Origin of the sequence: Serinibacter salmoneus (genome assembly GCF_002563925.1) — a bacterium.
Classification (GTDB): domain Bacteria; phylum Actinomycetota; class Actinomycetes; order Actinomycetales; family Beutenbergiaceae; genus Serinibacter; species Serinibacter salmoneus.
Genome location: NZ_PDJD01000001.1, coordinates 2,752,330 through 2,865,909, shown reverse-complemented (window position 1 = coordinate 2,865,909; position 113,580 = coordinate 2,752,330). Strand labels below are relative to the sequence as shown.

At 71.7% G+C, this 113,580-nt stretch carries 105 protein-coding genes and 3 tRNA genes (1 of these 108 only partly in view); 59 read left to right on the top strand and 49 right to left on the bottom strand.

Annotation, left to right across the window (positions count from 1 at the left end):
• Positions 1-48, top strand: the end of a protein-coding gene (locus ATL40_RS12775) for a serine/threonine-protein kinase (RefSeq protein WP_169925980.1). It extends 1,173 nt beyond the left edge of the window; only the last 48 of its 1,221 coding nucleotides appear in the window; its start codon lies beyond the left edge, outside the window; the stop codon is at positions 46-48.
• 67 nt (positions 49-115) lie between these two features.
• Positions 116-622 carry a helix-turn-helix domain-containing protein gene (locus tag ATL40_RS12770; RefSeq protein ID WP_211283125.1) on the top strand — a complete coding sequence of 169 codons (507 nt, stop codon included), beginning with the start codon at positions 116-118 and terminating at the stop codon, positions 620-622.
• 22 nt (positions 623-644) lie between these two features.
• Here the strand turns inward: ATL40_RS12770 and ATL40_RS12765 are convergent, their stop codons facing one another.
• Positions 645-2,093 carry a glycosyltransferase family protein gene (locus ATL40_RS12765; RefSeq protein ID WP_143556980.1) on the bottom strand — a complete coding sequence of 483 codons (1,449 nt, stop codon included), beginning with the start codon at positions 2,091-2,093 and terminating at the stop codon, positions 645-647.
• Positions 2,094-2,243: 150 nt separating this feature from the next.
• Positions 2,244-2,936, bottom strand: coding sequence for a hypothetical protein (locus ATL40_RS12760; protein WP_098469872.1), 693 nt, complete (start codon positions 2,934-2,936; stop codon positions 2,244-2,246).
• A 350-nt stretch (positions 2,937-3,286) separates the two neighbouring features.
• Here ATL40_RS12760 and ATL40_RS12755 point away from each other — a divergent pair, with 350 nt between their 5' ends.
• Positions 3,287-8,191, top strand: a complete 4,905-nt coding sequence (locus ATL40_RS12755; RefSeq protein WP_169925979.1) for an ExeM/NucH family extracellular endonuclease — start codon at positions 3,287-3,289, stop codon at positions 8,189-8,191.
• Between the two features lie 209 nt (positions 8,192-8,400).
• Here the strand turns inward: ATL40_RS12755 and trxA are convergent, their stop codons facing one another.
• From trxA to pgm, 3 genes are all read right to left on the bottom strand, one after another.
• Entirely contained in the window at positions 8,401-8,790 is a 390-nt protein-coding gene (trxA, locus tag ATL40_RS12750) for a thioredoxin (RefSeq protein WP_098469870.1), read from the bottom strand.
• Positions 8,791-8,912: 122 nt separating this feature from the next.
• Entirely contained in the window at positions 8,913-10,148 is a 1,236-nt protein-coding gene (locus ATL40_RS12745; protein ID WP_245867091.1) for an MFS transporter, read from the bottom strand.
• Between the two features lie 389 nt (positions 10,149-10,537).
• A complete protein-coding gene (gene pgm / locus ATL40_RS12740; RefSeq protein WP_098469869.1) occupies positions 10,538-12,217 on the bottom strand; it encodes a phosphoglucomutase (alpha-D-glucose-1,6-bisphosphate-dependent) in 1,680 nt (559 codons plus the stop codon).
• Between the two features lie 146 nt (positions 12,218-12,363).
• Between pgm and ATL40_RS12735 the strand changes: the two genes are divergently transcribed.
• Positions 12,364-13,305 carry a DUF5926 family protein gene (locus tag ATL40_RS12735; RefSeq protein ID WP_098469868.1) on the top strand — a complete coding sequence of 314 codons (942 nt, stop codon included), beginning with the start codon at positions 12,364-12,366 and terminating at the stop codon, positions 13,303-13,305.
• Between the two features lie 66 nt (positions 13,306-13,371).
• A complete protein-coding gene (locus ATL40_RS12730; protein WP_245867239.1) occupies positions 13,372-14,154 on the top strand; it encodes a glycosyltransferase family 2 protein in 783 nt (260 codons plus the stop codon).
• Here the strand turns inward: ATL40_RS12730 and ATL40_RS12725 are convergent.
• On the bottom strand, positions 14,121-16,748 hold the full coding sequence (locus ATL40_RS12725; RefSeq protein ID WP_143556979.1) for a hypothetical protein: 2,628 nt from the start codon (positions 16,746-16,748) through the stop codon (positions 14,121-14,123). The two genes, ATL40_RS12730 and ATL40_RS12725, sit on opposite strands and share 34 nt — an antisense overlap.
• Before the next feature lie 83 nt (positions 16,749-16,831).
• On the opposite strand from ATL40_RS12725, the gene pheA reads away from it, so the two are divergent.
• On the top strand, positions 16,832-17,803 hold the full coding sequence (gene pheA / locus ATL40_RS12720; protein ID WP_245867238.1) for a prephenate dehydratase: 972 nt from the start codon (positions 16,832-16,834) through the stop codon (positions 17,801-17,803).
• Positions 17,804-17,932: 129 nt separating this feature from the next.
• On the opposite strand, the gene ATL40_RS12715 is transcribed toward pheA, so the two are convergent.
• Positions 17,933-19,087 (bottom strand): diacylglycerol/lipid kinase family protein, encoded by a 1,155-nt coding sequence (locus tag ATL40_RS12715; protein WP_245867090.1) that lies wholly within the window; start codon positions 19,085-19,087, stop codon positions 17,933-17,935.
• An 84-nt stretch (positions 19,088-19,171) separates the two neighbouring features.
• Between ATL40_RS12715 and serS the strand changes: the two genes are divergently transcribed.
• The 3 genes from serS to ATL40_RS12700 are packed head-to-tail and all read left to right on the top strand — an operon-like array spanning position 19,172 to position 22,703.
• Positions 19,172-20,440: a serine--tRNA ligase gene (serS, locus tag ATL40_RS12710; RefSeq protein WP_098469864.1), complete on the top strand. Its 1,269-nt coding sequence runs from the start codon at positions 19,172-19,174 to the stop codon at positions 20,438-20,440.
• Positions 20,437-21,330: an HAD family hydrolase gene (locus tag ATL40_RS12705; protein ID WP_098469863.1), complete on the top strand. Its 894-nt coding sequence runs from the start codon at positions 20,437-20,439 to the stop codon at positions 21,328-21,330. The genes serS and ATL40_RS12705 overlap by 4 nt, the downstream gene beginning before the upstream one ends.
• A gap of 41 nt (positions 21,331-21,371) precedes the next feature.
• Positions 21,372-22,703: an AGE family epimerase/isomerase gene (locus tag ATL40_RS12700; protein WP_245867087.1), complete on the top strand. Its 1,332-nt coding sequence runs from the start codon at positions 21,372-21,374 to the stop codon at positions 22,701-22,703.
• A gap of 87 nt (positions 22,704-22,790) precedes the next feature.
• Here the strand turns inward: ATL40_RS12700 and ATL40_RS12695 are convergent, their stop codons facing one another.
• The 5 genes from ATL40_RS12695 to ATL40_RS12675 form a co-directional block, all read right to left on the bottom strand.
• Positions 22,791-23,360 carry a DoxX family protein gene (locus ATL40_RS12695; RefSeq protein WP_098469862.1) on the bottom strand — a complete coding sequence of 190 codons (570 nt, stop codon included), beginning with the start codon at positions 23,358-23,360 and terminating at the stop codon, positions 22,791-22,793.
• Positions 23,361-23,606: 246 nt separating this feature from the next.
• Entirely contained in the window at positions 23,607-24,179 is a 573-nt protein-coding gene (locus tag ATL40_RS12690) for a DoxX family protein (RefSeq protein WP_098469861.1), read from the bottom strand.
• 286 nt (positions 24,180-24,465) lie between these two features.
• Positions 24,466-25,266 carry an LLM class flavin-dependent oxidoreductase gene (locus tag ATL40_RS12685; protein WP_169925978.1) on the bottom strand — a complete coding sequence of 267 codons (801 nt, stop codon included), beginning with the start codon at positions 25,264-25,266 and terminating at the stop codon, positions 24,466-24,468.
• Between the two features lie 32 nt (positions 25,267-25,298).
• Positions 25,299-26,288, bottom strand: a complete 990-nt coding sequence (locus ATL40_RS12680; protein WP_245867085.1) for a zinc-binding dehydrogenase — start codon at positions 26,286-26,288, stop codon at positions 25,299-25,301.
• A gap of 44 nt (positions 26,289-26,332) precedes the next feature.
• On the bottom strand, positions 26,333-27,424 hold the full coding sequence (locus ATL40_RS12675; protein WP_098469858.1) for a serine hydrolase domain-containing protein: 1,092 nt from the start codon (positions 27,422-27,424) through the stop codon (positions 26,333-26,335).
• 63 nt (positions 27,425-27,487) lie between these two features.
• On the opposite strand from ATL40_RS12675, the gene ATL40_RS12670 reads away from it, so the two are divergent.
• Positions 27,488-28,012 (top strand): PadR family transcriptional regulator, encoded by a 525-nt coding sequence (locus ATL40_RS12670; protein ID WP_098469857.1) that lies wholly within the window; start codon positions 27,488-27,490, stop codon positions 28,010-28,012.
• Positions 28,013-28,029: 17 nt separating this feature from the next.
• On the opposite strand, the gene ATL40_RS12665 is transcribed toward ATL40_RS12670, so the two are convergent.
• Positions 28,030-28,326, bottom strand: a complete 297-nt coding sequence (locus ATL40_RS12665; protein ID WP_098469856.1) for a hypothetical protein — start codon at positions 28,324-28,326, stop codon at positions 28,030-28,032.
• Positions 28,327-28,357: 31 nt separating this feature from the next.
• On the opposite strand from ATL40_RS12665, the gene ATL40_RS12660 reads away from it, so the two are divergent.
• Both ATL40_RS12660 and ATL40_RS12655 read left to right on the top strand, forming a co-directional pair.
• On the top strand, positions 28,358-28,792 hold the full coding sequence (locus tag ATL40_RS12660; RefSeq protein ID WP_098469855.1) for a nitroreductase family deazaflavin-dependent oxidoreductase: 435 nt from the start codon (positions 28,358-28,360) through the stop codon (positions 28,790-28,792).
• Between the two features lie 137 nt (positions 28,793-28,929).
• Positions 28,930-29,014 (top strand) — tRNA-Ser (locus tag ATL40_RS12655).
• 419 nt (positions 29,015-29,433) lie between these two features.
• Here ATL40_RS12655 and ATL40_RS12650 read toward each other — a convergent pair.
• The 3 genes from ATL40_RS12650 to ATL40_RS12640 are packed head-to-tail and all read right to left on the bottom strand — an operon-like array spanning position 29,434 to position 32,650.
• Positions 29,434-31,209 (bottom strand): carbohydrate-binding domain-containing protein, encoded by a 1,776-nt coding sequence (locus ATL40_RS12650; RefSeq protein ID WP_098469854.1) that lies wholly within the window; start codon positions 31,207-31,209, stop codon positions 29,434-29,436.
• 2 nt (positions 31,210-31,211) lie between these two features.
• Entirely contained in the window at positions 31,212-32,000 is a 789-nt protein-coding gene (locus tag ATL40_RS12645; RefSeq protein WP_211283124.1) for a polyphosphate polymerase domain-containing protein, read from the bottom strand.
• Positions 31,997-32,650 carry a DUF4956 domain-containing protein gene (locus tag ATL40_RS12640; protein ID WP_098469853.1) on the bottom strand — a complete coding sequence of 218 codons (654 nt, stop codon included), beginning with the start codon at positions 32,648-32,650 and terminating at the stop codon, positions 31,997-31,999. The genes ATL40_RS12645 and ATL40_RS12640 overlap by 4 nt, the downstream gene beginning before the upstream one ends.
• A 199-nt stretch (positions 32,651-32,849) precedes the next feature.
• On the opposite strand from ATL40_RS12640, the gene ATL40_RS12635 reads away from it, so the two are divergent.
• From ATL40_RS12635 to ATL40_RS12620, 4 genes are all read left to right on the top strand, one after another.
• Positions 32,850-33,353, top strand: coding sequence for a hypothetical protein (locus ATL40_RS12635; protein ID WP_098469852.1), 504 nt, complete (start codon positions 32,850-32,852; stop codon positions 33,351-33,353).
• A gap of 237 nt (positions 33,354-33,590) precedes the next feature.
• Positions 33,591-33,679, top strand: a tRNA-Ser gene (locus ATL40_RS12630).
• 361 nt (positions 33,680-34,040) lie between these two features.
• The gene (locus ATL40_RS12625; protein WP_143556978.1) at positions 34,041-34,769 is read left to right on the top strand and encodes a cohesin domain-containing protein; all 729 of its coding nucleotides are present in this window, start codon (positions 34,041-34,043) and stop codon (positions 34,767-34,769) included.
• Positions 34,766-36,601, top strand: coding sequence for an amidase family protein (locus ATL40_RS12620; RefSeq protein ID WP_098469850.1), 1,836 nt, complete (start codon positions 34,766-34,768; stop codon positions 36,599-36,601). The genes ATL40_RS12625 and ATL40_RS12620 overlap by 4 nt, the downstream gene beginning before the upstream one ends.
• Positions 36,602-36,762: 161 nt before the next feature.
• Here ATL40_RS12620 and ATL40_RS12615 read toward each other — a convergent pair whose 3' ends face one another.
• The 9 genes from ATL40_RS12615 to ATL40_RS12575 all read right to left on the bottom strand — a co-directional run bounded on the left by ATL40_RS12615 (position 36,763) and on the right by ATL40_RS12575 (position 46,929).
• Entirely contained in the window at positions 36,763-36,942 is a 180-nt protein-coding gene (locus ATL40_RS12615; RefSeq protein WP_098469849.1) for a hypothetical protein, read from the bottom strand.
• On the bottom strand, positions 36,939-38,489 hold the full coding sequence (locus ATL40_RS12610; protein ID WP_098469848.1) for a glycosyltransferase family 2 protein: 1,551 nt from the start codon (positions 38,487-38,489) through the stop codon (positions 36,939-36,941). The genes ATL40_RS12615 and ATL40_RS12610 overlap by 4 nt, the downstream gene beginning before the upstream one ends.
• Entirely contained in the window at positions 38,482-39,231 is a 750-nt protein-coding gene (locus tag ATL40_RS12605) for a PHP domain-containing protein (RefSeq protein ID WP_098469847.1), read from the bottom strand. Before ATL40_RS12605 ends, ATL40_RS12610 begins: the two co-directional genes overlap by 8 nt.
• Positions 39,228-40,202 carry an ATP-grasp domain-containing protein gene (locus tag ATL40_RS12600; RefSeq protein WP_098469846.1) on the bottom strand — a complete coding sequence of 325 codons (975 nt, stop codon included), beginning with the start codon at positions 40,200-40,202 and terminating at the stop codon, positions 39,228-39,230. Before ATL40_RS12600 ends, ATL40_RS12605 begins: the two co-directional genes overlap by 4 nt.
• Positions 40,202-41,278, bottom strand: coding sequence for a response regulator (locus ATL40_RS12595; RefSeq protein ID WP_098469845.1), 1,077 nt, complete (start codon positions 41,276-41,278; stop codon positions 40,202-40,204). The genes ATL40_RS12600 and ATL40_RS12595 overlap by 1 nt, the downstream gene beginning before the upstream one ends.
• Complete coding sequence (locus ATL40_RS12590; protein ID WP_098469844.1) at positions 41,275-43,074, bottom strand: sensor histidine kinase; 1,800 nt, start codon at positions 43,072-43,074, stop codon at positions 41,275-41,277. Before ATL40_RS12590 ends, ATL40_RS12595 begins: the two co-directional genes overlap by 4 nt.
• Positions 43,071-43,475: a response regulator gene (locus ATL40_RS12585; protein WP_098469843.1), complete on the bottom strand. Its 405-nt coding sequence runs from the start codon at positions 43,473-43,475 to the stop codon at positions 43,071-43,073. Before ATL40_RS12585 ends, ATL40_RS12590 begins: the two co-directional genes overlap by 4 nt.
• A 120-nt stretch (positions 43,476-43,595) precedes the next feature.
• Entirely contained in the window at positions 43,596-45,881 is a 2,286-nt protein-coding gene (locus tag ATL40_RS12580; protein WP_098469842.1) for an alpha-galactosidase, read from the bottom strand.
• Between the two features lie 31 nt (positions 45,882-45,912).
• Positions 45,913-46,929 (bottom strand): LacI family DNA-binding transcriptional regulator, encoded by a 1,017-nt coding sequence (locus tag ATL40_RS12575; protein ID WP_098469841.1) that lies wholly within the window; start codon positions 46,927-46,929, stop codon positions 45,913-45,915.
• A gap of 195 nt (positions 46,930-47,124) precedes the next feature.
• Between ATL40_RS12575 and ATL40_RS12570 the strand changes: the two genes are divergently transcribed.
• A complete protein-coding gene (locus tag ATL40_RS12570; RefSeq protein ID WP_098469840.1) occupies positions 47,125-48,927 on the top strand; it encodes a solute:sodium symporter family transporter in 1,803 nt (600 codons plus the stop codon).
• Positions 48,928-49,060: 133 nt separating this feature from the next.
• Here ATL40_RS12570 and ATL40_RS12565 read toward each other — a convergent pair whose 3' ends face one another.
• Positions 49,061-49,495 carry a DUF3054 domain-containing protein gene (locus ATL40_RS12565; RefSeq protein WP_245867082.1) on the bottom strand — a complete coding sequence of 145 codons (435 nt, stop codon included), beginning with the start codon at positions 49,493-49,495 and terminating at the stop codon, positions 49,061-49,063.
• Positions 49,496-49,568: 73 nt separating this feature from the next.
• Between ATL40_RS12565 and ATL40_RS12560 the strand changes: the two genes are divergently transcribed.
• The 6 genes from ATL40_RS12560 (at position 49,569) to ATL40_RS12535 (ending at position 54,913) form a co-directional block, all read left to right on the top strand.
• Positions 49,569-50,639, top strand: a complete 1,071-nt coding sequence (locus ATL40_RS12560) for a carboxylate-amine ligase (protein WP_098469839.1) — start codon at positions 49,569-49,571, stop codon at positions 50,637-50,639.
• 85 nt (positions 50,640-50,724) lie between these two features.
• Positions 50,725-51,057: an ArsR/SmtB family transcription factor gene (locus tag ATL40_RS12555; protein WP_245867078.1), complete on the top strand. Its 333-nt coding sequence runs from the start codon at positions 50,725-50,727 to the stop codon at positions 51,055-51,057.
• On the top strand, positions 51,054-51,347 hold the full coding sequence (locus tag ATL40_RS12550) for a hypothetical protein (RefSeq protein WP_098469837.1): 294 nt from the start codon (positions 51,054-51,056) through the stop codon (positions 51,345-51,347). Before ATL40_RS12555 ends, ATL40_RS12550 begins: the two co-directional genes overlap by 4 nt.
• Before the next feature lie 183 nt (positions 51,348-51,530).
• Positions 51,531-51,812 carry a hypothetical protein gene (locus ATL40_RS12545; RefSeq protein WP_098469836.1) on the top strand — a complete coding sequence of 94 codons (282 nt, stop codon included), beginning with the start codon at positions 51,531-51,533 and terminating at the stop codon, positions 51,810-51,812.
• Between the two features lie 185 nt (positions 51,813-51,997).
• Complete coding sequence (locus ATL40_RS12540) at positions 51,998-52,384, top strand: SdpI family protein (RefSeq protein ID WP_098469835.1); 387 nt, start codon at positions 51,998-52,000, stop codon at positions 52,382-52,384.
• Positions 52,385-52,681: 297 nt separating this feature from the next.
• Positions 52,682-54,913 (top strand): hypothetical protein, encoded by a 2,232-nt coding sequence (locus ATL40_RS12535; RefSeq protein WP_143556977.1) that lies wholly within the window; start codon positions 52,682-52,684, stop codon positions 54,911-54,913.
• A gap of 58 nt (positions 54,914-54,971) precedes the next feature.
• Here the strand turns inward: ATL40_RS12535 and ATL40_RS12530 are convergent, their stop codons facing one another.
• Both ATL40_RS12530 and ATL40_RS12525 read right to left on the bottom strand, forming a co-directional pair.
• Positions 54,972-55,922, bottom strand: coding sequence for a hypothetical protein (locus ATL40_RS12530; protein ID WP_143556976.1), 951 nt, complete (start codon positions 55,920-55,922; stop codon positions 54,972-54,974).
• Between the two features lie 222 nt (positions 55,923-56,144).
• Positions 56,145-57,464: an ISL3 family transposase gene (locus ATL40_RS12525; RefSeq protein ID WP_425443336.1), complete on the bottom strand. Its 1,320-nt coding sequence runs from the start codon at positions 57,462-57,464 to the stop codon at positions 56,145-56,147.
• 224 nt (positions 57,465-57,688) lie between these two features.
• Here ATL40_RS12525 and ATL40_RS15710 point away from each other — a divergent pair, with 224 nt between their 5' ends.
• The 5 genes from ATL40_RS15710 (at position 57,689) to ATL40_RS12505 (ending at position 61,093) form a co-directional block, all read left to right on the top strand.
• A complete protein-coding gene (locus ATL40_RS15710) occupies positions 57,689-58,324 on the top strand; it encodes an HNH endonuclease (RefSeq protein WP_425443395.1) in 636 nt (211 codons plus the stop codon).
• An 89-nt stretch (positions 58,325-58,413) separates the two neighbouring features.
• Positions 58,414-59,733, top strand: a complete 1,320-nt coding sequence (locus ATL40_RS12520) for an ISL3 family transposase (RefSeq protein WP_425443381.1) — start codon at positions 58,414-58,416, stop codon at positions 59,731-59,733.
• A gap of 35 nt (positions 59,734-59,768) precedes the next feature.
• Positions 59,769-59,975, top strand: coding sequence for a hypothetical protein (locus tag ATL40_RS12515; RefSeq protein WP_098469832.1), 207 nt, complete (start codon positions 59,769-59,771; stop codon positions 59,973-59,975).
• A 109-nt stretch (positions 59,976-60,084) separates the two neighbouring features.
• Positions 60,085-60,369, top strand: a complete 285-nt coding sequence (locus ATL40_RS12510; protein WP_211283123.1) for a YchJ family protein — start codon at positions 60,085-60,087, stop codon at positions 60,367-60,369.
• Between the two features lie 61 nt (positions 60,370-60,430).
• Positions 60,431-61,093: a DUF5701 family protein gene (locus ATL40_RS12505; protein ID WP_098469830.1), complete on the top strand. Its 663-nt coding sequence runs from the start codon at positions 60,431-60,433 to the stop codon at positions 61,091-61,093.
• 5 nt (positions 61,094-61,098) lie between these two features.
• On the opposite strand, the gene ATL40_RS12500 is transcribed toward ATL40_RS12505, so the two are convergent.
• Entirely contained in the window at positions 61,099-62,226 is a 1,128-nt protein-coding gene (locus ATL40_RS12500) for a baeRF11 domain-containing protein (RefSeq protein ID WP_098469829.1), read from the bottom strand.
• Positions 62,227-62,445: 219 nt separating this feature from the next.
• Between ATL40_RS12500 and ATL40_RS12495 the strand changes: the two genes are divergently transcribed.
• The 5 genes from ATL40_RS12495 (at position 62,446) to ATL40_RS12475 (ending at position 67,429) form a co-directional block, all read left to right on the top strand.
• Entirely contained in the window at positions 62,446-63,453 is a 1,008-nt protein-coding gene (locus ATL40_RS12495; protein ID WP_098469828.1) for an acyl-CoA dehydrogenase family protein, read from the top strand.
• The gene (locus ATL40_RS12490) at positions 63,450-64,844 is read left to right on the top strand and encodes a PIG-L family deacetylase (protein ID WP_169925977.1); all 1,395 of its coding nucleotides are present in this window, start codon (positions 63,450-63,452) and stop codon (positions 64,842-64,844) included. The genes ATL40_RS12495 and ATL40_RS12490 overlap by 4 nt, the downstream gene beginning before the upstream one ends.
• Positions 64,841-65,581 carry a glycosyltransferase family 2 protein gene (locus ATL40_RS12485; RefSeq protein WP_098469826.1) on the top strand — a complete coding sequence of 247 codons (741 nt, stop codon included), beginning with the start codon at positions 64,841-64,843 and terminating at the stop codon, positions 65,579-65,581. Before ATL40_RS12490 ends, ATL40_RS12485 begins: the two co-directional genes overlap by 4 nt.
• A 72-nt stretch (positions 65,582-65,653) precedes the next feature.
• A complete protein-coding gene (locus ATL40_RS12480) occupies positions 65,654-66,103 on the top strand; it encodes a hypothetical protein (protein WP_098469825.1) in 450 nt (149 codons plus the stop codon).
• A gap of 33 nt (positions 66,104-66,136) precedes the next feature.
• Positions 66,137-67,429, top strand: coding sequence for a CapA family protein (locus tag ATL40_RS12475; RefSeq protein ID WP_098469824.1), 1,293 nt, complete (start codon positions 66,137-66,139; stop codon positions 67,427-67,429).
• A 40-nt stretch (positions 67,430-67,469) separates the two neighbouring features.
• Here the strand turns inward: ATL40_RS12475 and ATL40_RS12470 are convergent, their stop codons facing one another.
• On the bottom strand, positions 67,470-67,904 hold the full coding sequence (locus ATL40_RS12470) for a hypothetical protein (RefSeq protein ID WP_143556975.1): 435 nt from the start codon (positions 67,902-67,904) through the stop codon (positions 67,470-67,472).
• A 177-nt stretch (positions 67,905-68,081) separates the two neighbouring features.
• Positions 68,082-68,798, bottom strand: a complete 717-nt coding sequence (locus ATL40_RS12465; protein ID WP_098469822.1) for a GAF and ANTAR domain-containing protein — start codon at positions 68,796-68,798, stop codon at positions 68,082-68,084.
• A 298-nt stretch (positions 68,799-69,096) separates the two neighbouring features.
• On the opposite strand from ATL40_RS12465, the gene ATL40_RS12460 reads away from it, so the two are divergent.
• From ATL40_RS12460 to ATL40_RS12440, 5 genes are all read left to right on the top strand, one after another.
• On the top strand, positions 69,097-70,668 hold the full coding sequence (locus ATL40_RS12460) for a carboxylesterase/lipase family protein (protein WP_098469821.1): 1,572 nt from the start codon (positions 69,097-69,099) through the stop codon (positions 70,666-70,668).
• Positions 70,669-70,929: 261 nt separating this feature from the next.
• Positions 70,930-71,391: a VOC family protein gene (locus ATL40_RS12455; RefSeq protein WP_098470482.1), complete on the top strand. Its 462-nt coding sequence runs from the start codon at positions 70,930-70,932 to the stop codon at positions 71,389-71,391.
• A 144-nt stretch (positions 71,392-71,535) separates the two neighbouring features.
• A complete protein-coding gene (locus ATL40_RS12450) occupies positions 71,536-72,840 on the top strand; it encodes an amidohydrolase family protein (protein ID WP_098469820.1) in 1,305 nt (434 codons plus the stop codon).
• Between the two features lie 171 nt (positions 72,841-73,011).
• Positions 73,012-74,433 carry a glutamate decarboxylase gene (gene gad, locus ATL40_RS12445; protein WP_098469819.1) on the top strand — a complete coding sequence of 474 codons (1,422 nt, stop codon included), beginning with the start codon at positions 73,012-73,014 and terminating at the stop codon, positions 74,431-74,433.
• Positions 74,434-74,513: 80 nt separating this feature from the next.
• Positions 74,514-75,197 carry a hypothetical protein gene (locus ATL40_RS12440; protein WP_098469818.1) on the top strand — a complete coding sequence of 228 codons (684 nt, stop codon included), beginning with the start codon at positions 74,514-74,516 and terminating at the stop codon, positions 75,195-75,197.
• 265 nt (positions 75,198-75,462) lie between these two features.
• Here ATL40_RS12440 and ATL40_RS12435 read toward each other — a convergent pair whose 3' ends face one another.
• The 5 genes from ATL40_RS12435 to ATL40_RS12415 form a co-directional block, all read right to left on the bottom strand.
• A complete protein-coding gene (locus ATL40_RS12435) occupies positions 75,463-76,110 on the bottom strand; it encodes a VIT1/CCC1 transporter family protein (RefSeq protein WP_098469817.1) in 648 nt (215 codons plus the stop codon).
• Between the two features lie 94 nt (positions 76,111-76,204).
• Positions 76,205-78,100: an FtsX-like permease family protein gene (locus tag ATL40_RS12430; RefSeq protein ID WP_098469816.1), complete on the bottom strand. Its 1,896-nt coding sequence runs from the start codon at positions 78,098-78,100 to the stop codon at positions 76,205-76,207.
• The gene (locus ATL40_RS12425; RefSeq protein WP_098469815.1) at positions 78,100-78,798 is read right to left on the bottom strand and encodes an ABC transporter ATP-binding protein; all 699 of its coding nucleotides are present in this window, start codon (positions 78,796-78,798) and stop codon (positions 78,100-78,102) included. Before ATL40_RS12425 ends, ATL40_RS12430 begins: the two co-directional genes overlap by 1 nt.
• Entirely contained in the window at positions 78,798-79,337 is a 540-nt protein-coding gene (locus ATL40_RS12420) for a PadR family transcriptional regulator (protein WP_098469814.1), read from the bottom strand. The genes ATL40_RS12425 and ATL40_RS12420 overlap by 1 nt, the downstream gene beginning before the upstream one ends.
• A 57-nt stretch (positions 79,338-79,394) precedes the next feature.
• Positions 79,395-80,777, bottom strand: a complete 1,383-nt coding sequence (locus ATL40_RS12415; RefSeq protein ID WP_098469813.1) for an MFS transporter — start codon at positions 80,775-80,777, stop codon at positions 79,395-79,397.
• A gap of 110 nt (positions 80,778-80,887) precedes the next feature.
• Here ATL40_RS12415 and ATL40_RS12410 point away from each other — a divergent pair, with 110 nt between their 5' ends.
• Complete coding sequence (locus ATL40_RS12410) at positions 80,888-81,787, top strand: aminodeoxychorismate lyase (RefSeq protein ID WP_098469812.1); 900 nt, start codon at positions 80,888-80,890, stop codon at positions 81,785-81,787.
• A 46-nt stretch (positions 81,788-81,833) separates the two neighbouring features.
• Here ATL40_RS12410 and ATL40_RS12405 read toward each other — a convergent pair whose 3' ends face one another.
• Positions 81,834-83,183: an FtsX-like permease family protein gene (locus ATL40_RS12405; RefSeq protein WP_098469811.1), complete on the bottom strand. Its 1,350-nt coding sequence runs from the start codon at positions 83,181-83,183 to the stop codon at positions 81,834-81,836.
• Positions 83,180-83,893, bottom strand: a complete 714-nt coding sequence (locus ATL40_RS12400; protein ID WP_098470481.1) for an ABC transporter ATP-binding protein — start codon at positions 83,891-83,893, stop codon at positions 83,180-83,182. The genes ATL40_RS12405 and ATL40_RS12400 overlap by 4 nt, the downstream gene beginning before the upstream one ends.
• 190 nt (positions 83,894-84,083) lie before the next feature.
• Between ATL40_RS12400 and ATL40_RS12395 the strand changes: the two genes are divergently transcribed.
• The 3 genes from ATL40_RS12395 (at position 84,084) to ATL40_RS12385 (ending at position 86,147) form a co-directional block, all read left to right on the top strand.
• Positions 84,084-84,329, top strand: coding sequence for a hypothetical protein (locus tag ATL40_RS12395; protein ID WP_098469810.1), 246 nt, complete (start codon positions 84,084-84,086; stop codon positions 84,327-84,329).
• Positions 84,330-84,492: 163 nt separating this feature from the next.
• A tRNA-Arg gene (locus tag ATL40_RS12390) sits at positions 84,493-84,565 on the top strand.
• A 130-nt stretch (positions 84,566-84,695) separates the two neighbouring features.
• On the top strand, positions 84,696-86,147 hold the full coding sequence (locus tag ATL40_RS12385; RefSeq protein ID WP_098469809.1) for a basic amino acid/polyamine antiporter: 1,452 nt from the start codon (positions 84,696-84,698) through the stop codon (positions 86,145-86,147).
• Between the two features lie 48 nt (positions 86,148-86,195).
• Here ATL40_RS12385 and ATL40_RS12380 read toward each other — a convergent pair whose 3' ends face one another.
• Positions 86,196-86,402 (bottom strand): CsbD family protein, encoded by a 207-nt coding sequence (locus tag ATL40_RS12380; protein WP_098469808.1) that lies wholly within the window; start codon positions 86,400-86,402, stop codon positions 86,196-86,198.
• Positions 86,403-86,606: 204 nt separating this feature from the next.
• On the opposite strand from ATL40_RS12380, the gene ATL40_RS12375 reads away from it, so the two are divergent.
• Positions 86,607-87,689, top strand: coding sequence for a resuscitation-promoting factor (locus tag ATL40_RS12375; RefSeq protein WP_169925976.1), 1,083 nt, complete (start codon positions 86,607-86,609; stop codon positions 87,687-87,689).
• Positions 87,690-87,775: 86 nt separating this feature from the next.
• Here ATL40_RS12375 and ATL40_RS12370 read toward each other — a convergent pair whose 3' ends face one another.
• From ATL40_RS12370 to ATL40_RS12360, 3 genes are read right to left on the bottom strand one after another with little or no spacing between them, the layout of a single operon-like run.
• Complete coding sequence (locus ATL40_RS12370; RefSeq protein WP_098469806.1) at positions 87,776-88,669, bottom strand: hypothetical protein; 894 nt, start codon at positions 88,667-88,669, stop codon at positions 87,776-87,778.
• A 3-nt stretch (positions 88,670-88,672) separates the two neighbouring features.
• Positions 88,673-90,037, bottom strand: coding sequence for an S-layer homology domain-containing protein (locus tag ATL40_RS12365; RefSeq protein WP_245867071.1), 1,365 nt, complete (start codon positions 90,035-90,037; stop codon positions 88,673-88,675).
• Positions 90,034-90,657, bottom strand: coding sequence for a hypothetical protein (locus tag ATL40_RS12360; protein WP_098469805.1), 624 nt, complete (start codon positions 90,655-90,657; stop codon positions 90,034-90,036). The genes ATL40_RS12365 and ATL40_RS12360 overlap by 4 nt, the downstream gene beginning before the upstream one ends.
• Positions 90,658-90,922: 265 nt before the next feature.
• Here ATL40_RS12360 and ATL40_RS12355 point away from each other — a divergent pair, with 265 nt between their 5' ends.
• From ATL40_RS12355 to ATL40_RS12295, 13 genes are read left to right on the top strand one after another with little or no spacing between them, the layout of a single operon-like run.
• The gene (locus ATL40_RS12355) at positions 90,923-92,170 is read left to right on the top strand and encodes a substrate-binding domain-containing protein (RefSeq protein WP_098469804.1); all 1,248 of its coding nucleotides are present in this window, start codon (positions 90,923-90,925) and stop codon (positions 92,168-92,170) included.
• 3 nt (positions 92,171-92,173) lie between these two features.
• Positions 92,174-92,932, top strand: coding sequence for an ABC transporter ATP-binding protein (locus ATL40_RS12350; protein ID WP_098469803.1), 759 nt, complete (start codon positions 92,174-92,176; stop codon positions 92,930-92,932).
• Positions 92,929-93,681 carry an ABC transporter ATP-binding protein gene (locus ATL40_RS12345; protein WP_098469802.1) on the top strand — a complete coding sequence of 251 codons (753 nt, stop codon included), beginning with the start codon at positions 92,929-92,931 and terminating at the stop codon, positions 93,679-93,681. Before ATL40_RS12350 ends, ATL40_RS12345 begins: the two co-directional genes overlap by 4 nt.
• A complete protein-coding gene (locus tag ATL40_RS12340) occupies positions 93,678-94,553 on the top strand; it encodes a branched-chain amino acid ABC transporter permease (RefSeq protein WP_098469801.1) in 876 nt (291 codons plus the stop codon). Before ATL40_RS12345 ends, ATL40_RS12340 begins: the two co-directional genes overlap by 4 nt.
• A 50-nt stretch (positions 94,554-94,603) precedes the next feature.
• Positions 94,604-95,731: a branched-chain amino acid ABC transporter permease gene (locus tag ATL40_RS12335; RefSeq protein WP_098470479.1), complete on the top strand. Its 1,128-nt coding sequence runs from the start codon at positions 94,604-94,606 to the stop codon at positions 95,729-95,731.
• Entirely contained in the window at positions 95,728-97,275 is a 1,548-nt protein-coding gene (locus ATL40_RS12330; protein ID WP_098469800.1) for a class I adenylate-forming enzyme family protein, read from the top strand. Before ATL40_RS12335 ends, ATL40_RS12330 begins: the two co-directional genes overlap by 4 nt.
• A complete protein-coding gene (locus tag ATL40_RS12325; protein ID WP_098469799.1) occupies positions 97,272-97,952 on the top strand; it encodes a TetR/AcrR family transcriptional regulator in 681 nt (226 codons plus the stop codon). Before ATL40_RS12330 ends, ATL40_RS12325 begins: the two co-directional genes overlap by 4 nt.
• Entirely contained in the window at positions 97,949-98,722 is a 774-nt protein-coding gene (locus ATL40_RS12320) for a 3-hydroxybutyrate dehydrogenase (protein ID WP_098469798.1), read from the top strand. The genes ATL40_RS12325 and ATL40_RS12320 overlap by 4 nt, the downstream gene beginning before the upstream one ends.
• The gene (locus ATL40_RS12315) at positions 98,719-99,678 is read left to right on the top strand and encodes an alpha/beta fold hydrolase (protein ID WP_098469797.1); all 960 of its coding nucleotides are present in this window, start codon (positions 98,719-98,721) and stop codon (positions 99,676-99,678) included. Before ATL40_RS12320 ends, ATL40_RS12315 begins: the two co-directional genes overlap by 4 nt.
• Complete coding sequence (locus ATL40_RS12310; RefSeq protein ID WP_098469796.1) at positions 99,675-100,442, top strand: CoA transferase subunit A; 768 nt, start codon at positions 99,675-99,677, stop codon at positions 100,440-100,442. Before ATL40_RS12315 ends, ATL40_RS12310 begins: the two co-directional genes overlap by 4 nt.
• Positions 100,442-101,152: a CoA transferase subunit B gene (locus tag ATL40_RS12305; RefSeq protein ID WP_211283120.1), complete on the top strand. Its 711-nt coding sequence runs from the start codon at positions 100,442-100,444 to the stop codon at positions 101,150-101,152. Before ATL40_RS12310 ends, ATL40_RS12305 begins: the two co-directional genes overlap by 1 nt.
• Positions 101,149-102,369: an acetyl-CoA C-acyltransferase gene (locus ATL40_RS12300; protein WP_098469795.1), complete on the top strand. Its 1,221-nt coding sequence runs from the start codon at positions 101,149-101,151 to the stop codon at positions 102,367-102,369. Before ATL40_RS12305 ends, ATL40_RS12300 begins: the two co-directional genes overlap by 4 nt.
• 2 nt (positions 102,370-102,371) lie before the next feature.
• Positions 102,372-103,415 carry an alpha/beta fold hydrolase gene (locus ATL40_RS12295; protein ID WP_098469794.1) on the top strand — a complete coding sequence of 348 codons (1,044 nt, stop codon included), beginning with the start codon at positions 102,372-102,374 and terminating at the stop codon, positions 103,413-103,415.
• A gap of 120 nt (positions 103,416-103,535) precedes the next feature.
• Here ATL40_RS12295 and ATL40_RS12290 read toward each other — a convergent pair whose 3' ends face one another.
• The 3 genes from ATL40_RS12290 to ATL40_RS12280 all read right to left on the bottom strand — a co-directional run bounded on the left by ATL40_RS12290 (position 103,536) and on the right by ATL40_RS12280 (position 107,598).
• Complete coding sequence (locus tag ATL40_RS12290; protein WP_098469793.1) at positions 103,536-104,783, bottom strand: M15 family metallopeptidase; 1,248 nt, start codon at positions 104,781-104,783, stop codon at positions 103,536-103,538.
• Between the two features lie 114 nt (positions 104,784-104,897).
• Positions 104,898-105,803, bottom strand: a complete 906-nt coding sequence (locus tag ATL40_RS12285; protein ID WP_098469792.1) for a hypothetical protein — start codon at positions 105,801-105,803, stop codon at positions 104,898-104,900.
• A gap of 55 nt (positions 105,804-105,858) precedes the next feature.
• Positions 105,859-107,598 (bottom strand): AMP-binding protein, encoded by a 1,740-nt coding sequence (locus ATL40_RS12280; protein WP_098469791.1) that lies wholly within the window; start codon positions 107,596-107,598, stop codon positions 105,859-105,861.
• A 139-nt stretch (positions 107,599-107,737) separates the two neighbouring features.
• Here ATL40_RS12280 and ATL40_RS12275 point away from each other — a divergent pair, with 139 nt between their 5' ends.
• The 3 genes from ATL40_RS12275 to ATL40_RS12265 are packed head-to-tail and all read left to right on the top strand — an operon-like array spanning position 107,738 to position 108,735.
• Positions 107,738-108,082: a PLD nuclease N-terminal domain-containing protein gene (locus tag ATL40_RS12275; RefSeq protein ID WP_245867068.1), complete on the top strand. Its 345-nt coding sequence runs from the start codon at positions 107,738-107,740 to the stop codon at positions 108,080-108,082.
• A gap of 41 nt (positions 108,083-108,123) precedes the next feature.
• Positions 108,124-108,420 carry a metal-sensitive transcriptional regulator gene (locus tag ATL40_RS12270; RefSeq protein WP_098469789.1) on the top strand — a complete coding sequence of 99 codons (297 nt, stop codon included), beginning with the start codon at positions 108,124-108,126 and terminating at the stop codon, positions 108,418-108,420.
• 9 nt (positions 108,421-108,429) lie between these two features.
• The gene (locus ATL40_RS12265) at positions 108,430-108,735 is read left to right on the top strand and encodes a heavy-metal-associated domain-containing protein (protein WP_098469788.1); all 306 of its coding nucleotides are present in this window, start codon (positions 108,430-108,432) and stop codon (positions 108,733-108,735) included.
• Positions 108,736-108,884: 149 nt separating this feature from the next.
• On the opposite strand, the gene def is transcribed toward ATL40_RS12265, so the two are convergent.
• The 4 genes from def to ATL40_RS12245 all read right to left on the bottom strand — a co-directional run bounded on the left by def (position 108,885) and on the right by ATL40_RS12245 (position 113,527).
• Positions 108,885-109,448, bottom strand: a complete 564-nt coding sequence (gene def / locus ATL40_RS12260) for a peptide deformylase (RefSeq protein WP_098469787.1) — start codon at positions 109,446-109,448, stop codon at positions 108,885-108,887.
• 45 nt (positions 109,449-109,493) lie between these two features.
• A complete protein-coding gene (locus tag ATL40_RS12255; RefSeq protein WP_098469786.1) occupies positions 109,494-112,070 on the bottom strand; it encodes a lysylphosphatidylglycerol synthase transmembrane domain-containing protein in 2,577 nt (858 codons plus the stop codon).
• Positions 112,071-112,079: 9 nt separating this feature from the next.
• Positions 112,080-112,754: a TetR/AcrR family transcriptional regulator gene (locus tag ATL40_RS12250; RefSeq protein WP_098469785.1), complete on the bottom strand. Its 675-nt coding sequence runs from the start codon at positions 112,752-112,754 to the stop codon at positions 112,080-112,082.
• 197 nt (positions 112,755-112,951) lie between these two features.
• The gene (locus tag ATL40_RS12245) at positions 112,952-113,527 is read right to left on the bottom strand and encodes a TetR/AcrR family transcriptional regulator (protein ID WP_169925975.1); all 576 of its coding nucleotides are present in this window, start codon (positions 113,525-113,527) and stop codon (positions 112,952-112,954) included.
• Positions 113,528-113,580: the final 53 nt, after the last annotated feature.

Genomic DNA, 113,580 nt, shown 5'->3' with positions numbered 1-113,580 from the left:
ACGGGCGCGGCCCTGCTCGTCCTCGCGGTCGTTCTCGGACTGGGGTGAGCGCTGGACCCGTGCGGGTCGGGGTCGCCTCGCGTACAGTGTTTGCGATAGCGAAGAATGGAGCATCGTGGGCGACGAGGCAACAGGGCGCAACCTTCAGGCGCAACGAGAGCTGTACGGGGAGTCCCTGGGGGACATCTTCCGGCGCATGTTGGTGACCTTCCAACTCAACCAGTCCCAACTCGCCGGACTTCTCGGACTCTCGGCGCCCATGCTCTCCCAACTCATGGCGGGTCACCGGGTCAAGATCGGCAACCCGGTGGTGCTCGAGAGGATCCGCGTGCTGGAGTCGCTGGAGGGTGAGGTGACCCCCCTCACCCTTCCCCAGCTCACGGCTCGGTTGGAGTCCGTCCGCACCACCGGATGGACCACACAGGCGGCGACCATATCCCCGCCCGATGCCGCCTCCGCCGTCCGCAGGCTGCTGCGAGAGGTCGCCGCCGGGCGTGAACTGCGCCACGCGGCCGGCCTGCTCCAGCAGGAGCACCCCGCGCTCGCGGAGGTCCTCCTGGTGTACGGAACCGGCAGCCACGAGGACGCGCAGGAGCACTACCGCCGCGCGATCGGTTCCTGACCGGTTGGGTGCCTGACCGGCGTCAGGAGTGCGAGCCAGGCTGAGGGCGCCAGCCGTCGCGCCGGGCCTGCTCGCGGATGGCGGCCACGATGCGTTCGGCCGCGCCCGGGGGGCCGAACAGGTCCGTGACGACCTGCTGCTGCACCTCGCGCAACGGATCGCCGTCCCGCACCAGTGCGGTCACGAGAGCCTGCGCCTCCGGGACGCCTCGGGCTGTGTGCACTCCCGCCAGCATTCGCCGGCCCGCCTCGTTGAAGGGGACGTGCTCGTCGCGTTCGAGGAAGACCACCGGCTTCCCGACGACCTGGGCCTCCAGCAGCATGCTGATGCCGTCGGTGACCACCACATCGCAGGCGGCCAGCAGCGCGGGGTAGTCCGAGCTCAACGCCGAGGCGGTGTTCCCTAGCGCGTCCCACTGGGCCCGCCACGCGCGCAGGTCCTCCTGCGAGATCTTCGCCCGCCCTGAGTGCACGAACGGCAGCAGGTAGGGGTGGGGCGACCAGACGAACTCCTGGTCCCCCGAACGCGCCCACGCCAGCAGGTCATCTCGTACCCGATCCAGCAGGCCGAAGTTGTTCCAGGTGTCCGAGAGCGAGTGGTGCGTGCTGACGACGATGCGCGGCGCGTCGCCGGCGAGCGGCCACGCGGGCACAGCGGCGCGGAGGGCATCGGCCTTCGGGTGCCCCACGGCGCGGTACTGCGCCCCAGCCCGGCGCCCCACGGCAACCGCACGCTCGTAGGCGAAGCGCGGCGTGAACACGAGCCACGCGCGGTGGTGGAACTCCGAGTCCACTCCTGTGTCCAGGGTGTCCCCGGCGTCGGGATTATGGATGGTGTTCAGCGGTTCGTACGGCACCAGACAGGTGCGGAAGGCCCCGAGCTCCTCGGAACCGAGACGTGGGTCGATGTCGGCGTCCCACTGGGACTGTCGGAACACGATGTCGGGGTCCAGGACGTGCAGGAGGTCGATGGGGTCGCGATCCTCGGGGCAGCGCAGGTGCGGCACGCCGCGCGCGACCATCGCCTCGTGGGCGGCGTCCTCGCCCCGCAGGTCACCCAGGCCGCCCTGATGACTCCCGATCGTGACGATCGTGACGTCGATGTCCTCGGCGGCGCTCATCAGGGTGTGCACAGCATCCAGGGATCCCCACGCACTGGGGTTGTGGACGAGCATCACCACCCGCAGCGTGGGGCCGCGGAGCGAGGCACGACGCGCCGCCAGGCGGGCGTCGCGCTGAGCCTGCCCCACCTGGGCGCGAAGCGCGGTGAGGTCCGCCGCGATGCGGGCGTTCTCCTCGGTGGCGCGCCCGGCGAGCGCATCGCGGTGCTCCTGCGCGGCGAGAGCCCGCGCCGCGGCGTCCGATCGGGCGTCCTGCTGCTCGTGGCGCAGCGCGGAGACCTGCTCGTCGATGGTCACCACGCGCCGGGCGAGCGCACGCAGTGTTCGCAGGAGATGCGCAGGTGTTCTCACGCTCGGCTTCCTTGCTCTGTGGGCTTTCGACCGTACCAAGATTCTCTTGGTATTCACGTCATTCTCGGGCGGTGTCGCGCAACCTCGGCGTCTCGTGCAGTCGGGTCTCGTGCAGCCGGGTCTCGTGCAGCCGGGAGCGACCGGGGCCCGTTACCAGGTGTAGTCCAGGAGGTCTGCCGCGTCCTCGGGCAGCCCGGCCCACGCGCGCGCCGCCACCAGGGTGCCGGCGAGCAACCGGATGAGTTCCCCGTCCGGATCGTGCGCCGTCGACTCCACGATGGCGTGAGCGGCGTTCTCCATCACCCTCGAGGCGGCATCCGTCCCGTAGGGCTCGGAGCCCGAGGCGTGCCCATCCGCGTTCGAGGAGATGAACTCCCGGGCCCACCGCAGCGCCGCCGGCACCTGCTCCGCCGCGGCGCGCGCGCCCGGGGTGAGCCCCTGGGAGTCCACCACCGGGCCGCGGTGAGCGGCGCCGTCGTGCTCGGATCCTCGCAGGGTGCGGGCGGCGGCGAGCACGCCGACGGCGAGCGAACGCTGCCGCACCTCGGGCGCGGTGGGCAGTACCTCACCGATCACGCGCAGGCTCAGCCACGCATTCCAGTGCGGCTCATCCGAGCGCAGCCCGACGGCGAGGGGGACCAACGGGGTCAGGCGCTCACGCGCTGGGTTGCTCACGAGGGCGTTGACCGACCGGGCGAGTGCCGCGATCACGGGGTCGGTCCCGCTCGGGCTGTCACTCCACCGCTCCCCGGCCAGCACGGTCACAGCCTCGAGGAAGGTGGCGCGGTCGCGGCGCAGGAGGTGTCGCCGCCCGTCGAGGGGAGGATGCAGGTGCGAGGTCATGGCGTCCTACCGGGAACGAGTGCGCACCATTGTGCTCCTGCGCGCGCCCGACCGCGAGAGGAGAGGCCGAACGTCCCGCGACGCCACCCACCGCCCCGCAGGTTACGAAACGGTAAAGGTCCGCCTCTGGGGATACCGGATGTCGGTGTCCCCCGATACGTTCATCGAGCACGCAGGTGAGGGGGCCCGCAACGTTCATGCCCTGGACACGCACGTATCACGGCGGCGTCGCACGGCCTCCTTAATCTGACGGCTTGATGGTTCACCGACAGAGAGATGGATCTGTGCACAGACTCAAGCGAACGGCGGCCCTGATCGGGTCCGCAGCGATTGCGGGAGCGGGAACCGTGATGGTTCCCGCCTCGGCGTGGGCGGCGGTCGATCCCGCCGCCGCGGTTGTCATCAACGAGGTCTACGGCGGTGGCGGCAACACCGGCGCCACGTACACCCATGACTACATCGAACTGCGCAACACCAGCGATGCCGCGGTGAGCGTGGACGGCTGGTCGGTGCAGTACGCATCGTCCGCCGGTACGAACTGGAGCGGCGTGGCCGGTCTCAGCGGCGAGATCCCGGCAGGCGAGCTCTACCTCGTCGAGCTGGACGGCGGAGCCAATGGCGATCCGCTGCCCACCCCGGATGCCACCGGGAGATTCAACATGTCCGCGAGCAACGGCAATGTCGCCCTCGCCTCGCAGGCGGGAGCGCTCAGCTGCCAGACCACCGCGTGCGCCTCCGACGCGGCCGTGGTCGACCTCGTGGGTTTCGGCACCGGGGCGGCCTACGCGGGCTCGCAGGCACCCGCGGGTAACAACACGACCTCGGTCGCCCGGGACGCCGAGGGCACCAACACCGCGAACAACGGCGACGACTTCACCGCGGGAACGCCCACCCCGGGGGCGCTCGCCGACGACGCGGAGCCCACGGAGCCCATCGAGCTCACCATCGCCGAGATCCAGGGCACCGGTGACATGACCCCGTACGACGGCGAGGCCGTCACCACCCGCGGGATCGTCACCGCCGCCTACCCGAGCGGTGGCATGAACGGCTACGTGCTGCAGACCGCCGGAACCGGCGGCGAGACCGAGTCGCGCACCGCGTCGGACGGCATCTTCATCTACTCCTCCGCCACCGTCGGCGAGGTGGAGATCGGCGACTTCGTGGAGGTCACCGGGAACGCCGGGGAGTACTCCGGCCTCACGCAGATCTCCGTGGCCTCCGGCGGCGTGACCGTGCTGGAGGAGGCCGCCGACCCGATCGTGCCGCTGGCCATGACCTGGCCGGAGACCGAGGCCGAGCGCGAGGTCATCGAGTCGATGCTCATCGCCCCCGAGGGCGACTTCACCGTCTCCAACACCTACGCCACCAACCAGTACGGCTCCGTCGGGCTCGCGGCCGGCACCGGCCCGCTGCTGCAGCCGACCGAGGTCGCGCTCCCGGGCAGCCCCGAGGCCGACGCGGTGGAGGCCGACAACGAGGCACGTGGCGTGGTCCTGGATGACGCCACCACCACCAACTACCTCAGCAACGGTGACCTCACGCCGCCCTACGTCTCGCTCACCGAGCCGGTGCGGGTCGGGACGCCGGTGACGTTCACCGAGCCGCTGGTGGTCGACTACCGCTTCGGCGCCTGGACGTTCAACCCGACCAGCCCGCTGCTCGCGGACGCGGACGCGCCGGCCACCTTCGCCGACACCCGCACCGCGGCGCCGGAGGAGGTCGGCGGGGACCTGACCGTCGCGTCCTTCAACGTGCTGAACTACTTCACCACGCTGGGCGCGGACACCGCGGGATGCCAGGCCTACACCGACCGCGACGGCAACCCCGTGACGGTGCGCACCGGCTGCGACCCGCGCGGCGCGTGGGGCGAGGCCGACCTGCAGCGTCAGCAGGACAAGCTGGTCTCCGCGATCACCGCCACCGATGCCAGCGTGGTCGGCCTGATGGAGATCGAGAACTCCGCCGTGCTCGGCGAGACCGCGGACGAGGCGACCGCCACGCTGGTGGACGCACTGAACGCGGCCGAGGGCTCCGACGTGTGGGCCTACGTGCCCAGTTCCGCGGACCTGCCCCCGCTCGATGAGCAGGACGTGATCACGAACGCGATCATCTACCAGGTCGCCGAGGCGACCCCGGTCGGTGAGTCGCGCGCTCTGGGCGACCAGAGCGGATCCGGTGAGCCGTTCGTGAACGCCCGTGAGCCGATCGGTCAGGCTTTCGAGCCTGCCGACGGCGGCGAGAGCGTGTTCGTGGTCGTGAACCACTTCAAGTCCAAGGGTTCGGCCGGGCCGCTGCCCGGCGACGAGGACGCCGGTGACGGCCAGGGCAGCTCCAACGCCTCCCGCGTGGCCCAGGCCGAGGCCCTGCGCGACTGGCTGCCCGAGGTGACCGAGGACGGCGACGCCGTCGCCCTGATCGGTGACTTCAACTCCTACACGATGGAGGACCCGCTGCAGGTCTTCTACGCGGAGGGCTTCCACAACGCGGGCGCCGAACTGGACCCCGAGTCCTACAGCTACAGCTTCTCGGGTCTGTCGGGTTCGCTCGACCACGTGCTGCTGAACGAGGCAGCAATGGACCGCGCCACCGGTGCCGACATCTGGAACATCAACGCCCCGGAGTCCGTGGCGCTGGAGTACAGCCGGTACAACAACCACGGCACGCTGTTCTACGACGACTCCGCCTACCGTTCCAGCGACCACGACCCGATCGTGGTCGGCCTGACCGCAGGCGAGGAGAGCGAGACCGAGTTGGTGGGTCTGTTGAACATCAATGATTTCCATGGTCGTATTGATGGGAATACGGTGGCGTTTGCGGGGACGGTTGCTGAGCAGGAGAAGTTGATCTCCGATGCTGGTGGGTCGTTCTTGTTCTTGTCGGCGGGTGACAACATTGGTGCGTCGGTGTTCGCGTCGTCTTCGCAGGGTGATCAGCCCACGATTGATGTGTTGAACGCGCTGGGCCTTGCTGCGTCGGCGGTGGGGAATCATGAGTTCGATCAGGGGTTGGATGATCTGATCGATCGGGTGATGGAGGGTGGCGCGAACGCTGCCTGGCCGTATCTGGGTGCGAATGTGTATGACGCTGCTGGTGTTCCGGTGTTGCCGGAGTACGAGATCTTGGATGCTGGTGGGGTCTCGGTGGCGGTGATCGGGACGGTGACGGAGGAGACTCCGGCGTTGGTGTCCCCGGGTGGGATCGAGGGGTTGACCTTCGGTGATCCGGTGGAGGCGACCAACCGTGTGGCGGCGCAGCTCTCTGATGGTGATGAGGGCAATGGTGAGGCGGACATCATCGTGGCGGAGTTCCACGAGGGTGCTGGTGCGGGGACTCCGGATGGTTCCACCTTGGAGCAGGAGGTTGCTGCGGGTGGTGTGTTCGCGCAGATCGTGGAGGAGACCTCCCCGGTGGTGGATGCGATCTTCACGGGTCACACGCACAAGGAGTATGCGTGGATGGCTCCGGTGCCTGGTGAGCCGGGTCGGGAGCGTCCGATTGTGCAGACCGGTTCCTATGGGGAGTTCCTGGGGAAGGTGCTGTTGGAGTTCGATCCGGCCACGGGTGAGGTGGTCTCGGCCAGTGCGGAGAACATTGCGCGTTCCACCACGCCGGATGCGGAGTTGATCGCCGAGTTCCCGATGGTGGCTGAGGTCGATGAGATCGTGCAGGCCGCGTTGGAGGTTGCTGCGGAGATCGGTGATGAGCCGATCGGTGAGGTGACGGCGGACATCACCACGGCGAATGCTGCGGGGTCGTTCGTGGATGGGTTCTATGAGTGGGACCTGGTGGAGGGTGCGTTGCCGACCAAGGGTGATGACCGGGCCAGTGAGTCCACGCTGGGCGCGTTGGTGGGTGATGCGCTGTTGGCGTCCCTGTCGGATGAGTTGCGTGGTGGTGCGGATATCGGTGTGGTCAACCCGGGTGGGTTGCGCGCGGAGCTGTACTACGACCAGGACGGTGTGATCACCTACGCCGAGGCCAATGCGGTGCTGCCGTTCCTGAACAACCTGTGGACCACGACGTTGACGGGTGAGCAGGTGGTGGAGATGCTGGAGCAGCAGTGGCAGACCACCAGTGAGGGTGAGGTCCCCTCGCGGCCTTATCTGCAGTTGGGGTTGTCCTCCAATGTCACCTACACCTATGAGGTGGACCCTGATGGGGATGGTGTGCTGTTGGGTGACGCCGATGATCAGGGTCGGCACATCACCTCGGTGATGATCGATGGTGAGCCGCTGGACCCGGCTGGGTCCTACACGGTGGGGTCCTTCTCCTTCCTGCTGCAGGGTGGGGACAACTTCCGGGTGTTCACCGAGGGCAGCGATACGCGCGATACGGGTCTGGTGGACCGGGATGCGTGGATCGACTACCTCACCGAGGCCTCCCCGGTCTCCCCGGACTTCGCCCGCCAGGCCGTGGCCGTCCAGGACCAGCCGGAGGAGGTCACCCTGGGTGAGCAGGTGGTGTTCACGGCCTCGATGCTGAACCTCACGAGCCTGAACTCTCCGGAGAACACCACGGCCACGGTGTGGCTGGGTGAGACCGAGGTGGGTGAGGTGCCCGTGGTCGATGGTCAGGCCGTGGTGGACCTGGTCCTGCCGGCCACAGGCCAGGCGGGTGCCAGTGAGTTGGTGTTGGTGGCCCAGCCTTCGGGGACCACGGTCACGATGCCGGTGGAGGTGATCGGTTCGCCGTTCATCGATGTGGCGCCGAGCAACATGTTCTACGAGGAGATCCTGTGGCTGTATGAGCAGGGGATCTCCACGGGGTGGATGACGCCCCAGGGCGCGCAGTTCCGTCCGCTGGAGCCGATCAACCGTGATGCGATGGCGGCGTTCCTGTACCGGATGGCGGACGTGGAGGACTACACCCCGCCGGCCACGTCGCCGTTCGTGGACGTGTCCACCAGCAACATGTTCTACACCGAGATCGCGTGGCTGTATGAGGAGGGGATCTCCACCGGGTGGATGACCTCTGCTGGCCGCGAGTTCCGTCCGCTGGAGCCGATCGCGCGTGATGCGATGGCCGCGTTCCTGTACCGGATGGCCGATGAGCCGGAGTTCACCCCGCCCACGGTCTCCCCGTTCGTGGACGTGTCCACCAGCAACATGTTCTACACCGAGATCACCTGGATGCAGGCCACCGGAATCGCCACCGGCTGGGTCGGCAACAACGGCACCTCGGAGTACAAGCCACTCAACGACGTCGCCCGCGACGCCATGGCCGCCTTCCTCTACCGCTTCGACCACATGGAGTGAGGGCTGATCAGGGGCGCCTGAGCGCCTAGCACGATCGGCGGCGCCGGTCCGACTCGTTCGGGCCGGCGCCGTTGCATGGCTGCTGGGCGAACGACCCTGCTGCGCAGGTGACCCTGACTCGCGCACGACGAAGGCCCCGAGGCGGGTGACCGGTTGCGGTCACGCGGCCTCGGGGCCTTCGGACTCCCGCCGGTGGCGGGAGCGTGGTCTCAGACCTCGGCGCCGTCGGCGGCCTTGGCGGCCTCCTGCTCGGCGATCTCCTTGCGGACCTGGTCCATGTCCAGGTCGTTGACCGCGGTCAGGAGCTGGTTGAACTGCGCGGGGGGAAGAGCACCGGAGGAACGGTGCACGAGGATCTGGTCACGGAAGACCATGAGCGTGGGGATCGAGGTGATCTGCGCCTGGCCGGCGAGCTGCTGCTCGGCGTCGGTGTCCACCTTCCCGAACGTGATGTCGGGGTTCTCCTGCGCGGCCTTCTCGAAGGTGGGGGCGAACTGCTTGCACGGGCCGCACCACTCGGCCCAGAAGTCCACCACGACGGTGCCGTTCTGCTGGATGGTCTCGCCGAAGTTCTGGGCGGTGAGCTCGATGGTGGCCATCTGTGTCTCTCCCTGGGGTTGATTGGTGGTTCACAGGGGCCAACGCCAGGTGGGCCGGGAAGATTCCCGGCCCCACGCCGTCGTGCGCTCGCGTGGGTGAACGCCCCGGGCGCCCAGTGCGGTCAGGCCACGGGGAGGACGGACTCGGCGAGCGCCTCGACCTCGCGGGCCCGGCGCCGCCGGTACAGCACGCTCACGAGGGTCAGCACGGCCATGACGATGCCGGCCCCGAGGCACACCAGGTACCCGGCGTGGGAGCCGTACGCGTCGATGAGAGGGCCCGCCACGGCGGACCCCGCCGCCACGCCGATGCCCAGGGCGGTACCGACCCAGGTCAGCCCCTCGGTGAGTCGCTCGCGCGGCACGGTGACCTGGACCAGGGCATTGCCGGTGATGAGCGTGGGAGCGATCGCGCCGCCCACCACCACCATGACCACGGCCAGCATCCACAGGTGCGTGGTGAAGAAGAACAGGGAGACGCCGACGGCCAGGGCCAGGGTGCCCACGGCGAAGCGCGTCCAGGGCGCGGTGCGCCACTCCCGCGCGCCGTACAGCAGGCCCCCGACCAGGGAACCGCTGGCGAAGCAGGCCAGGACGGCGCCCGCGAGCGCCTTGTTGCCGGACTCCTCCGCGAAGGCGACGGTCGAGACGTCGGTCCCGCCGAAGATCATGCCGAGGAACACGAACACGACGATCAGCAGCAGCATCTCGGGGATACGCAGCAGGGAACTGCGCTTCTGCCCCGCCACGCGGGGGGTCGGGGTGGGCTCGGACTCGCGCTGGGCGAGGAACCAGAACCCACCGACGACGGCGGTCAGCACGGTCAGCGCGATGCCGGCGGTCGGGTGCAGCGTGGTGGCGAGCACGGTGGCGAGAATGGGGCCGAGCACGAACACGACCTCGTCGAACGCGCCCTCGAGGGAGTAGGCGGTGTGGAGTTCGCGCGGATTGTCGACCACCTGGTTCCAGCGGGTGCGCACGAGCGACCCGAGGCTTCCCATGGTGGCGCCCACGAGGATGGCGAGGCCGAAGATCACGACCTCCGGCGCCAGCCGGGTGGCGGCGATGCCGAGCAGCACCATCGAGCTCATCGACACGATGATGGCCGGGCGCATGATGCGGGCCTGCCCGTACCAGTCCACGAGGCGGGCGATCAGCGGCGCCGCGATCGCCTGGGCGGCGATGAAGGCGGCCGAGACCTGGCCGGCGAGCGCGTAGGAGCCGTACAGGCTCGCGTCGGAGACCATCAGGACGATGCCGATGCCGGCCATCGACATGGGGAAGCGACCCAGCAACCCGGAGAGTGAGAACTTCCAGGCCCCGGGCTTCGTCAGGATCTGGCGGTACGGAGCGAACACACGACGATTGTGGCACCGGAACGCGCTAACCGACGAGCCGGTCGGTTGTGTTCTCCGTCTCCTTCGCGAGGTGGTTCTGCAGGTGCCGCGAGGTGGTTCTGCAGGTGCCGCGAGGTGGTTCTGCAGGTGCCGCGAGGTGGTTCTGCAGGCGGAGCCCCGCTGCCGGGCCGCCGAGCGATGGGTTGTGCAGGCTCCGCGCGCGGAAACTCGGCGTAAGCACACGCTCGGCGGGGGAGGGGCGGCGTAAGCACACGCTCGGCGGGGGAGGGGCGGCGTAAGCACACGCTCGGCGGGGGGAGGGCCGCACGGCAGGGCGCGGCAGAACGCCCCGGGCTCCCGCGGGCTCCAGGGCGTTCGGCGGGTGGGGGTGCAGCGCAGCCCCGGGCGGGTCAGCCGATCGCGTCGGCCACCACGGCCCGCGCCGCGTCCTGCACCTGCGCGAGGTGCTCCGCGGAGCGGGTGGACTCGGCGTAGATCTTGTAGACGTCCTCGGTGCCGGAGGGCCGGGCGGCGAACCAGGCGAACTCGGTGGTGACCTTGAGCCCGCCGATGGGCTCGCCGTTGCCGGGCGCCGTCACCAGGCGCGCGGTGATCGGGTCGCCCGCCAGGTCGGTCGCGGTCACGGCCTCGGGGGAGAGGCTCTTCAGCGCCGCCTTCTCCTCCAGCGTTGCCGGGGCGTCGATGCGGGCGTAGAAACTCTCGCCGTGCTTGGCCACGAGCTCACGGTGGTAGGCCGAGGGGCTCTTGCCCGTCTTCGCGATGATCTCCGCGGCGAGCAGGTCCAGGATGAACCCGTCCTTGTCGGTGGTCCACACCCGGCCGTCGGTACGCAGGAACGACGCACCCGCGCTCTCCTCACCGCCGAAGCCCATCGTGGTGTGCAGCAGGCCCTCCGCGAAGAACTTGAAGCCCACCGGGGTCTCGATCAGGCGGCGCCCGAGGTCCGCGGTCACGCCGTCGATGAGCACGGAGGAGACCAGGGTCTTACCCACCCCGGCCGAGTCCGGCCAGCCGGTGCGGCTGCGGAAGAGGTAGTCGATCGCCACGGCGAGGTAGTGGTTCGGGTTCATCAGCCCGGCGTCCGGGGTGACGATGCCGTGCCGGTCGGAGTCGCCGTCGTTCCCGGTGGCGATGTCGAACGGGGCCTGGCCGCCCTCGCCCGGCTGCATGGTGCGCAGCAGCGAGGCCATGGCGTACGGGGAGGAACAGTCGGTGCGGATCTTCCCGTCCCAGTCCAGCGTCATGAACGGGAAGCGCGGGTCGGCCTGGGGGTGCAGTTCGGTGAGGTTCAGCCCGTACTGCTCGCCGATCAGGCCCCAGTACTCCACGCTCGCGCCGCCCAGGGAGTCCGCGCCGATACGCACCCCGGCCTCGCGGATCGCGTCCATGTCGATCACCGAGGAGAGGTCGTCCACATAGGTGGAGCGGAAGTCGTGCGCCACCACGAGCGCGTCGTCCTTGGCGCGCTCGTAGGGCACCCGCGTGATCGAGCCGAGGCCGGCGGCAACCAGCTCGTTGGCACGGCGCGCGATCCAGCCGGTCACCTCGCCCCCGGCAGGGCCACCGTCGGTGGCGTTGTACTTGATGCCGCCGTCCGCGGGCGGGTTGTGCGACGGCGTGATCACGATCCCGTCCGCGATCCCCGGCCCGCTGGTGCGCACCCCGGCATCCGTCCGGGCGCCGTTGTGCAGCAGGATCGAGTGCGAGACCGCGGGGGTCGGGGTGAACGAGCCGCGGGCGTCCACCCGCACCTCCACCCCGGCGGCCACCAGCACCTCGATCACGGTGCGCTCGGCCGGCTCGGACAGCGCGTGCGTGTCCCGGCCGAGGTAGAGCGGGCCGTCGATCCCCTGGCCGCGCCGGTACTCCGCCACCGCGAGCGCGATCGCTGCGATGTGCGTCTCGGTGAAGGAGCCGTTCAGGCTGGTGCCGCGGTGACCAGAGGTGCCGAACACCACCTTCTGCACCGGATCGTCCACGCTCGGGACGGTGTCGTAGTAGAGGCCGATCACGTGGTCGACGTCGATGAGATCCTCGGGCAGGGCCACCTGGCCAGCGCGCTCATGCATACCTTGATCCTGCCACTGGCGAGGCCCGATGGGCAGGCCCAATCTCGCGAGCCGAGCCGGCACGTCGACCTCAGGCCTCCGCGACGGTGCGCAGGGAGGCAGGGCGCGGTGCCCAGGGGCGTGCGTGGCGACTAGGCTTGCCGCTCATGGGCAAGAAGAACCGTCGCAAGAACGGCCCCGCCGCACGCGCGGCCGACTCCACCCGCCCGGGGGAGCGCCCCGACGCGCCGACCCCGCCGAAGCCGCGCCGCGCCGTCGTGCCGTTCGTGGCGCGGCCGTTCGAGGGCCTGCCCGGTGAGTCCGACTGGGTGGCGCTGCGCGAGGTCGTGCCCTCCGCCGTCGCCCCCGTCACCACGACGGCCGAGTACGGCTCCCGTGAGGTGCAGATCGTCAGCCTGCTGCCGGACCTGCTGCCCGCCCTGCACCGGGCCGACGGCGTGGTGCAGGTGGCGCTGCAGACCGTCGGTGGCAGCGGGGACGCCAGCCGCGACATCGCCCACGCCCTGCTCGCCGCACTGGAGCTGGAACCGGGTGAAGCGCTGGGGTCCCTGGACGCCCCCGAGCCCGGCCCGCGGCTGCAGGACGTGCTGGACCTCTCCGGTGGGTTCGAGGTGGAGGTGCTCAGCGACTTCGGCTACTGGCTCGCCCCCGGACAGGACTCCGACCCGGAGATCGCCGGTGCCCTGGACAGCGCGAACGAACTGATCGTGCCCACCCAGCCGGTGGCGGTCCCCGACGGCGAGACCGACCTCGGCACCGCGTACTGGTGCCGCATGAACGGCAAGGAGTTCCTGCGGTGGTCCGTGCCGCAGGAGGACGAGGCCACCCTGGACGCGCTCGCACGAGTGCATGCCCGGCGGGAGTCCGAGCTGGAGGAGGGCGCCAGGCTGATCGGGGCGTTCCGCACGTGCGGTGTGCTCATCCCGGTGTGGGAACTGGTGCGGGGCACCGAGGCCGACGAACTGCCGGACGCCGTGGCCGCGATGGCCGAGAAGCTCCAGGCGGCGTTCGCGACGACCGACGCACTCTCGCCGCAGGAGCGACGCGCGCGGGCAGGTCTCATTTCTCGCCAGGTCAATCTCCGCTAAAGCGCTGCGCAACGTAGAGTAAGACCCGTGGAGGCTCAGGCAGCAGGCGGTCGCGATCCGTTGCGAGTGGTGCGGGCCCGGGGCGCCGGATCCGGCGCTCGCGCGTCCGGATCATCCGCTCGCTCGCAGCGCGTAGCAGCGATCATTCCGGCCAAGAACGAGTCGGAGCGGATCGCCGCCACGGTGCGCTCTGCTCGCAGCATCCCGAACGTGGACCTCGTGCTCGTGGTGGACGACGGCAGTGACGACGACACCCAGCACGTGGCCCGGGCCGCCGGCGCGGTCGTGGTGCGCCACGCCGTCAACCGCGGCAAGGCCTCGGCGATGGAGACCGGCGCCGCGATCGTGGCGATGCGTGACGCCGACGGCGAACCGCCGCGGATGCTGCTGTTCATCGACGCGGACCTCGGTGACACGGCCGTGAACACAGCCCCGTTGGTGCCACCCGTCCTGGCGGGCAAGGCGGACCTGTCCATCGCCGTGCTCCCGCCGCAACGCGGGGCGGGCGGTCACGGACTCGTGGTGGGCACCGCCCGCAAGGCGATCCACGACCTGTCGGGATGGACCCCGAAGGCGCCGCTGTCGGGTCAGCGGTGCCTGACGCGGGAGGCGTTCACCGCCGCCATGCCGCTGGCGCGGGGCTGGGGCGTGGAGACCGGCATGACCATGGACCTGCTCGGGCACGGGTTCGCCGTGGTGGAGGTGCCCTGCGACCTCACCCACCGGCCCTCCGGGAAGGACCTCAAGGGGTACCTGCACCGGGCCGCGCAGTACCGCGACATCACCTACGCGATAGCGATGCGGCGGATGCGCGGCTACTCCGACTTCCCCGAGGTCCCCGAGGACTGAGCGTCCGCAGGCCCCGAGCCCTCCACCTGCTCGGTGGGACGCTCCGGATCCAGCGTCAGCATCCAGTTCGCGCACGCCGCCAGTAGCAGGGGCACAGCGAGCGTGACCCCGTAGGCAGGGATCGCGATCCCGGAATCGTTCACCAGGAACCCGATGCCCAGGCACACCGCCAGCGCGAGCAGCCCCGGCCGCAGCATGGGCGCCACCTGCCCCATCTGGGAGAGCGGCGCTCCCGAGGAGAGCCACCCGAACTTCCCGCCCCGCGGCGCGTTGATCGCACTGCGCAGCGGCCGCGCGAGCAGCAGCACCACGAGCGCCACGCCCGTGATCGCCAGGATCGTCAGGGGCCGGTTGTTCGCGAGGATCCGCAGGTTCGCCTCGAGCTTGCGGGCCACCACATCCCACGCGCCGCCGTCGAGCACCGTCTCCACGAACCGCCCCAGGTGGGAGCGCTCGTCCTCCGGGCGCAGGTAGTCGGCCATCGCGAAGGCCGTGACGGCCGCGACCGCTGCCGCCAGCACCAGCAGGATGCGTGGCCAGGTGAGCCGCACCCCCGCCGCCAGGAGCACCAGCAGCAGGAACGCCGGCACGATCGCGGGCGGGCCGCCGAAGTCCGCGCCGATGGTGGGTGAACCGATCAGGAAGGTGGCCACGAGACCCACGACGGCGATGATCGCCGCAGCGAGCAGCCGCCGCCCCGCGCGCACGAGCGGGTTGGTGACGGCGATCAGCGTGAGGATCGTGGCCGAGGCGAAGATCGAGAACGCCGTGTTGTTGAACCCGTAGAACCGCCCGGCGACCAGGACCGGCACGCCCATCACGGCCGAGAGCTGCAGGCTCGCCCCGGTGACGATGTCGACGGCGTAGGTCAGCGCGGTGATGCCGCCCACCACGCCCATGGGCGCCAGGATCCGGTCCCGCCACGGGGTGGCGAGCGCGATCAGGGTGACCGCGGCCACGAACGCGGCGGTCGTCAGCGCCAGACCCAGCGCGGGGGAGGCCAGACGCCACCAGGGCAGCAGGTTGGCGAGCATCGTGGAGACGGGTACGGCGGCCAGCGCCACCGAGACGGTGCGCAGCGCGCGCAGCACCCGGGGGCGACCCTCCGCGGGCTGCATGTGGTCCAGCCGTAGCCAGCGTGCCACGGCGCGGGCCACCCGGTTGCGGGCGGGTTGGCTCAGCCCGAACGCCACCACGGCGTACAGGGTCACGTTCGCGATCACGAGCAGCAGGTAGAAGGGTGCCACCAGCGGCCGCTGCGCCTGGGCGTGCACCTCGTCGTCCTGCAGCGTGGCGATCCGCACCGTGCCGCTCGCCTCGCCCTGCTCGACGGCGCGAGGCGCGGCGCCCACCAGGGCGGCGCTGGAGGCGGTCGCGAGGGGTCGCAACTGCAGGGAGTCCAGGGCGGCGGGCAGGAGATCGGTGGCCAGCACGTACCCGTCCTGCCGGGTGGAACTGGTGACCAGCAGGGCGTCCCGCAGGGGCGCACCGCCCGCCACGAACGGCTCACCGTGCGTGATCAGCACCTGCATCGCGGGGGCCGAGGTGGAGCCCGCATCCGCGAGCGAGGCGATCATGATCGTGGCGTCGTCCAGGTGGGCGGTGCCCTCCAGGATCGCGGCCACGCGTGCGTCGAGCTGCGCCACCTGCTCGGCGCGGTAGGCCTCGACGTCCTCGGGAGGGGTCAGGGCCACCTGCTCGGTGGGCAGGGCGCTGGGGGCACCCGCGCCCTCGTCCGCGGACTGACTCTCGCCGTCCGTCGTTCCCGCGCCCTGCGCCGAATCGGCCACCACGCTCTGCGGCACGATGTGGGTCTGGATCGAGCCGGCGTCCACCACCACCACCTCGGAGTCGGTCGTCGCGGTGATCACCTGCTGCGTGACGGCCTCGGCGCTGCCGGCCAGCGGTTCGCCCCCGCCGGGCAGCGTGCCGTCGGAGGTGGCCAGCGCGATCGCCGCACCGGGGCCGATCGCGGTGGCCTGCAGGCCCGCGGCAGCGACCTCGTCGCCGAACAGTCCCAGGTGCGAGGCGTAGCTGGAGGTGCTCGCCGCTGCCTCGTAGTCCGCCCAGCCGGGTACGGACTCGCCCGTGGGCTGCTGCAGCAGGCGGCAGGTGAGCGTGGAGGAGTCCGTGGTCCGCTGGTTCCACTGCAGGTCGGCGGCGCGGGCACCGGAGGACAACGCCAGCCAGCCGTCGGCGGGGCAGGTGGTCGGCCGCACCGAGCGCACCACGAGGTTGGCGATCGCGCCGCTCAGCCCCGCCTCGTAGAGGGTCGGGGCGTTCTCGGGCGTCACGTCCTGCCAGGTCAGACCCGAGGTGCCGATGATGACCAGGGAGGCGTCGCCGTCGACCACCCCGGCATCCGGGGCCGTGAGCAGTGGTGCCTGGTCGCCTCCGGTGGCCTGGACCGGCGTGCCTTGGGGCGTCGCAGCGTTGGCAGGCGCCGCGAGCGCGATCGGCGCGAGCGCCAGCACGGCCGTCGCGAGCATCCCCACGAGGGCGAGGAGCGCCACGACCACCTGGGCGGTGCGGCGTCGCCGTTGCCTCGGCGTGGTCTCTCGTCGGTCGGCGCTTGGCCTGGTGGGATCGTGCACCCCGCTAGCGTAGGTGAGCGACAGTCTCCGCCCCGACGGTCCGGTTCGCGGCCGTGGGCGGAGTTCGCAAGAGAACTGTGGAGATGATGCAGGTGGAGCAGGACCAGATCACATACGCCTTCCTCGGGCCGGTCGGTACCTTCACCGAGGCCGCCCTCGCGCGCTACGCCCCCGGAGCGAGCCGCCAGGCGATGCCGGACGTCGTCAGCGCCCTGGAGGCGGTGCGCACCGGCGCGGTGGACCGCGCGATCGTGCCGATGGAGAACTCCGTGGAGGGCGGGGTGGCCGCCACCCTGGACACCCTCGCCTCCGGCGCCCCCCTCGTGGTGGTCGCCGAGGTCCTCGTGGAGATCTCCTTCGTGCTCGCCGCGCGCCCGGGTACGGCCCTCGCGGACGTGCGCTCCGTGGCCACCCACCCGCACGCCTGGGCGCAGTGCCGGCGCACCATGAGCGAGTTGGTGCCCGGCGCCGTGCACGTGCCCGCCACCTCCACCGCCGCCGCCGGGGCGGCGCTCGCGGGCGAGGGCGCAGCCCCCGCGGGCGGCTCGGCTCCCGGGGAGGCGGGGCTCGCCTTCCAGGCGGCGCTGGTGGCCCCGCACACGGCCGCCGACTACGGGCTGGAGGTCCTGGCCGACGGCGTGGAGGACAATCCCGGCGCCGTCACCCGGTTCGTGGTCGTCGCCCGCCCCGGTGTGGTCCCCGAGCGCACCGGCGCGGACAAGACCACGCTGCTGGTGCATCTGCCCCACAACGCCTCCGGCGCCCTGGTCACGATGCTGGAGCAGTTCGCGACCCGCGGGGTGAACCTCTCCCGGATCGAGTCGCGCCCCATCGGCGATGCCCTGGGCCGGTACGCCTTCTCGATGGACGCCGAGGGGCACATCGACGACGCCCGCGTGGCCGCCGCCCTGATCGGCCTGCACCGGGTGTGCCCGCACGTGGTGTTCCTCGGCTCCTACCCGCGGGCGGACCGCACGCCCACGCACGTGCCGCCGGGGATGCGCGACGAGGACTTCGAGGCCGCGCGGGCCTGGGTGCGGGGGCTGCGCGGCTAGCGGCGCGCAGGGGCAGGGGTGGCCGGGGCGGTCGATGGGGACCCGCTCTGCCCGGGCGCTCGTCCCTCGCGCCCCACGCCCAGCCACTCCGGAGCAGGTCCCCATCGACCGCCCCGGGGTAGGCCACTGTCAGCGGCGCACGCGTACCCGCAGGCCATTGGGCTGCACCCGCACGTGCAGTTCCACGGCGTCGCCCACGATGTCCCCGTCCACCTGCACCGCCTGCGGCTCGTCCAACCGGACCGAGACGGCGCGGGCGCGCCAGAAATCCATCTTGCTGGGGTTCAGCCCGTTGGAGGAGCGGTACCCCAGGCCCTGGATGAGCACGCGCCACAGCAGGGAACTCCACCCAAGGATCCCGCTGCGGGTGTCCAGGGCCGCCACGTCGAGGTAGCCGTCGTCGATCTCGGCATCGGGAAGCAGCACGAGACCGGCGGGGAGCCGGCCGCAGTTGGCGAACAGCAGGGTGCGCACCCGGCGCCGGTTCCACGCGCCGTTGCCCACCTGCATCTCCAGCCAGGGGCGCGTGGAGTGCATGTGGCGTGCCCCCGCCATGAAGTAGGCCACCCACCCCACGCGGCGCTTCATGTCCGGGTTCACGTCGGCGACCATCGCGGCGTCGAAGCCGACACCGGCCATCACGAGGAACAGGTGTTCGCGGCCCACCTGGGGCATGTCCTGCCCGCCGGGCTCGATCTCCTCCCCGGTGGAGTCCGTGGGGCCGATCGGGGTCAACCAGCCCAGGTCCATCGCCATCTCCCGGCCGCCGAGCGCCGCCTGCAACTGCTGACTGCGGCTCTCCACGGGGATGTCGAGGTTGCGAGCGAGCAGGTTCCCGGTGCCCGAGGGCAGCAGCGCCATCGGCACTCCGCCCCCGGCCAGCGCGGTCGCGACGGCGCGCACCGTCCCATCGCCCCCCGCGGCCACCACCACGCTCGCGCCGCGTTCCACCGCCTCGCGCGCCTGGCCCGCGCCCGGATCCTCCACGGTGGTGCGCAGGAAGATCGGCGCCGGGAGTCCGAGCTCGTCGGAGACCACTCGGGCGTCGGCCTCCAGGCCCTCCACGTCCGCGACCTTGGAGGGGTTGATGACGAACGCGGCCGGGCCCGTCGAGGCGGGGTCCTGGGCAGGTTCGGTGGGTGCCGGCAGCACGGTGCGAGGTGCCCGCAGCGCCGGCGAGGTGAGGCGGGCGCGGTGCTCGCGGTAGACCACCACCGCGATGACCAGGGCCACGGAGGCGAGCGCCAATCCCACAATGGACATCGCAAGGGCGGCGGTCAACACCCCCTCAGCCTAGGCGCTGGCGGGCGCGACCGGCCCACTGCGCCCAGAAGAAGTCGAGTGGGTCCCGGCCGGTAGGCTCGAGGTGTGATCGACATCAAGGCACTGCGCGAGAATCCCGACGTCGGACGAGCCAGTCAGCGATCCCGCGGCGCCGGTGAGCACCTGGTGGACGAGATCCTCGCGGCGGACGAGCGTCAGCGCGCCCTGCTGACCACCTTCGAGAATCTGCGCGCCGAGCAGAAGGAGCTCTCCCGGTCGGTCGGCAAGGCCGCCCCCGAGGAGCGGCAGGCGGTGCTGGCGCGCGCCAAGGCGATGGCGCAGCAGGTCAAGGACGCCGAGGCCGAGGCGGCCGAGGCGCGTGAGCACCTGGACTCCCTGCTGGCCGCCATGCCGAACCTCGTGATCGACGGCGTGCCGACCGGCGGCGAGGACGACTTCGTGGTGCTGCGTCACGAGGGCACCCCGCGTGACTTCACCGCCGAGGGCGTCACCGTGCGCGACCACCTCGAGATCGGTGAGGGCCTGGGCGCCATCGACATGACCCGCGGGGCGAAGGTCTCCGGTTCCCGGTTCTCCTACCTCGTGGGCCTCGGGGCCCGACTCGAACTCGCCCTGCTGAACGCGGCGATGGACACCGCGGTCGCGGCTGGTTTCGCCCCGGTGATCACCCCCACGCTGGTCAAGCCGGAGATCATGGCCGGCACCGGGTTCCTCGGGGCGCACGCGGACGAGATCTACCGCCTGCCGGCGGACGACCTGTACCTCGTGGGCACCTCCGAGGTGGCGCTCGCCGGCTACCACGCCGGGGAGATCCTCGACCTGGCGGGCGGCCCGCTGCGCTACGCCGGGTGGTCCTCCTGCTACCGCCGGGAGGCGGGCGCCGCCGGCCGGGACAACCGCGGCATCGTGCGCGTGCACCAGTTCAACAAGGTCGAGATGTTCTCCTACGTGCCGATCGAGGACGCCGCCGCGGAGCACGAGCGCCTCCTGGCATGGCAGGAGGAGATGCTCGCCAAGGCCGAGTTGCCCTACCGCGTGATCGACACCGCCGCGGGCGACCTGGGCTCCTCCGCCGCCCGGAAGTTCGACTGCGAGGCGTGGGTGCCCAGCCAGGGCGTCTACCGGGAGATGACCTCCACCTCCAACTGCACCACGTTCCAGGCCAGGCGCCTGAACATTCGCGAGCGCACGCCGTCGGGCACCACCCGCCCCGTGGCCACCCTGAACGGCACGCTGGCCACCACCCGGTGGATCGCGGCGATCCTGGAGAACCATCAGCAGGCCGATGGCAGTGTGCGGGTCCCGCAGGGGCTGCGCGGCTACCTGGGCGGCCTGGAGGAACTGCGCGCATGAGCGCCGCGGACCCCGCCGGCGGATCGGCCATCGCGTGGGAGGACGTGCCGCGTTTCACTGCCGCCGCGGTGGAGCGGGTGCTGGCCGCCGCGCGTGAGGCCGACACTGCGCCGCTCGTGGCGCTCGACATCGACGGCACCCTGCTGGGTCACGACGGTTCCCTCGCCCCCGAGGTGATCGACGGCGTGGCTCGCCTGCGTGAGGCGGGGGTGCATGTGGTCCTGGCGACCGGGCGCTCGGTGCCCGCGCTGCTCCCGGTGGCGCACTGGCTGGGGTTGGACTCCGGGTACGCGGTCTGCTCGAACGGGGCGGTGACCATCACGCTGCGGCGCGACGGCGGCTACGACCTGGTCTCCGAAGTGACCTTCGACGCCGGGCCGGCCGTGCGGGCGATGCTCGCGGAGGACCCGGAGGTGATCGTGGCGGTGGAGGACCTCGGGCAGGGGTTCAAGGCCACCCGGCACTTCCCGGCCGGGGAACTGTCCGCACCCACCCAACTCGTGGACCTGGAGGAACTGCTCGCCGAACCGGTCTCCCGCGTGGTGCTGCGGGCACCCACGCGCACCTCGGACCACTTCAGCGAGATGGTGGCGCGCGCCGGCCTGCACGGGGTGACCTACGCCGTCGGGTGGACCGCGTGGCTCGACCTCACCCCGCCCGGGGTGTCCAAGGCCTCCGCGCTGGACGTGGTGCGCGAGACGTACGGGGTGCCCGCCGGTGCCACCCTGGCCGCCGGGGACGGGCAGAACGACCGCGAGATGCTGCAGTGGGCGGCGCTCGGCGTGGCGATGGGCTCGGCGGATGCCGGCACGATCGCGGTGGCGGACGTGGTGACCGGGCACGTGGACGAGAACGGCGTGGTCCCTGTGCTGCGCGCCGCCTTGCCCTGAGGTCCTCCCGCCGCGCGGTGCCCGGGTGGGAGAATGGCCGGGTGAGCACCGACGACGTCTCCGCCCAGGCCATCCGCACGCGCATCGACGCCCCGCCGAGTTGGCTCGGCTCCCCGGCGCACGCCCGCTGGCTCGAGATGCACACCGACGACCTGATCTCCTTCGCCTCCGCGAGTTCCATCGAGGCCGGCTTCGGGTACCTCGACGGCGAGGGTGACCTGCGCGGCGGTGCCGCCGCGATCACCGGCGAGGCCGAGCTGTGGATCACCTGCCGGATGACCCACTCCTACAGCCTGGGCGCCATGCTCGGGCGGCCCGGGTGCGCCGTGCTGGTGGACCACGGCCTGCTCGCCCTGCGGGAGTCCTTCGCGGACCGCGAGTACGGCGGCTGGTTCTCCAAGGTCACACCGCAGGGCCCGACGGCGCCGATCAAGGAGGCCTACGCGCACGCCTTCGTGCTGCTGGCCACCTCCAGCGCCACCCTCGCGGGCCGCCCCGGCGCCGCCGAACTGCTCGAGCAGGCCAAGGCCGTGCACTCCGAGCGGTTCTGGAGCGAGGAGGAGGGCATGGCGGTGGAGTCCTGGGACGCCGCCTGGACCCAGTGCGAGGACTACCGCGGCGTCAACGCGAACATGCACACCGTGGAGTCCTACCTGGCGGTGGCGGATGCGACCGGCGAGGACGTCTGGCGGCAGCGCGCACTGCGGATCCTGCGCCGCGTGATGGGCTACGCGAAGGACTTCTCCTGGCGGATCCCGGAGCACTTCTCCACCACGTGGGAGCCCCTGCCGGAGTACAACACCGATGACCGTGCCCACCCGTTCCGCCCGTACGGCGCCACGGTGGGGCACTGGTTCGAGTGGGCGCGCCTCGCGCTGCACGCGCGCGCCGCCGAACTCGCGCACGGCACTGCGGCCGAGGACGTCGCGTGGCTGCACGAGTCCGCCGTGGCGCTGTTCGACGCCGGGGTGGCCGAGGGCTGGGCGGTGGACGGTGAGGACGGCTTCGTCTACACGGTCGACTTCGCCGGCGAGCCGGTGGTGCGCGATCGCATGCACTGGGTGGTGACCGAGGCCCTTGGGGCGGCGGCCGCCCTGTGGCGGGCGAGCCTGGACGACGGCGTGGCCCCCACCCACCCGAGCGTGGCCCGGTACGCGGAGCTGTACCAGACGTGGTGGGACTACGCCCAGGTCGCGATGCTGGACGGGTCGGGCTCCTGGATCCACCAACTCGACGAGCGCAACGAGCCCGCGGACACCGTGTGGCCCGGCAAACCCGACATCTATCACGCCATCCAGGCCTCCCTCATCCCGCGGTTGCCGCTGTGGCCCGCCCTGGCCAGCGCCGTCAAGGCGGGCCTGCTGGATCGGTGAGCGGCGCCGTCGGGCAGAGATGGACCCCGGGTCCAAGGGGGTAGACCCGGGGTCCTGTGGCGGCGTCGTTGCCGCGGGCGGGGAGGTTCAGCGCAGCCAGGGGTTGCTGCGCACCACCTCCAACCCGCCCCACCACGTGCCGAGGCCCCAGGTGTCGCCCGCGAGGGTGACGGCGGGGATGATGAGCAGCATCGCCTCGAGCCAGTGGGAGTCGACGATCGGGTTGGTGGCGCCCTGCGCTGCCCAGGGCAGGCTCACCAGGTACATGAACAGCATGAGCAGGCTGCCGCCGACGGCCGCGATCCGCAGCCCGGCACCGGTGATCATGGCGATGCCGATCCCTGCCAGACCGGCCATGAACAGGAAGTCGCCGAAGCCGTTCGCGAACAGGTCGACGAAGGTCTGCTTCAGCGGTTGGGAGTCCGCGACCGCGTACTGCAGGTAGCTGCGCGCGGGGGTGCCGCCGTTGACGACCGCGTCCTTCCTCGCGGTGGTGAAGCCGAGCCCGAGCATCTTGTCCAGGAACGGCCACAGGAAGAAGAACCCGATGAGGATACGGGCGATTGCGAGGACCTTGCGGGCGAGGCGGCTGGTGACGACGTCGGCCTGGGTGCGGTAGCCCGCGGCGGCGACGGCGTGGCCTGCGGGGGCGGTCATGGTGGTCGGGTTCTCCTCGGGTCGCCGGTGATGACATAACTCTGCTCCCCGGTTTGTGACATAACGCGGGAACAAGGTCCCGACCTTGTGTGGGGGCGGTCACAGGGCGGTGGTGGGCGGGGTGCGGCTGTCGCTGCGGCTGCTGGCCCGGGCATGGGAGAACCCCGGCTCCAGGGGATGGAGCCGGGGTTCTCGGGACTGCGGTGCTACCGCGAGGCTGGTGCTCAGCGCAGCCTCAGTGCAGGCTCAGCGCAGCCAGGGGTTCTTGCGGACGAACTCCAGGTTGCCCCACCACTTGCCCAGGCCCCAGGTGTCGCCCGCGAGGGTGACGGCGGGGATTATCAGGAGCATCGCCTCGAGCCAGTGGGAGTCGAAGATCGGGTTGGTGGCACTCTCTGCTGCCCAGGGCAGGCTCACCAGGTACATGAACAGCATGAGCAGGCTGCCGCCGACGGCCGCGATCCGCAGCCCGGCGCCGGCGATCATCGCGACCCCGATGCCGAACAGGCCGAACATGAACAGGAAGTCGCCGAAGCCGTTCGCGAACAGGTCGATGAAGGTCTGCTTCAGCGGCTGGGAGTCCTCCACCGCGAAGTTGAGGTACCCCTGCGCGGGCGTGCCGCCGTTGATCACGGCGCTCTCGCTCGCGGTGGAGAAGCCGAGCCCGAACATCTTGTCCAGGAACGGCCACAGGAAGAAGAACCCGATGAGGATGCGCGAGAAGGCGAGGACCTTGCGCGCGAAAGGCCGGGTGACGATGTCTTCCTGGGTGGTGATGCCTCCCGCGCTCGCGGCGGGACGGTTGGCGGTCGTGCTCATGGCGTCCAACTCCTTCGTTGGTGGGGGGCGCCCGTGCGCCGGGCGGTGTGGTAGCCAGACTTCCGGCTCGGACGAGGATTCTCGCGGGCCGAAAGTCCCGACTTCACCTATCGCGGCGTCGTCAGTGCCTTCGCTCGGGGCGGGTCGCCTTCGCGCACGGCGGATGCGTGACGGCGATCTGTCGCTGCGAGTCTGTGACCTGCGCGGATGCCGGCGGGTGCGCCGCAGGGGCTCACCGATCCGCCGTGCGCGAAGCCGGTCCGCCGTGCGCGAAGCCGGTCCGCCGTCAGCGACGGGCGGGCGACTGGACCAGCACGGTGAGGCGGTCCACGCCCGGGGGCGTCGCCGCACTGAGCGCCTCGAGGTCGAGGTCGGCGAGGCCGCCGGCCGGCCGGTCCGCCACGAACCGGTCCGCCACGAACACGCTGATCTCGAAGGGGCGTGCGGCGGTGATCTCCCGCAGGCGTGCCACCGTGTCCGCGAGCCCGGGGGTGAGCCCGGTGACGATGTTCACCCCGTCCGCCGTCCGTGCCGCGAGCTCCAGGGTCCGCCACGCCCCACCGCCCACCACGATCGGCGGCGTGGGATGGCGCACCACGCCGCGCAGGCCGTGCGTCGCGACGCTCCCGGTCGCGTCCTCGCCACGACCGAGGGCCCGCAGCGCGCCGATGTGCTCGGCGAGCAGCGCCCGGCGTGCAGCCGCGGGCTCGGGGACGCGCCCCAAGGCTGCGTCCTCCCGCGCGAACGGGGAACCGGGCCCCGCCCCCGCGCCGATCCCGCACACCACGCGCCCGGGCGCGAGGTCCGCGAGGGTGTCCAGGGCGAGCGCGAGCTGCGCGGGGTGCCGGTTGTGGATGTTGGCCACCAGGGGCCCCACGCGCACTCGCTCGGTGCGGGCCGCGATGGCGCCGAGCACGGTGAACACCTCACGTGCGGCGCCCTCGCCCGGTGCGGTGGGGGAGGCGAGGGAGGAGACGTGGTCGAAGGTCCACACGCCGTCGGCGCCCTCCGCCTCCGCGCGCACCGCCGCCTCGACCAGGGTGGCCGCATCCGTGCGGAACGGGTTGAGGACCACATCGAGGGCCACAGGCCGCGGCGAATGCCCAGGTGGGGCCGCGGTCACGGGAGCAGGACCACCTTGCCGAGCGCCACGCCGTCGCGCAGCATCGCGTGCGCCCGTTCCGCCTCGGCCAGTGGCATTGCGGCGTGCAGTGTCGGTCGCACCTCCCCGGAGGCCAGGGGTCCACCGAGGTGCGCGACGACGTCGCGCATGATCGCGGCCTTCTCCGCGGCAGGGCGGGCACGCAGCGTGGTGCCGTGGATGCTCGCGCGGCGCTTCATCAGGGCGAGCACGTCCACCTCGCCCGCGCGCCCCGCCTGGGTGCCGATCACCACGAGTCGTCCGCCGGTGCGCAGCCGGCGCACGTTCTGCGCGAGGGCGGGGCCGCCGAGCACGTCGAGGATCACATCGGCGCCCCCGAGGCCCCTGACGGCGTCGGTGAGGGCAGCGGCGTCCAGGGCGCGGTGGTCCAGGACCGCCTCCGCGCCGAGCGCCTCGACGGCGGCGACGCGTTCGGGACCGCCCGCGGTGGCGATCACCCGGGCACCGAGGAGGCGGCCGATCTGGACGGCCGTGCTGCCCACGCCGCCGGACCCGCCGAGCACCAGGAGGGTCTCGCCGCGCCGCAGGGCCCCGACGGGGGTCTGGCCCACCCCGACCAGGTTGGACCAGACCGTGGCCAGCGCCTCGGGCAGGGCGGCGGCCTCGGCGTCGGTCAGGGTGTCCGGCACGGGCATGGTCTGGGCGGCGGGGACGACGGCGTGGCTCGCGTACCCGCCACCTGCCAACAGGGCCGCGACCCGGTCCCCGACGGCGAGGGTCGGTGCGGCATTTTCGGGCGGGCCGACGGCGAGGACGCGCCCGGCGACCTCGAGGCCCGGATGGTCCGGCTCGCCGGGGGGCGGCGGGTAGTGCCCGGCCACCTGCAGCAGGTCCGCGCGGTTCACTCCCGCGGCCGCCACCTCGAGCAGGACCTCGCCTGGCCCGGGCTGGGGCGTCGGGCGGGTCGCGGGGCGCAGGTGGCCCTCGTGAATCTCCAGGATCTCCACCCGGCTCAGGCTACGTCGTCGGCCGGCCTCGGCAACGACAGCCCTCAGCGCAGGGCGCGGACGGTGGCCTGCATCAGGCGGATGTGCAGCCGGAAGCTGCGGGTCATCTCGGCGGTGCTGTGCGCGTTCAGCACGAGGGTCACGCGCTCGTCGAAGAACAGGTGTGCGCCGGTCACGCCCAGGTGCCCCACCGGGCTCGGCATCCCGAACAACAGGGGGAAGAACTCCCGGTAGCGCAACCGCATGGCGCCGGCGCCGTAGCGGATGCCGGCACGGAAACGGTGGGTCGTCTCGGTCATTGCGGCGCGGGACGCCTCGCCGATGAGGGCACCGGCGCGCCAGGCGGCGGCGAAGGCGCGCAGGTCCGCCAGGGTGGTGACCACGCCACCGCCGCCCCAGTCGCAGCTCAACGCGGACGCGCGGCTGAGGTCGAGGCCGTCGACGACGAGGGGCGCCAGGTCGAGGTCCGCGCCCGGGGTGGGGCTCGTGCTGGGCGCCCCACCCGGCAGGGTGTGGAACAGCAGGCAGGTCTCGCCCATCCCGGCGGGGGTGAAGATCCGCTCGTGCAGCTGGGCGCCGAGGCCCGCGCCGCCCGCCTCCTCCAGGATGCGCGCGAGCAGCACGTACCCGGTGTCGGAGTAGTGGAAGCGCTCGCCGGGGGCGGCGACGGGGTGCTGGTGCTCGCGGGTGATGGCGAGGAGCTTCTCGGGCGTGTAGCGGTGCTCGGGGTCGCGGCGCAGACGCTCGGGGAAGGGGATGCCGGCGGCGGGGTCCTCGAAGTAGTCGGCCGCGCCGCTGGTGTGGGTGAGCAGGTGGCGCGGGGTGACGCCGGGGCCGGCGAACAGGCCGCGGGCCTCCTGCTCGGGCACCAGAGCGGTGACGGGGGCGTCCAGGTCGAGCCGGCCGCGCTCGGCCAGGTCGAAGGCGAGGGTGGCGGTCATCATCTTCCCCACGCTCGCGGCGTGGAAGCGGCGGTCGGTCTCGCCGCTGGTGAAGGTGAGGCCGGGGGCGTCCACGAGCACCTGCGGGGCGGGGAGCCCGGCGGCTCGGCGGGCGCGGTGGTGGGTGGCGTTGTCGGTGGCCCGGCGCAGTGCGCGGGCGAGCGCCTCGGGGTCGCGGACGGTGCGTGCGGTCATGGCTATACTCTCTTGAGATATATCTGTGAGGGATATTGCCACGGCGTGCGAGAGGATGTCCAGATGCAGCACGTGATCCTCGGCCTGCTGATGCTCGCGCCGATGTCCCTGTACGACCTGCACAAGCAGTTCACCGGCGGGGCCTCGCTGTTCTACGCCGCGAGCTACGGCAGCCTCCAGCGCGCCCTCGCGGGTCTGGTGGAGCGCGGGCTGGTCACGGCCGAGGCCGTGCCCGGCTCGGCGCGCGGGCGCCGCGTGCACACCGTGACGCCGCAGGGGCGCGCGGCGTGGGAGGCGTGGATGCGCGAACCGCTCACCGGTGCCGGCGCGGAGACGGCGATGCTCGCCAAGGTCTACCTCGCGGGCCTGCTGCCGGCCGAGGGGCGGGCCGAGGTGCTCGGCGTGCTGCGCGAGCACGCGGCCGCCGCGCTCGCCGACCTCCAGGCATTCGCTCGGGACCTGGACGCGCAGGAGGTCGGCGAGAGGCACGCCGAGATCTTCCGCTACCAGCGCGCCACGCTGGAGTACGGGCTGCGCTCGCACGCCCTGGCCCTGGAGTGGTTGGGCGAGGTCGCGGACGGAATGTGAGCTGCGTCGTCGTGCCCTCAGGCCGCGCCGCGGCGCTCGCGGTTCCAGCGGCGCAGCCGCAGGGCGCGGTAGAGCGCGTAGGCGGCGAACGCGATGCCGGCCAGCAGCACCCAGCGGCCGGTGGGGGAGCGCAGCGCCATCAGCACCACGCCGACCACGAGCACGCTCGCCGCGGAGTAGAGGTAGGGCAGCGCCGGCCCGGGGCTGCGGCGGATGCGCCCTCGCCGCGCGAGACTGCTCGCCACCACCCAGGCCGCGAACACGCCCACCGCGAGGTAGACCGCGATCGCGAGGGCGGAGACGTCGGAGGACACGCACCCATCCTGGCAGTCGTAGGCTCGTGCCATGCCACTTCAGGGAGAGTACGCACCGAGCACGTCCGAGTGGGCCCGTCAGCAGGCCGAGCTCATCGAGGCCTCCGGCGGGAAGGAGGGCCTGGAGATGCGCGGCAAGCCCGTGATCGTGCTGACCACCGTCGGCGCGAAGTCCGGCAAGCTGCGCAAGACGGCGCTGATGCGCGTGGAGCACGACGGCGAGTACGTGGTGGTCGCCTCCAAGGGCGGCGCCCCCGAGCACCCCGCCTGGTACCACAACATCGTGGCCAACCCCGAGGTGATGCTGCAGGACGGTCCCGTGGTCAAGGACTACGAGGCGCGCGAACTCAGCGGTGAGGAGCGCGAGATCTGGTGGGCGCGCGCCGTGGAGGCGTGGCCGGACTACGCCGAGTACCAGACCAAGACCGACCGGCTGATCCCGCTGTTCCTGCTCGCGGAGATCTGAGCGGTTCCGGACGCCATCTGTCGGGGGCGTCGGCCGGGCCGGGGGAGGATCTGCGGCCGGGTCGTCGCCTGGCAGAATGGGGGCGCCCGCCGCGCGGCTCGCTGCCTTGTGCTGGAGCGTTGGCGCTGGTGGGGCTGGGAGAGGTGACAGAGCGGCCGAATGTGACGGTCTTGAAAACCGTTGTGGTGCAAGCCACCAGGGGTTCGAATCCCCTCCTCTCCGCTTCAGGGCCGGGACGCGCGCAGCGTCCCGGCCCTTCGGCTTCGCGAGGTCCCCCCGTCCCTGTGCCGAGGTGGTTGTGCCGGTGCCGCCGTCGCCTCCCTAGCCCCGCCGAGTGCCGTCGATGACCACCAGGGGTCCCTCCGCCGCCGCTCGCTGACGGCGGATCGGCTTCGCGCGCGGCGGTTCTGAGAGCGCTGCCGGAGTTGGCGGCGCGATCGCTGCAGGTCAGAGAGGCGTCGGCGGAGCGGGCCGTTCACACAGCCGCCGTGCGCCAAGCCGACCCGCCGTGCGCGAAGCGGCGCGACGACGCCCGGTCCGGAAACCTCACGGCCTCCGTGCCGGGCACGCCGCCTGCGGAACTGCCTCGCGGTGGGGGCACAACCGCCTCGCGGTGCCTGCAGAACTGCCTCGCGGTGGGGTCAGGGGCGGCCGCCGCCGGCCATCCCGCCGCCACCCGTCCCGCCGGTGTGCTCACCCGCGGTCACGGTGGTCTCGGCGCCGTCCACCGACACCGTGTACGTCGCGGAGTACTCCACGTCCGCGGCGGAGTACACCACCGAGCCCGCGGTCTTCGGGGTCTGGACGCTCACCAGCTCCGACCCCTCGGCGTCGAGCACCGTGATCGTGGACCCGGCCGCGGCGGCCACCTCGGCGGAGAGCCAGCCCTGCGCCGAGTCGGTGGTCGGCGCCACCGCCATCCCCGCCGCACCGATCGCCAGCAGCGTGCCGCCCTCGACCACCAGGCCGTCGTCGGCGTCCAGGGCGCCCTCGCGGTCCGTCGTCGGCCCGAACACCAGCACGTCGCCGCCGGTCATCGTGATCGACCCGTTGGCGTCGATGCCGTCGCCCTCGCTGAGCACCTCCAGTGTTCCCCCGGTGATCTCGATCCACCGCTCGGCGGCGGTGTCGGAGGCCGCGTTCACGCCGTCGTCGGTGGCCGTGATCGACACCTCGGCCCCGGTGAAGGCGATCGTCGCGCCCTCGACGCCCTCGTAGGCCTCGGTCACGGTGGCCGTGCCGCCCGAGAGGGTGACGGAGCCGTCGGAGTGGATCGCGTCGTCGCCGCTGGCCAGAGTCACGGTGCCGCCGCCGATCGTGGCGGCGCCGCCGGCGTGCACGGCATCGTCGGTGGCGGTGACGGCTACCTCGGCACCCTCACCGATGACCACACTGACGTCCCCGACCAGGCCCTTGGCCCCGGAGTCGGAGGCTGCGCCGTCGTCCGCCGTGGCGGTCAGCGACGCCGCCCCCACGATCACGTCGGTCACGGCGGTCAGCGCGTCGTCCCCGGCGGTCACCTCGACTGCGCCCCCGAGCAGGGCGATGTAGCCGGCCGTGGCGTCCTCGTCGTCGTCGGCCTTGAGGCCGTCGCCGCCGGAGGTCACCGTCAGCGACCCGCCGGTCATCACGAGGTAGTCCTTGCCGCGCACGCCGTCGTCCACCGCGTCCACGGTGATGTCGCCCCCGGCGATGACCAGGCCGTCCTTGGAGGCGATGGCGTCGTTGCTGTTGCCGGTCACCGTCAGCGACCCGGTGCCACCGATGGTGAGGTCGGCGGTGGAGAACAGCGCCGCGTTCGGCTCGTCGGTCTCGGCGTCCGGGTAGACGTACTCGGTGGCATCCGTCAGGGAGTTGCTGGTGCCGTCCGCGAGCACCACCACCACGCTGTCCGCCTCGGTGACCTGCAGGGGGGAGGTGGTGGAGGAGGTCAGGTCTGCGCCGTCGAGCACGATGCTCACGGCGCCCTCCGCGGCGGAGTCCACCACGATCGCGCCGTCCTGCAGGGTGCCGGTCACCCGGTAGCTGCCGGGGGAGGTGATCGTGATCGTGGAGCCCTCTACGCTCACGCCCTCGCCCTGCACGCTCGCGCCGTCGCCGGTCAGGGTGATGGTGGTGTCGGCCTCTTCGCTGATCTCGCCGGCCTCGTAGGCGAGGTTGGCGGCCATCGCGGCCGCGACGTCCTCCCCGGCCACGGCCTCGGCGGCCACGACCCCGGAGTCCTCCTCCTCGACGTCGTCCTCCTCGGTCGCCTCGGCCGCCTCGGTTGCCTCCGCGGCGGCGACCTCCGCGGCTGCGGAGCTCGCGGTGGCCTCCTCGGTGGTCTCGGTCGCGGTGCAGGCGGTCAGGGCGGCGGCTGCGGCGACGGCGGCAGCCGCGGCGCTCAGCCGGCGGGTGGTGGTGCGGACGGATCGCATCGTTAGCTCCAGGTGCTCAGGGTGTCGAGGGCGGTGATCGTGCGGTGCCAGCGGTTGGTCGGGAGGTCCTCCCGCCGCAGCAGCGCAAGGCCGCAGGTGTACTTCGACAGGCGGCGCGGGCGGATGCCGCTGCGCCACAACAGGTGGTCGACGGCGCAGGCTCGCCCCGTCGTCTTGGTCTCGACGATCGCGTGGTCGGGCAGGCGGCGACGCACGCCGTCCGGGTCCCGCCACGCCAGGTCGGTGTCGACGGTCACGCGGCTGCCCGAGCCGGGCAGGAACAGCGTGGTGCGCCGGTAGGTCACGTCCAGTGCGGTCTGCAGCGCCTCGACCCGGTGGCCGGTGCGCTCCTGCACGGTGCGCGGCGCGAACGTGCGGGTCTCCCGCCGGTCGGCCTGCCCGAGGGCGAGCCGGTCCTTGATCGTGGTGCCGCGCGGATCGCGGGTCTTGACCTCGAGCCACTCCTCGCCGGAGTCCAGGTAGGTGCGGGTGCGCACCTTGTACCGGTTGCCGCGGCCGTGGGCCGCGAGACGGTAGGCCTCCAGATCGGGTGTGTCCAGGTAGCGCGAGGAGTAGCCGAAGGTCCGCAGCCCGCCGATCTCCAGCACCCGCGCGTCCGGCTCCGCGGAGCGCAGGTCGAGGGTGAGCAGGTCGATCGCGTCGGCCAGCGGCAGCAGGTACTTGCGGTCGGTGCGGGCCTGGAGGGAGGCGGCCGCCATGAGATCCGGCAGGGCGATGGAGGGCTGCGGGAGCATGGCGCCGAGGTCGAGGGTCGTGGTGGTGGTGCTCATCGGGTCATCTCCGTTCCGTGGCCGGGGGTTGCTGCTGCGACCGTGCTCGCCGCGCCCGCCCTGCCCGGGGCCTCGATGGCCTCGCCGAGCCGGGGTGCGCGGCGCAACTGGTAGCGCACGTCCACCGTGGTGGTGTCGTTGACGGTGTCGAGCTTCTGCACGCTCACGGTGCGGATGTTGGCGTCCAGCAGGGCGGCGAGGTGTGAGGTGAGGTCGTCCTCGTTCGCGATCGCGCGGTCCACGACGATCACCTGCTGCCGGGCCCGGCTCAGCAGCGCGGGGTGGTCGGCGAACCACATCACGGCCACCACGAGCGCCATCCCGGCGATCGCGAGCCAGGTCGGGTCGGGGGCGAGTCCGCCCAGCAGGCCGATCGTGAGGGCAGCGAAGTAGTAGGCGACCTCACGTTGGCTCAGCTCGTCCGAGCGCAACCGGATGATGGAGAGCACACCGAGGAGACCGAGGCCGAGGCCGGCGCCCACCGAGCTGCTGGCCAGCGCGGCCGAGACAGCGAACACGCCCACGTTGATCCCGAGGTAGGCCACCACCAGGTCACGGCGCCGGTGTCGCGGGAAGTAGAGGCCGAACGTCAGCACGGCAGCCGCGATCAGGTCGGCGAGGATCAGGGTGATCGTGGGATCGATGGACATCTCGTTCTCCTTCGTTGCGTTCAAGAGAAAGAGAACCGGATGGACATGGGGTGGGGCTGGCAGGAGGCTGTGGCTTTCCTGGGAGCGGGTGAACGAGGAGTGAACGGGCTCGCGGTGCTGGCGGTGTTTGCGGTGCCGGAGGTGCTGGCGGCACGTGCGGCATGCCTACAGTGGGGGAACCCGACGTGAGGAGCTGTCCGTGAGCGAGATCGCTCAGGCCGCCGTGGCCTGGATCCAGATGGCGGACTTCGCGCAGGCCGAGGGCGCGGGCAAGGCCGCCCTGGTCGGCGCCGGTCTCTCCGCTCTCCCTTACGTGCAGGAACGCTCCGCGACGGCGCGGTTCTCCGTGGTGGCGGACGTCGAGCTGCCCTACCCCATGCTGCCCGTCGATTTCCCGGTGGAGGTCGCGCTGACCACCGCCACCGGCGACCTGGTGTCACCGCGGGGTGGCGGCGCGATGCGCCTGGCGAAGATCGCCCGGGTGGAGCAGCCGCAGATCCCCGCTGGCGTGGGCGGGGAGGGGCGCGCGGTGATGCGGGGACGCACCCGCATCATCATGGACTTCGGGCAGGGCATCCCGCTCCCGCCGGGCGAGGTGTTCCAGTGGCGGCTGATGCTCGACGGCGATGCCTCCCGGATCTGGACCTGGCCCTTCCTGGTGCTCGGCCCGCGCGCCTCGGGCTCGGGCGCCGTCCTCGGCTGACCTCGCGGCCTGCAGAACCGCCTCGCGGTGGCTGCAGAACCGCCTCGCGGTGGCTGCAGAACCGCCTCGCGGTGCACCCGGAGCTTCGCGAGGTCCTTGTGCAGCCACCGCGAGAGGGTTCTGCAGGTGTGGCTCACCTCCTCGGGCCCACCGGGGTTTGGATCACGCCCCGCGAGCGGGTACCCTGCTCGGAGCCGTCGTGGCAGATGCCCTCGGGCCTCGGCCGGGACTGGTCTTGGAGACGTCGCATAGTCAGGTCTAGTGCGCGGCCCTGCTAAGGCCGTGACGGGGCAACCCGTCCGTGGGTTCAAATCCCACCGTCTCCGCGTCGTGATTCTCACGGTCAACAGCCCGGAACCCTTGTGGTTCCGGGCTTTGTCGTTCCCGGCCGTGCGCAGCCCCGCGAGAGACGACGAAGCCCGCGAGATGGTCCGCCCGGCGTCGTCGCTCGCGGGTTTCGTCGACGCTCGCTGGGCGTAGGTGCCCCGTCCCGCCCCGACACACAGCCCCCGCCCGTCGACCGCAACGCAGGCGTAACGCGAGACTCACGGGCACGCAATGCGGGCTTGAAAGTCTGCTCAATGCAAGGGGCTCCCCCGGTTCCGTGCATGCAGCGTGTGCAGGCGTGTGCGTGGACCCCACCGGAAAGGACGTACGCGCGTGCATTCACGCTCCACACTGCGTGCGGTGGCCACGGCAGGGGGTGGGGCGTTGCTCGTCGGCGCCCTCGCGCCCGCCGCTCTCGCCGCTCCCGCCGCCGAGGAACTCACCCTCGCCGGCCCCACCGAGGTGATGGTCGGCGAGGAGATCACCCTCGATCTGGCCGCTGTCGCGGCTGAGGACCTCTACTCCTACGCCGTCGAGATCGCCTACGACCCGGCGCTGCTGACCTACGTCTCGGCCACACCCGGCCTCGAGGGCGGGTACGACGCCGCAGCCCCGCAGGAGGGCGTCGTCACCGTGACCCACACCCGCCTGGGCACCTCGCCCGGCCTGGCCGGTGACCTCGCGCTGGGATCGCTCACCTTCACCGCGGTGGCCGACGGCGACGCCTCCCTGGTCGCCACGACCTCCCTGGTCGGGGCGGACGAGGCGCTGGCCGAGGGGCCGGGCGACGAGCTGACGGTCGCGGTCTCCGCTCCGGAGCCGACCCCCACCGAGACCCCCACCGAGACGCCGACCGAGGACCCCACCGAGGACCCGACGGAGGACCCCACCGACCCCGACCCGAGCGAGTCGGAGGAGCCCACCACGGATCCCAGTGAGTCCAGCACGGACGGTGACACCTCCGGCTCCGGCAGCTCGGGCGGCCTGGCCACCACGGGTGCGCAGGTCGGCATCCTCGCGGCCCTGGCTGCCGCCGCCGTGGCGGTCGGTGTCTTCCTCCTGCGTCGAAAGGCGGTGAGCGACCGATGAGCGCCACCCAGAGCATCTCCCGCAGCACGCGGCGCGTCTGCGCGGTCTCGGCCATCGCCGTCGCGTGCGCCACCACCCTTGCGGCCGTCCCGGCGGCCTCCACCGTGACCGAGCCGGCCGAGGGCGTCTTCCTGGCGCCGTACTACACCGAACTCGACCTCACGGCTGATCGCCAGGTCACCACCGCCGATCTGGACGTGGTGGCCGGGGCCCTCGGCTCCGCCGTCGGCGAGGAGGCCTTCGTGGCCGAGGCCGATGTGAACGAGGACGGCGAGATCACCGTGGCCGACCTCGCGGAGGTCTCCTCTCGGATGATCTACGACGACGGTCCCTTCGAGCTCATCGAGGCCGACGTGATCGCCATGCAGTCCGCGATGAACGCCGGCGTCACGACGTCGGTGGAACTCACCGAGGACTACCTCGCCCGCATCGCCGCCTACGACCGCGTGCTCGTGGACACCAGCGAGGGCGGGCGCGAGCTCAACTCGGTGATCGCCACCTCCGATGTGGCGCTCGAGGCCGCGGCTCAGGCGGACGCCATCCGCGCCGAGCAGGGCATGACCAGCATGCTGCTGGGAGTGCCCGTGGGGCTGAAGGACAACTACAACACCGCCGACATGCCCACCACTGGCGGCGCCGGCGCGTGGGAGGCCAACCAGACCGAGACCGACGCCACGATGGTGGAGGGGCTGCGGGAAGATGGCGCGATCATCCTGGCGAAGCTGAGCCTGGACGAGTTCGCCTACGGCTTCAACTCCCAGTTCTCCGCCGGGCAGCCGGCGGGGGAGACGCTGTACGTGGCCAGCCCGTACAACACCGCCTACACCGCGGGCGGCTCCAGCGGCGGCACCGGTGCGGCGATCGCGGCGAACCTCGTCGGGATTGGGTTCGGCACGGACACCGGGGGTTCGATCCGCGTGCCCTCCTCCTACAACCAGCTCGTCGGGGTGCGCCCCACGGTGGGCCTGGCGAGCCGCTCCGGGATCATCCCGCTGGCGCTCTCGCAGGACACCGGCGGCCCGATGGCGCGGTCGGTGACCGATGCCGCCGTGGCGCTGGATGCCGTGGTCGGGGTGGACGAGGCCGACCCGATCACCTCCACCCAGGCCGGCCAGGTGCCGGAGTCCTACACCGCCTACCTCGACGAGGGTTCCCTGGAGGGCGCCCGGATCGGCTACGTCCCCTCGATGCTCGGGGACAACCCGACCACGCTGCGGCTGTGGGAGGAGGCCAAGGCCACCTTCGAGGCTCAGGGCGCGACAGTCGTGGAGCTGACGGAGCCGGACGGGTTCGCCGATGTGCTCGGCGAGGGCTCGGGGAGCACCAACGAGTTCCGCCACGACCTGGAGGAGTACGTGGAGGACTTCTTGGCTCCCGAGGTCGAGGCCCGCACGATCACCGAGATAATCGAGACCGGGATGTTCGTCACCTCCCGTCAGGGCACCTACGAGCGGCGCGCCGCCGTGACCGAGGAGGAGTACGAGGCCTGGGCCGGGCCGGAGGGCAGCCACACGCTGCAGCTGGCCGCGGGCAAGGTGCTGGTGCACCAGATGCTGGCCGACGCCGATCTGGACGCCCTGGTCTACCCCTCCGGCAACACCTACGGCACCCAGGGGCGCAACCTGCGGCTGAGCCCGAACACCGGGATGCCCTCGGTCACGGTCCCGATGGGTCAGGCGATCGAGGCCGACGGCACGATCACCGGCGCCGGGGTGAACCTGGAGTTCCTCGGGGCGGACTTCTCCGAGGGTGAACTCTTCGGGCTGACCTATGCGTTCGAGCAGGCCACCCAGGCCCGCACCACGCCGGAGCTGTACCCGGCGCTGGACTGAGGTCATAGCAGGACGGCGACGGGCCGGGGTCCCCCGCGAGGAGTGCCCTGGTCCGTCGCCGTCGCCGTCGCCGTCGCCGTCGCCGTCGGTGGCTGCAGAACTGCCTCGCGGTGGCTGCAGAACTGCCTCGCGGTGGCTGCAGAACTGCCTCGCGGTGGCTGCTAGAGGTAGATGACCTGGCGGAACCAGGCCACGAGGGTCACGACGGCGATCGTCGTCAGGGCCTGCCACGGCAGCCGCCGCTCGGCTCGCCGGTCCGTCGCGATCTCGTGCGCGGTGAGTTCCGCCCACTCCTCGGGCGAGCGCTCGGGTCCCGGGGCTCCCGCGTGCCGACCGGTCATGACAGCACCCGTCCCGTCTTCTCCGTCTTGTCCCACACCATCGCCGCGCCCCGGGCCTCCTTCACGTAGGAGTCCAGGGTGATCGCGCACAGGATCGGCCCGTACCCCACGAGGCCCACCAGCACGGGGGAGAGCCAGTTCGCCACGCCGTCCCCGCGCGAGCCCTCGCCGCTGCGCCGCAGGGCCCGGTCCACCACCCGGCACAACCACGCCCCGAGCATGCACGCCGAGATCCACACGAAGGTGAACAGCACCCAGATCCGCTCGCCCGTAGCCGTCAGGTGCAGGCCGAACAGCGCCGGCACCCGCTCGTCGAAGAGCCCGGGGAAGAATGCCGAGAGCATCACCACCATCGCAATCGCCCCGGGGAACAGGATCACCTCGCGCCACCCGCGCCGAGTGACCGGCCCGTCCAACTGCACCCCGATGAGCATCGAGTACAGGTAGATCAGCCCGATCGAGATCCACAGCCACTGGAACGCCCGCCACAGCAGCGAGGACTCCAGCAGGTACAGGCCCACGAGCCCCACCGAGGCGAGCACCATGAACACCGGCAGCAGGAGCACGGAGAACCAGATCGCGCCGAAGGTGAGCGACCCGAGACGGTGCCGCCCGCCGTCGCCCGCCGCGCCATCTGCCGCCTCACCGGACCCCCACCACCGCGGCCGGAACCAGATCCGCCGGAACCGCCGGGTCACCTGCACGTTCCCACGCGCCCACCGCAGTCGCTGCTTCCACAGCGCGTCGATCGCCCGGGGCTCCTCCGCCAGCACCACGGCGTGTGGCTCGAACACCACGCGTCGCCCGTCGATCTGCGTGAGCAGCGTGGTCACCGTGTCCTCGGCGAGCGTGGCGGTGTCGATGCGTCCGCCGAGCGCCTCCAGGTTCGCCCGGGCGTGCAGCTGCGCCCCGCCGGCCAGGCAGGCCATGGCCCCGAGCACGTTCTGCGCCCGGCGTGCGGCGAGCTGGGCGAGCACGTACTCCACGCCCACGAACCGGTTCAGGTACGCGGTGCGGCGCGTCCCCTCGCGGATGTAGGCCGTCACGGCGCCCACCTGCGGATCGGCGAGGTGCCGCGCCATGCGCCGCAGGGAGTCCGGGGCGTAGATCACGTCGGCGTCCATGATCAGCACCGCCTGCGCCCACGGCTCACCGAGCACGTGCACGAGCCCGTGGTTGAGCGTGTGCGCCTTGCCCTGTCCGCCCTTCTCCCGTCGCAGGTGGATCACCCGGCCGGGGTGGCGCGCGGCCCAGTCGAGCACCACCGCCGGGGTGTCGTCGGTGGAGGCGTCGTCCACCACGTACAGTCGCAGCGACTCGCGCGGGTAGTCCAGGGCGAGCAGCCGCTCGATCGAGGCCCCGATCACCGCGCCCTCGTTCCAGGCGGGGATCACGACGGCGACGCGCGGCAGGGCCACACCGGCCGCCCCGTAGTGGTTGCGCCAGGCGTGCACGGGCACGAGGAGGAACTGGAGCCCCATCGTCACGGCCGGGACGGCCCCGATCACCACGAACGCCACCAGTACGATCTCGAGGGCCTCACGCATCGGCGGCCTCGGCCAGCAGCGCCGGCACCCGCGCGTAGCGCCCGACGTCGCCGGCCTCGTGCGCATCGGAGGAGGCCACGAGCCTCGCTCCTGCGCGCCGCGCTGCCGCGATGGTCGACGGCGCAGGGCACCCCCACTTCTCGTTCACTTCGATCGTGGTGCCGGTCCGGGCAGCGGTGCCGGCCCAGTCGGCCACCTGCTGCGCGGTGAGGTCGGACTCGGCCAGGCCGATCTTCGGCAGGATCGAGAACGGGTGCGCGAGCTGAGCGCCGGGGTGGCGGTGCATGACGGCGAGGTAGGACCCGATCAGCCACGCCAGCACCGTGGCGGGCGGCAGCCCGGCCGCCATGGCCTCCCGGGTGTGCCGCGGGCTCCACGGGCCGGTGGGGGTCGGCACCTGATGATCGGCGATCACCAGGTGCTGCGGCGCGGTGAGCAGGAGGTGGGGTGGGGCGTCGAGGTGCCCGACGACGTCGAGCAGCTTCGTCTCGAACCCCGGCAGCACCTGGAGTTCGGATGCGATGCCGCTCTGGGCGGCCGCCGCCAGCAGCGCGGCGCGGCGCGGCAGCCAGGTGGAGTCCACCCGCACGTGGTCGGTGATCCGCACCACCCGCAGGCCCCGGGCGATCGCGGCCGCGAGGCAGTCCGCCAGGGGCGAGTGGGCGTCGTCGGAGACGTCGGTGTGCACGTGGAAGTCCCCGGTGAGCAACTCCGCCTGCCACCCGCCCGGTGCGGTGCTCACGTGAGTGCCTCGATCTCCTCGACCGGCACCACCACGTCCTCCAGGAACCGCACCGCCGCGACCTCCGCGAACGGCACCCGCTCCGGCAGCGGCAGTCCCAGGGCTATGTCCACCGCGAGGGAGGGCATGTCCACGCCGGAGGCGATCGTGAGCGGCATCGCCCCTGAGAACCGGGGGTTGATCTCGAGCAGGGCCGGTCGGCCGGAGGCGCGGCGCCGCAGTTGGACGTTGACCACGCCGAGCAGCCCGGCGGCGCGGGCGCAGGCGGCGGCCACCTCCACCAACTCGGGGTCGGCCACGGTGCGCCCGGCGATCGCCACGCCGGAGTCCACCCGGGCCCTCAGGCGCGGCACCGCGGCGATCACGCCGGTGGGCCCGATCACGGTGTCCACGGAGTACTCCTCGCCGGGCAGGTTCTCCTGCACGATCAGCGTGGAGTCGGAGCCGATCGCCGCGAGATCGGCCGGGTTGGCGACCAGCCGCACGCCGCGCGAGCCCGCGCCCGAGCGCGGCTTGACGATCACCGGGTAGTCCCAGTCGGCGCTGATCGCGGCGGGTTCCAGCACCATGGTGCGGGGTACCGCGGCGCCGGCGGTCCGGCATGCCTGGACCAGGCGCCACTTGTCCAGGCACGTCTCCAGCGCGGCGAGCGACGGTGCGGCGAGTTCCGCGCCGAGGCTGTCACGCTCACGTGCCAGGGGCAGGAGTTCGACGTCCACGGTGGAGATCACCACCGCGATCCCGAGGTCGGCCACCCGTTGCCGCACGGTCGGCACGAACGCGGGGGAGGCGCCCGGCGGCACGAGCAGGCGTCGGTCCGCGGCCACGAGGTAGAGGCCGCTCGCCCAGCCGTCCATATCGGCCGCGAACACCTCGATGTCGCCCTCCTGCGCCTCCCGGCGCAGCAGGGAGCGAATGACGGCGACCCCGGCGGGCCCACCGGCCCCGGTCACGAGAACACGTGCAGGCATCAGGACTCCCTGGTCAGTTCTGCGGTGGTGACCGGCGCGGTCAGGTGCGCTGCGCCGTCGGGCACGCCCACCCCGGAGGCATCCCGCACGATCTCCAGCGGTTCGGCGTAGCGGCCCGTGCCGAACCGGGACCAGTACCGGGCGGTGGCGCGCACGAAGTCCGGTTCGAGGTAGTCGCGGATGGCGGTCTGGGACGCGAATGCCGCGATGAGGTGGAGCTTCGCGTCGATGTACCGGTCGATCGTCACGAACCGGGAGGGCGCGAAGTCCACGGTGGCTGAGGGGGTCTGGAAGCAGGCGACCGTGTCGACCCGCCGGGTGGCCACGAGGCTGGCGGAGGCGACGGCGCGGTGGTCCTGATGACGGTCGCGACCGGAGTGGGTGTAGACGATGGCGGGGCGCACCTCGGCCACCACCCGCTCGATGATCCCCACCGTGGGGTCGGCCGGGGGGATCGTCGTGTCGGGGAGGTCCTCCAGGAAGAGTCGCGCGCCGAGTCGTTCTGCCGCGGCCATCGCCTCGTTCTGCCGGTTCGTGGTGCCGCCGCCGCGGGCGCCACGGGAGAGGGTGAGGATCACCACGGGGTCGCCGGCGTCGGCGTGCGCGGCCAGCGTGCCACCGACCGCGATCTCGACGTCGTCGGGATGGGCGCCGATCGCCAGGACGGTGCGGGCGCTGCGCCGTGCACGCTCACCGCGCGCCCGGGCAGCGAGCGGGGCGACGGCGTGCAGCAGTGCCTGGGAGGTGATCGGTTTGGTGAGGAACTCATCGGCCCGGCCCCGCAGAGCCCGCACGGCGTAGTCGACCGAGGCGTGCGCGGTGATCACGACCACCGCGATGGTGGGGTCCTCCCGCCGGGCCGCCTCGGCGAGGTCGAGTCCGTTCATGCCGGGCATCTCCACGTCGGTCACCAGCACCTCGGGGCGCAGTTCGCGCGCGGCGGCCAGTCCGGCGGCGCCGTCGTGGCGAGTGGCCACCTCGAACCCTCGGCGCTCCAGCACGATCGCGAGGTAGTCGGCGATATCGGCGTCGTCCTCCACCACGAGCACGCGGTGCGGGGGGTCGGGTGCGGTCATGAGGTGGCCACGCTCTCGTGAGGGATGCGGGGAACGGGGGTGGCATCGGCGTCGGGGGCAGGCTCGGCGCCGCCGATGGGCAGCGTGACCGTGAAGGTCGTCCCGATGCCGACCTGCGAGCGGGCGCCCAGGGCACCGCCGTGTGCCAGCACGATGGCGCGGGTGATGTGCAGGCCGAGCCCGACGCCCTTGATGGCGCGGGCGGTGGCGGTGGAGCCACGGAAGAACCGGGTGAAGAGGTGGTCGAGTTCCTCGGCGGGGATCCCGATCCCGGTGTCGGTGACCTCGAGCACGACGGCGTCGCTCGGAGGTGCGGCCCGTGCGGGCCCTGTGTCCTCCGGGGCCGCCGCGGGGTCGACGCCGTCGCGACGCAGGATGAGGGTGACCGTGCCACCCGTCGGGGTGAACTTCAGCGCGTTGGCGAGCAGGTTGTCGCACACCTGACCCAGTCGGCGGGGGTCGCCGTGGAAGGGGAGGGTGTCGGGCGCCTCGACCACCAGGTGCACACCGGTGCGCACAGCGGCGGGTTGCGCGGACTGCGCGGCGGCACGCACCACCCGGACCAGGTCCACGTCCTCGACGTTCAGCGGGATCCGGTCGGCGTCCACCTGCGCCACGAAGAGCAGGTCTCCCACGAGGGCGAGCAGCCGCTGCGCGTTGCGTTCGGCGACCTCCAGGTAGCGACGTTGGGTGGGGGTGAGGGGCTCGTCCTCCTCCCCGAGCAGTTCGAGGTAGCCCAGGATCGAGGAGAGCGGGGTGCGCAGCTCGTGGGAGACCGTGCCGATGAACTCGTCCTTCATCCGGTCGAGCTTGACCTGGTCGCTCATGTCGGTGGCGAGCAGGATGTGCCCGATGACGCGCCCCGAGGAGTCCCGCTGCGCCGTGCTGGAGAGGTGGATCGGCAGGGGAGGACCGCCGCGGGGCAGCAGGCGCAGGCCGGTGGTGACGTCGTGCGTGCCGTCGATCCGGGCGAGCAGCGCCCGGGGCTCGGGCCCCATCTCCGGGGGCTGGGAGGCGGTGTCGACCGCGATGATCTCCGTGACCAGCCGCGGATCGCAGGGCCCGGGCTGCGCGGGGAGCCCGAGCATGGTGCGGGCACCCGGGCCCAGGAGCACCACGCCGCCTCGGGCGTCGGTCACGATCAGGGCGACGTGCACCATGGAGTCCAGCACCCCGGTGGTGAAGCTCGCCTGTTCGGCCATCTCCTGCCCGTAGCTGCGCAGCTGGTTGGACAGGGCGTTCACGCTGGCTGCGAGCAGCACGTACATCGCTGGGGTGAACAGCACGCGGGTGAGGCTGGCCGCAGAGAAGGTGTCCACGCCGAGCGCGTAGGGCAGCCCCACCACCACGGCGATTCCGACCACCACGAGCCAGAGCCAGCGGCGGCCCGAGAGCGAGGCGATCCAGAACACCGGGAGCAGCACGATCGCTCCGAACACCGAGCTCACGCCACCGGTGCCGGCCCGCAGCAGGGCGAAGGCCGCGAGGGTGAGCAGCGGCAGCACGGCCTCCACGGCGTCGTCGTGACGATCCCAGTCCATGGTCAGTGCGAGCACCGTCGGCACCGCGATGACGGCACCGGCCGCGATCACGAGGCCCGGTTCCTCGATCGGATTGCCGGGGAGCGCCCACGCCAGCAGCAGAGCGAGGGCCATCGTGGCCGTGACCGAGAGTTGGCGCCGGCGCGGGGTGGTACCGATGGAGAGCAGGGTGGAGACGGCACGGCCGGTGCGGGAGCCGGTGGAGCCCGTCGAGCCCGTTGAGCCGGTTGAGCCGGCGCTGGGGGAGGCGGTCATCTCCAGGCCGCGATGTGGCCGGCGAGGGTGCTGGCGAGGTCCCGGACCCGGAACGGCTTCGGTACGAACGCATCCGCCCCCGCGGCGGTGGTGCGTTCCCGGTCGATCGGGCCCACGCTCGCGGAGACCACCACCACGCGCGGGCGTGGTGCGGTGCTTCCCCCCAACGCGGAGACGAGGTGATACAGCACCTCGAGGCCGGACATGCCGGGCAGGGAGACGTCGAGCAGCACCAGATCGGGGGCGTGCTCCAGGATCGTGGCCAGGGCGCCCGGGCCGTCCTCGGCGGTAGCGATCACCGTGGTGCCTGCGCGCTGTGCGGCGAGCTCCATGAGGTGGCGGATGTCGGGGTCGTCGTCCACCACGACGGTGCGCCAGTCTCTGGGTGGTGCGTCGCTCATTCGCAACTCTCACAGGCGAGGGGTCGGGGGGAACTCCACTGCTGTCCCGAGCCTACGGCTCTGGCGGGATCACCGCGCGTCGGGTACACCTGCCACCCAGGCCGGCGCCGGTGGGTCCGCTCAGTCCACGGCCACCGCCTCGTACAGCACCGCCGTCTCGGGAATCCCCGGGGCGTGCACCACGCCCACGCTCCCCAGCGCCGCGCCGCTCAGCTCCACGCCGGGGGCGGCCGCGATCTGCTCGGCGGTCATGGCGCCGAGCGCCCCGAAGCCGCCGGAGCCGATGCCCCACCACGGCGGCGGCAGCACCCCCACCGCCTCACCGGCCGGCAACACCGGCCGCACCCGGTAGCGCCGCGCCGGGTCCAGCCCCGCAAGCCGCACCCGCCCCGGCATGCTCGTCACGGCGCCCGCCACGCTCGCGAGGCTGTACAGCGCACGGGTGCGATCCGGTGCCACCACGCCCTGCCCGATCAGGGTCTCCTCGCCGGTGTCCAGCCGCACCAGGTCGCCGCCGTGCAGCAGGTCCCGGTGCGCGCGGTGGAAGGCGATCCACGCCGTCAGCTCCGCCAGTTCCTGGGCGGAGGCGGCGCGCAGGTCCCACTCGATCCCCAGGTGCCCGAACATCGCGGTGGCCGCCCGGAACCCCAGGGTGTGCCAGCGCCCGGTGGTGTGGGAGACCCCGGAGGCGATGTGTGCCCCCATGAGTTCCGGCGGGATCAGCGAGGAGGTCCAGCGGTGCATGAGCTGGCGTTCCAGCGGGTCGATGCAGTCCGAGGTCCACACCCGGTCGGTGCGCTCCAGCACCCCCAGGTCGATGCGGGCGCCACCGGAGGCGCAGGACTCGATCTCCAGCCCGGGGAAGCGCTCCTTGAGCTCGTCCACCAGCCGGTAGAACGCCCGGGTCTGCTCGTGCACCGCGGGCCGACCGGTCGCGGCGGTCCCGGCCTCCACGAGGTCGCGGTTGTGGTCCCACTTGAGGTAGGCGATGTCGTTGGCCTCGAGTACGGCCACCATCGCGTCGCGGATGTGGGCGTAGCACTCCGGGATCGTCAGGTTCAGCACCTGCTGGTGCCGGCTGGCGACCGGGAGCCGGTCGGGGTCGGCGGTCATGATCCACTCCGGGTGCGCCCGCGCGATGTCGGAGTCCAGGTTGACCATCTCCGGTTCGAACCAGAGCCCGAACTGCATGCCCAGGCCCGTGACGTGCTCGATCAGTGGGGTCAGTCCGTCCGGCCACACCTCGGCGGAGACCACCCAGTCGCCCAGTCCGGCGGTGTCGTCGCGGCGGGCGCCGAACCAGCCGTCGTCCAGCACGTAGCGCTCCACCCCGATCTGTGCGGCGAGGTCCGCGAGGTCCAGCAGCGGCTGCAGCGAGTGGTCGAAGTACACCGCCTCCCACACGTTCAGCGTGACCGGTCGGGGCGTGGCCGGGTGCTGCGGCCGGGAGCGCAGGTAGCGGTGGAAGCGGTGGGCGACGGCGTCCAGCCCTCCGCCGTAGGAGCCGTACAGCCAGGGGGAGGTGTAGGACTGCGACGGCGCGAGCACCACCTCGCCCGGCAGCAGCAGTTCGCCACCGCCCAGCACCCGCTCCCCGGAGAAGAGGTGCTCGGCGTAGTGCACGTGGTTCCCGCTCCACGCGGTGTGCACGGCCCAGACCTCACCCGTGGCGAAGTCGAATCCGGGTGTGCCGGCGTGCAGCAGGTAGGCGGAGTCCGCGCCGGTGCGACCGCGGCGGTTCTCCCGCAGGTGCGTGCCGACGCCGAAGGGGGAGCGCTGCGGGGTGCGCTCGCGGGCCCAGCGTCCGGCGAAGTCGAGGATCTCGCTCGCCTCCCGCGGCACGGGGAGGGCCAGAGCGAGGGCGTCCAGGTGGTAGTCCCCGCTGGCCGAGTCGGTGCTCGTGTCGGCGGCCGTGTTGGTGACCCGCGCACGGGTGCGCAGTGCACCGTCGCTCAGCAGTTCGATCTCGAGCGTCAGGGCGAGATGGTTGCGCTCGTCCCGCGCCTCCACCCGCAGGTGCGCCGCACCCACGTCGGCGTGTTCGCTCCGCCAGGCTGCGCCGTCGAGGAGGGTCTCGGTGACCGTGAACCGGGGCGAGAAGGCCCGGCCCGCCCGCGAGCCGGCGAGGCCGGGGCGGCCGGGCCACCCGGCGTGCGCCTCGGGCAGCAGCGCGAGGCGCACCGGCTCGTCCACCTGATTGAGGCCGGTCGGGTTCACCTGGGTGGCGGCGAGGGTGGCGGCGTCGGCGGCGGTGAGGGGGCCGAGGTCGGCGCCCCAGTGCACGATCGCGGGCAGATGGCGCTCGCTCAGGTCCAGCACCAGGCCCACGCCGGCGGCGCGCATGGCGAGGGTGCGGGTCGACGCCGCGGTGAGGGGCGCCTCGGTGGGGGGCGTCGCAGTGGTCATCGGGGTCCTTCCGGGGCGGGTGTCATCGTGCTCAGGCGTTGCGGGGAGGGGTGGCGGGGCAGCCGCAGGACTCGCGGATCACGAGGTCGACGGGGAAACTGCGGTGGGCGCTCTCGCGGCCGGGGTCGGTGATCACCTCGAGCGCCGCGGCGGCCATGGCGGCGGTGGGCTGGCGGGCGGAGGTGAGCGCGGGCCAGGTGTACCCGCCGGCGTGGGTGCCGTCGAAGCTCGCCACCCGACAGCCGGTGGGCAGGTCGATCCCGGCCTCGTGCAGGGCGCGCAGGGCGCCGATCGCCTGGGCGTCGGAGGCCACGAGCAGAGCCTCGGGCAAGTCGCCGCGGGCCAGGAGGTCCCGCACCGCGCGGTAGCCGCCGGCGTTGCTCCACTCCTCGATCACGATGGGTCCCTCGGTCAGGCCGCGTTCGGCGAGTTCGGCGCGCCAGCCGGCGAGGCGCGGGTCGGGGGTGGCCAGCCCCTCCGGGCCGATCACCAGGCCGATTCGGGTGGCGCCGTGGTCGGCGAGGTGGGCGACGGCGTCGCGCGCCCCGGTCTGGGCGTCCGGTCCGATGGTGTGTCGGCCGGCCAGCGCGCCGGCGGTGTCCAGGTGCACGGTGACCGGCGCGCCCGGGTGGGGCACGGGCTCGGAGCGCCAGCGCTCCCCGGAGCTCATCAGCAGCAGGCCGTCCACGCGGCGCCCGATGAGCTCGGTGATGAGCTCCTGCTCCACCTGCGCATCGCCGTGGGACTCCCCGACGACGAGGTGGAAGCCGTGCGCGGCGGCGGCGCGCTGGAGCTCCTGGTGCAGTTCGGCGAAGAAGGGGTTGAGGGTGTCCATGAGGATCAGGCCGAGCGTCTGGCTGGAGCCGCGCTTGAGGGCCCGGGCGGTGAGGTCAGGCTGGTAACCCAGGGTGGCCATGGCCTCCCGGACCCGCGTGGCGGTCTCCGCGGCGACCGGCCGCGGGCCGCCGTTGACCACGTAGCTGACGACGGCGGTGCTCACCCCCGCCGCGCGCGCGACATCCGCTCGGGTCACCCTGGCCGTCTGCATCGCTGCCTCCTTGCATGCGTGGACCGGTTCCGCGTGGGGCGGTACCAGTGCCGAGACTCTACCCGAGTAGAGCGTTGAGATGCCAACGGTCTACTCGAGAAGATGACTCTTGCCTGGGTGAACTCTACTCGTGTAGATTCCCGGTCACCGAGTCCCCGACGATGGGGGCCGCAACCATCCAAAGGGGGATGAGCAATGAGCGAGACAGCCTGGCTCGTATCCCTGTTCCTGCTGTTCATGGTGATCGTGGCGGTCATCACCGTGATGCGGGTGCGGGGCACCAAGTTCGACTCCAGCGACGGCTACTTCCTGGCCGGCCGGTCCCTCTCCGGCTGGGTGATCGCCGGCTCCCTGCTGCTGACCAACCTGCAGGCCTCCAACTTCGTGGGGATGTCCGCGAACGCCTACGACGTCAACATGGCGGTGATGGGGTATGAGGTCTTCTCTGGCGTGACCCTCATCGTGGTGGCCCTCTTCCTGGTGCCCCGCTACCTCAAGCAGGGCATCACCACCATCCCGGACTTCATCGAGAGCCGGTTCGGTCCCGGCACCCGCAACTTCGTCACGATCCTCTTCCTCGTGCTGTACGTGGTGAACCTCGTGCCGGTCACGCTCTACGCGGGCGCGGTGGCGCTCTCGGGCATGTTCAACGTGCCGGAGCTGTTCGGGATCTCCCAGTTCGCCTCGGTGACGATCTTCGTGTGGCTGATCGGCGTCGTCGGCGGCGCCTACGCCATCTTCGGTGGGCTCAAGGCCGTGGCGATCTCGGACTCCATCAACGGCATCGCGCTGATCATCGGGGGCCTGCTGGTGCCCGTCCTCGGCTTCTGGTTCCTCGGCCGGATCGACGGCGGCGGGTTCTCCGCCGGACTGGACCGGTTCCTGACCACCGATCCGGAGAAGTTCAACGCGTTCGGCGCCGCGGACGACCCGAACCTGCCCTTCACGGCCGCCATCACCGGGCTGATCCTGGTGAACCTGTACTACTGGGGCACCGACCAGTCCGTGATCCAGCGGGCGCTGGGCGCCAAGAACCTCGCGCAGGCCGAGAAGGGCGTGCTGATCGCCGGCCTGCTGAAGGTGCTCACACCGTTCATGCTGATCATCCCCGGGATCATGGCCGCGCAGGCCCTCATCGAGGTGCCCGAGGGGCAGACCAGCGACTCGATCTACCCGCTGTTCGCCGCTCAGGTGCTGCCCGTGCCGCTGCTGGCGTTCGTGGCCGCGGCGCTGATGGGCGCGATCCTGTCCACGTTCAACTCGGTGCTGAACTCCGCCTCCACGCTGTACGCCACCAACGTGTACAAGCCGTACTTCGGCAAGAACGCCCCCGAGGCGAAGGTGGTGAGGTCCGGGAAGTGGTTCGCGATCGTCGTGGCGCTGATCGGCCTGTTCGCCTCCCCGTTCCTGATGTACACCGGCACCGGGTTGTTCACCTGGCTGCAGATGGTCAACGGCTTCTTCAACGTGCCGATCTTCACCATCATCCTGCTCGGGTACGTGACCAAGCGGGTCTCCTCCCGCGCCGCCAACATCGGGCTGGCGTTCTTCGTGGTCTGCTACGGACTCTCCCAGACGGTCTTCTCCGCCCAGGTGGCCGACGCCGGCCTGCACTTCATGCACGTCTCGGCGATCCTGTTCGTGATCACCTCGTTGCTGATCCTCGCCCTCGGGCGCCTCTGGCCGCGCGAGACGCCCTACCAGTTGCCGGAGAACCACGTGGTGGAGATGTACCCGTGGCCCTACCGCTACCGGATGGCGGGGTTCGTGATGGGCACGATGATCTCGATGTACGTGCTGTTCAGCACCTTCGGCATCGCCTCGGGCCACGGACTCTCCCTCTCCGCCGTGGCCACCATCGCCGCGCTCATCGCCGGCGGCACCCTGATCGGGGTGTGGGCCGACCGCCGCTGGCCCGCGGCGCGCCCGCCCGCCGAGGGCGGTGAGGACGCCGGCGGCGCCGAGCCGGAGCAGGCAGCGCTGACCGAACCGGCCTGAGTCCCTCCCATACCGGCCACCCCGGTTCGCGCCTTGCCCCTCGGGCGCGAGCCGGGGTGGTCCCGCGTTCGGGTGGTCCTCCTGCCGGGTGAGGCGCGCGGGGTGTCGCGCGCGGCGACCTGCTCGGGCCAGGTCAGCGGCGGGGGCGCGTGGCCAGCGCGACGATCGCTCGCCAGCCCAGCAGGAGCACGGCCAGCGCGATCGCGGTGACCAGGGGGAACCCACCGGACAGGCCGCCGCCGGTGACGCCGCGCAGGGCGAGGCCACCGAGCACCGTGACCGCCCACACGATCACGCCCGTGGGCCACACCCGTGCCGGGGCGCGCCACGCGCGGGTCACGGCCCACCCGAGGGTCGCCGCGAGGAGGAACGGCCACGCGGTGCCCAGCAGCCCGGCCAGCACGCCGGAGTCGTGGTGGGTGTCCCGCCCGATCAGCACGAAGAGCAGCACGGCGAGGGTGTCCGCGATCGCGCCCGCTGCCACGCGGCGCCGCGGCTCGGCTCCGACGCCGGTCGCGGTGGTCTCGGCGGTGGTGGGCTGATCGTTGGTGTCGGGGGAGGGTCGCACCCCTCCAGGGTAGGTGGCGCGGGTTTGGCCCCGATCCCCCCGCACGGCACCGCGCGGGCGCATACTGCCGACTGTGCGCACACTCGGTGTGGAAGAGGAGTACCTGCTCGTCGGCGGCGGTGGGGAACCCGTGGCGGTCTCGCGCATGGTCCTCGATTCGGGTGAGGGCCGTGGGGCGGACGGGATCACCCTGGAGGGCGAGCTGCAGGAGCAGCAGGTCGAGATCTCCACACCTGTGGCGACCACCCTCGATGAGATGGCGACCTACCTGCGTGCCGCGCGCCGTCGTGCCCAGGAGGCGGCGCAGTGCGCCGGGGCCGACATCGTGGCCCTCGGGTCCTCGCCCCTGCCGGGCACGCCCGTGCTGAGCCCGGGGGAGCGGTACGAGCGCATCCGCGAGCTCGTGGCGGCCACGGCGCGTGAGCAACTCACGTGCGGTGCGCACGTGCACGTGGGGGTGGCGGACGACGCCGAGGGGGTCCACGTGCTGGACCGGATCCGGCCGTGGCTCCCGGTTCTCGTGGCGCTCGGTGCCAACTCCCCGTTCTGGCAGGGCGAGCACACCGGGTACGCCAGCTACCGATCGCTGGTGTTCCGCCGCTGGCCGAGCGCCGGTCCCACCGCACCGTTCGGCACCCCCGAGGCCTACCACCGCACCGTCCGGGCGCTGGTGGGGACCGGCGCCCTGCTGGATACGGGGATGGTGTACTTCGACGCGCGGCTGTCCGCCCGCTACCCGACCGTGGAGGTACGGGTGTGCGATGTGACGCTCGAGGTGGAGCACGCCGTGGCGCTCGCGGGCCTGGTCCGTGCCCTGGTGGAGACCGCGGCGCAGCAGACGGGACCACCGGCAGACACCCGCATCGAGCTACTGCGGATCATGGGCTGGCGGGCAGCGCGCAGCGGCCTGACCGGTGACCTCATCTCCCCGCGGGACCTGCGGCCGGCGCCCGCGGCCGCGGTGGTCGAGGAACTGCTCGCCCACGTGGACGACGCGCTCGGCCCGGACCGGGACCGGGTGCGCGGCGGGGTGGCCGATCTGCTGGCGGGGCGGGACGGTGCCCGCCGGCAACTCACCTGGTGGGATGGGTCCGGTGACCTCGCCGAGGTGGTGCGGCGCGCGCACGCGGTGACGATGGCCTGAGTCCGTGCTGGTACTGAGTCCGAGAACCCTTCCCACTAACATGCAAACATTGCAATATCTGCATGAGTCTGGCATGGTGGTGTGCGTGGACGACGAGACCGGCATCGCGCAGGCGGCGGAGCTGTTCAAGGTCCTGGGTTCACCCGGTCGGCTCAGCCTGCTGATCCTCATCGACCGCGCACCGACCACGGTGAGCGCGTTGGTGGAGACCACGGGCCTGTCCCAGCCGTTGGTGTCCCAGTACCTGCGAACGCTGCGCCAGGCGGGGCTGGTCGAGGCGGACCGGCAGGGTCGGTCCGTGCTCTATCGGGTCGTCGATACCCACGTGACGCACGTGGTCGCCGATGCGCTCGACCACGTCCGCGAGGGACACGCCCACCACGAGACAGTCAGCACCCCCGAAGGAGACCCACGATGAGCATCGAGATGAAGGCCGAGCACACCACCGCCGAGCACGCGCACGGCGCCGAGTGCGGTCACGAGGCCGTGGCGCACGGTGACCACACCGACTACGTGCACGACGGGCACCACCACGCCCCGCATGGTGACCACTACGACGAGCACGGCGACGTGGCGGAGCACACGCCGGCCGAGCACGCGCACGGCGCGGACTGCGGTCACGAGGCCGTGGCGCACGGTGACCACACCGACTACGTGCACAACGGCCACAAGCACGCCGCACACGGTGAGCACTACGACGAGCACTGAGTGACCCGCTCCCCACGGGGGAGCAATCACGGAGCGCACTCGAATGGCGCGCTCAGGGGCGGCGGCACGGATACCCGTGCCGCCGCTTCGCGTATGCGGGGCGCGACGGATCCGCCCGTACCCCTGGTGGGTGGCCCGCCTCCCGCGTGAGACTGGACGGACTCGAGCGAAGGGAGCAGGCCCATGGGTGGCACCTACTACGAGGAGAACCAGAACCCCGAGACGCAGCTCACGGACCCGGCCGAGGTGAAGGCGCCGACCCCGCGCGTCGGTGGCGCCGTCGCGGAGGAGTACACCGAGGCGTTCGGGGAGTCGGGCGTGTCCGAACCCGGGATGGGGCCGGACTCCTCCCACAACGACGCCGATACCGACGCCGCGGACCGGGACCGCGCCGAGCACACCCGGCGTGAGCTCGCCGGCGGCAAGGAGCGAGGGAAACTCGAGCCCTGGGAGAGCGACGCCTAAGGGTAGGTTGAAAGAATGCCTCGCTCTCGACGGAGAATCCGTGTGGCCGTCCACCCGCGGCGGAGCGTCTGCCCAGGTGAGCGGCACCCTGCCTCCGGGATCGCGCCGAGTCGTCGGCAGATTCTCCGTCCCCAGCGAGGTCCGGCCTCGAGGGTGGTCGTGATCGCCAGCCCGGAGGCTCCGCCATGCTCGTGACCGCGATCCTGCTCTGCGTCAGCCTGGTGGCCGGCGGCGGCGCCATGCTGTGGATCGCCGGCGCGAGCGTGCGCGGCACGCTGACGCGGAACGGGATCGCCGGGGTGCGCACCACGGCCACCCTCGCGAGCGACGAGGCGTGGGCGGCGGCGCAGACCGCGGCCGCCGGGCCCACCCGGCTCGGCGGCGTCCTCGCCGTGGTGACCGGGTTTGCCGCGCTCGCGGTGGGCATCGCGGACCCGGCTGCGGATGTGGCGCTCGCCGTGGTCGCGCTCGCGGGCACGGGCCTGGTGCTCGCCTCGGTGCTCGTGGGGGCCGCCCGCGGGAACCGTGCCGCCAACGTGGTCGGAGAGTCCGCCGAGGACGTCAGCACCTGAGCGCGCCTGGCGCCTTGCATACTCCAGGCGTGGCCGGCTGGATTGCTGAGGCACTTCCGCTTCCGATGCGTCGTCACTTCCGATGATGCGAGAGCGTGGTCCGCCATTGTTGCCCGGCAGTTGGACGCATTTGGCCCTATTGATGACCCCGGGAGCTGCTTCTTGCCGCCTTTCCTGGAATGCGAGCGGGAATCTGCACGCTTACGTTGAAGGCTCAACGATCAACGTGCACCGGAGGGCCGAGTATTGCCACGTTCGACCAGGAGATGGTCCGCCGTCGCCGCGATGATCTCAGCGTTGGCGGTCGCTATCGCTGCCTGCACTCCCGACGGCGGTGACGGTTCGTCCGACACCGAGGCCGGAGCGGGGTCCTCCACTGAGAGCACGCCGGTGGACCCGACGCAGTTCTTCGAGGCCCTCACGGTGAGCGAGGACCTCTATGCGGGCTCGCCGCAGGTGCTCGGGATCGCGGCCGCGGGCGCCACAGACGACCTCGATGCGATGGTGCTCGCCCGTGCCTACGGCCCGGGCCCCGAGAACGCGCACCTCATGGCCTGGTCGGTGAGCAACGGCGCCGCCTCGCAGGTCGAGATGGACCTCGGGCTGGAGGGAGAGGTCCTGACCCTCGCCGCGGGGTCCTCGCCCGAGCTGACCGCCGTGGTCGGGACCACCTGGTCCGAGGGCCTGCGGCGGCCGTTCGTGGCGACCTCCCTCGATCGCGAGTCGTGGGACCAGGTTGCCCTTCCTCCCGAGGCCGACGACATGCGGCTGTGGCAGGTCGCCGTGGTGGGGGAGACCGTCTACGCCGCCGGCGGTACCCCCGAGGGCCTGGTGCTCCTGGTGGTCGACGCCGAGGGAGCCCGCCTGCTGTCCGTCGCCGACGAGGGTTCGTGGTCCGCGAAGGGGCTGGCCGCCACGCAGGAGGGCATCCTCGTGCTCGCCAAGGGCACCGAGACCGCCGCCTGGCTCTCCGGCGACGGCGGTGAGACCTTCACGGAGCAGAGCGGCGTGGCCGAGACGTCCCTGGAGGATGCCTCCGGCGCGGTGTTCGCCGAGGGTCAGTGGACCATCCTCGGCACGCGCGTCGAGGGCTCCGGGAACAGGCGCCCGCTCGCGCTGACCTCGCCCGATGGCGCCGTGTGGGTGGAGGACGGGCGCTTCACGCACCGCGAGAACCGGGAGTACACGCCGTGGAGGAGCGAGGGCGTGAGCAGTGCCGTGGTCGGCGCCCCCGGCCTGCTCGCCGACGGCAGGGCGGCGGTGTACGTCACGGCCAGCACCAGCGTTCATGGGTGCGTGTACGCCCTGGCCGACGATGGCTGGTGGGCCGAGTCCGGCGCCTGTGCCGGGCAGCCGTTCAACGGGGGACCCGGCGCGTCGAGCCTGCTCGTGCCGGATCGTGAATCGTCCGCCGATGTGGTGCGGTGGAGTAGGGGCCTGTTCCAGGTCTCGGCGCTCACCGGCGAATCCTGGGAGAACCGCCCGCCGCTCAATCGCGTTGACCCCGCATATGGCCTGATCGATCGGGTTGCGGAGGGGACGATGCCGCTGTTGACCACGGCGATCCGGAGCGAACTGAGGGTCGAGTTGAACGGCGCGTGGGAGACACGCGCGGCTTTCCGGCCGGTGGAGGTGACCCCGGGCGCTGTCACCGCCTCCGAACCCGCCCCCCTGTGGACCGTAGGTGACGGGGCCTCGGCGCTGCGCGTTGACGTGTCGGACGGGGAGGGCGATCAGTGGCGATGGACCGCGGAGCGGATGACGGACGGTAGTGAATGGGGGCCCGTACAGGGCGACCTGGACGGCCTCTATGGCGGCTTCCTTCGACCCACTGATGGCGGATGGGTCCTCGCGGCCAGCGCTCGCCCGTCCTTCACGCTCAACGATGGTCGCGCCGAGCTGGCGATCCTCACCTCTGCGGACGGAAATGCGTTCGACCGCTGGAGTCCCGACCAGATCGGTGCCTCCTCGGAGGCAGGCTCGGGCGCCAACACCATCTGTAGCGCACCTGGCGACACCTTCCTCGTGACCGGGGAAGTGGACTCGGCATTGCCCGAGCCCATCCCGGCGCTGTGGCGTGGAGACCCGGCCGGCGTGGAGCGCCTGGATGTCACCGCGCCGGGCGACGTCTCGAGCTTCGGTGCGTGTGCGCTGATGGGCGAGGCCACCTACATCGTGGGCTCGGTGTCGGGCGGGCAGGCGGTCCTGGCGCTGGATGCGGACGGTGGGCTCACCGAGGTCGGTGAACTGCCCGACGGCGTGAGCATCGGCAGCCTGAACGCCGCGGACGGTCTTCTGGCGGTCGGCACCGTGAACACCCCGGCGTACGACGGCCCGGCACTCCTGACCTCAGCGGACGGCGCCACGTGGTCCTGGCTCCCCGTCCCCGTCTCGGCGTATGGGTATGACGGGTCTCTCACGCTGGTGGACGACGGCGCCTACCTCCTGGGTGGGAGCGACGCGGGGCCCGAGGCGTGGCACATCCCGGACCTCGCAGCCCTGGTAGCGGCCGCCACGCCGATCCCGTAGCGGCGGTGACCTGCCCGTGGAGTCCGCGGGCAGGTCACCGCAGCGGGGTTGACGCTGCTCAGCCCTCGTACCGCACCGGGTCGATCCACACGCAGATCCGATCCCCGAAGCTCTCGCCCACGGCCCAGGTCGAGGCCAGGAGCATCGGCTCGGCTCCGGCGGTCATCGTGTGGCCGTGGGTGGGTATGAGGAAGCGCTCCTCGCCGTCGATCGTGAGGGCTGCGTCGATCCGCGGCGTGAGGCCGCCCCAGACCGTGACCGGTGCGATCTCGGTGCGTGGGTGCGTGGGGCACAGCCCGCCGTACCCCCGCGGATCGGCGAGGTCCACGAGCAGGGTGGTATCGCCGTCGCGCACCGCGCCCACCCGGCGCGTGACCTCGTAGGTGCCCGTCGCGGCGCAGTCCAGGTGATCGTCAATGATCGGCTCCCTCAGGAACTCCCGCACCAGGAAGCCGCCCTCGGTGGGCTCCACGGACTCGACGGCGTCCCCGCACCGCGCCATGCCCGTGACGGGCGGCAGCACCTGGGTGGGGGCGCCCTCGGCCTCGGCGAGCCAGAGGAACCACTGCTCGCGGTAACCGTTCCCGTCCAGCTGGGCGAGGCTGACGACCATGTCCTCCAGGCCATCGCCGTCCGCATCGGAGTAGGCGGGATCGCCGATCGTGTAGGTGCGGCCGAACTCGTCGGCCGCGGTGACGTCCACTGGCTCCTGGGCGGCGAAGTCCTGCCACCAGATCCACTCCAGCGTGGCCGGGTCCACCTGCCGGATCGCCTGCGGGTCCGGAGTGGTCGGGGTCGGCTCGGGAGTCGTGGCGGCCGAGGTGGTCTCGGCCCCGGTGGCGTCGGTTTGGGCTGCCTCGGTCTGGGCGGCCGCGGTCGGGGTGTCCGACGGCGCAGCCTCCAGATCGCTCCCGACGTCGCCTCCCGCCGTGGTCGAGCACGCGGCGAGCAGCGCGGTGGAGAGCGTGATTCCGGCCAGTGCGCGGGCCGGGCGGAGCGTCTGGGCCACGGTGACTCCCGGGCTCATGGGCGCCGCGCCGGCCGCGGCGCGCCGTGGTCTCCAGGGTAGGGCGTGGACGTTGTTGGTGCGCGGGGACGCGACGTCTCGATCTGAGCGTGGGTGGCCTGCGGACTCGAATGGTGAGAAGCTGCCCAGGTGTCCACGTTCTGGAGCTGCTTCACCAGAGAGCTCAGCGATCCCTTTGCGGGCTCTTCGGACATCCGGTGGGGGTCAGGGGGTGAGTCCGCCGGCGGCGAGGAGCATGCGTAGGCGGTAGTTGTCGCGGTTGCGGTAGCCGCGGGCGAGGCGGCGTGCGAGCTCGACGATCCCGTTCACGGCTTCGGTGCCGCCGTTGTTCGCGCGGCCGGTGGTGAAGTAGGCCAGGAACGCCTCGCGCCATTTGCGTAGCGTGCGGCCCAGGCGCGCGATCTCCGGGATCGGGCAGGTGTGGAACGTGGCCAGGATCTTCTCGGCCAGTGCCCGGCCGTGGGTGGTGTCCCTGGCCTGGTAGGCGGCTCGGAGGTCCTGGGCGCAGCGCCAGGCGATGTAGACGGCTTCGTGGGCGGGGTCGGCCTCGATCGCGGCCGCGAGGCGGTTCAGCTGCTTGTCGGTGAGGTTCTCTGCCCCGGCTCGCAGCAGGCGCTGGATGCCGTAGAGCGGGTCGCCCTTGCGGCCTCGATGCCCGGTGGTGTCTTGCTGGACCCTTCGTCGGACTTCGTCCACGGCCTGGGTGCCGAGCTTCACGACGTGGAAGGCGTCCAGGACCGCGACGGCGTCGGCGAGCTCGTCATCGATCGCGCTCTTGTAGCCCCCGAACGGATCCAGTGCCGCGATCTGGATCCCGGACCGGAAGACCTCTCCGCGCCCGGTGAGCCAGTCGGCGTAGGCCTTCTTCGACCGTCCTGGCACCAGGTCCAGCAGTCGGGCGTGGAGGCGGCCCTTCTCGTCGCGGGTCAGGTCGACCATCCCGGTCAGCTCCTTGGGTCCCTTCCTACGGGGGTCGCCGTGGTGCCAGATGTGTTCATCGACCCCGAGCGAGGTGACCCCGGCGAACCGGGACTCATCAGCGTCCAGCCGCTCCAGTTCGGGTCTGATCGCGCGCCAGGCCGTCTTCCACGCGATCCCGAGCTGGCGTCCCAGCCCGCTGATCGTGGCGTGCTCACGCCGTAGCTGATCGATCGCCCACCCGATCGCGCGAGTCGTGACCGATCCCCGCGCCGCGACCAGGCCCGGGACCTGCTCGCTGAACATTCCGCGCGGGCACCCCGGATCAGGGCAGCGCCACAATCGTTGCCGCCAGAGCAGTTCCACACGTGCCCCGGCGTGGGGAACATCGTGGAGGCGCCGCATCCGACGGCCGCGGCTCGCAGCCACGACACCGCAGTCGGGACAGCCCATCAGACGCCACGGCGTCGAGACCGTCACCGCGAGCAGGTCCGCCTCGCGCTCCACCGCCTCGACCTGCACGCCCGGCAAGCCGAGCAGCACGTCACAGCGCGAGCATGGATCCGTGGTCGCGGGTGCCGCAGGGCACCCCGTAGCGTTGGTCAACGTCGAGGTCTCCGGAACGAACAGTTGCTTGGTCGCTACTGATCATCGGGGACCTCGACCCCTACCCCCGGACTACCGCGCCGACACCCTTACTCCCCACCGGATGTCCGAAGAGCCCCTTTGCGAACCGCTACAACGATGCCGTCGGCGTGCATTATGACTTCGACTCGAAGGTGCCAAACTGTCGGCAGGTAAAGCGTGGCGACGTCTTGATACTTCGCGATATGCACCTTGCCTATGGCTGGGCGGTTGTCGCGCAGATTGAGACGAGCGAGGGCGTCAAGGCGGGGTGGGCATGCCCGTTTTGCGGGTCGGAATCTAAATGGAAGGCCCGCAAGTCTCGGGCCCTAAAGTATCGCTGCTCAAAGTGCGGGAACGAGTTTCCCGAACTGGTCCGGAGGGATTCGCGGATTCAGAAGTTCTCTGCGATCTACGCAGAGACGTGGCTCGAGTTTGTTGCCCCAGCGCCGGTGGGTGATCTGCAAGTTGCGTATGTGCACGGCGATGTGCGGAATGCGATTCGCCGGCTCGACGCATCGCGAGCGCGCTCATTCATCGCACGTCATCAGGGACTTGACGGGGGGTTGGCCGTGGAGGTGGGTGATGAGTGGGTTCATTCTGGCGGGTTTGCGGAGGCAAGAGCAAAGGTGCGACGAATGCAAGGTGCCTTCCGGCGCAAGCTGCTGGACCGGTACGGGGAGGTGTGCGCTGTTACGGGAAGTCATCCCGCGGACGTTCTCGATGCCGCGCATCTGTATTCCTACGCCGAGACTCCAGTGCATCGCGAGCGAGGTGGGCTGCTCCTTCGCAAAGATGTTCACGCCTCTTTGATGGCTCTTCGGACATCCGGTGGGGAGTAAGGGTGTCGGCGCGGTAGTCCGGGGGTAGGGGTCGAGGTCCCCGATGATCAGTAGCGACCAAGCAACTGTTCGTTCCGGAGACCTCGACGTTGACCAACGCTACGGGGTGCCCTGCGGGACCCGCGACCACGGATCCATGCTCGCGCTGTGACGTGCTGCTCGGCTTGCCGGGCGTGCAGGTCGAGGCGGTGGAGCGCGAGGCGGACCTGCTCGCGGTGACGGTCTCGACGCCGTGGCGTCTGATGGGCTGTCCCGACTGCGGTGTCGTGGCTGCGAGCCGCGGCCGTCGGATGCGGCGCCTCCACGATGTTCCCCACGCCGGGGCACGTGTGGAACTGCTCTGGCGGCAACGATTGTGGCGCTGCCCTGATCCGGGGTGCCCGCGCGGAATGTTCAGCGAGCAGGTCCCGGGCCTGGTCGCGGCGCGGGGATCGGTCACGACTCGCGCGATCGGGTGGGCGATCGATCAGCTACGGCGTGAGCACGCCACGATCAGCGGGCTGGGACGCCAGCTCGGGATCGCGTGGAAGACGGCCTGGCGCGCGATCAGACCCGAACTGGAGCGGCTGGACGCTGATGAGTCCCGGTTCGCCGGGGTCACCTCGCTCGGGGTCGATGAACACATCTGGCACCACGGCGACCCCCGTAGGAAGGGACCCAAGGAGCTGACCGGGATGGTCGACCTGACCCGCGACGAGAAGGGCCGCCTCCACGCCCGACTGCTGGACCTGGTGCCAGGACGGTCGAAGAAGGCCTACGCCGACTGGCTCACCGGGCGCGGAGAGGTCTTCCGGTCCGGGATCCAGATCGCGGCACTGGATCCGTTCGGGGGCTACAAGAGCGCGATCGATGACGAGCTCGCCGACGCCGTCGCGGTCCTGGACGCCTTCCACGTCGTGAAGCTCGGCACCCAGGCCGTGGACGAAGTCCGACGAAGGGTCCAGCAAGACACCACCGGGCATCGAGGCCGCAAGGGCGACCCGCTCTACGGCATCCAGCGCCTGCTGCGAGCCGGGGCAGAGAACCTCACCGACAAGCAGCTGAACCGCCTCGCGGCCGCGATCGAGGCCGACCCCGCCCACGAAGCCGTCTACATCGCCTGGCGCTGCGCCCAGGACCTCCGAGCCGCCTACCAGGCCAGGGACACCACCCACGGCCGGGCACTGGCCGAGAAGATCCTGGCCACGTTCCACACCTGCCCGATCCCGGAGATCGCGCGCCTGGGCCGCACGCTACGCAAATGGCGCGAGGCGTTCCTGGCCTACTTCACCACCGGCCGCGCGAACAACGGCGGCACCGAAGCCGTGAACGGGATCGTCGAGCTCGCACGCCGCCTCGCCCGCGGCTACCGCAACCGCGACAACTACCGCCTACGCATGCTCCTCGCCGCCGGCGGACTCACCCCCTGACCCCCACCGGATGTCCGAAGAGCCTCTTTGATGCCATGCTGCTCACCATTGATCCGGGCGACGTGCGGTCCCATGTCGCTCCCGTCATGGTCGAGGCGTTTCCGGCGCTGGAAGTCCTGGATGGTCAGCCGCTGCAGGTCGCCATACAGTCCCTGCCTGACCTCGCCCTCCTAGAGACGCACGTGAGTTCCGCCAAGGAGCGATGGAAGACTGTGCGACGTGACTTCGAGAACCTCGTCTAGCGTGGGTAGTGGCCCGCCGCCGTGCCCATGCCGCAGCCGCCGTCCGTTCGCCGACTGCTGCGCTCCCTACCTCACCGGCGAGCAGAACGCCCCCACCGCTGAGGCTCTCATGCGGTCGCGGTTCACCGCGTACGCCCTCGGCGACCTGGCCTACGTCGCCCGCACCTGGCACCCGAGCACCAGGCCGGCCGACCTGAGCCCGGACCCCGACACCACCTGGGTCGCCCTGCAGATCGTCGAGACCACCGCGGGCCGAGAGAGCGACGACACCGGTACGGTGCACTTCCGCGCGTCCTTCCGCACCCCGACCGGCCGCGACGTGCTCGAGGAGATCAGCCGCTTCACACGGCAGAACGGCGCCTGGGTCTACGTGGACGGCGACATCCTCACGTGACCCCGGGAACACCCAGCACCCCGCGGGCGTTGATCGGTTCCCGGCACGTGAGAGGACATCCATGACCGCATCCGCCCACCCCGAACCGCTCCCGGACCTCGCGAGCCAGCTCCAGCGCTACTTCGAGCTCGGCATCCCCGCGCTGGCGGGCGTCACGGAAGGCGACCTGGGGGACGCTGCCGCTGACCTCCAGAGCCAGGCGGCGCCGTCGGGCACACCGCTCCTCGCGCTGCACCCGGACCTGATTCCGGCGCGCGCCCTCGCCCCGCTCCTGGCACGCGAGGGCAGGCCGGGATTCGTGGTGGAGGACTGGAGCGACCTGGAGGACTTCACCACCGTCCCCACCGTCGAACTCCCGCCCGCGCCGCTGTACCTGGTGCACGGGATCGACCGGGGCGACCACCTGCGCGGCGCCTCGCCCGAGGAAGCGCTCACCGCGCTCGCCGGGGACGAGCGCAGCCCGCTCACCCTGCACGAGGGCATCAGCTGGCTGCTGCAGGAACCCGGCCGCCTCGAACCCAACCACTGCTTCATGACCATCGCGACCCGCCGCCCCAAACCGCGCGGCGGCTACGACTCGCGCACCCCCGCGCTGTGGATCAGCGGCGGCACCGGGCGCGACGGCGCCGCTCGCCGGGGTGCACCGAAGGTGGGCTGGTGCTGGTGGCGCAACCGGCACACCTGGCTCGGCTTCGCCTCGGCGGCGGGCCGGGCCGGGAAGTAGACCCGCTACAGCCCGAGCGTGTCCTTCGGGACCCGCAGCAGCGCGGCGACCGGGGAGCCGTCGAGCAGGTCGGCGTTGCGGACGGCGTACACGCTGCCGTGCGCGGCCAGCACACGCGCCGCGATCTCGTCCACCACCCCGTAGGTGCGCGGCCCGGGGGAGTCCGCACGCTGGATCGCACCGAACTCGTCGATCGTGCCCTGCGTCTCCTCGTCCATGTCGAAGTGCAGGTCCTCCACCTGGCCGAGGGTCGCGGCCACCGCCACCTCCCGCAGGGAACTGGTGGCGAACCCGTTGCTGCGGCGCGTACCGAAGTGCTCGCGCCAGGCGTCGATCTGCGCGGCATAGGCGGCGTCGAGGAGGTCGCGGGCGTGCGCCTCGGCCGCCTCGGAGTCCAGCGCGGTGGGGTGCGCCTCGATGCGACCCTCCAGCAGGCGGGGATAGGTGTTGATCGCCCGATAGGCCGGGTCCAGATCGGGGGTGGCGGCCAGGATCAGCGGATGCTCGCCGTCGAGATGGCGCAGCACCTCCTCCTGCACCCGGGCCGCCAACCGCTCGCGGCCGGGCTGGTCACCCAGGTTGCCGCGGCCGCGGGGCGCATCGGCCTGCCCGTGGTTGTGGGCGTGCTCCAGCGCGAGGTGGAGGTCGTGGGGCAGATCGAGCGGGATCTCCTGCGCCGGGGCGTCCGGGTGGACCTGCCACAGGCGCTGGTGGTCCTCCGCGAGCCCGAGCACGTAGCCGCCGTGCGGGAAGGTGCGGGCGCGCAGCAGCGCCCCGACGTCGAATCGGTCACTCACCCGCACCCGCGCCTGCACGCGGTTGGCCAGGCGGAAGGCGTGCAGCTCACCGTCGGCGGCGAACAGGGCCATGGAGGTGGACTGGTGGTCCCAGAAGTCGGTGTCCTCCGGCACGGCGTGGAGCGGCGCCAGCGTGGTCTCGATGCGCTCGTGGTCCAGGTCCGCGGCCTCCAGGTGGCGCCGCGCCTCGTCGATCGCGTTGCGCAACTCGATCCGCACGGCCTCGTGCTGCGCCGGCTGCGGGGAGGAGCGCAGGTAGATGCTGACGCTCGCGTCGCTGCGTGCGGTGCTGAGCGTGGTGATGTCCGTGATGCTGGGGAGATCAACTGGAAGCATCTCTCCACGCTAAGCACGTGCCCCGCCACACGTGAAGGGGGTCGCCGGGAATCGGCCGCCACCCTGGCCACCACCCCGGCCGCCACCCTGGCCACCACCCCGGCCGCCACCCGGCCACCACCCCGTCCGCCACAGCCGGGGATCACCGGTATCGCGCGGAACGGAGCAATCTTCGCGACCCTCTTCCGCCCGGGATCACCCGCTGCTCAAACTGACCCCATGAGCTTGATCCGACTCGACCCCCCGCGAGCCGGCGATCTCCCCCCGAAGCAGATCGCCCGCGCTCTGGACCACACCCGCGACTGGGTGGGACCCGATTACCTTCCCGGTGGCGGCAACACCGCGGCGCTGTGGAGCCTGCTCGCGGCCACCGCCGCCTGCGACGTCGCCGTCGCCCGCGCCGTGGAGCCCGTGCTCGACGCCCGCGCCATCCTCGATCAGGCGGGCCTGGCCGACGACGACCTCCCCGGCGACCTGGAGATCGCCAGCACCTGGGGAGTGTTCGCCGCGGAAGGCCCCGGGGAACCGCTGCGCGCCCACCGCAGCGGGCGCGGGTGGCAGCTGAAGGGCACCAAGCCGTGGTGCTCCCTCGCAGCCGACCTCGAGGGCGCGCTGGTCACGGCCCACCTGGACGACGGCGAGCGGCGGCTCTTCGCCGTCGACCTGTGCCAGCCGGAGGTGGAGCCCGCGAGCGGCACCTGGGTCTCGCGCGGCCTGCAGGAGATCCCCTCCCTCGGCGTCAGCTTCCACCAGGCGCCCGCGCTCCCGGTGGGAGAGGCGGGCTGGTACCTCACCCGGCCCGGCTTCTGGTGGGGCGGCATCGGCGTAGCGGCCTGCTGGTACGGGGGCGCCGCCGGGATCGCCCGTCGGGTGCGGGCCGAGGCGCTGGCGCGGCCGGGGACCGAGATGCTCGAGCACGCCCTCGGGCGCGTGACCGCCCGCCTCGCCGAGGCGCGCCGCGCCCTGGAGGAGGGGGCCGACGCCGTGGACGGCACGCCCCGGATGCCCGGGCGCCTGGTGGCGAAACTGGTGCGCACCACCGTGGCCGAGGCGTGTGAGGACGTGATGCGCACCGCCGCGCAGGCCCTCGGGCCCGCGCCCCTGACCCAGGAGGAGGACTACGCCAAGACGCAGGCCGATCTGGCGGTCTACCTGCGGCAGCATCACCCCTGGCGTGAGGCGGTCTCGCTGGGCCGGGCGGTCGCCGAGGGTGAGGAACCGTGGTGAGGTTCGACGCCCGCGAACCCGGCACCCCCGCGGCGGTCTGGCTCAGCGAACCCCGGCTCGAGGACCTGCCGCGGCTCGGCCTGCCGGAGGGCCCCACCCTCGTGCTCGCCGCCCACCCGGACGACGAGACCATCGGCGCGGGTGGCCTGATCGCCGAGCTCGCGCTCCTCGGCCGGCCGCCCCTGGTGGTCATCGCCACCGACGGCGCCGCCGCGGCCGGCGAGGTCGACGGCGCACTCGCCGAACGCAGGGCCGAGGAGCTCCGCGAGGCGCTGGAGCAGCTCGCGCCCGGCCTCGAGCCGGTGCTGCTCGCGCTGCCCGACGGCGAGGTGCGTGAGCACCGCGCAGACCTCACCGCCCGCCTCGCCGCGCTGCTGGAGGAGCAGGAGCCCTCGATCACGACCATCGTGGCGCCCTGGCGGGACGATGCGCACCGCGACCACCGCATCCTGGGGGAGGTGGCTGCGGAGCTCGCCGCCACGCGTGGAACCACCCTGTGGGAGTACCCCCTGTGGATGTGGCACTGGGCCACCCCCGAGACCCCGCAGGTCCCGTGGGCCCGAATGCATCGGCTCCTCCTGCAGGGCGAGGCGGCCGCGCGCCGCGCCCGCGCCGTGGACTGCCACACCTCCCAGGTGACGCCGTCGGCCGCGGGCGAGCCGCCCGTGGTGCCGCACGACCTGCGCCGCATCACGGGTCGGGGCGCGGAGACGTTCGTGGTGACGCGCCCCGAGCGCGACCAGGTGGCCCATGCCCAGCCCGCGCGGACCGGGACCCCGGGCGAGGGCACCCCGGCCGACCACTTCCACGCGGCCTACCGGCGCCGCCCGGACCCCTGGCACCTGCGCACCCGGTGGTACGAGCAGCGCAAGCGGGACCTCACCATGGCCGCGCTGCCCGAGGAACGCTTCGGCCGCGCCCTCGAGGTCGGGTGCTCGGTGGGGGTCCTCACGCAGCGCCTCGCCCGCCGATGTGAGGAGGTGCTCGCGATCGATGTGGTGCCGGAGGCGATCGAGTCCGCGCGCCAGGCCACCCGCGATCACCCGCACGTGCGGCTGGAGGTGCGGGACGTGCGCGAGGGCCTGCCGGCGGGCCCCTTCGACCTGGTCGTGCTCTCGGAGGTCCTGTACTACCTCGGCCCCGAGGCCCTCACCGGACTCGTCGAGGATGCCGCGGCCCAGCTCACCCCTCACGGCGTGGTCCTCGCCTGCCACTGGCGCCACGACGTCGAGCACCACGCCCGCAGCGGGGACGATGCGCACGAGGCGCTCGCCCGCACCCTCGCCGGCGAGGGGATCGAGCGCACCGCGCGCTACGCCGACGCCGATGTGCTGCTCGAGGTGTACAGCCGGGACCCGCGCTCGGTGGCCGTGCGAAGCGGCCTCCTGTGACCGCGCCCGAGGCACCCCGGGACCCGGGCGCGATCGAGGCGATCCGGGCGCTCGCCGTCGTGATCCCCGCCAAGGACGAGGAGGCCCTGCTGCCGAGGCTGCTGACCTCACTGGACGCGGCGCGCGCGGCGCTCGCGCGCCGTCATCCCGAGGTGGAGTGCGTCAGCGTGCTGGTACTGGACGACTGCCGGGACCGCTCCGCCGACCTCGCCGCCGGACGGCTGGAGGCGATCGTGCACCTGGACGCCGGCAACGTGGGCGCGGCGCGCGCCGCCGGGGTGCGCCACGCCGCCTCGCTGCTGGGTACCCACTGGGGCGCGCGGGCCTGGATCGCCCACACCGACGCCGACGGGCGAGTGCCGCCGAACTGGTTGACGGCGCAGGTCGCCGCCGCCAACGCCGGGGCGGATGTGGTGATCGGGACCGTGCGGCCCGACCGCCTCGACCCCCGGCGCCGCCGCGCGTGGCTCGCCACCCGCTCCGCGACCCCCAACGGCCACGTGCACGGCGCCAACCTCGGGGTGCGCGCCGACCTGGACGCGGCCGTGGGCGGGGTGGCCGCCATGACCGAGCACGAGGACGTGGACCTGGTGCAGCGGCTGCGGGGCGCTGGAGCGCGCATCGTGGCGAGCAATGAGGCGGAGGTCGTCACCTCCGGGCGGCTGCACGGCAGGGTCGCGGGGGGCTACGCCGGCTACCTGCGGGAGGACCTGATGGCGCGGCGGGAGGGGGCGTGATGTCCCGCGCCTGTGCGGGGCGGCAGGGCTAGGGTCAGACAGACAGCCTCGTCACCCCAGGAGGAGCCCCCGATGCTCGACAAGCACGCTGCCCTCAAGGGCGCCCAGGCCGCCGTGCCGCAGGACGAGATCACCGACGTCGAGGTGGTCTTCCCGGCCGGCACCACCTCCGCCGAGCTGCTCAGCCAGGGGTTGGGTGACGCCGTCGGGGGAGCGGCCGAGGTGCTCGGCGCCGCCGCCGAGGCGGGCATGGACGCCACCGAGGAGGCCGCCTCCGTGGTGCTCGCCCTCTCGGACAGCGCCCTGTACCTGCTGGGCCGCCACCGGGTGGGGGCCCTGGCCTCCTTCCGGCACCTCACGCCGCTGCACCGGATCCCGCGCGAGCACCTGCACGTGACCTTCGGCCGGGAGGGCGTGCTGCTCGCCGTCACCCTGACCGACACGGCCACCTCCGCCGCCTACACCTTCGAGGTGAAGCCGCTCGGTTCGCGCATTAAGGAGATGCTCGCGCCATTCGTCTGACGCGGCCGGGCATGGACGGGCCACAATGGCCGGGTGACCCGCGTCCTCGCCGTATCCGCCGCCCTCACCGGGGCGCTCCTGCTCGCGGCCTGCTCCAGCCCGGCGAGCGACGGCGCAGCCTCCTCTCCCGCCACGTCACCCGGCAGCAGCCCCACCGCGGCGAGCCAGACCCCCACGGAGGCTTCGCCGTCGCCCACGGAGGCTTCGCCGTCGCCCACCCCGACCCCCGAGCCCACACCCGAGGACGCCACCTTCACGATCCTCGCCGCGGGCGACGTGCTCCCGCACGACAGCGTGCTCGCGGCCGCGGACACCGGCGAGGGCTGGGACTTCACCCAGCTCTGGGAGCCCACCACAGCGTGGGTACAGGCCGCCGATCTCGCGCTGTGCCACCTGGAGGTCCCGATCACCGAGGCGCGTGAGCCGGTCGGCTACCCGGTGTTCGCCTCCCCGCCCAGCCTGGCCGAGGACCTCGCCGCGGCCGGGTGGGACGGCTGCTCCACGGCGTCGAACCACTCCGTGGACCAGGGCTGGACGGGCATCGTGGACACCCTCGATGCGCTGGACGCCGCCGGACTGGGCCACGTGGGGACCGCCCGCAGTGAGCAGGAGGCGGCCGCCCCGCAGCTGTACACGCTGGAGCGTGCCGGGCGCACCGTGACCGTGGCCCAACTCTCCCAGACCTACTCCACCAACGGCATCCCCGTTCCCGCCCAGGCCCCCTGGAGCGTGGACATGCTGGACGGCCCCGCCCTGATCACACAGGCGCGCGCCGCACGGGAGGCCGGCGCCGACCTCGTGCTCGCCTCGCTGCACTGGGGCACCGAGTACACCGACGACCCGATCGACTCCCAGACCCGCCTGGCGCAGGAACTCGCCGCGAGCGGCGAGATCGACCTCGTGATCGGCAATCACCCGCACGTGCCCCAGCGCATGGAGTTGCTCGACGGCGGCCCGGGCGGTGAGGGGATGTGGGTCGCCTACTCGCAGGGCAACTACATCTCCAACCAGGACTGGCGCTGCTGCCGCCCGGAGACCGGGACGGGCCTGTTCATGTGGGCCACCGTGGAGGTTCCCGTGGAGGGCCCGGTGCGCATCAGCGGGCTGGAGTGGACCGCGGTGCCCGGGGACAGCGCCGGGAGTCAGCGGATCTATGCGATGCCGGACCTGCTGGAGGAACGGATCGAGACCCCGCTGCTGACGGTGGAGCGCGAGGAACTGGAGGACCGTCAGCGCCGGGTCGAGGCGGTGATGGGCGAGACCCCGCAGCGCACCGAGGCGCCGACACCGAGCGGACCGGGAGCCGAGGTGGTGCCCCGCGGCTGAGGGAGGAACGCGGGGCACCCGGCTGGGGCGAGCGGGCCCGCTACCCGATCTGCGGTTGGTGGATACCGGCCAGCACGCGCTTGGCCACGTCCTCCCCCACCACCACCGCGACGGTCTCGATGGTCATGCTGATGCGCCCGTTCTTCCCCGTCAGCCACAGCCGCCACCCCTCGCGCTCGGCCTCCGCGCGGAAGACCTCGCCGTGGCCGGTGTGCAGCCCCCGCCACCCGCGGCTGGCGAGGCGGTTCAGGATCAACTCGGTGGCCTCGGGAGAGGGCGCCTCGGCGTCGGCCTCGATGTGGTAACTGCGCTTGATGGAGTCGGGCGTGGGGCCGAGCAGCCAGTGGGTGGTGGCGTCCTGCACGCGGAATCCCACGAGGCGGGACTTGTAGGCACCGACCGTGGCCAGATCCGTGGTGAGGCGGTGCAGACGATCGCGCACCTCGGGGTCCAACGCCGGAAGGTCTGTGCCCACCGGGAAGGTCCGCGACCTGGATTCACTCACCCCGCCTGTGGGGCTCGGAACTGGGTCGTTCGTATGTGAATGAGTACCAAGGGTCATCGTGTTCCGATCTCGGCGCCAGCGCCGACGAGTACGGTCCAACGCCACCGGTCTCGAGCGTTGCTCTCACCCTGAGTATGCACCCCGGACTCACGGATCGGGTAATGCGGGTTGGGCGGACGCAGCAGGGGGAGTCGGCCCTTCCTGCACCACACGTTCCGCAAGCACGCGCAACTTCGTGTTACTGGTCTGGGACCACCGCTTCAGCAGCGAGAAAGCCGCGTCCGCATCGAGTCGGTACCGCTCCATCAGGAGTCCCTGTGCCTGGCCGATCAGCAGGCGGCTCGAGATCGCCGCCGAGAGATCGTCCGCGAGCTTGGAACTGCGCAGCGCCACCCCGGCGTGCACCGAGAGCACGGAGGCCGTCGCGACCGCGTCGGCGTCGAATGCGTCCGCAGCCGAGGAGAAGAGATTGAGAGCGCCCTGCGCCTCCCCGCGGCTCGAGAGCTGCACGGCGAGTATCGACCTGACCCGAGCCTGCTCGTGCGCTGCCCGCCCCCACCTCGGCCACCGCTCGTCCGAGGCCACATCGGAGGAGATGGTCAGGAGGTCACCGTGCGCGGCGTCCAGGCACGGCCCCTCGCCGAGGTCGTACTGGAGCTGGTCCGCCACCCGTGCCATGTCTCCGGTGGGCGCGAGCGTCTCCAGGGTGCGGCGCCGCCTGATGGTCACGCTTGCCGCCTCGCAGCCGGTCACCAGGGTGCGCGCGGCGCGGGTCAGGGCATCCAGCGTGGCATGCAACTCACTCGCGCCGTCGAGTTCGGCGGCGAGGGCAGCCATCGCGGCCGCGGTCGGGTCCAGGGCCACGGGTCCTCACTCTCGCTGGATGTCGGGGGGCGTGCTGGGTGTCAGGGGGACGTGCTGGGTGGCGGGGCGCTGACCGGAGGTCGGGCCGCCGCGCGAGGGTGCCTCTCATTCTAGGTTCTGACGGAATTGCGTCCCTCGCCACCCTCTCCCGCAGCCAGGATTGCCGGCGTACGCGGAACCGCCCGCCGGAGGCGGTCGGGTGGCGCACCGGCTGCCGCGCCGGGACCCGTCAGGTACGGTCGGGAACAGCCACGAAGACCCCCCCAGCGGCCCGTCAGGCCCAAGCGAAAGGGACAGCATGACTGACCGCCCGGCACCTGCGGACCCCGCCGTGGTGCTCTCCGAGGATGAGCTCACCGTCGAGGTCGAAGGAGGTGTGGTGCGCGGATTCCAGGTGGCCGACGCGGTGAGTTGGCGCGGGATCCCGTTCGGCGCCCCGATCACCGGCCCGCGCCGCTGGCTCGGGCCCCAGCCGGTACAGCCCTGGGAAGGCGTGCGGGACGGGTCCCGATTCGGCGCCGCACCGATCCAGCACCTGCCCCCGGATGCGGGCCGTGACGAGCACGTGGGGGAGTACTGCCTCACGGTGAACGTGACCCGGCGAGCCAATACGCGCGAGGGGCTCAAGCCGGTGCTGGTGTTCCTCTACGGCGGCTCGAATGCCAACGGGCGCAGTTCCTACTCCCTGTTCGAGGGCCTTCCCCTGGTGGAGACCGAGGACATCATCTTCGTGACCGGCAACTATCGCGTGGGCCCCTTCGGCTTCACCGATTTCAGCCGGTACTCCACCCCGGAGTACCCCATCGAGGGCAACCTCGCCCTGCGGGACCAGCTCGGCATCCTGCAGTGGGTACAGCGCAACATCGAGGCGTTCGGTGGTGACCCGAACGATGTGACACTCTCGGGGCAATCCGCCGGGGCGCTCGCGGTGACCACGCTGATGACGGTGCCGGCCGCGCAGGGACTGTTCCACAAGGCGATCGCCATGTCCTCCCCGGTCGCGTGCATCACCTCCCAGGAACGCAATGACGACCGCGCCCGGCGCGTGGTGGCGCAGCTCGGGCTCGACGAGGCCGACCCCGCGCCGGGGTTGTTCTCCCGGCCGCTGTTGGAGATCTACGACGCCGCACAGGCCGCGTTGGCCTCGGAACAGGAACACACACCCGGGATGCTCTCCTACGCCAGCGTGGTCGACGGCGACCTGCTGCCGGAGTTCCCGCTCACCGTGCTCGCGCAGGGCCGGGCACACCCGGTGCCGTTGCTGATCGGTACGGTGCTGAACGAGGGCACCCTGTTCGCCGGGGTGAACGCCCCCACGCCTCCGGCCAGCCAGGTGCGGGCCATGCTGTCGGTCACCGATACGGTGCCGGCCACCCGGATCACCAAGGCATACCCCGGGTTCCCCGCGCTCATCGCCTCCAGTGCGCTCATCGGGGACTTCCTGTTCTGGGCCCCGAGCGTGCAGGCTGCCGAGGGGCACGCGAGGGTGGCGCCGGTGTGGATGTACCGGTACGACCACGGCACCTCCGCCGGCACCACGGCCCACATGCTGCCCACGCACGGGATGGACCTGCCCGCGGTCTTCGGGCAGCACTCCCTGCTGAGCAACGTGGCGCACTACTTCTCCACCCGTTCCACCCTGGAGTCGGTCTCCCGCAGCACCCGGCACACCTGGATGGACATGGTCACCCGCGGCAAGGAGCGGTGGGGGCGCTACAGCGCCGAGCACCGCACCACGTTGATCGTGGACCGCACGGTGCGCCTCGAGGAGGACCCGCACCCGGAGCGCCGAGTCGTGTGGGAGGGCTTCGGCTACTACTACGACGCCGCGACGGACGCGCGGGCGCGCGCCCTGCTGCCGGAGGTCTGAGCGCGCCCGCGCGCCTCGCGCCCGCACGCCTCGCGCCCGCACGCCTCGCCGAATCCGTGGCTCGTGCGTTGAGGACGGTGTCGCGGGGCACGTCCCCGGCGCGGGAGGCACGGTTTCGCGGCGTGGTGGCGCGGCGGCGTGGTGGGCGGGGTGTGGCGCAGGGTCTGGCCCTCGCGCGCCGCGCCCTGCTGCCGGAGGTCTGAGCGCACGCGCCTCCCGAGGTCTTGTCCCCGCGATCGTCCTGGTGCCATCATGTCCGCCATGACGGCGCCATACACCCTCCAGGTCGTGATCGACTGTGCGCATCCCCACGTGCTCGCGGACTGGTGGGCGCAGGCGCTGAGATGGGACGTGGAGCCGCAGGACGAGGACTTCATCCGCAGCATGATCGCCCAGGGCCTCGCCACCGAGGAGGACACCACCACGCACCGGGGAGCCCTCGTGTGGCGCTCCGGCGTGGCGATCACCCACCCCGCCGGGTCGCAGGCCACCGGCGGCGCGCCGCGCATCCTGTTCCAGGAGGTGCCGGAGCCCAAGAGCGTCAAGAACCGCGTGCACCTCGACCTGCGCGCCGGCGAGCCGGTGAGCGACGCCGAGCTCGAGCGGTTGCTCGAACTGGGCGCGCAGGGCGTCGGTGCCGGATCGCAGGGTCCTCACCACTGGGTGGTGCTCGCCGACCCGGAGGGCAACGAGTTCTGCCTCCCGGTGCCCGCGGCGCCCTGACGCGCTGACGCGCGGAGCCCGGCGCCCTGACACCCGGTGCCCGCGGCCATCGTGGGTGATGCCGACGGTGAACTCCCGGGTGAAACCCGGACGCGTCGTGACCCCCACCAAGCGGCATCGCGGTATCGGGCATAGCGTCGAGGCATGAGTACGACCCCCCCGGCAAACCCCCGCACCATCATTCGCAACGTTCGCGTGTTCGACGGCGTCGGTCCTGACGTCACCGAGAACGCCGACGTCCTCATCGAAGGCAGCCACATCACGGCCGTCTCCGATTCCCCCGTGGGCGACGCCCCCGGGACCCCGACCGTCGAGATCGACGGCAAGGGCGGCTTCGTGATGCCCGGCATGAGCGATGCGCACGTGCACCTCATGGGCAACTCCAACAGCTACATGGACTTCATCGCCGGCCCCACGGGCATCCTGGTGGGCAACACCATCGCCGAGGCCAAGCGCATGCTGCTGCGCGGGTTCACCACCGTGCGCGACATGGGCGGCGACACGGCCCCGGTCAAGACGCTGATCGACCGCGGCGTCTTTGAGGGCCCCCGCATCTTCCCGAGCCAGGCGATGATCTCCCAGACCTCCGGGCACGGGGACTTCGCCTTCCAGTACGAGACGCCGGAGGTCTTCGGCGGCTCTCCCAGCCGCACCGACAGCATCCTGTTCACCCGGGTGGCAGACGGTCCCGAGCGGGTGCTGACCGCGGTGCGCGAGCAGTTGCGCTCCGGCGCCACCCAGATCAAGCTCACAGCGGGCGGCGGGGCGGCCTCGATGTACGACCCGCTCAGCACCCTGCAGTTCACCCCGGAGGAGCTGCGTGCCGCGGTGGCTGCCGCGAGCGACTACGGCACCTACGTGGCCACTCACGTCTACACCCCGCACGGCATCCGGCGGGTGCTGGACGCCGGCGTGCGCTCGATCGAGCACGGCCACCTCGCGGACGAGGAGACCATCGCCTACGTCGCGGAGAAGGGCGCCTGGCTGTCCATGCAGCCGTTCGCCGAGGAGGACCACCACTACCCGGACCCGAACCGCGCCGCGAAGAACCGCGAGATCTGCGACGGCACGGCCGAGGTGTACGGCTGGGCCGCGAAGCACGGCGTGAAGACGGCGTGGGGGACCGACCTGCTCCTGGAGCCCCAGTCCGCCGCCCGGCAGAGCGTCATGGCTGCACGACTGGGTGAGTTCTTCACCAACGCCGAGGCGCTGGCGATGCTCACCAGCGGCAACGCGGCCCTGTTCGAGATGGCCGGAGAGCGCAACACCTACGCACGCGCGCCGCTCGGTGTGCTGCAGCCCGGAGCATGGGCCGATCTCCTGCTCTTCGATGGCGACCCGCTCGCCGACCTCTCGGTGATCGCGGATCCGGAGCACAACCTCCAGCTCATCGTGAAGAACGGGCAGGTCGTCAAGAACACCCTCCCGGCCGCGACCCCCGCCGCCTGAGATACCCCGCGTGGGACGACGTGAGACAGGAGACCCGCCAGCGCGCTGCGCGTGCAAGGTGGGCCCGGTGCACGATGGACCGGATCTGTCCGCCCGCGGGCCTGCCCACCTGACCCCGTCGTACCCGACCACGCATCACCGAACCCCGGCACCACAAAGAAAGGCAGCATCATGCGAGTCCCCCGCCCCCTGCACCACCTGACGCACCACTCCGACGAGGAGTTGGACGATTCCCTCGAGCTCCGGTCGGTCTTCCTGCGTCCGGGTGAGGCCTCCGAGTTGCCCAAGTACAAGATGCCGGCCGGTCCGAGCCTGCCCGAGACCGCCTACCAGATCGTGCACGACGAGGCGATGCTGGACGGCAACGCGCGCCTGAACCTCGCCACGTTCGTCTCCACCTGGATGGACGACGAGGCGAAGAAGTTGTACGTCGAGGCCGCCGACAAGAACATGATCGACAAGGACGAGTACCCGGCCACGGCCGCGATCGAGGACCGCACCTGGCGGATGATCGCGGACCTGTGGAACGTGCCGGACCCGCAGGACACGATCGGCACCTCCACGATCGGTTCCTCCGAGGCCTGCATGCTCGGTGGTCTGGCCCTGAAGCGTCACTGGCAGGCCAAGCGCAAGGCCGAGGGCAAGTCGATCGAGAAGCCGAACCTGGTGCTCTCGACCGCGGTGCAGGTGTGCTGGGAGAAGTTCTGCAACTACTTCGAGGTGGAGCCCCGCTGGGTGCCGATCTCGGAGGAGCACCTGGTGCTGGACGGCTACGAGCTCGAGAAGTACGTCGACGAGAACACCATCGGTGTAGTCGCGATCATGGGCCAGACCTACACCGGGATGTACGAGCCGGTGAAGGAGATCGCCGCCAAGCTCGACCAGATCCAGGCCGACACCGGCCTGGACGTGAAGATCCACGTGGACGGCGCCTCCGGTGCGATGGTCGCCCCGTTCTGCCAGCCCGATCTGGAGTGGGACTTCCGCGTGGAGCGCGTGGTCTCGATCAACACCTCCGGCCACAAGTACGGCCTGGTCTACCCGGGTGTGGGCTGGGTGGTGTGGCGTAACACCGAGCGTCTGCCGGAGAGCATGATCTTCCACTGCAGCTACCTCGGTGGTGACATGCCCACCCTCGCGCTGAACTTCTCCCGTCCCGGCGCACAGGTGCTGCTGCAGTACTACCAGTTCCTGCGTCTGGGCCGGGAGGGCTACCGCCAGGTCCAGCAGGAGTCGCTGGACGTGGCACAGTTCCTCTCCTCCGAGATCGGCAAGCTCGATGGCTTCGAGCTCATCAGCCGCGGCGACACCATCCCGGTGTTCGCGTGGCGCCTGACGCCCGGTCACACCAAGAACTGGGATCTGAACGACCTGTCCGACCGGCTGCGCATGAAGGGCTGGCTGGTGCCGGCTTACCCGATGGCCGACGACATGGCCGACCTCACGGTGCAGCGCATCGTGGTGCGCTCCGGCCTCAGCCTGGACCTGGCCAAGAAGCTGCTGCGGGACCTGAAGGGTGAGGTCGAGTTCCTCGACTCCCTGGACGCGCCGATGCCGCACGCGGCCGAGCCCACGCAGCAGTTCGCGCACTGATCCCCTGAGCGCCGGGGCCCGCCCGCCGGGGGCGGGTCCCGGCTTCCACCCCGGCACCCCGGCTCCCCGGAGAGGACCCCATGACGACCCTTGCGCCGCACCGACGCCTGCCCGGACTGACGCCGACGGCCGTGAAGCAGAGCTGGGGCTTCATGATCGGCTCGTCGTTCTTCGCGGTGGCCGCCGCGCTCTCGATCGGTGGCGCCAGCGCGACCGTCCCGAACCTGCTGTGCTTCGTCGGCGCGTGGTTCTTCACCGGTGCCGGCCTGATCCAGACGATTCGCAGCGCCCCACGGATGACCACGGTGCCGGGCCGCCCCCACCCGGTGTTGCGCGCGGAGTGGCTGGGTGCCGCGACGCAGTCCTTCGGGACCGTGATGTTCAACATCTCCACCACCTCCGCGCTGTACGCGCGCACCGTGGTGGAGCAGGACCGCTGGGTGTGGTCCCCGGACGCCGGCGGTTCGGTGGCCTTCCTGGTGTCCGGGTACTTCATCCTGGTCGCCTACTCCCACGCCAACGGCACCCTGTGGGCACCCGCGAGCGCCGAGTGGTGGTCGGCCCAGATCAACATGCTCGGCTGCATCGCCTTCGGCTTCTCCGCCGTCGGCGCGTATGTGCTGCCGGACAACAACGTGGTCAACAGCGCTATCGCCAACTGGGGCACCCTGATCGGCGCCATCTGCTTCTTCCTCACCTCCCTGGTGGTGCTGCCCGCCGCGATGCGGGCCCGGCGTCAGGCACCCACCGCGCAGCCGGCCTAGCATCGCCGGTGTGACCGACGGCCCCCGGCGTCGCCGCACCTGGACCGGTGTGGCGGCCCCCTCGGGCTGGCTCTGGTGGCCGTGGCCGCGACGGTGCCGCTCTATCTCGCTCCCGCGCAGGATGATCCCGCGCAGGATGATCCCGCGCCGGCGACGGGCCGGATTCCGCGCTCGCGTGGACGAAGCAGTACGTCTATCAGTCCGCGGCGTTCGTGAAGGCCTGGGTCACGCCGTGTGAGTAGGCGCGGAGCTAGGGCGGGTGGGCTCAGACCACGACCCCGAACAGGCTCCCGACGGCGAAGGTCACCCCGAGCGCGAGCGCACCACCGATGAGGACGCGTACCACGGCGCGGCCCACGGGCGCATCGCCCAGGCGGGCGCCGAGGCCCCCGGTGAGCGCCAGGGCGATGAGAACCGCGACCACGGTGGCGGGGATCTTCGCGGCGCCGGGCACCACCAGGACCGCGAGGAACGGCAGCAGGGCGCCGACCACGAACGCCAGCGCGGAGGCGAGGCCTGCGTGCCAGGGGTTGGAGATCTCCTCGTCGTCCGCGGCCGTGCCGGCCGCGAGCTGGGAGTCGCGCGCCGAGGAGACCGAGACGTACTCGCCGAGCGCCATGGACAGCGCGCCGCCGACCAGGGCGGCCATGCCGGCGGTGATGATCGCGGTGGGGTTCGCCGTGACGGCGGCCACCCCGACCACCACGGCGGCGACGGACACGATGCCGTCGTTGGCGCCGAGCACGCCGGCGCGCAGCCAGTTCAGGCGGGCGTTGCTGGGGCCACGGGGAGCCTCGGGGCCGAGGTTGTGGGTGGGGTCGGAGCCGGGGCCGGTCGGGACCTGAGGCGGGGTCACTGCGGCGCCGGTCACGCCGCGGGAGAGGCCGCCGGGGGAGAGCAGTGAGGTCGTCATGGAATGAATGGAACCACTGTTCGCGGCGCATTTCTAGCAAGGAAAGAATGGCCTGAATTGCCGTGAGGGGAGCCTTTCTCAGGGCAGGCTGACCTTATTCCTGGCGAAGGTCCTCGGCGCGTACAGCGGTCCTTGTCAGGGGGAGGGTGAGGAGCGTGAGGGCTCCTGCGGACGCCGAGATGGCCGCCGTGGCGACGGCGAGCAGTGTCCAGTTCACCATGCGCTGGCTCTCGCCCGCCGTGTGGGCCAATGCTGTGACGGATGCCCATCCCAGGCCGAGCGCGACGGCGAGCGAGACAGCGAGCGTCGTGCCCGTCGCCAAGGCCTGGGCGGACCGCAGGAGGCGCGCCGGGACGCCGACGGCAACCAGGCGCGCTCGCGTCCGTCGCTGGTGGCGGGCGCGGTCGATGCTCGCGAGGGCAAAGATGAGCGCGGCGACCGCGATGCTGGCTGCGGCCACGCTCCACACCACGACGCGGAGGGTGGCTATCTGCTCGTAGGCAGGCAGGGCGGGGACGAAGACCGAGGCGTCGGCGCGCTCGGCGAGCCCGATGATGTCGAATCGAACCCGCGAACCCTGGTCGGCTACCACGGTCAGATGGGTCTCGTCGATCGCCTTGAGTTCCTCGGCGAGCGCGGCGGGAACGAAGAGGTCGTACTGCTCGGGTCGAGGCCAGCGCTGCGTCGACGCCAGGACATCCTGCTCCATCGTGCCGGGGACCTGCAGGGTGATGGGTTCGCCGGTGCGGGTGTTCTCGAGGGCGGCCTGGGTGCCGCGCTCGGGCGAGGTGGCCGCAGCGAGGTGCCGCGGGACATTGGTCGGCCTGATCCACGCGGCCTGCGCGTCGGAGCAGCCGGAGACATCGGCGAGGAGGGCCAGGTCCCGGCACGTACCGACGAACACTCGGGAACAGGACTCCTCACCGTCCGAGCACGGTGATCGCAGCGTCCCGGTGTGCCAGACGCCCTGGACGCCAGCAACGGCCTCGATCTGCGCGGCCAGGCCCGGATCGAGTGGGCTCTCGCCGTTCGGCGCGTCGATCCACACCTCCTGGGGGCCTTGTTCGGCCTGGTGGACGTATCCGGACGTCACCGGATCCGATTCATGGATGCCGAGATAGCCGGCAGCGGAGAGCACCACGAACGACGTGATCCCCAGGCCCGTCACGCGCCGCGCGATCGCGGGACCCTGGGTCTGCACGCTCCGCGCCGCCATCAGGACCGACACCGATGGTGCCCGCACGAGGAGGCCTGCCACGCCGGAGATCACCCAGGGCGTCGCGAGCGCGATGGAGAGCGCGGACGCCACCGCCGCCCCGAACAGGGCCAGGTCCGTCCGGGCGGTGACCTGGTCGGTCGGCGTGGCGAACACCGCCCCAAGAAGGCCCAGCGCGAGAGGGATCGGCACGAGCCGCCATGCCGAGGGGGCGGTGACGGTCGCCTCCGAGGCCGTGGCTGGTCCGCCCGCGAGCCGCCGGATGGGCGCGAGCGCGAGCACGGTGGAGACCACGACCACGCCGAACGCCACGAGGATGGTCCGACTGCCACCGACGATCGGCTCGGCCAGGGCGTCCCGCGCGAGGGCAGTCGTGAGGACTCGAAGGAGTCCAAAGAGTCCGATACCGGCCACGGCGCCCACCGTGGCCGGGAGAAGGTTCTCCACGGCGGCGACCGTGAGCGTGCGCGCCCTGCTCACGCCGAGGAGCATCAGGGAGGCCAGTCGTCGATCGCGCACCTCGGCTGACATGCGCCCGACGGCGAGCAGCAGGGCGATCACGGGCGCGGTGATCAGTGCCAGCAAGGAGGCGATCGGCGCACGCCGCGGATCGGTCTCCAGGGGGTCGGGCGAGGGCGGGAACATGGCATCGGGTAGAACCCACGCCATCGTCACCAGTGCCACGGAGAGGGCGCAGCCCAGGACGACGCTGCCGAACCGCAAGGAACGGCCGGCGCGAGTCAGGCGCAGCCCGAGGTCAAACAGCGCACCCATCAGGAGTCTGCCGCCGGGATCGTCGCCGCGCGCGGAATCCGACCGTCCCGGATCTGCAGATCGCGATCGGCGAAGGCCGCCACCGACAGCTCATGGGTGACCAGGACCACCGCAGCGCCCGTCTCGCGCGCGGCGCCGACGAGCGCCTCCATCACCTGCTCACCGGCGACGGTGTCCAGGGAGCCCGTAGGCTCGTCGGCGAAGACGATTTCGGGGGAGTGCACCAACGCGCGCGCGACGGCGGCGCGTTGCGCCTGCCCGCCGGACACCTCATTCACTCGCCGATCGGCAACCGCGGCTATCCCGAGTGCCTCCAGCAGGCGTCCGGCAGTGTGCCGCGCCCGTACCCGTGAGCACCCCGTGAGCCGGAGGGGCAGCTCGACGTTCTCCGCCAGCGTCAACTCGGGCACGAGATCGCCGAACTGGAACACGAAGCCCATCCGACGCAGTCGTATGCTGGCCCGAACGCTCTCGCTCGCGGTGTCCAGGCGTGACTTCCCGAGCCAGACCTCGCCGTTCGTGGGCCGCAGGAGGCCGGCCAGCAGGTGTAGGAGGGTCGACTTACCCGACCCGGAGGGCCCCATCAAGGCCACGACCTCACCGACATGGACGTCGATATCGACACCTGCGAGGGCCTCCTCCTTGCCGTAGGTGTGGCGCAGGCCTCGCCCGCTCAGGGCTACGTGTGGACCCGGCATCAGTCGCCCTTGGCCATCACCGTGGTCACGCCGGCCTCGAGATCGCTCAAGCGGGCCCCCGCGAGCTCGATCCATCGCAGATCGGCCTGTAGGTGGGCCATCTCGAAGTCCGAGGTGATGCGGTCGACCACGTCTCCGGCGTGGCGTGACCCGGTGAGCTCCCGCATGCGGGACAGGTACACCTCACGCTGACTGTCGAGGATCTGGTTGACCGGGCGCCCGCTCGCCAGCGCGAGCACGACCCGGGTGAAGAGTTCACTGGGCCGACCCGAGGGGAGGTTCGGCGTGGAGAGCCACCGATCGAGCTCGGCGACCCCGTCCGGCGTGATGGCATAGACCTTGCGGTCGGCTCCCTCTCCTGGTTCCAATCCCACCCCGCCCGCTAGCCCGTCGCGCTCGAGTCGTGCCAACGTCGCGTAGACCTGACCGAAGCGCAGCTCGCGCCCGTGCCCGAGGAGTCCGTCGTAGCGACGCTTGAGCGCGAAGCCATGGGTGGAGCCGGCGTCCAACAGGCCGAGGAGTGACATCGGGATGCTCATGACCTGAGTACACCATGGGTATACACCGAGTGCATACCCGCGCGCCGCGGGTCGAGATCAGTCTTCCCGTGGACCCCGGGTGTGCCGGGTGAAGGGCGCGTCCCACCAGTGCGCGACCACAGGGATGACCACCTCCTGGCCGGCGGCCTGGCGCCGCAGCGTGCGGCCCCGCAGGCTGAGCAAGGAGACCACCATCCCCGCGGTGGAGACCACGGTGATCAGCGCCATCGCGCCCAACGACCAGCGGTAGTCGCTCTCGGTGGCACCGCCGGGCCCGGTCAGGGCGTCCAGTACCCATCCCACGGCGACCGACCCGATCATGGCCGCGGAGAATCCGCCGGAGTTCACCAGTCCGGTGGCGGTGGAGACCCGTGAACTCGGGGAGTAGTCGCGGGCGAGGTGGAATCCGATCTGGGAGGCCGGCCCGCCGCACCCGAAGATCGCGAACGCAGCGATCACGGCGGCCGTGGGCGGTGTTCCGGGCCACAGCAGCAGCAGTGCCCACGCGGCCACGTTCCCCAGGGCGAAACCGAGCGCGAGGGCCATGCGCCTGCCGGGGAAACGGCCCGCGAACGGCGCGATGAGGAAACTCGAGACGAGGGTCGCGAGCACCAGCAGCATGAGCATGGTCGCCGCGGCGTCCTGGGTGTAGCCGAGCGCCTGCGTGAGGTAGGGCACCCCCCACACCATCGAGACCACGGCTCCGGAGCCCATCGTGGCCTGATGGGTCCAGAACCCCAGGCGGGTGCCGTGCCCGAGATCCGTGCCGCGCCAGGCCTGGGCGAGATCCTGGAAGGGGGACCGCCAGCCCCGGGGCGAGGCCGCGGCGTCGACCCCCTCGCTGCGATACGGCGCGGCCACCGCGGGCCGCAGGAGGAGCAGGGAGTAGGCGATCGCGAACCCGCCGCTGACGGCGAAGGTCGGCACCCAGCCCACGTCCTGGAGCGCCCACGTCAGCGGGAGGGTCGCGGCGAGGTTCCCCGCCATGCCGAACAATCCCGAGAGCATGGCGAGTACCGCGTACCGCTGCCGCGGGAACCAGACGGCGCACAGGCGCAGGCAGGCGAGGTAGACGGCGGAGTCGCCCACCCCGAGCATGCCGCGGGCCAGGAGCGCCATCGGGTAGGAGGTGGCGAAGGCGAAGGCGATCTGCGCGCTGCCCATCACCAGTGCCGCACCGAGCAGCACCCGCCGCGGACCCCAGCGGTCCAGCAGGATCCCGGAGGGCACCTGCATCAGCGCGTACATCCCGAGCTGCAGGGTGATGAAGGCGCCGAGTTGTGCGGCGGTCAGATCGAGGCGTTCCACGGCCTCTGGCCCGGCCACTCCCAGGGAGGCGCGGAAGAGGACCGCCATGAAGTAGATCCCGCACCCGGTGAGCCAGACGATCCACGGATTCGCCCTCGCGTGCTGGAAGGCTCGGTCGGCGAAGGCGGTCACGGCTTCACAGTCTCCCGCACCCGTGGTCGATCCCGTCGGGCCGTCTCACCGACCACCCGCCCCACGCGCGCGCAGTGCCAGGATGTTCCCACCGCTTCGAGGAGGACGCCATGGCCACCGCCACGCTCGTGATGATCGACCGCCCCACCCGGGGCCAGATCGGAGGGGACGGTGCGCCCTACCGGCGCGAGGATCCGCTCGCACCGCAGTTGCGGGTGACCGACCTCGCCGTGACCCGGGGCGACGGGATCTTCGAGACCGCGATGGTGCGCGAGGGCCGGATCCTGGCGGAGGAGCGTCACCTGCGCCGACTCGCCCGGTCCGCGGCCATGCTCGACCTCCCCGAGCCCGACCTGGAGGTCTACCGCGACGCCACCCGAGCGGCGGTCGCCGCGTTCGGGGCTGCGGCCGAGGGCATGGCCGAGGGCATGGTGAAGTACTGCCTCTCCCGCGGCGACGAGGAACTCGGCACCGGGCCCGTGGGATGGGCCTACGCCGGCCCCACCCCCGACTTCAGCGCTGCCCGGGAGGAGGGGATCGCCGTCGTGCTGCTGGATCGAGGCCTCTCCACCGAGGTACCGGAGACGGCGCCGTGGCTGCTGGCCGGGGTCAAGACCCTCGCCTACGCCGTGAACAAGGCGGCCCTGCGGGAGGCGCGGCGCCGCGGGGCGCAGGACGTCGTGTTCGTCTCCACCGACGGGCTGCTGCTCGAGGGCCCCACCTCCACCCTGATCGTGCGGGTCGGGGACGCCCTGGTCACGCCGCGGCCGCAGATCGGGGTGCTGCCCGGGACCACCCAGGAGGACGTCTTCGCGCAGGCGCCCGCCTGGGGGCTGCGCACCGAGTACCGGGACGTGCGGGAGAGCGAACTGCTGGCGGCCGACGGCGCCTGGTTGACCTCCAGCACCCGGCTCGCCTGCCCGATCCGCCGGGTCGACGGCGCGGACCTGGCCGTGGACGTATCCCTCACCTCCCGGATGAACGCGCTCCTGACGGCCCGCACCGCCTGAACCCCACCCGTTCCTGCCTCGCGAGGGGTGGGGAGGTGCCGAAGGGTCACCCGGTGGTGGCGCTGGTGCCGCGGGCCACCAGGTGGGCCGATGCGGCGCCCGCGAGCACGAGCGCGCACGAGCCCAGCACGCTCACGGCGATCTGCGCGATCGCTGCCGGTTGCACGAACAGGCCGATCCCGAGGAACGGCAGCACCAGCGCACCGGCCATTCCTGTCGCCAGGGCCACGCTGACCGCGAGGGGGAGTGCCACCTCGGCCAGCCGGGCGCGGTCCAGAACACGCCCATCGGCCCCCGCCAGCACGAGGGACCTGGTGGTGGCGCGTGCGTCGATGACCCGTCCCGCCTGCACCACGCCCGTGGTGACCGCCGCCAACACCCCCACGAGCACCAACGTCAGCAGCGCACCCGTGCGCAGGTCGGTCACCAGGGTGATGCCCGCGGCGTCGTGCGCGGCCTCCGGCGTGACGACGGCGGTCACCGCGGTCACCACCGCCACGAACGTGGCCAAGGAGACACCGCCCACGGCGCGCCAGGCCGCCTTGGGGTCGTCCACGACTCGACGGGCCGCCAGGAGCGCGGCCGGCGTGCAGGCGGCGCGCACCCCGATGCGCCCGATCAGCCCCATGAGCCACGGCCCCGTGACGTTGACCGTGGCCATGCCCACGCCGATCACCGCGACGATCGAGCCGAACAGCACGGTCGCGCCGAGGTCGCTCAGGGCGCCCACCGCGATCGCGGCGCTGACCGCCCCCACAGCGGTCAGCGCCCGTGCCCACCGCAGCGCCGGTGGAGTCACGCGCTGGGCCACCCCGAGCGGGGTGATCGCGACCCGGCGCAGTCCGGCGAGCGCGGCCAGCAGCACGATCACGAGGACCACCCCGGCCGCGACGGCGGTCCCACCAGTGCCGAGCCACAACTCACCGGGCGCCAAGGCGCGGTCCTGGAACCGGACCTGCGCCGCCAGCGGCACGAGAGCCAGGTAGCCGGCGATGCCGAGCACGGCGCCCACCAGTGCCTGGAAGACGGCGTCCAGGAGGGTGAGCGCGGTGACCTGGCCCGTGGTCGCCCCCGCCAGCCGCAGCGCGGCGAGCCGGGAGTCGCGCCGAGACACCGCGAGCTTGGTCGCCGCCGATCCCAGGGTCATCAAGGGGACGGCGAGGAGCACCAACGCGAGCGCCGCGAGGAACGGGTAGAGCTCCACGGCGTAGCTGCCCACCGCCACGCCCGCCCTGGCCCGCTCGATGAAGGCGAGGGAACCCGCCGTCACCAGGAGGGCGATCGCGGTGGTCACGGCCAGGGCAAGCACGGCGAGAGCGCCGGTGAGACGGGCCGGATCGCGGAGGTCGGTCCGGCTGCGGCGGCGCAGCAGCAGCCACAGGCGCAGCGTGGTCATCGCGCCTCTCCCAGCTCCTGGAGCGAGGGCGCGGCCTCGGGCACGATCCGACCGTCCCGCACCTGAAGGGTGCGGCCGCACCATCTGGCGACCTCCACGTCGTGGGTGACCACCACGAGGGCGGCGCCGGTGGCGGCGCACGCCTGGGTGAGGGCATGCATCACCTCCGCGCCGGTGCGGCGGTCCAGGGCGCCGGTGGGCTCGTCGGCGAACACCACCCCGGGGCGGCCCACGAGGGCACGGGCGACGGCGACGCGCTGCGCCTGGCCGCCCGAGAGCTCCCCCGGGCGGCGCTGCTCGAGCCCCGCGAGCCCGAGGTGGGCCAGCCAGCCGCGGGCGCGCTGCGTGGCCTCGGCGCGGCGCACACCGGCGAGCATGAGCGGCAGCGCCACGTTCTCCTCGGCGGGCAACTCCGGGAGGAGCTGCCCGGACTGGAACACGAAGCCGAACTCCTCCCGGCGCAGTCGTGTGCGCTCCCGGTCGGACATGGCCACCACGTCCCGGCCGCGCCACCTGATGCTGCCCGAGGTGGGGCGCAGCACACCCGCGAGCAGGTGCAGCAGGGTGGTCTTCCCGGAGCCGGAGGGTCCCATGACCGCGACCGATTCCCCGGGGGTGATGCTGACGTCGACGCCCGCGAGGGCGTGGGTGACGGCGACGGTCTCGCCGTAGGTCTTGGTGAGGGCGATCCCCTCGAGGTTCTCTGACATCCCCGCAGCATCGATCGTGGCGGGGCGCACCCGCATCGGCCCGGAGTCGAGTTCCGCGCGCGATCGTCATCCCCGGGGATGAGGGACCCGGGTCGCACGAGTGCGCCCGCAGCCCTCGCGCGGGGCTCGGCCGCCTTCCTAGAATGAGGGCACGAGCCGCGATCGGCGGCTCCCGCACAAGGAGGCGCGCATGGAACAGGAATCCCACAAGCACCACGAGGACGAGAAGGTCTCCTGGGTGCCCAGTCCCGTGCAGGGGTTCGCCTCGCCCGTGATGAAGGACGAGGACGAGGTCGTCACCTCCGACGGCGACGAGGCGCCGGAGGAGCCGGAGCAGGAACTGTCCACCGACCTCAAGGAGGACTCCGAGGTCCTGCACAACATCAACGACCCCGCCAACGACGAGATCTTCGAGCACCTCAAGCCCAAGGAGTGAGCGCCGAGCGGGGTGGGCTGCGCCGTCGCGCTCGATGCGCAGCGCACGACGACGCAGCCCACCCGAGGCGCAGCGGCCCACCCAGCCGCGCTGAGGCCTGGAATCAGGCCGATTAGACCTCGGGGCCGCGGCAGGGTATGGTTGTCGTCGGCCGTGAGGCCACGCGCCCGTAGCTTAATGGATAGAGCACCTGACTACGGATCAGGAGGTTGGGGGTTCGAGTCCCTCCGGGCGCGCTCGTTGAGACAGCGACGCACAAGCCCCGCCGGCCCTCGTGGCCGGCGGGGCTTCTGCGTGCCCGGCGCAAGCCGAGGGCTCGGGCGTGGTCGGCGTGCATCCACCCGCGGAACCGGGTGAGATGGAGCCGTGACCGACGGCCCCTCCGCGCCCGCCCCGACCGGCGCCACCCCAGGCAGCAGCGGTACCGCCACCACGACCGTCAGCCGATGGACTCTGGCGGCCCTCGTCGTCGGCTCCATCGTGGGCGGCGGTGTCTTCTCCCTGCCGCAGCAGTTCGCTGCCAGCGCCGGCGCGAGCGGTGCGATCCTCGCCTGGATCCTGGCCGGCGCCGGCACCCTGCTGATCGCCCTGACCTTCCTGCGCTTGGCCGACCGCCGCCCCGACCTGGACGCCGGGGTCTACTCCTACGCCCGGGAGGGTTTCGGGCGCTACCCCGGATTCCTGTCCGCCACCGGGTACTACCTCACCGCCGTCATCGGCAATGTGGCGTACTGGGTGCTCATCATGTCCACCCTGGGGGAGTGGGTGCCCGCGCTGGGTGACGGCTCCACACCGCTCGCGGTGGGGATCGCCTCCCTCGGCGTGTGGACCTACCACCTGATGCTGCGGCGCGGCGTCACCTCGGCTACCGCGATCAACCGCATCGTCACGGTGGCCAAACTCGTGCCCCTGGCGGCGTTCCTGTTCATCGCCTTCGCGGTGTTCGACGTCGGGGTCTTCGTGGACAACCTCGGCGGCGGAGGCATCCCGGTGGCCGAGCAGGTGCGCGGCGCCATGCTCGTGACCGTGTTCGTGTTCATCGGCATCGAGGGCGCCAGCGTCTACTCGCGCTTCGCCCGCCGCCGCCAGGACATCGGCTGGGCCACCGTCGTCGGCTTCCTCGGCACCCTCGCGCTGTTCGTGATGGTGACCCTCGCGCCGTACGGGATCCTCACCCAGGCCGAGCTGGCCGCTCTCTCCCAGCCCTCGGTCTCCGGGGTGCTGGAGGCGGCCGTCGGGACCTGGGGTGCGGTGCTGGTGGGGGCGGGGCTGCTGATCAGTGTGCTCGGCGCCTATCTCGCGTGGACCCTCATGGGCGCCGAGGTCATGGTGCAGGCGGCCAAGCAGGGGGACGTGCCCGCGTTCTTCCTCAAGGAGAATGCGCGCGGCGCCCCGATCGGCGCGATCACGGCCACCAATGTGCTGGTGCAGGTCTTCCTGCTCGTGGTGCTGCTGGCCACGGACGCCTTCAACACCGCGCTGGCGCTGATCTCCTCGCTGATCCTCATCCCGTACGTGCTCTCGGCGGGGTTCGCGGTGCGCACCTCCTGGCGGGAGATGCGCGACGGCGCCGCTCGCCCCGGGTGGCTCGTGCTGAGCGTGTTGACGCTCGGCTACGCGCTGTTCATCGTGTGGGCCGGCGGGGTGGACTACCTGCTGCTGACCTTTGCGATCTACGCCCCGGCGTCCGTGGTGCACGTGATCTCGCGCGGCGGGTGGGGCACCGTCCGGCCGGCGGAGCGGGTGGAACTGGTGGTGACGTGCGCGCTGGGTGTGGCGGCCTACGTGCTGCTCGCCACGGGCGCGATCACGCTGTGAGGCCCTCTCGGCCTGCGCCCGCCAGTCGGGCGCAGGCCGATGGGTCCGCTACTTCTTGAAGGCGTCCTTCACGGCGTCGGCGGCCTTGCCCGCCGCGTCCTTGACGTCGGCGGCGGCGTCCTTCAGTCCGCCCTTGACCTGCTCGCCGCGGCCCTCCGCCTGCCACTGCTCGTTGTCGGTGGCGTCACCCGCGGTCTCCTTGATCTTGCCGGTGACCTGGTCGGACTTCGCATCGAACCTGTCCTGCGCGCTCATGGTGACTCCTCTCACGTCGGCCACCGTGGTGGCCGCTGCGTTCGCCCCTGCTCGGTCACGATAGGCATCGTGTGAGGCCCCGGGGCAAGGGGGTCCGGCGGATTGCCCGCGAGGTGGTTGGGCGAGTGGTGTCACCCGGCGCGCCGGATCGTGATCGAACCGTTACCATGGAGTGGTCGTGTGCCGCAATCTTGGAGTTCTCTCGTGACCGATCGCCGTTCCGTGCGCAAGGGTGTCCTGGGCGCCGGTGTCCTGACCGCCCTCGTGGCCGCCACGGGCGGTGTGGTGGTGGCCAGCACCCTGGAGGAGGGGTCCCTCTCCTCGCTGTGGGCCGCCGATGAGCCGGCCGTCAGCGAGGCCGATGAGGCCGCAGATGTGCGCACCTCGAGCCTGGACATCCCGCTGGACAATCCCGCGCTCGCCGAGGAGGACGTCGTGGCGCTGTCCGCGGCCTCACGCAGCGAGGCCCGCGCGGCTCTGGCCGATGGTGAGGGGGTCGCGCTGAGCGTGCAGGTGGACGGCGAGACGCACCAGGTCGTGACCGATGCGGAGACGCTGGCCGCCGCCCTGGAGGAGGCCGGCATCGCCGTGGGGTGGGACGACACCGTCTCCCACGCGCTGGATGCCGCGCCCGAGGACGGCGCCGAGGTGACCATCGGCCGCGCGAGCACCGAGTACGTGACCGAGCAGGTCATCACCGAGTACGACACCGAGGAGCGGGAGACCGACGACCTGCTCGTGGGGGAGACCCGCGTGGTGCAGAAGGGGTTCGACGGCGACGCCCGCATCACCTCGCAGGTGCTGACGGTGGACGGCAAGGAGGTCTCCCGCACCCAGGTGATGTCGGCCGAGGCCACCGCCGCCGTCACCGAGATCATCGAGGTCGGTACCCGCGAGCCCGCGCCAGTGGTGGCCTCCGGCAGTTCGAGTTCCTCCAGTTCCTCCAGTTCCGGGTCCTCGAGCAGCGGGTCGTCGGGGTCGTCCGGCTCGTCGGCGAGCGCGCCGACGAGCGCCCAGTACACCCTGAGCCAGTTCATGAGCGCCGGGGTCATCAACTGGGGCGGGTACAAGTTCACCTACTACTCCCAGCAGGTGCTCCCCGGGGGCGGGCTCGACATCCCGGGCCGCCACGTGAATGCCGGCGGCTACGTGGCCGACGGCGACGGCTACATCGTGTTGGCCAACGGCGCCCCCAAGGGCACCATCATCAACACCCCGTTCGGCTACCAGGGCAAGGTGTACGACCGCGGCACCTACGGCAACCACTACGACGTCTACATCCGCTGAGCCGGACCGGATCGTCCACTTCCCCCGCGAAACCGTGCCTGCTGCGGCCAAGCCGTGCCCTGGGGGGTACGGCCTCGACGCAGAGTTCACGGTCTCGCGGGCGCTGAGGGTTCGGTGGGCTCGGTGGGCTCGGTGGACCCAGGCGCGGGCGAGCCGGTGGCCGCACCCCGGCGCCGCCACCACGTGACCCCGACGGCCACGGCCAGCGCCACCAGCGTGATGATCGCGAGGCTGACCACCATTCCGCCGGTCGCCGCGGCGGCCACGGCGCTCACGGCGGGCCACCCGGAGCCGAGCACGCCCCGCACGATCAGCACGGTGGCCCACGCCACCCCGGTCAGGGCGAAGACGACCCAACCGGCCCGGCCGAGCGCGCGCCGTCGATCCACGGCGAGCAGCACGCCGGCGGCGAGCAGCGCGAGCGAGACCCACGGCAGCCATGCCCCGACTGTCGCGGTGGCCTGATAGGCCTGGAGTGCCAGCGCCACCTCATCGGACTGCACGAGCACCAGCGGCTCCTGGTCGGCGGCGATGCGCTCCGCGGCCTCGAATCCCCACGTCACCAGCTGGTCGCGTACGGCGCCCACGATCGTGCTGACGTTCACGGTGAGTTCGCCGCCGTCGTTCACCGAGAGTGCGCCATCGCCGTCGACCACCGCGGAGACGCCCGCGTGCGCGCCGCGCAGCATGCCCTCCCAGACCGAGCCGAACGCGTCCGAGCTGACCACCTCGCGCGTGGTGGCACGGGCCAGCGCGGTCGCCACGTCGCTGTCGGTGGCCACCTCGACCCTCTCGCCCACCGCCGCGGCCAGGGCGTCCACCACCGCCGGGTCCTGGGCGAGGGAGCCGTACGTCGCCACGAAGGTGTCCGTGCTCACCAATTGCGCGCGCGTGTTCGCACCGATCGCGGCGATAGGAGCGAGCACGGCGCCCACGATGAGCAGGATCGCCGCAAGGATCGACCGTGCCCGCTCACTCATGCGCTACATCCGATCGAATCGGTAGAGGAAGGCCGCCATCGCGTCGCGCGCCACGGCGTCCCCGGGTCGGAACTCCTGGCCTGAGGACGTGCTCCAGCCGGTGGAGATGCCCTCGGAGGCCAACCAGGCGATCTCCTTGTAGTACATCGTGCGCGTGCTCACATCCGCAAACGGTGAGGTGCCGGGCGCGGAATAGCGCGGCTCGCCGGCCATCCGGTACAGGAAGGCGGCCATGGCGTCGCGATCGATCTGCTCCAGCGGACGGAACTCCCGCGTGGACCCGGAACCCCAACCCGTGGAGATGCCCTCGGCGTAGAGCCAGGAGATCTCCTTGTAGTAGCGATTGGAGGTGGAGACGTCCGAGAACGGTGAGGTGCGCGGCGGCGTGTACGACGGGGAGCCGGCGAGCCGGTAGAGGAACGCGGCCATCGCGTCGCGGTTGATGTCCTCCAGCGGTCGGTACTCCCGGCCGCCGGAGACCCGCCACCCCGTGGTGATCTGCTCGCTGTAGAGCCAATCGATCTCGTTGAAGAACTGGTTGGTCGTGCTCACGTCACGGAACGGTGAACTGGCGGTGGGGACCCCCTCGAACCAGTTGTTGATCAGCAGGAAGAAGTTCAGGTTCCCGTACGAGCTGCACCCGTTGGGACTGCCGTTCTTCAGGGCGTTGTTGGGCACGTACGGCGTGTAGTTGTACAGGCCCGCCGTCGCCTGGTTCTGGATGTACACGCTCTGGCGACCGCAGGTCCCGCTGGGGTGATAGCTGATGGAGTTGGTGCGGCCCGCCTGGAAGGAGTAGTTGCTCGGGTACGCCTGGTAGCGGCGGAACTGCCACGCGGCCCGGTAGACCTGGTTGAAGAACCCCTCGTACTCGGCGGCGCAGGGAGCGCCGTCCGGGCAGCCGTACCCCATCGCCTCGTCGTAGCGCCAGGTGCTCGGGGCCACGTGCGTGACCAGCCCGGATTCGCGCTGCAGCAGCACGAGCAGGGAGCGGGGACTCACGCCGCAGGCCCTGCCCACCTCGACGATGATCTCCGCGGCACTGCGCCGGCCGCCGACGATCGCCTCACAGCCGCCGCTGGCGTCGACATCGCGGGTGGTCATCACGTAGTCCTTGAGGCACACGATGGGATCGTGCGGTCCCGCGGAGTACTCCGGCCGACACCGGCTGACCTTCGAGTCCAGGAAGTCCTGGACCTGCCGGGAGGTCATGGAGTCCCAGTCGTAGAAGGTGGCGTCGGAGACGATCATCCCGGCGTCGTACTGCGAGCTCGTCACGGCGGCGGTCGCGGGGGTGACCCCCGCCAGCGACAGCGTGGCGGACAGGGCCAGGGCCGCGGTGGCGGCGAGGGTGCGCAGGAGCCTCACGGGATCACCACCTCCTGAGGCTGCGAGGCACCCCCGAGGTCGGGTGCGCTGAAGGCGACCGTGAGCGACCAGACACCGGGTTCCAGGTCCGCCAGGTCCACGCTCAGCTCGCCACAGTCCGTGGAGGTGGCGGAGGCGATGGCCGCGCTCTCCGTGACCACGACCTCGCTGCCGCGCGTCAGCGTGAGCGTGCACACGCCGTCCTGGGTGAGGACGTTCTCGGCGAGTGCGCCCACGGTGAGCGCGGGGGCATCGGTCGCCACCCAGGTCACTGCGACGGTGGCCTCCCCTCGCTGCGCGGCCTCCTCGGCGCGCTGGCGGGCCTCGGCGTCGGCGTCGATGCTGTCCTGGGTCAGCGCCTGGATGCCGGTCCCGGCGGACTGCTGCTGGTCGCCTGCCTGGAGTCCCGCCCCGGGTGTGGCGGCATCCTCGGCGGGTGCCGACGCGGAGGGGCTCGAATCGGATCCCGCGTCGTGGGGGTCGGCGCTCTGCTGGGCGGTGCTCGCGGTGCTCGCGGCGGTGCCCGGTGAAATGGACTGGTGGCTGGCGCACCCGGCGAGCAGTGCGACGGTGAACGCCGCAGTCACCCCCCGGAGTGCGGTGCGGCGCGGTGATGGCATGGCGCCATTCCCGCACGAAGAACGGGTGCACGGCAAATGATCGCGCGCCGCTCCCGGTGCTCGTACGAGGCGGCGAGGCACCGCAGGAGACGGTTCGGCGACAGTGGCGGACCCCCGAACCGGTGCGCGGCCCCGCGGCCGTGACGCGATTGTGACCGGAAGGCTCGGTTCTCGTGTTGACGAGGGGGGACCTTGGTCCTAGATTCGGGGGCAAACCTGAAGACCGATTCAGGTTGCGGCTTTCAACGACGAAAGGGCCCTCACCATGCGTGTGACCAAGAAGGCACTCCTCTCCTGCGTGGGAGTGATCACGGCGATCGGCCTCGTGGGTTGCGCCCCGAGCGAGGACAGCGCCGCCACCGAGACCACCGACGCGGACACCACCGAGGAGTCGGGCAGCGAGGAGACCGAGGACGGCGAGGCGACCGCGAGCGAGCAGGTCACCGTCGGCATCATCACCTCCGAGACCGGCGCCCTGGCCAGCTACGGCGAGCAGTACCTGCACGGCTTCGAGGCCGGCCTGGACTACATCACCGACGGCACCAACATCATCGGCGACACCGAGATCATCGTGGAGGTCCGCGACGACGGCGGTGACGCCGACAAGGCCGTGACGGCCGCCAAGGAACTGATCGGCTCCGGCGTGCAGATCCTCGCGGGCACCGCCTCCTCGGGTGTGGCCCTGTCCGTGGCCGAGCAGGCGGCGCAGAACCAGGTGCTGTACATCTCCGGCCCCGCCGCGGCCGACGCCATCACCGGCGTGAACGAGTACACCTTCCGCTCCGGCCGCCAGTCCAGCCAGGACGTGGCCACGGCCGGCACCTTCCTGGACGAGATCTCCGGGCAGAGCGTGGTGGTCTTCGCCCAGGACACCGCCTTCGGGCAGGGCAACGTGGCCGCCGTCGAGGCCATCCTGGGCGGCCAGGGCGCGGAGGTCTCCTCGATCCTCGTGGCCGAGGACGTCACCGAGTTCACCACCTTCGCCCAGCAGGTGCTGGACGCCGACCCCGACCTGGTCTTCGTGGCCTGGGCCGGCGCCACCTCCGGCACGATGTGGGAGGCCATGAGCCAGCAGGGTGTGTTCGACGCCGTCCCCGTGGTCACCGGCCTGGGCGACGCCGCCACCTTCGGCGCCTACGGCTCCGCGAGCGAGCAGATCTCGTTCCTGAACTACTACTTCCCCGGCGCCCCGGACAACGAGATCAACACCGCGATGGTCGAACACATCGAGGCCGCCGGCAGCACCCCGGACCTGTTCAGCCCGGACGGCTTCAACGCCGCCCTGATGATCGCCCACGCCATCGAGAACGGGCAGGATGTGGACTCGATGATCGCCGCCCTGGAGGGCTACACCTTCGAGGGTCCCAAGGGCACGCTCACGGTCCGTGAGGGCGACCACGCCCTCATCCAGGAGATGTACCAGGTCAAGCTCGTGGCCGACGGCGACACCTACACCCCCGAGCTGATCGACACCGTGCAGGCCGACGCCGTGGCCCCGGCGGAGGTCGAGTAGTCCATGCCCGCCTCACCTGCGCTGTCGGTCGCGGGCGTCGGTCTGACCATCGGCGGGGCCACCATCCTGGAGGGCGTCGATCTGGACGTCGCCTCCGGTGGCCTCGTCGGGGTGATCGGCCCCAACGGTGCCGGCAAGACCACCCTGTTCAACACGATCTCCGGAGTGATGGCCCCCACCGCGGGGCGGATCCGGATGCACGGCAAGGACATCACCTCGATGTCCGTGCCGGCCCGGGCCCGGGCGGGGCTCGGCCGGACGTTCCAGACGTCCAGCTACTTCCCCCGCCTGAGCATCCTGGAGAACGTGCGGATCGCGGCGCAGGTGTCGCGGGGCGGGAACTACTCCCTGTTCGCCTTCCCCGGCCGGCACGACGACGCCACGCAGGCGGCGCGTGAGGCCCTCGCCGAGGTGGGGCTGCTCGAGCGGTCCCACCTCATGGCCGGCGACATCTCCCACGGCGACAAGCGCAAGCTGGAGATCGCCGTGCTGCTGGCCACCGACGCCTCCCTCGTGCTGCTGGACGAGCCCATGGCCGGCGTCGGCACCGGGGACGTGCCCGGCCTGGTGGCCGCCATCCGGCGGATGCACCAGGAGAAGGGCTGCACCGTGCTCATGGTGGAGCACCACATCGACGTCCTGATGGACCTGGTGGACCAGGTCGCCGTCATGGTCTCGGGCAGCATCATCGCGCTCGATGAACCGGAGAAGATCATGCAGAACGAGCTCGTGCAGTCCGCCTACCTCGGGACCGCCGTATGAGCGCCATCCTCACCGTGGAGCACCTCGCCGGGTCCATCGCCGGGCAGCAGGTGGTCGAGGACGTCACCTTCGAGATCCCCGACACCGGCATCACCGCGATCCTCGGGCGCAACGGGGTCGGCAAGACCTCCACGCTGCGCTCCATCCTCGGGCTCATCAAGCGCACCGGCACCATCACCCTGGCCGGGGAGTCCATCGCCACCCTGCCCACCCACAAGATCGTGCAGCGCGGCGTGGGCTACGTGCCGGAGGACCGCGAGGTCTTCTCCAAGCTCACCGTCGCGGAGAACCTCGCCCTGGCGGAGCGGCAGAAGAACCCCAACCGGGAGTTGGTCGCCGAGTTGTTCCCGGACCTCGTCAAGCGCCGCAACCAGGCGGCCGGCACCCTCTCGGGTGGGCAGCAGCAGATGGTCTCCGTGGCCCGCGCGCTGCTCAACGACAACCGGGTACTGCTCGTGGACGAGCCGACCAAGGGCCTCGCGCCTCGGATCGTCACCGAGGTGGCCGACGCCCTGGAGAAGGCCGCGGCCACCGTGCCGATCGTGCTGGTGGAGCAGAACCTCGAGGTGGTCCGCCGCCTCGCCGGCACCGCCGTGGTCATCGACTCCGGCCGCGTGGTGCACACCGGGGACGCCACCGCCCTGCTGGATGACCCGGTGCTGGTCAAGCGACTGCTCGGCGTCGGCAGCCACGAGACGCCGAGCCCCGCCGCGCCCGGCCACGAGAACACCCAGGGGAGCCCCGCATGAGCACCCTCATCCTCGTCCTCATCACCGGGGTGGGCCTGGGCGCCCTGTACTTCCTCGTCTCCTCCGGCCTCAGCCTGATCTACGGCCTGATGCACGTGCTGAACTTCGCGCACGGCATCTTCCTCACCCTCGGCGCCTTCATCGGTTGGGAGGTCGCCAGCCGGATGGGCGCCCAGGGCTGGGCCGCCTTCCTGGTCAGCATCCTCATCGGGGGGATCACCGGCACCCTCATCGCCGCCGCCACGGAACTCGTGCTGATCCGCCCGCTGTATGAACGCCACATCGAACAGGTCCTGGTGACCGTGGGCCTGGCCCTGGCCGCGGTGGCCCTGTACGAGGGGATCTGGGGGGCCGACCCGATCTACGTGACCGGCCCCGCGTGGCTGGACGAGACCACCGGCGTGTTCGGCGCGAACGTGCCCAACGTCTACTGGGTGCTGATGATCACCGCGGTGCTCCTGCTCGTGGGCCTCGTGCTGTTCCTGCGACACACCCGCTACGGCATGATCATCCGCGCCGGCGTGGAGAACCGCTCCATGGTCACCGCGCTGGGGATCGACGTGAAGAAGGCCTTCACGCTCGTGTTCGCCATCGGCGGCTCCGCCGCCGGGGTGGGCGGGGTCCTCGCGGCCCACTACACCGGGTACGTCTCCCCGCACTTGGGGCAGACCCTGCTGATCTTCGCCTTCATCGTCACCGTGATCGGTGGCCTCGGGTCCCTCGCGGGCGCCGCCATCGCCTCGGTGATCGTCGCGGTGATGCAGCAGCTGGCCAACTACTACCTCGGCGGGACCGGCGACCTCATCGTCGTGGTGCTGCTCGCGGCGGTGCTGCTGCTGCGGCCCCGCGGACTCCTCGGGAGGAAGGCATGAGCACGACCACCCCCGCATCCGACACCGCCACCACCCCGCTGCGGCGCTACATGGGCCCCGCGCTCGGCGCCGGCCTCGTGGTCCTCATCGCGTGCCTGCCGCTGCTGAACATCTCCGTGCCGGGGCTGCTGCCCACCCCCACCTACCAGCCCGGCGCGATGGCCGTGATGTCCCTCGCAATGGTCTTCGCGGCGCTCGCGCTGTCCTACAACATGCTGCTCGGCACCGCAGGGATGCTCTCCTTCGGCCACGCCCTCTACTTCGGCGCCGGCGCCTACGGACTCGGGATCATCCTGGCCAACACGGGGCTCCCGCTGATCCTCGCCGTCGTGCTCTCCCTCATCGGGGGCCTGGCGATCGCGGCGGTCACCGGCGGCATCGCAATGCGGGTCTCCGGCATCCCGTTCGCCATGGTCACCCTCGCCTTCGCCCAGGCCGGGTCCGTGCTGGTGCGCCGCAACAGCGGCGTGACCGGCGGGGAGGAGGGCCTCAGCCTGACCACGGACAACGTGCCGAGCTTCCTCATCGGCGTGGTCAACACCCGCAACATGTACTGGATCACCCTCGCGGTCCTCGTGGTGGTCTACCTCGTGGCCCTGTGGATCGACCGCTCCCGGCTCGGGCACCTGGCCCGCGCCACCCGCGAGAACGAGCTGCGGGTGCAGGTGCTCGGCCTGCAGCCGAACCGCGCCAAGCTCGCGATCTTCGTGATCGCCGCGCTGTGCGCCTCCTTGGCCGGCGTGACCTACATGCTGCTGCAGTCCGGCACCGTGCCGCGCGCCGTCTCCGCGGACCTGACGATCACGATCCTGGTCATGGTGGTGCTCGGCGGCGTGGGGTTCCGCTGGGGCGCGATCATCGGGGGCGTGCTCTACACGATCCTGGATCAGCGGCTGACGTTCCTGGCCGGCTCGGAGGCGATCGCCTCGCTGCCCGCCGTGCTGCGGATCCCGCTCTCGGAGCCGCTGTTCATCCTCGGGGTGCTGTTCATCCTCGTGGTGATGTTCCTGCCCGGCGGCATCGCCGGCACCGTGGACTCCCTCATCCGGCGGCGTCGGCTGAGGGCGGGCCGGCGTGCCGACGGCGCAGGGACGGTCAGCGGCGGGACCGAGGGCCTGACGGCCCTCGAGGCGGACGTCGCCGAGGGTGAGCGGCCGGCCGAGACGAGGCCGTCATGACCGCGCGCCACGTCGTCGGGCCCTGGCTGAGCGCCAGCGCCGAGCGGGACCCGCACCGGATCGCGATCGACGACCGCGGGGTCACCGTGACCTACGGGGAGCTCGAGGAGCGCTCGGCCGCCCTGGCGCAGCGCCTGCAGCAGGCCGGGTACGGCCCCGGGCACCTCATCGCCTCGGTCGCCGTCTCCAGCGCCGACCACGTGGTGCTGTTCTTCGCCTGCGCCCGCCTCGGCGCCGCCCTCGTGCCGATCTCCTGGCGACTGACGCCCCGCGAGGCCACCGGGCTGCTGGAGACCGCCCGACCGGCCCTGCTGGTCAGCGACGAGGCGTTCACCACCCTGGCCACCGAGGCGAGGGAGGCCATGTCCGCACCCCGGCCACCGCACGCGCACCTGGGCAGTCAGGGGATCGAGGCGCACGTGCCCGCCGCCGCGCACCCGCGCCCGGCCCGCGAGGTGCGCGACGAGGACGCCCTGCTGGTGATCTTCACCTCCGGCACCCAGGCCAGGCCCCGCGGCGTCGTCCTCACCCACGAGAACTGCTTCTGGACCAATCTCGCCCTCGCCGGTGCGATGCCGCTGGGGCAGGAGGACGTGGTGCTCTCGATCCTCCCGCAGTTCCACGTGGCCGCCTGGAACGTGCAGCCGCTGCTGGCGTGGTGGCGCGGCGCCACGGTGGTCATCGAGCCCACCTTCCAGCCCCGCCGGGTGCTGCAACTCATCGCCCAGCGCCGGGTCACCGCCGTGATGGGCGTGCCCACCCAGTACGCGGCGCTCGCCGGGCACCGGGACTGGGCCGAGACGGACCTGAGCAGCCTGCGCACCGTGCTGGTGGGCGGGGCGAGCACCCCCGCCGCCACCCGGGAGGCGTGGGCCGAGCGCGGCGCGCCCCTGGTGCAGGGCTACGGCCTGACCGAGGCGGGGCCGAACGTGCTCAGCCTGCCGGCCGCCGCCGGGCGGGAGTACGCCGGCTCGGTCGGGCGGCCCTACCCGCACGTGTCCGTCCGCCTGACCGACCCCGCCAGCGGCGTAGAGGTGCTCGGCGCCGGCACAGGGGAGCTGTGGGTGAGCGGACCGGGGGTCTCCCCGGGCTACCTGCACGACCCCGAGGCCACCGCCGCCGCGCGCGATGGGCAGTGGCTGCGCACCGGGGACCTGGTGCGCAGGGACGCCACCGGCGTCTACTGGGTCGTGGACCGGCTCAAGGACATCTACATCTCCGGCGGGGAGAACGTGGCGCCCGCCGAGGTGGAGCACGCCCTGGAACTGCACCCGCTCGTGGCCCGCGCCGCCGTGGTCGGGGTGCCCGATGCCACCTGGGGGGAGCGCGGCGTCGCGTTCGTGGTGCCCGCCGCCGGCGCCGCCCTGACGGCGGACGAGGTCCTCGCCCACGCGCGGGACCACCTCGCCGCCTTCAAGGTCCCCGCCCGGGTCGCCGTCGTGGCCTCGCTGCCCCGGGGCGCCCTGGACAAGGTGGCCCGCAACCGCCTGCGGGAGCGCGCCGTCGCCCTCGCGGGAGACCAGCAGACAGGGGGACCGGCATGAGTGAGCAGGCGCTGACGCCGCCCGAGCCGCGTCCGTTGAACACCAACGGTCGCCCGCTGACCAAGCGGGGTGAGGCGACGCGGGCCAAACTGCTCGCCGCTGCCGAGGACGTGTTCGCCACCGCCGGCTTCCACGAGGCCTCGATCGTCAAGATCACCGAGGGCGCCGGCGTGGGACTCGGCACGTTCTACCTGTACTTCGAGACCAAGCTCGCGCTGTTCGAGGCGCTCGTGCTCGACCTCAACCGGCGGATGCGGCACGCGATGTCGAAGGCCGGGGAGGGCGCCGCCACCCGGCTGGAGGCCGAGCGTGCCGGCTTCGAGGCGTTCTTCGCCTTCACCGCGCAGCACCCGGCGCTGTACCGGGTGGTGCGCGAAGCGGAGTTCGTGGCCCCCCACACCCTGCGGGAGCACTACGGGCGGATCCTCGCCGGATACGTCGCCGGCCTCCGACGCGGACAGGCCGACGGCGACGTGGACGCGGGCCTCGACCCCGAGGTGACCGCCTGGGCCCTGATGGGCGCCGGGGAACTCATCGGGATGCGCTACCTGCTGTGGCAGCGCGAGAACGACCAGTCGCCCGCCCTCGAGCCACTTGCCCTTGATCCGGCGGTACTGGCCGCCACCATGCAGGTCGTCACCAACGCGCTCACCGGGCGCGGGGAGGAGAAGCCATGACCAGCCAGCCCACAGGCCAACGCAGCCAGGACCTGACCGGCCGTCGCGCCCTGGTCACGGGGGCTGCGAGCGGCATCGGGCGCGCCTGCGCGCAGGAGCTCGCCGGCCGCGGCGCCCACGTCATCGTGGCCGACGTCGCCGCCGAGGCCGCCGAGGGCGCCGCCGCCGAGATCGGCGGCGAGGCGTGGGTGGTGGACCTCTCCGCGTCCGCGGCCCTGGAGGAGACGTCCCTCGACGTGGACATCCTCGTCAACAATGCCGGCATCCAGCGGGTCTCCCCGCTGCACGAGTTCGACCCGGCCGCGTTCCGGATGATCCACGAGATCATGCTGCTCAGCCCGTTCATGCTGATCCGCGCCGCCCTGCCGGGGATGTACGAGCGCGGCTGGGGTCGCATCGTCAACATCTCCAGCGTGCACGGGCTGCGGGCCTCGCCGTTCAAGTCCGCCTACGTCTCGGCCAAGCACGGCCTGGAGGGGCTGGCGAAGGTGACCGCCCTGGAGGGCGGCCCGCACGGCGTCACCAGCAACTGCGTGAACCCCGGGTACGTGCGCACCCCCCTGGTGGAGAAGCAGATCGCCGACCAGGCCAGGATCCACGGCATCGGCGAGGAGGAGGTGGTGGCCCAGGTGATGCTCAAGGAGTCCGCGATCAAGCGCCTCCTGGAGCCCGGCGAGGTCGCCTCCCTGGTGGGATGGCTGTGCTCGGACGCCGCGGCCGTGGTCACCGGGGCGTCCTACACGATGGACGGCGGATGGTCGGCGAAATGAGCACCCACACCCCGCGCCCCATCGACGTGCCCGTGCCCGGCGGCGCGCTGCGCGTGATCGTCTGGGAGCCCAGCCCACCCGCCGCACCCGGCGGCCCTACGCCGACCGTGCTGCTGGTCCACGGCGTCACCTCCTCCCACCTCGCCTGGGTGGACGTGGTCGCGGCCCTGCCCGGGGTACGCCTGATCGCCCCGGACCTGCGCGGTCGCGGCCGCTCCCGGGACGTGGCCGGCCCGGCCGGGATGGTGCGGCACGCCGACGACCTCGCCGCCGTGCTCGATCACCTGGGGATCGACGCCCTGCCGGTGGTGGGGCACTCCATGGGGGCCTTCGTCTCCGTGGTCCTGGCCGCTCGCCACCCCGCGCGGGTGCGCAGCCTCACCCTGGTGGACGGCGGGCTGCCGCTGCCCATCCCGGCGGGGCTCACTCCCGATCAGGTGGTGGATGCCGTCCTCGGCCCGACGGCGCAGCGCCTGTCCCGCCGGTTCGCCTCCCGGGAGACCTACCTCGACTTCTGGCGCGACCACCCCGCCTTCGCGGCCGACTGGAGCGCGACCATCGAGGACTACTTCGCCTACGACCTCGTGCCCGACGGCGAGGCGTTCCGGCCCGCGACCAGCTACGAGACGACCGCTGCCGACACCATCGACCTCACCACCGGGCAGACCCTGCCCGCGGCGCTCGCGGCGCTCGCGGACCTGGGCATCCCCGCGCACCTCATCACCGTGCCGCGGGGCCTGCAGGACGAGCCCCCCGGCCTCTACCCGGCCGACGGGCTGACCGAGCTGCTCGCGGCGTACCCGTGGCTGACCCACGAGCGCATCGAGACCCGCAACCACTACACGATCGTGATGAGCCCGGCTGGCGCCCGCCTCGTGGCCGGCGCCATCCCCCTACCCGAGACCCAGCCCGGGACCCAGCCCGGGACCCAGCCCGACCAGGAGGCCGCCCGATGATCGACAAGACCGTGCCCAGCGTGGCCGCCGCCGTGGCCGACATCCCGGACGGGGCGAGCATCGCCGTCGGCGGCTTCGGCCTGTGCGGCAACGCGATGGCGCTCATCGAGGCCCTGCTCGCCCAGGGCACCAAGGACCTCAGAGTCGTGTCCAACAACTGCGGCGTGGACGACTGGGGCCTGGGGGTGCTGCTGGCCGCCAAGCGGCTGCGGAAGATGACCTCCTCCTACGTGGGGGAGAACAAGGAGTTCGAGCGGCAGTTCCTCACCGGGGAACTCGAGGTCGAGCTCACCCCGCAGGGCACCCTGGCCGAGAAACTGCGGGCGGGAGGCTCCGGCGTCGCCGCGTTCTTCACCCAGACCGGGGTGGGCACGCAGGTCGCCGAGGGCGGGCTGCCCCGCCGGTACGCCCCTGATGGATCCGTGGCCGTGGCCTCCCCGCCCAAGGAGGTGCGCACCTTCCACTCCCGCGGCGCCGAACGGGAGTTCGTGCTCGAGGAGGCGATCACCACCGACTACGCGATCGTGCACGCCGCCCTCGGCGACACCCACGGCAACCTCGTGTTCCACCGCAGCGCCCGCAACTTCAACCCGCTGGCCGCGATGGCCGGTCGGGTCTGCATCGCGCAGGTGGAGCGCCTCGTGCCCGCCGGCGAGATCGACCCGGACGCCGTGCACCTGCCCGGGGTGTTCGTGCACCGCATCGTGGAGGTCGGCGAGGTCGAGAAGCGCATCGAACGACGCACCACCCGAGAGGACGACTGATGGCACTCACCCGCCAGGAGATGGCCGCCCGCGCGGCCGCCGAACTCACCGACGGTTCGTATGTGAACCTCGGGATCGGGCTGCCCACGCTGGTACCGAACTACCTGCCCGCCGGCACCTCCGTGATCCTGCAGTCCGAGAACGGGATCCTCGGCGTGGGGCCCTACCCCCGGGAGGCGGAGGTGGACCCCGACCTCATCAACGCCGGCAAGGAGACCGTCACCACCCTGCCCGGATCGGCGTTCTTCGACTCCGCGATGAGCTTCGCCATGATCCGCGCCGGCAAGATCGACGCCGCGATCCTCGGGGCGATGCAGGTGTCGGCGTCGGGGGACCTCGCGAACTGGATGATCCCCGGGAAGATGGTCAAGGGGATGGGCGGGGCGATGGACCTCGTGCACGGCGCCGACCGGGTCATCGTGCTCATGGAGCACGTGGCCCGGTCCGGGGCCGCGAAGATCGTCACCGAGTGCTCCCTGCCGCTGACCGGCCGCGGCGTGGTGGACCGCATCATCACCGACCTCGCGGTCATCGACGTCACCCCCGAGGGCCTCGTGCTGCGCGAGACGGCGCCGGGTGTGAGCGTGGCCGAGGTGGTGGCCGCCACCGAACCCGACCTCATCGTGCCCGACGGCGTGGGGCAGGTCGCGGGGGCGGCTGAGGCGGCGGGGGCGACTGAGGCGGCGGGTGCGGCGGGGGCCGGGGCATGAGCGCTTCGGAATCCGTTGTCATCGTCGGCGCCGCGCGCACCCCGCAGGGGCGGCTCTCGGGTGCGCTGGGCACGGTGAGTGCCGCCGATCTCGGGGCCACCGCGATCCGGGCGGCGCTCGCCCAGGCCGGCGGTTCTCCGGCTGACGTGAGCTGCGCCGTCGAGCGCGTGATCCTCGGCCAGGTGCTCCAGGCGGGTGCCGGGCAGAACCCGGCCCGGCAGGCCGCGCTCGCCGCGGGCCTGGACTGGTCGGTGCCGGCGATCACCGTGAACAAGGTGTGCCTGTCGGGGCTGGCCGCGATCATCGACGCCGCGCGGCTGATCCGCGCGGGCGAGGCGCAGGTCGTGGTGGCGGGCGGAATGGAGTCCATGTCGCAGGCCCCGCACCTGCTGCCGAACTCCCGCCGCGGCCACGCCTACGGCGCGATCGAGATGCTCGACCACGCCGCTCACGACGGGCTGACCGACGCCACCGAGGGCATCTCCATGGGGCTGTCCACCGAGCAGTACAACGACCGCTACGGCATCAGCCGCGAGGCGCAGGACCACTGGGCGGCGCTCTCCCACACCCGGGCCGCGGCCGCCCAGGAGGCCGGGGGCTTCGCGGCGGAGCTGGCGCCGGTCAGCGTGCCGCAGCGCCGCGGCGAGCCCGAGGTGGTCGCGCGCGACGAGGGGGTGCGCCCCGAGACCACCCCGCAGTCCCTGGCGCGGCTGCGCCCCGCGTTCCGCGAGGGCGGCACGCTGACGGCCGGGAACTCCTCCCAGATCTCCGACGGCGCCGCCGCAGTGGTGCTCACCACCGCCTCCCGCGCGGCCACCGAGGGGTGGCCGGTGCTCGCGGTGCTCGGCGCGCATGCCCAGGTCGCCGGACCGGACTCCTCCCTCGCGGAGCAGCCGGCGCGGGCGCTCGCCGCCGCGTGCGAGGCCGGGGGCGTGGCACCGGGCGACCTCGACCACGTGGAGATCAACGAGGCGTTCGGGGCGGTGGTGGCCCGCTCGGTCGACGTGCTGGGACTCCAGGAGTCCCGGGTCAACCCGCACGGCGGCGGGATCTCGCTCGGGCACCCGATCGGCGCCTCCGGGGCGCGCCTGGTGGTGCATGTTGCCCACACGATTGCGGCCCACGCGATCGCCGCACATCCCGCCTCCCTGGCCGGCGTCGCCCTGTGCGGCGGCGGGGGCCAGGGCGACGCACTCCTCCTGCAGGGAAAGGACTGAGCATGTTCGAGACCATTGCGTCCGAGGACGTCACCACGGACCGGCTGACCGCGCGCGTGCTGCGGAGCGGTTCGCCGTCGGGCACCCCGGTCGTGTTCGTGCACGGCAACGTGTCCTCCTCGCTGTTCTGGCAGCCCACGATGGCGGCAATGCCCGAGTCGGTGCACGCCGTCGCGATCGACCTGCGCGGGTTCGGCGGCTCGCAGACCCTGCCCGTGGACGCCACCCGAGGGGTGCGGGACTTCTCCGACGACGTCGCCTCGGTGATCCGCGCGCTCGGGCTCGGGGCGAGCCACCTCGTGGGCTGGAGCATGGGCGGCGGCGTGGTGATGCAGCTCGCGCTGGACCACCCCGAGCTGGTGGCGTCCATGACGCTCGTGGCCACCGTCTCGCCGTACGGGTTCGGGGGTACGCGCGGAGCAGACGGCGAGCGTCTCTCGGAGCAGGACGCCGGGTGCGGCGGTGGGGGCGGCAACCCGGACTTCGTGGCGCGCCTGGCGGCCGGGGACACCACCGACGAGGCGCCGACGTCGCCCCGGTCGGTGTTCCGCAACGCCTACGTGGCCGACCCCGCGGACCACACCGAGCTGGAGGACCTGTGGGTCGCCTCGATGCTGACCACGGCGACCGGCGAGGGGAACTACCCCGGCGATGCGGGTGAGGCGAGCGAGTGGCCCGGGTTCGGCCCGGGGGAGCGCGGGGTGCTGAACACGATGGTGCCGCGCTACTTCGACACCTCCGGGATCGTGGACCTCGCCGCGAAGCCGCCGGTGCTGTGGGTGCACGGCACGCGTGATGCGATCGTCTCGGACGCCTCCGGGTTCGACCTGAACCAGCTCGGCGCGCTCGGGGTGATCCCCGGGTGGCCCGGGGACGATGTGGCGCCGCCGCAGCCGATGGTCTCCCAGACCCGCGCGGTGCTCACCCGGTACGCGGCCGCCGGTGGCGCGACGCACGAGGAGGAGTGGGACTGCGGGCACTCCCCGCACCTGGAGCGCCCGCAGGAGTTCGTGGCGGCGCTGCTCGCGCACATCGGGGAGGGCTGAGGGCGCCCCGCACTCACCGAGCGGGTGCTTGCGCAGGTCTACTGCCGCCGAGCGTGTGCTTGCGCTGGCTCGCGTGCGCTCACCCCTGCGCAACCACCCGCTCGGCGGGGGTGGGCCGGACTACAGCGGGAAGGTGTAGTCGAAGTGCCAGTACTCGCCCCAGGAGCCGCCGGGCTCGTGCCACGGCTGCATCACCCAGCCGTAGCGGGGGCCGTGCTCGCGTAGCCAGTTGTTGATCGTGGTGCCGTGGTCGTACTGGCGCCCCTCGTAGATGTCCAGGGCGACACCCCACCCGTGGGGGCTCGTGCCCGGCACGGCCGCGTTGGGCGGGCCGATCTCGATCCAGACCGCGTCCTGTTGAGCACGCGAACGGTAGGTGCTGTGGGGCCAGTCGTCGATCGGCAGGCGGGTGCCGAACTTCGACTGATACAGCTCGTGGAGGGTGACGGTGTCGCGGATCGTGCCGCAGTGCAGGTCATGACTGGGCAGGAAAGGGATGGGGCACAACAGCGAATCGGCGAGGCGGCCGTTGGAGTACCCGGAGATGGTCTGATTTGCTCCGGTGGGTGCCTTTGCCCCACGCCGCACTGCCAACGAGTCGACCCCGTCGCCGTCCCAGTCCCCGACCAGTTGCGTGTCGCTGTCCTTCCCGAACCAGAAGCGGTGATCGACAGCGCCGGACAAGAGGAGATCGCGCAGGTAGTAACGACTGCCGCGGCGCAGCCCGAGCTCGTCCTTGCCGTCGTTCTCCCAGTCGCCCGAGAGTGCAATGTCCGTGCTGCGTCCGAAGACAACCGTGCGATCGGAACCCCACGAGGTGAGATCGTTCTTGATGTAGTACGTGCTGCCGCGGCGCACGGCGAACGTGTCGGCTCCGTCGCCGTCCCAGTCCCCGACGAGGACCTCGTCCGTGCTGCGGCCGAAGTGGAATGTGGTGTCTGCGCCGCCGGTGCTGATCGAGTTCTTGACGTAGAACGTATTCCCGCGCCGCACCGCCAACGTGTCCACGCCGTCGCCGTCCCAGTCACCAGCGAACACCTCGTCGTCCGCGCGCCCGTAGGAGCCGATCGTGTCGTGGGCCGCGCCGAGGGAGTTCGCCAGCAGGTAGTGCCTTCCCGTCCGCACTGCCAGGCTGTCGGCTCCGTCGCCGTCCCAGTCGCCGACCAGCACAATGTCGGTGGCCGCAATCGGCGCTTCCCGCGTCATATCGGCGCCGCCGCTGTGGCTGTTCGTGAAATAGAACGTGCTCCCGCGTCCCGTGTTCGCCTCGCCGTGCGCCTGGGCCGGAACCGACAGTGCGGCCGGGAGGGCGAGTGTTGTGAACGTGAGGACAGTGGCTCGTAGGAATCGTCGGTGGTTCCAGGTCATGGTCCATCCAGGAGTCGCGTGCTAGGGGGTGTGTGCACCCTACCTGGCGTGAACGAGTGCATTCGTCCATGCGCGGGATCGCGCCGAGTCGGAATTCACCGACTCGGGAGATGATCAGGAGAATCGAGCGCTGATCTCCACGTCGTGGTCAATGCGCACGGCAACGTCGGTCAGCCGCACTCCCGCCGGGATCAATTCCCCCACAGCGATGGGCGCCTGGGTCGCCGCCTGAATTCGGCTTCGCACGACGGCGAGAACGGCCGCGACCACGACGTTGCGGCTGGTCACCTCGACACCGTCGAAATGCAGCACCAGGTCGTCACTCAACGTCACGGTGCCGCGTACCCGCGCGGAGGCGGACAGGATGCCCTTGCGGACCCTCGCCGTGGCATCCAGGTGGATGCTCCGCCCGTCCTCACCCGTGAGTTCGGCCTCCAACGAGACCAGGTGCAGCCCCTCGGCCGCGAGGGCCTGGGCGAGGAGGCGGCGCGCCGCGTCGAGCGCCTCCTCGCGAGCGACGTGCAGGTGCAGGTGGCCGGTGACGGGGTGGTCGGCGCCCGGCTCCACGATCTCCAGGTGCGTCTGCGATCCGTCCGTCTCGAGCCAGCGCACGGGTTGGTGGCCGAGCTCCGCGTCGAGGTGGAAGGCCGCACCTGCGATCCTCACGGGGTGCGCCGTGGCCTGCAGCCTGATAATCGTGCCGCTTGCAACCTGCCGGGCCGTGGCGGGCCGCGCAGGAGCGTGCTGAGGCCTCACGGGCGCCTGGGTCAGCAGTGTCTCCGGGACCTCGAGTCCGGAGGCGTCGATGAGCACCCGGGCCAGGTCTGCACCGTCGACCACCACGCTCGTCTGGTCGAACAGCCGCCGTGCTGCCCGCAGGGCCTCCGGGTCCAGATCCGCCCACGGCGCACCCGGGCCCGTGCCCGCCTCCCACAGGCGGCGCAGCAACTCCTGGCCGTCGGCGGGGACGCCGCCGGGACCCAGCGGGAGGGCGTCCGGTGCGGTGCTGTTGGGGCTCACGGGATCGACCCTAGCCCCGTCCGCGCCACGGCTCGGTGCCCGGCGCCGGACCGGGTCAGCCCCGGAACTCGCCCGTCGGCACCTCGCCCTCGGCCAGCTCTGCGTACCTCTGCGCGTCCGCACGGCGCAACTCCACGCGGCGGATCTTCTCCGAGATGGTCTTGGGCAGCGCCGGCGCGAACTCGATGCGCCGCACCCGCTTGTACGGGGAGAGCACGGCGCGGGAGTGTGCGAAGAGCTCCCGGGCCATCGCCTCGGTGGCGGCTGCGCCGTCGACCAGCGTGACGAACGCCTTCGGGACCGCCAGGCGCATCGGATCCGGGGAGGGGATCACCGCGCACTCGCGCACCAGCGGGTGCTCGAGCATGGCGCTCTCCAGGTCGAACGGGCTGATGCGGTAGTCGCTGGCCTTGAACACGTCGTCGGCGCGGCCCACGTAGAACAGGTACCCGTCCTCATCGGCGTAGGCGATGTCGCCGGTGCGGTAGTAGCCCTCGCGCATCACCTCCTGGGTGCGCTCGGCGTCGTCGGCGTACCCGGGCGTGAGGCCGAGCGGCCGGTGGGCGAGGTCGAGGCAGATCTCCCCCGGTGCGCCGGGTTCGGTCACCGGCTTGCCGGTCTCGCCGTCCACCAGGGCGATCGCGTACCCCGGTGCGGGCAAGCCCATCGATCCGGGCTTCACCGGCTGCCCGGGGAAGTTGCCGACCTGCAGGGTGGTCTCGGTCTGGCCGTACCCGTCGCGGATCGTCACGCCCCAGGCGTCCTGGACGCGAGCGATGACCTCGGGGTTCAGGGGCTCGCCCGCGCCGACCACGGAGGTGGGCGGCGTGGTGAGCTCGGTGAGGTCGGCCTGGATGAGCATCCGCCACACCGTGGGTGGCGCGCAGAAGCTGCTGACCCCGCAGCGCTGCATCTGGTGCATGAGGGCGCGTGGGTCGAATCGCTGGTAGGCGACCATGAACACGGTCGCCTCGGCGTGGAAGGGCGCGAAGAAACTCGACCAGGCGTGCTTGCCCCAGCCGGGGGAGGAGATGTTGAGGTGCACATCGCCCGGGCGCACTCCGGTCCAGGCCATGGTCGTCAGGTGCCCGATCGTGTACGAGGCGTGCGTGTGCTCCACCAGCTTGGCCCGCGCCGTCGTGCCGGAGGTGTAGTACAGGAAGAGCGGGTCGCTCGCGCGGGTGGGGGCATCGGCGGTGAACGTGGGCGCGTGGCCGGGTTCGGTGAGGTCGAGCCAGCCGGGCGCCCCGCCCGGGGTCAACCGCACCAGGTGGGTCCACTCCTGGTAGCGGGCGGCCTCTTCGGGACGAGCGATCACCGCCTCACAGTGGGCGACGGCGATGCGCTGGCCGAGCTCCGTGGCGTCGGCCAGGGTGGTGGTCGGCACCGCGACGGCACCGAGCTTCATCAGCGCGATGAGGCTGAGCCACAACTCGTGCTGGTTGCCCAGGGCCAGCAGCACGCGCGATCCGCGCCGGATGCCGGCAGCGCGCAGGCGGTTCGCCAGGGCGTTGGACTGCTCACGCAGGTCGCCGTAGCTCCAGCGGTGGTCCACGCCGTCGGGGTCCACCAGCCACAGCGCGGTGCGATCGGCGGTCTCGGGCGCGGTGGCCACGGCGTCGAGGTGGTCCAGGGCGTAGTTGAAGTGCTCCAGGTCCGGCCACGTGAAGCGCTTGGTGGCTTCCGCGTAGTCCTCGCGGTGTGCCAGGAGGAGGTCCCGCGCCGCGCGGAACGTCTCACCTGCCTGCGAGCGGATGCCCGAGACCAGGGCGGTCTCCGGGAGGTTCTGTGCCATGCCTGTCCTCACCTCGGTGCAAACCTACGCTTCCGTAGGTTACTCCCCTCGGCGGTGCGCCCCGTGCGTCGAGCGTGCGGTTGTGCGGGGTGCCGGTGTGCCGAGCGTGCGGTTGTGCGGGGTGCGAGCGCTCCCACCCATGCGCAACCCATCGTTCGGCGAGGGGGGTGGTTCGGCGGGGGTGGGGGTCGCGCTCGCCGTGGTCGAGGGGAACAATGGGAGCACACGACACGAGGAGTCATCGATGGGTCACCGCAAGAACTTCCGCGACCTGCCGCGCAAGCGCAAGGTGCAGATCGTCATCGTCGCGGCGGCGCAGCTCGCCCTGCACGGATACGCGTGGCGCGACCTCATCACGCGTCCCGCGGACCAGGTCAAGGGCCCGAAACTGCCGTGGGGGCTCGCCCTCCTGGTGAACTGGATCGGCCCGATCGCCTATCTCGCGGCTGGCCGCGAGAAGCGCGACGCCCTCCCGGCGGACTGACCGCCAGACCCGGAAATACCCCCTGGGGGTAACCTGGCGTCATGACCGATCAAGCCCGGCCCGGGTACGGGGGAAGCAAGGACGACTACACCAAGCGCATGCGGCGCATCGAGGGTCAGGTGCGCGGCATCGCACGCATGATCGACGAGGACACCTACTGCATCGACGTCCTCACCCAGGTGGCTGCGGTCACCAAGGCGCTGCAGGCCGTCAGCCTCGGGCTGATGGAGGACCACTTGAGTCACTGTGTGGTCGACGCTGCCCGTACCTCACCGGAGGCGGGCGAGGAGAAAGTGCGCGAGGCGGCGGATGCCATCGCCCGACTCGTGCGGAGCTGAGGAGGAGCCATGACCACCATCACCACGATCGACGTGACGGGCATGACCTGCGGGCACTGCGTGTCCGCGGTGACCAAGGAACTCGAGGGCGTCGAGGGCGTCAAGCGAGTGACGGTCGAACTGCACAACGGCGGCACGTCCCACGTGACTGTGATGTCCGCGAAGCCGCTCGAGGAGCCCGCACTGCGAGAGGCCGTGGACGAGGCGGGATACGCCGTGGAGAAGATCGCGGCACACGACGCCGCGGCGGAGTTCACCCAGCTCGCCGACGTGCGGGCGGAGGTCTACGAGGGAACCAAGCACCACGAGGGCTGAGGGGACCGACGCCGCTGAGGCCGTACCTCGCGCGCCCAGTCCGTGCCTGTCCTGAGACTTCACACGCCCAGTCCGTGCCCGGAAACCACGGTCTCGGCGGGTTCGGCACGGTCTCGCCGACCGGGGTGGTGCGGGCTGGTGAGTCGCGGCTAACCCTCGCCGACCTCGTCGGTGCCGGGCAGCCACCGCAGGCCCTCCTCGGTCCACCCACGCTTCTTCTTGATGCGCTGGCAGATCTGCCGTTCCTTGCGCGTCAGGCGGTCGGTGTAGATCACGCCGTCCAGGTGGTCGTACTCGTGCTGCAGGATCCGGGCCTTCCACCCGGACTCCTCCAGGCGCACGGGCTCGCCCTCGAGGTCGATCCCGGTGACGACGGCGCGGGGCGAGCGGCGCAGCGGGAACCTCTCCCCGGGGAAGCTCAGGCAGCCCTCGGACTCCTCGTCCTCGTCGGGCTCGCCCGGCACGCTCGGGGTGATCCACAGCTCGGGGTTGATCACCACGCCCCGCCAGGGGGAGTCCTCGGTGTAGGAGTACACGAACAGGCGCTTGCCGACACCCACCTGCGGGGCAGCGAGGCCGACGCCGGGCGCGGCGTCCATGGTCTCGTACATGTCGGCGACCAACTGCCGGATCTCGTCCGTGATCTCCCCGACCGGTTCGGCGGGGGTGTGCAACACGGGGTCCGGGGTGATGACGATGGGGAGAACAGCCACGCCCCGAGGCTATCGCGCCAGGGGCTCCTCAGGCGCCGGGGCTCCTCAGAGCACGTCGCGCGAGGTCAGCATCCGGAAGGCGATGCCGCCGGGCGGGATGGGCAGCCAGAACGTGAAGGCGCGATAGATCAGCACGCCGGCGAGCGCGGTGGAGGACGCGATCCCGATCGCCGTGAGTGCGGCCGTGAGCACAGCCTCCACCGCGCCGATACCGCCGGGAGTAGGGGCGGCGCTGGCCACCGCGCCCGCGGTGAGCGAGACCAGCATGATCGCCACGAAGTCCGCGGTGGGGTCCAGCGCCCGCACCGCGAAGAACAGGGCAGCGCCGTACCCGATCGGCACCAGACCCACCCCGCCGAGCAGCAGGGCGAGCTTGCGCGGTGAGGCCATCACCGCCTTCATGGCGCCCGCGGCGTCCTTGACCGCCGGCAGCACCCGAGCGGCCGTGAAACGCCGCACCACCGGAACCGCGAGCGCGATGCCGATCAGCATCAGCACCCCGATGACCACCAGGATGATGATGTGGGTGGGCGGCAGGTCCCCCAGCACGGAGTCCAGGACCCCGGAGGTGCCGGCCCACAGCCCGAAGACGATCACCAGGAACACGTGCATGACGCCGGTGGCGGTTTCCTTCGCGGCGCTCGCGGAGATGGCCACCGGCGTGGGGTAGCCCTCCTTCTGCAGGAAACGCACATTCAGGCCCAGGGTGGAGACTCCCGGCGGGGAGAACAGCGCCACGAACGAACCCGCCAGCGCCACCAGGCTGCCCTTGACCGCTGAGCTCCGGCCGGGCGAACTCCCGGTCAGGCCGAGGCCGCAGCCGACGTAGGTCGCGACGGAGGCGAGCACGAGGAAGGGCAGCCATGCCCAGTCGGCTGACTCCAGCGCGGCGCCCATCCGGGAGAACTCCTCCAGCTGGGGGGCGAGAACGTAGATCACGATCGCGAACGCCGCCGCCATGAACAGGGTGCGGGGCTTGAAGCGTTCGATCTTGGCGAACTCGGGCTTCTCGATTCCCACCGCGGTGGTCGCGGCGTCCACGAGCGGCTGCAGTCCGCCTTCGACCTTTTTCAACGCACCTCGGGTGGCGGGGGTCAGCGCCGGCAACAGGAGTCGTCGGCTTGCCGCGGCCACGCGATCGCGTCCGAGGACCTCCAGCGCGGCGGCCACCGCGCGATCGGCCCCGACCAGGGCGTAACTCGCGGCGAGGAACTCGGCGACATCCCCGTCCAGCGCGATCTCTTCCGAGCCGGGTTCCGCTCGGGAGAAGTCCAGGACCCATGCCTGCCCGTCCAGCGCGCGCAGGTGATCGCTGGACAGGGCGTGGTGGGCGATGCGCGCACGGTGCAGCCCCGCGATCTGGCGCCATGCGGAGCGCAGGAGGGCGTCGGCTTCTGCTGTGCTCTGAGCGCTCGCACCCGCCCCTGCCCCGTCGCCAGCCTGATCGCCAGCCTGATCGCCGGTCGGGTCGCCGCTGTTCTCGGCTGCGACCGCGGGTTGCAGCGCCTCCAGCAGCGTCGGCCCCGGCACCATGTCTGCGGCGAGCACGCCGGCGCCCTGCACTGCGCTGGTGACGGTGCGCACGCGCGGGGCGTTCACGCCGTGTTCGCGTGCGAGCATCATCGCCATCGCCTCGGCCGTGACCTCACGCAGGGGCGAGGGGTGTGCGATGTCGTCGGCGTTGTCCCGCAGTCGGAGGCGACGCCAGGCGCGCCCCACCGTGTCGACCTCCCAGGTGCGCCGGTCGACCACGCGGATGGCGAGTGCGGTGCCGGTCGCCACCACCTCCGGGTCAGTGCCAGTGCCAGTGCCGGTGCCGGAGTGCGCCGCCGCGTCCGGCCCCGGTACGCCGAGCACGGCGCGGAACTGCCAGCCGGGTCGCGTGGAGGGTTCGGCGTCGCGCACCTGGACCCCGCCCGATCCCAGGGCCGCCACGATCCCGGCCGACGTGAGTTCCCGGACGGGCGCACCGAACGCGAGCAGGATGAGCGTGCCCGCCAAGCCGCCGACCCCGATGGCCAGGAGCACGTCCAGGGGGGCGCTGGGTGAGGCGAGGGTCCGCACCAGGGCGAGGAGCGCCACCAGGACCCACAGCAGCACGAGCCAGGTCCGTTCGATCACCGTGCGAAGGGCCGCGACGACGGCTGCGGCCGTGGCAATGAGGTAGGAGGAGACCACCGGGCCGAATCCGACTGCCACGGGAGCCAGGGCGGCGCCGTCCGACTGTTCGAAGTCGAGTTGGCTCACCCCCCAGAAGGCGATCGCCGCCAGGAGCATCGCCGCGAGCACCCGCACCAGGTGTTTCGCGCGGCGGCGCGCGATGAGCGCCACCAGGGTGCCGAGGGCGAGCACGATCGCCGCGGACTGCAACACGACCAGGGCGATGTGCAGCACGGTCGAGGGCACGCCGGTGAGCAGCGCCCGCACCTGCTGATCGGCCTGCGCGGTGATGCCGCTCGCCACCGAGGCCAGGGCGAGGCCGAGCGCGGCGAGCAGGAGGAACCCGATGGTCACTCGGATGTCCGACCACGACGCCCGCCGCGTGACGATGCGGTACAGCGCGGCGGGGCCCTCTGCCGCCGTGGAGTCGGCGGGCGGTGCCGTCGGATCCGATTGGCTCATGAAGCCAATCTAGGATGCGCCGGTGACATCAGCAGCCCGTGCCGAGACGCGCAGGTAGGGCGCGAGCATCTTCTCCACCTCGCGGATACGGCCGGCGTACTCGGTGTCCGGGTCGTCGCTCTCCTGCGCCAGATCGGCAGCATCGTGCATGTGCGCATCGACCGTGACGTAGACGATGCGCGCGACGCGCGCGGCGTCGACACCGTCGGGTAGGAGGTCGAAGGCGCGCAATGCGGACTCCGTCCGCTCCGCCATCCGGCGCTTGTGCTCACGCCGTGCCGCCGCCTGTTCGGGACTGGGGGCGACGGCGTGAAGCGCGCGAGCCAGGCCGGTGACGGCGTAGGAGTTGGCCACGATGGCGAGCATCGAGTCCAGTGGATCACCGTCCCGGTGGGGGGAGGGGGGTCCCTGCGCCAGGGCCTCGTCGACGTACCGTTCCAGTCGCAGGTAGCAGCGTGCCTGCACCGCGGCAGTGATCGCCTCACGGTCCGGCAAGTACTGGTACAGGGCACCGACGCTGAGGCCGGCCCGTTCGGCGACGTGGGTGAGACTCAGGGCCTCGGGCCCTTCGGTCTCGGCGATGTGCTCGGCCGCTTCCAAGGCGCGCCGCACTTTCTCGCGGGAGCGCGCCTGGGTAGGCACTCGCTGCAGCGGGAGCTCGGAGAGATCAATCTCGGTTTCCACACAACCTCAATCGGACAGATGGATCTGGTAAAGCCCCGTAGTGACATCCTTTCACGCTGCTGACCGTCTGTGCACGCGATAGCGGAAACTGCGGCTGTCCTGCCCGGTGTGAGTGCCGCGTGGCGGGACGGCGCTGGGCCCGCGCGGCGCGGCGCGCGGGTGGTGGGTGGTTCGCGACGTGTGCGGGTGGTGGACGGTTACCGGGCGGGCTCCACCAGGGCACCCGGGTCGCGGGTGAGCGCGAGGAGCGTGTCGCGCAACGCATCGAGCTCGCGCGGGTCCTGCCGGCTCCACAGCAGGGAGCCGGTCGCGCCGTCGGCAGCCTTGGTGATGACCTCGGCGCGCAGCGGGTCCAGGCCGTCGGCCAGAATCCGTTGATGCCACCGCGCGTCGTCGTCCCGGACCAGGGCGGTCACCCCGGGGTCGGAGCCGATCATGCCCATCACGGTGATCTGTTCGCGCGCTCGCTCGCCGTTCTCCAGGTCCGCGAACACGGCGCGGACGTAGGCGCGGGTGAGGCGCCCGGGGGCGTCGTCGGCCGGGTCGAGGGCGGCTGTCACGGCCTCGTCGAACTGCGCCAGGAGGTCGCCCATCAGGGCCGTGAGCAGCTCATCGCGGCTGGGGAAGTGGTGCATGAGGCCGCCCTTGGACACTCCAGCGGAGCGGGCGATGGCATCCAGGCTCACGCCCACGCCCTTGGTCGCGATGGCGCGGGCGGCTGCCTCGAGTATGCGGCGCTGCGTGCGTTCGGCGTCGCGCTGTGGTCCTGGCACCTCGTCCTCCCTGGAGATCACACCCTAGCGGGTTCACAGAGAACCGACCAGAC

Bases quoted from the DNA above. Each gene is read 5' to 3' on its own strand.
- ATL40_RS12760 (WP_098469872.1), bottom strand. From the start codon at position 2,936: ATGACCTCGCACCTGCATCCTCCCCTCGACGGGCGGCGACACCTCCTG.
- ATL40_RS12755 (WP_169925979.1), top strand. From the start codon at position 3,287: ATGGTTCCCGCCTCGGCGTGGGCGGCGGTCGATCCCGCCGCCGCGGTT.
- trxA (WP_098469870.1), bottom strand. From the start codon at position 8,790: ATGGCCACCATCGAGCTCACCGCCCAGAACTTCGGCGAGACCATCCAG.
- pgm (WP_098469869.1), bottom strand. From the start codon at position 12,217: ATGCATGAGCGCGCTGGCCAGGTGGCCCTGCCCGAGGATCTCATCGAC.
- ATL40_RS12735 (WP_098469868.1), top strand. From the start codon at position 12,364: ATGGGCAAGAAGAACCGTCGCAAGAACGGCCCCGCCGCACGCGCGGCC.
- pheA (WP_245867238.1), top strand. From the start codon at position 16,832: ATGATGCAGGTGGAGCAGGACCAGATCACATACGCCTTCCTCGGGCCG.
- ATL40_RS12705 (WP_098469863.1), top strand. From the start codon at position 20,437: ATGAGCGCCGCGGACCCCGCCGGCGGATCGGCCATCGCGTGGGAGGAC.
- ATL40_RS12695 (WP_098469862.1), bottom strand. From the start codon at position 23,360: ATGACCGCCCCCGCAGGCCACGCCGTCGCCGCCGCGGGCTACCGCACC.
- ATL40_RS12690 (WP_098469861.1), bottom strand. From the start codon at position 24,179: ATGAGCACGACCGCCAACCGTCCCGCCGCGAGCGCGGGAGGCATCACC.
- ATL40_RS12675 (WP_098469858.1), bottom strand. From the start codon at position 27,424: ATGACCGCACGCACCGTCCGCGACCCCGAGGCGCTCGCCCGCGCACTG.
- ATL40_RS12670 (WP_098469857.1), top strand. From the start codon at position 27,488: ATGCAGCACGTGATCCTCGGCCTGCTGATGCTCGCGCCGATGTCCCTG.
- ATL40_RS12660 (WP_098469855.1), top strand. From the start codon at position 28,358: ATGCCACTTCAGGGAGAGTACGCACCGAGCACGTCCGAGTGGGCCCGT.
- ATL40_RS12650 (WP_098469854.1), bottom strand. From the start codon at position 31,209: ATGCGATCCGTCCGCACCACCACCCGCCGGCTGAGCGCCGCGGCTGCC.
- ATL40_RS12645 (WP_211283124.1), bottom strand. From the start codon at position 32,000: ATGAGCACCACCACCACGACCCTCGACCTCGGCGCCATGCTCCCGCAG.
- ATL40_RS12640 (WP_098469853.1), bottom strand. From the start codon at position 32,650: ATGTCCATCGATCCCACGATCACCCTGATCCTCGCCGACCTGATCGCG.
- ATL40_RS12620 (WP_098469850.1), top strand. From the start codon at position 34,766: ATGAGCGCCACCCAGAGCATCTCCCGCAGCACGCGGCGCGTCTGCGCG.
- ATL40_RS12615 (WP_098469849.1), bottom strand. From the start codon at position 36,942: ATGACCGGTCGGCACGCGGGAGCCCCGGGACCCGAGCGCTCGCCCGAG.
- ATL40_RS12610 (WP_098469848.1), bottom strand. From the start codon at position 38,489: ATGCGTGAGGCCCTCGAGATCGTACTGGTGGCGTTCGTGGTGATCGGG.
- ATL40_RS12600 (WP_098469846.1), bottom strand. From the start codon at position 40,202: ATGCCTGCACGTGTTCTCGTGACCGGGGCCGGTGGGCCCGCCGGGGTC.
- ATL40_RS12595 (WP_098469845.1), bottom strand. From the start codon at position 41,278: ATGACCGCACCCGACCCCCCGCACCGCGTGCTCGTGGTGGAGGACGAC.
- ATL40_RS12590 (WP_098469844.1), bottom strand. From the start codon at position 43,074: ATGACCGCCTCCCCCAGCGCCGGCTCAACCGGCTCAACGGGCTCGACG.
- ATL40_RS12585 (WP_098469843.1), bottom strand. From the start codon at position 43,475: ATGAGCGACGCACCACCCAGAGACTGGCGCACCGTCGTGGTGGACGAC.
- ATL40_RS12580 (WP_098469842.1), bottom strand. From the start codon at position 45,881: ATGACCACTGCGACGCCCCCCACCGAGGCGCCCCTCACCGCGGCGTCG.
- ATL40_RS12575 (WP_098469841.1), bottom strand. From the start codon at position 46,929: ATGCAGACGGCCAGGGTGACCCGAGCGGATGTCGCGCGCGCGGCGGGG.
- ATL40_RS12570 (WP_098469840.1), top strand. From the start codon at position 47,125: ATGAGCGAGACAGCCTGGCTCGTATCCCTGTTCCTGCTGTTCATGGTG.
- ATL40_RS12550 (WP_098469837.1), top strand. From the start codon at position 51,054: ATGAGCATCGAGATGAAGGCCGAGCACACCACCGCCGAGCACGCGCAC.
- ATL40_RS12545 (WP_098469836.1), top strand. From the start codon at position 51,531: ATGGGTGGCACCTACTACGAGGAGAACCAGAACCCCGAGACGCAGCTC.
- ATL40_RS12540 (WP_098469835.1), top strand. From the start codon at position 51,998: ATGCTCGTGACCGCGATCCTGCTCTGCGTCAGCCTGGTGGCCGGCGGC.
- ATL40_RS15710 (WP_425443395.1), top strand. From the start codon at position 57,689: ATGCACCTTGCCTATGGCTGGGCGGTTGTCGCGCAGATTGAGACGAGC.
- ATL40_RS12515 (WP_098469832.1), top strand. From the start codon at position 59,769: ATGCTGCTCACCATTGATCCGGGCGACGTGCGGTCCCATGTCGCTCCC.
- ATL40_RS12510 (WP_211283123.1), top strand. From the start codon at position 60,085: ATGCGGTCGCGGTTCACCGCGTACGCCCTCGGCGACCTGGCCTACGTC.
- ATL40_RS12505 (WP_098469830.1), top strand. From the start codon at position 60,431: ATGACCGCATCCGCCCACCCCGAACCGCTCCCGGACCTCGCGAGCCAG.
- ATL40_RS12500 (WP_098469829.1), bottom strand. From the start codon at position 62,226: ATGCTTCCAGTTGATCTCCCCAGCATCACGGACATCACCACGCTCAGC.
- ATL40_RS12495 (WP_098469828.1), top strand. From the start codon at position 62,446: ATGAGCTTGATCCGACTCGACCCCCCGCGAGCCGGCGATCTCCCCCCG.
- ATL40_RS12480 (WP_098469825.1), top strand. From the start codon at position 65,654: ATGCTCGACAAGCACGCTGCCCTCAAGGGCGCCCAGGCCGCCGTGCCG.
- ATL40_RS12460 (WP_098469821.1), top strand. From the start codon at position 69,097: ATGACTGACCGCCCGGCACCTGCGGACCCCGCCGTGGTGCTCTCCGAG.
- ATL40_RS12455 (WP_098470482.1), top strand. From the start codon at position 70,930: ATGACGGCGCCATACACCCTCCAGGTCGTGATCGACTGTGCGCATCCC.
- ATL40_RS12450 (WP_098469820.1), top strand. From the start codon at position 71,536: ATGAGTACGACCCCCCCGGCAAACCCCCGCACCATCATTCGCAACGTT.
- gad (WP_098469819.1), top strand. From the start codon at position 73,012: ATGCGAGTCCCCCGCCCCCTGCACCACCTGACGCACCACTCCGACGAG.
- ATL40_RS12440 (WP_098469818.1), top strand. From the start codon at position 74,514: ATGACGACCCTTGCGCCGCACCGACGCCTGCCCGGACTGACGCCGACG.
- ATL40_RS12435 (WP_098469817.1), bottom strand. From the start codon at position 76,110: ATGACGACCTCACTGCTCTCCCCCGGCGGCCTCTCCCGCGGCGTGACC.
- ATL40_RS12430 (WP_098469816.1), bottom strand. From the start codon at position 78,100: ATGGGTGCGCTGTTTGACCTCGGGCTGCGCCTGACTCGCGCCGGCCGT.
- ATL40_RS12425 (WP_098469815.1), bottom strand. From the start codon at position 78,798: ATGCCGGGTCCACACGTAGCCCTGAGCGGGCGAGGCCTGCGCCACACC.
- ATL40_RS12420 (WP_098469814.1), bottom strand. From the start codon at position 79,337: ATGAGCATCCCGATGTCACTCCTCGGCCTGTTGGACGCCGGCTCCACC.
- ATL40_RS12410 (WP_098469812.1), top strand. From the start codon at position 80,888: ATGGCCACCGCCACGCTCGTGATGATCGACCGCCCCACCCGGGGCCAG.
- ATL40_RS12405 (WP_098469811.1), bottom strand. From the start codon at position 83,183: ATGACCACGCTGCGCCTGTGGCTGCTGCTGCGCCGCCGCAGCCGGACC.
- ATL40_RS12400 (WP_098470481.1), bottom strand. From the start codon at position 83,893: ATGTCAGAGAACCTCGAGGGGATCGCCCTCACCAAGACCTACGGCGAG.
- ATL40_RS12395 (WP_098469810.1), top strand. From the start codon at position 84,084: ATGGAACAGGAATCCCACAAGCACCACGAGGACGAGAAGGTCTCCTGG.
- ATL40_RS12380 (WP_098469808.1), bottom strand. From the start codon at position 86,402: ATGAGCGCGCAGGACAGGTTCGATGCGAAGTCCGACCAGGTCACCGGC.
- ATL40_RS12370 (WP_098469806.1), bottom strand. From the start codon at position 88,669: ATGAGTGAGCGGGCACGGTCGATCCTTGCGGCGATCCTGCTCATCGTG.
- ATL40_RS12360 (WP_098469805.1), bottom strand. From the start codon at position 90,657: ATGCCATCACCGCGCCGCACCGCACTCCGGGGGGTGACTGCGGCGTTC.
- ATL40_RS12355 (WP_098469804.1), top strand. From the start codon at position 90,923: ATGCGTGTGACCAAGAAGGCACTCCTCTCCTGCGTGGGAGTGATCACG.
- ATL40_RS12350 (WP_098469803.1), top strand. From the start codon at position 92,174: ATGCCCGCCTCACCTGCGCTGTCGGTCGCGGGCGTCGGTCTGACCATC.
- ATL40_RS12345 (WP_098469802.1), top strand. From the start codon at position 92,929: ATGAGCGCCATCCTCACCGTGGAGCACCTCGCCGGGTCCATCGCCGGG.
- ATL40_RS12340 (WP_098469801.1), top strand. From the start codon at position 93,678: ATGAGCACCCTCATCCTCGTCCTCATCACCGGGGTGGGCCTGGGCGCC.
- ATL40_RS12335 (WP_098470479.1), top strand. From the start codon at position 94,604: ATGGGCCCCGCGCTCGGCGCCGGCCTCGTGGTCCTCATCGCGTGCCTG.
- ATL40_RS12330 (WP_098469800.1), top strand. From the start codon at position 95,728: ATGACCGCGCGCCACGTCGTCGGGCCCTGGCTGAGCGCCAGCGCCGAG.
- ATL40_RS12325 (WP_098469799.1), top strand. From the start codon at position 97,272: ATGAGTGAGCAGGCGCTGACGCCGCCCGAGCCGCGTCCGTTGAACACC.
- ATL40_RS12320 (WP_098469798.1), top strand. From the start codon at position 97,949: ATGACCAGCCAGCCCACAGGCCAACGCAGCCAGGACCTGACCGGCCGT.
- ATL40_RS12315 (WP_098469797.1), top strand. From the start codon at position 98,719: ATGAGCACCCACACCCCGCGCCCCATCGACGTGCCCGTGCCCGGCGGC.
- ATL40_RS12310 (WP_098469796.1), top strand. From the start codon at position 99,675: ATGATCGACAAGACCGTGCCCAGCGTGGCCGCCGCCGTGGCCGACATC.
- ATL40_RS12305 (WP_211283120.1), top strand. From the start codon at position 100,442: ATGGCACTCACCCGCCAGGAGATGGCCGCCCGCGCGGCCGCCGAACTC.
- ATL40_RS12300 (WP_098469795.1), top strand. From the start codon at position 101,149: ATGAGCGCTTCGGAATCCGTTGTCATCGTCGGCGCCGCGCGCACCCCG.
- ATL40_RS12295 (WP_098469794.1), top strand. From the start codon at position 102,372: ATGTTCGAGACCATTGCGTCCGAGGACGTCACCACGGACCGGCTGACC.
- ATL40_RS12290 (WP_098469793.1), bottom strand. From the start codon at position 104,783: ATGACCTGGAACCACCGACGATTCCTACGAGCCACTGTCCTCACGTTC.
- ATL40_RS12280 (WP_098469791.1), bottom strand. From the start codon at position 107,598: ATGGCACAGAACCTCCCGGAGACCGCCCTGGTCTCGGGCATCCGCTCG.
- ATL40_RS12275 (WP_245867068.1), top strand. From the start codon at position 107,738: ATGCGCAACCCATCGTTCGGCGAGGGGGGTGGTTCGGCGGGGGTGGGG.
- ATL40_RS12270 (WP_098469789.1), top strand. From the start codon at position 108,124: ATGACCGATCAAGCCCGGCCCGGGTACGGGGGAAGCAAGGACGACTAC.
- ATL40_RS12265 (WP_098469788.1), top strand. From the start codon at position 108,430: ATGACCACCATCACCACGATCGACGTGACGGGCATGACCTGCGGGCAC.
- ATL40_RS12255 (WP_098469786.1), bottom strand. From the start codon at position 112,070: ATGAGCCAATCGGATCCGACGGCACCGCCCGCCGACTCCACGGCGGCA.